Genomic DNA, 115,343 nt, shown 5'->3' on the forward strand with positions numbered 1-115,343 from the left:
ATGTTGGGCCGTCCGGCGCCGGAGCCGCTCCCCGAGGAGCAATCGGAGCTGGAGATTCCGGACCCGAGGCTCGAGGATCCGGTGGCCCAATTGGTACGCAAAAGCCGGGATCGTCGACTGGCCACCGCCGTCGCGGAGTTACCGCCACAGCAGCGCACCTGCTTCTTGCTTCACTACCGGCAGGGCCTCACGGCGGGCCAGATCGCCGCACTCCTCGGGCTCTCGGTGAATACCGTTCGAGCCCACATCTACCAGGCGAAGCGACGCCTGAAGAAAGTCCTTGGCGAGGAGGACTGATCATGAACATTGCTAGCAGGAACTCGGCCGACGCCGACCGCCAGCTCGAGGCGGCCGTCCGCGGCCTCGGAAGGATTCTGCCGCCGGTTTCCTCGGGGCACCCTTCTCTGGCGGAGTGGGATGCTCTGTTGCGCGATGCCCTCGATCCGGACCGATGTCGGGAAATGAGGCAACACTTGATGCAGTGCGAAGCCTGCATGGATCGCGTTGGCGAGCTGATGACTTTGAAGGCGCCAGAAGACTTCGCCTACGACCCACCGGAGCTGCAGCGGCGGCAGCGGGTGGTGGCGCGCGCGGCCGCCCTGCTTCTGACCCTCGGTTTCGTGCTTCTGTTGCACTTCGGCGTCGAACCACGCCCCGCCACCTCACCGATTGTCGATCTCGAGCCGCACATCGTGATGCGGGGCCCCAGCGTTCAAGGACTGGTCGAAGTGCCGGTGGCCTACGGCAGGGTCACGCTGCGGTTGGCTCTCGAACAGGAGATGGTCGCACCCTATGAGGTGCGTCTGATCGAGCTGGGCAGCGCCCCGCGTCGTGGCGGCAGACTGTTGGAAGACACCGTGGAGACCCCCGAAGGTCTGCTGGTCTCGATCCCCGGTCTGTGGCTGAAGGGAGGATTGCGCTACCGCCTCGAGGTCCAAGCGGCCAATCGCCAGCTCGCGGTGCCATTCGAGTTTCTCGCCCAAGCGGCGACCGGATGACTCGGCGTCAGGGCTGGCGTCGGCGATGAGACCGAGCGCCCTGCGCCGACGCCGCCAACGAGTCCTGGTCTGCGCACTGTTGCTCGGTTGTTTGTCGAGCTGCCGGCCGGAGGCGGCGGGGGAGGGGCGCGAGATGTCCTTGAAATGGGCGGCTGAGCGATCCTTTCGCCATCTCGAACGGGCACCCCTGCGGCTTCACCTGTCGGTCGAGGCCGGAACCTTGGTCGAGGTCGAGCTCTTCCAGTACGGCAGTGACGTGATCATCGAGGCCGAGCTCGACGATCGGCCTCTTTGGCAGGTCGATGGCTGGACGGGAGGCTTTGGCTCGGAGGTTTTCCGGGGCGTCTTCGACCGCACCGGTGATCTCCGTCTGACGGTACGAGCCCACCCGGCGGCGGTGACCGGCTTCGGTATCTGGATCGATCGCGTCGCGGTTCGCCCTGCCAGCGACGAAGATGTCCGACGTCAGCCGGCGGAGGCCGGGCTCTGGCGCGCCGTCGAACGGCGGCGCCGGGGGGAGAGCGGGGTCGAGCTGCCGTTGCTTCAGGCGCGGCGACGGTTCGATGCCCTCGGGGATCGGCGGCGTGCCGGTGAGGCCGGCTACCATCTCGCCCGGGCCTTGTCGCCGGGAGCCGAGGCCCTCGAAGTCCTCGAAGGTGCCTGCGCGGATCTGCGATCGGCGGCTGCCTGGCTCGAGCTGGGAGGGTGCCTGGAATTGCAGGCCGAGAGCCTCGAAGCCCTCGAGGGGCAGTCCGCGGAGGGGCTGGAGAGCCGGTCGATGGCCGTCCGGCGGCAAGCCCTCGAGGTGCGTCGCAAGGGCCTCGACTGGTTCGGCTTCGGAGTGACCGCCAACAACCTCGCATTGCAGTTTCGCCGCCGCGGCGAGATCGATCCGGCGATCGCCCACTTCCGGAAGGCGATTCGAGCCTTTCGGCGGGTCGCCTGGGATCCCGAGGTGGCGGCGGATCGCGCCGCGGCCCAAGCCAACCTGGGGCGGGTGCTGCTGGTTTTGAGGAACTACTCGGACGCGCAGCAAGCGCTCGATGGGGCGATCGTAGACTGGCAGCAGGCCGGAGCCGAGGGGCGCCGAGGGCTGTTTCAGGCTCTGGTCGATCGCAGCATTTTGCGCGCCAAAGTCGGGACGGTGGAGGGAGCGCAGAACGACCTCGAGTGGGCGCAAGGTCTGCTGGATTCGCAGCCGAGCTCGCAGGCCGAGACCTGGCTCAATGCCGTCGGCCTGGTGACCCTGGCAGCGCAAGACTTCGCGGGCGCCGCTGAGATTTTCGGTCGGGCCCTCGCCGTCGCCGGCGATGGGCTCGGCCAAGCCTGGATTCTAAACAACCTCGGTCAAGCGCAGCTCGGCTTGGGAGATCACGCTTCGGCGGCGGCCTCCTTTGCCCTAGCGAAAGAGCTGTTTCGGCGTTGGGAGGAGCCCTGGGTGGCGCTGATTCCCGCCATCGGCGAGCTGCAGGCGCGCGACCGGATGGGCGATCCGGAGATCACCGCCCTGGCCGAATCGCTGGTTCGTCAGGTCGAGGAGCAGAGGCTGTCGCTGGTGGGCTATCTCGATCTCGGAGCTTTTCTGGCCCTCCGAAGGGCACCTTACGAGATCGCGATTCACAGCCGTCTCGATCAGGGCGACGGGCCTACCGAGGTCGCCCAGGCCTGGGCCCTGGTGGAGCAGATTCACGGGCGGCTGCTCGAAGATCTGCTGAGCGGGGCAGCGCTTCGGGACCTGTCGCCCTCGCTGGTGCATGCCTATCGACAGCGCCTCTCGTTGGCCCTCGAAGACTGGAGTCTGGCGTCCCGGGACCCGCGCCAAGAGACTCGCCTCGAGGAGCTCGAGGCGCCTGCCCGGGAGGCCCTGAAGGCGCTGCTGCGAGCCGACCGCAAGAGGCGCCCCTCCGGGGGGACCGGGGAGGCTCTTTCGGCCGATGACATCGAGCAGCGCCTGTCGCCGGACACGGCCCTCCTGACCTTCGACCTCAGCGATACGCAGGGACTGCTCTGGATTCAGACCTCCCAAGGACTCCACCTCGAGAGAATTGCCGAACGGGACCGCCTGGAGCCGGTTTTGGAGTCCCTCTACGCGGCGCTTTCATCCCCGGGCGGAGGGCGCCCTGGGATTGCCGCCGGAATCGCGCAGCTGCGACAGATGCTGCTCGCTCCCGCAGCGGAGCTGCTGGCGCGTTATCCCAACTGGCTGATCATGGCCGACGGTTCCCTGCAGCGGCTGCCTTTCGAAATGCTGGCTTCAGGTTTCGATGCCCCGCGGGGTAGTCACTCCGGCCCGACTTCAGTGCGTCGGATTCACTCGGCGGCGAGCTGGCTCGCCCTCGAAGAGCGCCGTCGCAACCGTGCAGCGGGCTCCGGGGGACTGCTGATCGGCGATCCGGTGACCCTCCAGCGAGGCATTTCGGAGCTGCGCGGGACGCGGGTCGAGCTCTTCGGCAGCCTGCCTTGGATGAGGGCCGGCGAGACCTATCATCTAGCCTTGCGCGGCGACGCCCGTGCCGCCCTCCTCGAGGGCCCGGTGGCAGGGCAGGTGAGATTCATCCAGATCGCCGCCCACGCGATGGTCAACGAGGTCGATCCCGGCCTCAGCCGTATTGCCCTGTCGCCGGACCCGGCCCGCCCCGGCGGGGCTGATCTCTACGCCTGGCAGATCTACGATCTCGAGCTGCGGGCCGACCTGGTGATCCTCTCCGGATGCTCCAGCGGTGGCGGCCGGGCCCTCGCCGGCGAGGGCTTGCTCGGATTGACCCATCCCTTCTTCGTTGCCGGAGCCAGCCAGGTGCTGGTCAGTCTCTGGCCAGTGGGCGACCGCGGCACCGCGCGGCTGTTGAGTCGCTTCCACCGCCATTGGAGCCGCGGCCTGCCGGCGGCCGAGGCTCTGATGCGGGCCAAGGCAGACCTCGCCAGTCGCCGGGACAGCCTCTCCCACCCCTTCTTCTGGTCCGGATTCGTGATCTACGGCTGAGTGACGACCCTTTTTCGCCCCGGTTGACGCTTTCGAAGGGTGTCGCAGGCGGCAACCGGGGCCCCGTCTGGTCGTGCCGCTCCGGGGTGATCTTGCCGATCTCGGAGAAGAAATTTCCGATTTGGGACGTATTAATGAGTGCCAGTGTACTGAAAGATGAGTTCCAGGCCGTCTTAGTGGATAGCTGTAGTTCTTTATTAACGCATGTTGCGGGAGGTGACAATGTGTGAAGAACGGGAAGGCACCGCTGGGAACCCTATCGAGCTGGCGTCGCGATTCGAGGTGGTGAAGGCGATCGACGACCTGCGGGTGGGACTGGAGCAGCTCCAAATGGGCTTGGCAGATCCCTCGAGGGAGAGGGGCGACGACGAGCCCTACGTCGATCACCGGCGGATCATGCAAGCGGTGACCGAGGCGTTCCTACTTCTCGTCTTGGCCTTCATCGACTATGCGCGCGAAAACGGTCGCGCCAAGAGCTCGAGTGGGCCAGTGGGATTCGGTGACAACCGCCGCGAGTGACGGGCTCAGGGAGTGACGACTCGCAGCCTGACCAGCAGCGGTAGGTGATCGCTGGTGCCGCCGACGTGCTCGCCCCAGGAGTAGGTCCGGAAGGGCTCGCCCTCATTCAGCAGGTAGGGGAGGCGCAAGACCCTCATCGGTCGGCGCCCGACCAGGCGAAAGCCCTGGCGATCGAACAGGCCGGCGGAGGCGATGGCGTGATCGAGGCGGAACCACTCGTCGCGGTAGACCAGCGTACCCGGGTCCTTCACGCCTCGCCAGAGGTTGAACAGGGCGCCCGGGGTGCGCCGGGCTCGGCGCCAGTCCTCGAAGGCGCGCAGGCCCTCGGTCACGGAGGGGTCGCCGGGTTCGTCGTTGAGGTCGCCGAGCACGAGTACGTCGGCGGCGGGATCTGCCGCCAGCAGATCGTCGATCGCCTGCCGTAGGACGTCGGCGGCGGCGCGGCGGACCGGCGCCGGATTTCGCCGCGAAGGCCAGTGATTGGCGAAGACGTGCAGCTTGGCGCCGCGAAACCGGAAGCTGGCACCGACGATGTCGCGAGTGTGATCGTCCGGTAGCTCGACCGGTAGCCGAAACTCGGCGAGCTTTTCGAGTCGCTCGCCATCGAAGGCCAGTCCGACGTCGATGCCGCGTTCGTCCGGCGATTCGAAGGCCACCAGTTGGTAGTGATCGGCGCCGGCGGCGGCGAGGAGCTGCTCGGCGAGGGCCGGGTGCTCGACTTCGCAGTAGCCGATGATGTCCGGCAAAGCGGCGGCCGCCGGCGTATCGCCGAGCACGCGGGCCAGGCGATCGATCTTCTGGTCGAGCCGCTCGGCGGTCCAGGCGAGACGTCCCAACGGCGTGAAATCGTCATCGCGGGTGGCGTCGTCGACGGTGTCGAAGAGGTTCTCGACGTTCCACCACAGCACCGAGACCTCGTCCTCCGCGACCGGCCGGCAGGACGCCAGCACCAGCACCAGGGCGAGCAGGGGGAGAAGGCGAGGCAGCATGGCGGAATGGTAGCTCGAAAAGGACGTCCGGCGCAGCCTGCTAGCAGGCAGCTGAAAAAGTCCGTTTTGCGGCTTTTCCAGCGCTGCTAGCCGTTTGTCTCAGGGGGCTAGAGGCGCCCCCCTCGGCCGCCCGCACATGTCGTGCGGTGCGGCCGGCCAGGCCTCACCCCCGACCTCGGCGGCTCTTGCCGCCGCCGGGCCCTCTCGGGCCCGGTCGCAGGTTGCCGACGAGTCTTTCAGCGCTGCTAGCTGTTTGTTTCAGGGGCGCCCGGCGAGGGGGCTGAGCGCCCCCTCGCCTGCGCGGCCCGGCCCGAAAAAGTGCGATTTTCGGCGGCCCGCGTGGGGGCTCACCCCGTCCAGGGCGGCCCCGTCTCACGGCTTCGCCGCCGGCCCTCTCGGGCCCGGTCGCAGGTTGCCGACGAGTTTTTCAGCAACCTGCTAGCGAGTCGCCTGGCGGTCGAGATAGTCAGACCAGATCAGGCGGGCGGCGACCGAGCGCCAGGGCCGCCAAGGGGCCGCCAGGCGGGTGGTCTCGTCCGGCGCCGGACGGGTGGCGAGGCGGTGGTGGTGCTGCAGGCCGCGGGCGAGGGCGAGATCGCCAGCGGGCCACACGTCGGGCCGGCGCAGAACCATCAGCAGGTAGACGTCGGCGGTCCAGGGACCGATCCCCGGCAGCGCCGTCAGTTGCCGGCGCACCTCGTCGTCGCTGGCTCTGTCGAGCTCGTCGAGGTCGAGATCTCCGCCGGCGAGGGCCTGGGCCAGGGCCTGTCCGTAGGTCACCTTCTGGCGGCTGAATCCCAGGCCCTGGAGCTCCTCCCGGTCGAGCTGCAAGAAGTCTTGCGGGCGGAGGCCTGGGCCGAGTCGTTGGCGCAGACGATCGAACACCGCCTGGGCCGAAGCCAGGGAGACCTGCTGCTCCAGGATCAGGTGGACCAGGGTGCCGAAGCTCGCCGGTCGGGCGCCGAGGCCCGGCACCCCCAGTCGCTGGGCGATGGCGGCGAGCGTCTCGTCCGTCGCCGCGAGGGCTGCGACTGCTGCCGCCAGACTCGGCTCGTCGAGGGCCCAGGGCGGCCCGGCGGCCTCTGCGCTCAGGGTTGCTTCCGGAGGCCGCGGCGAGGGTGTAGCTCGGGAGGAATGGTGCGCTCGCGGAGCTCCTCGTCGGGGGTATCGATCTGCAGATAGCCGAGGGCGGCGAGGCCTTCCCGGAGCTCGTCGTCGAGGTCTTCGGTGGCGCGGCCGAAGGCGCGTGCGGTGAGCTCGTTGTGGCGCTCGATGCGCTCTCGACGAAGGCTCTCGCCGCGCCGATCGAGGGTGCTCCAGCCTTGCTGCTCGTCGGGATCTCGGCGGAGATCGAAGAGCAGATCGTGAGGCTTCCCGGAGCGATGGATCAGCTTGTGGCTGGGGGTGGTCAGGGCGAGGGCGCCGCGGCGATCGAGGTCGAGGTGGAAGAGCATCGAATCGCCAGCCTCGAGACGGCCGGAAGCGACCTCTGGCCAACGATCTCGACCATCGAGATCGGCCGGTATGGGCTGGCCGAGGGCCGCCAAGATGGTGGGCAGAAAGTCGACCTGGTGAAAGGGGGCGGACGAGCGATAGGGCTCGAGGGCCGGCTGTGCCCAGAGGATGAAGGGGACCTGCAGAACCTCCTCGAACAAGGTCTGTCCGTGCTTCAGGCCACCGTGCTCACCGAACTCTTCGCCGTGATCGGACGTCACCACGACCAGCGTCTCGTCGAGCTTGCCGCTGGTCTCGAGGTGCTGGAAGAGGCGCTCGATCTCGGTGTCCATCTCGCGGATTTCGCCATCGTAGCCGGCGCGCAGGCGTTCGAGCTCCGGTTCACCGAAGGGCTCGCCCTGGTCGAAGCGTCGCGGCTGCAGGAGCTGGTCGCGGGGAACGTCCTGCTCGGCGCCCCACGGTCGCCGCGGCTGGTAAGGGTCGTGGGGATCGATGTAGTGGGCGTAGAGGAAGTACGGCGGCTGCAGCTCTTCGGCCATCGCCAGGGCCCAGTCGGTGACCCGGCGAGCGTCGAGCTTGCGGGCGCCGCGGGACTGCCGGAAGGCCGCGAAGCCGCGATCGAAGCCCCACTTGCGTCCGACGTTCATGTTGCCGACGAAGGCGGCGGTCCCGAAGCCTCGATCCTGCAGCAAGTGCGGCAGGTAGGCGGCCTCCGCCGGCAGCACGTCACTGCGGCTGAGGGCCTGATGGCGCTCCGGGTGGAGGCCGGTGAGAAAGGTCGCCACCGAGGGGCGGGTCCAGGACGACGCCGAGTAGCCCTGGAGCTGAATGCCCTCCCGCGCCAGGCGGGCGAGGAAGGGGGCGGTGTCGCGATCGTAGCCGTAGCTCGGCAGATGGTCGCTGCGCAGGGTGTCGATCATCACCACGACGAGATTTCGGTACTGCGGAGGAGCCTCCTCGGAAGGTGCTCCCGCCGGCCCGGGGGCACATCCGGTGAGCGCGATCGCGACGGCTGCGAACGCCAGTCCGAAGCGCATGAGGTCAGGAATGGGAGGCGCTTCCTTGCACCGCTCGCACGAAGGCGCGGGCGTGCTCGACCGGGGTCATGGGAAGAATCCCGTGGCCGAGGTTGACGATGTGACGGGTGCCGCGACCGGCGACCACCAGCTCGCCGGCGAGGCGCTCGATCTCCTCGACCGGTGCGAGCAGGGCGGTGGGATCGAGATTGCCCTGGATGGCGACCTCGGGGCCGATGCGACGGCGCGACTCGGCGAGGGACAGACGCCAGTCGACGGAGATGACATCGACCGGTAGCTGGCGTCCCACCGTCTCCAGCAAGTGCGGGCCACCCTGGATATAGAAGATCAGGGGAACTTGATTCGCCAAACCGCGCAGGCGCTCGATGATCTTGAGCAGTGGTGGCAGGGCGATCGCCTGCCAGCGTTCGGCGGACAGCAGGCCACCCCAGCTATCGAACAGCTGAATCGCCTGGGCCCCGGCTTCGACCTGACCCTGGAGGTAGTCGGCCGAGACCTCGGCGAGGTGATCGAGCAGCAACGCCAAGCCCTCCGGGTCACGGTAGCTCCAAGCCAGGAGATGGGGAAACTGCTTCGAGCCCTTGCCCTCGACCAGGTAGGCCGCCAGGGTCCAGGGGGTGCCGCCGAAGCCGAGCAGCGGGACCCTGCCCTCGAGCTCCCGACGGAGCACACGAATGGCTTCGAAGACGTAGCCCAGGGAAGCGTCGACCTCCGGCCGCTGCAGGCGGGCGAGGTCGTCGCGCTGGCGAATCGGTTGCGGGAAGACCGGCCCACTGCCCTTGGCGAAGACGAGCTCGGCTCCCATCGCCTCGAGGGGCAGCAGGATATCGGCGAAGAGGATCGCCGCATCCACCCCCAGGGCGTCGATCGGTTGCAGCGTCACCTCGGCGGCGAGCTCCGGTGTCTTGCACAGGGTCAGGAAGTCCACCCGCTGACGGATGGCGCGATATTCGGCCATATATCGACCCGCCTGACGCATGATCCAGATCGGGGGTCGGGGGACCGGCTGGCCGCGGCAGACGCGGAGGAATAGATCGTTCACGGCAGCGAGAATAGCAGCGCAGGAAGGCGGCGGACAGCCCTTTTCGTGTCCTATCCGGAGGTAGTCGGGAGGGCTTCCGAATTCGCCTTGGCGAGGGTCACGAGGCCGTACTCGGCAAACGGAGCCAGCAGCCTCGGAAAGGCCGCTTCGCAAGCCAGAACTCGCCGCGCCGCCGGCGTCGAGGACGCGAAGAGCTTGCGGAACTCGTCGCGCTGCAGCAGGCGCAGGGTGCGGATCTCGAGGCCGGCACCGAGGCGCCGCCCCTGGTGACGCCACCAGGGGCGGTTCTGGAGGTGGCAGTAGAGGGGCGCCGCGTCGTCGCCGGCCGCGCCGCCGCCGGCCGCGGGCCGGTCGGGCCAGCGGCGCAGTAGCGCCCGCAGCAGGCGGGCCGGCAGGCCGGGGGCGAGGTTGGTCATCACGCACAGTCGGTGCCCCGGAGCGAGCACTCGGTATAGCTCTGCGAGGGCGCCTTCCTGGTCCTGGGCCGCTACGTGCTGCACGGTGTATCCGGAGACGACCCCTTGAAAGCTGTCGTCGGCGAAGGGCAGACGACGCAGGTCGGCGCGCAGGCAGAGGGCGTGGGCGCCGAGCCGGGCGCTGACCGTTTCGAGAGCGGCCAGAGAGAGATCGACGCAGACCCGGCGACGGTGGTACCAGGAGTAGGCGAGGTACTCGGGATGGGCGATCGGCCCGCTGGCGGCGTCGAGGAGGTAGGCGCCGCCCACGAGGTGCTCGAGGGGACGCAGGTGGGAGTGGGCCTCGTAGAAGCCGTGCCCTTCGTGCCCCTGCTGGGAGAACAAGGCGGTGTCGCCGCAGGAGCCATCGTCGGTGGGTTGCCAACCGAAGTCCTCGTACCAGCTCTGCACCGCGTCACGAGTTGCGCTGTCGCCGATCGGCGCCGGTAGGTCTCGACCTTGGCGCAGAGCGAGGCCATCGCTCTCCAGAAAGCGCGCCACCCCCCGCACCACCGGAAACGCCAGGCCGGCGGCAGCGCTGATCAGGGCAGCGCTGGTCTCCGGCGGGCGCTGGCGGAAGGCCTCGGCGGTGAGGTGCTCCGCGAAGGCGTCCGCTGGCACCGCCTGAAGGCGGTCGCCGGTGTAGGGACAGCGCGCGAGGCTGGCGAGCTCCTGCAGAGGGCTTTGGTTCATCGCAGGGCGGCAAGATAGCAGCTCCCGAGGCGGGCAGTCATATACTGAATCGAGGTCGTCCCGGGTCCGAGAGGGGCGCGTAGCCCGTCTCGAAATATTCTTCTAGCAGGTCTGGAAAGGACGCGAAGCGGACTTTTTCAGCAGGCTGCTAGCGAGGGCGTCCCCAATCGGGAGGGTTGGACTGCATGTATCGCATCGTCGTTTTCGCTCCAGACGGGGTCAAGCGATTTCCCGTGACTCGGCGGGAGCTGGTGCTGGGGAGCGATGCCGCCTGCGACGTCGCCTTGCCCTACACCGGCGTCGCCCAGCAGCACGCCCGCCTGAGGCTCGATGGGGACGGGGTCGTGATCGAGGACCTCGGCGCCCGCAAGGGCGTTTTCGTGAATGGCGAGAAAGTTCGCAAGGCACGCCTCGAGGAGCTCGAGGAAGTGCGCCTTGGAGGATTGACGCTGCTGCTCGAGGAGGTCCAGCCGGAGGAACCGGAGGAGGAGACGCCGGCGGTCGAGGAAGAGGAATCGGAGGAGTGCTCGATCTCCGCCGAGCGCATGGTGGATCATTTGGCGCGGCTCAGCCAATGGGTGCTCGAAGATGTCGAGAGCCGCGTCACGCTCGAGTCGCTGCTGCAGGAGATCCTGGCGGACTTCGGTGGTGGTGCCGTCATGCTGCTTCACGGTGAGCTCGCCAAGGCGGGCATCAAGCTGCTGGTGGCGAGCGATGACCAATGGCTGACCGGCGGAGAAGAGCTGGTCGACCAGATTCTCGAGCGCTCCCTGCCGGAACCGCACAGCGGGGGGGTCTTCACCGGCACCCTCGAAAAGCGTCCGACCTGGATCTGCCACCACTCCTTCCGCGCCGTCGAGCGTTCCTACACGCTGGTGTTCGCGATCCCCGACTACGAGCCGGAGGAGTGGAGCCCGGTGGCGGCTCTGCGCGCCCTCGGCGAGCTCGTCATCCTCGGTCTGGTACACCACGTCGGCTGGTTCGAGCCCATCCTGCCGGGGCGCCGCGAGCAACCCGACCTGATTCTCGACCCCAGCCTGGTGGCCGGTGAGTCGATGGCCATGAAGCGCGTGCTCGAACGGCTGCGGGGCGCCGTCGATCCGCCGATTCACGTTCTGCTGCGGGGCGAGGCCGGGGTCGGCAAGGAGGCCCTGGCGCGCACTCTCCACATCTCGAGCTCTCGACGCGATGGTCCGCTGGTGGTGGCGACCTGCGCCGGCGCGAACGCCACCCAGATCGAGGCCGATCTCTTTGGGGCCGAGATTCGTGGCAAGGAAGGTCCCGTCCGACGCGAGGGCAAGCTGATGCTGGCGGACGGCGGGACGCTGTTTCTCGACGACGTGGAGAGCCTGCCGATCGAGCTGCAGGCGCGGCTGGTGCGCTTTCTGCGCTCGGGCGTCGTCGAGCCGGCCGGCAGCGAGCAAGCCACCAAGGTCGACGTCCGCCTGGTGGCCTCGAGTCGCGGTCCCCTCGAGCCCTTCGTCGCCCGCGACCAGTTCCGCGTCGACCTGGCCTACCGTCTGTCCCAGTCGGCGATCGACGTACCGGCCCTCCGCGAGCGCCGGGCCGACCTGCCGCTGCTCATTCAGACCAGCATCAACCGCTTCTGCCACGAGACCGGCAAACGCATGCAAGGCATCACCGTCAAGGCGATGTCGGCCCTCTTGGCCTACGACTATCCGGGCAACCTGCCGGATCTCGAGAATGTCGTACGGCAGCTCGTCTACATGTGCCCGGTCGGGCAGCCGGCGGACGTCAACCTGCTGCCCGAGAAGGTCCGACGAAGCTCCGTGAGCATGCCGACGACGGCCGACATCTCGGACCTCAATCTCGAGCGTCTGGTGTCCCAGACCGAGGAATCGGCGATTCGCGAAGCCTTGCGCCGCACCGCCGAGAACAAGTCCCAGGCGGCCCGCCTGCTCGGCCTTTCCCGCAACGGCTTGAGCGCCAAGATGAAGCGCTTCGGGCTCGAAGACTAGGCCGCTCCGGTCGTTCCGCAGAAGCGCTCGACAACCCATGCCAAAGCCCCCCCTTGGCCGACGGCCGCCCGCAGACGTCGGCGGTGAGGGTGACGCCGACAAGGCCGCCAGTCGTCCTCCGGTGGCGGCGGCAGTGAGCCGGCCGGGGCGCTCCCTGGGGGCCGTCTTCCTCCTGCTGGCGGCGCTGGCGGCACCCGCCTTGGAGCAGGCCTGGTGGCCGGCCGTCGGACTCGCCGCGTTCGCAATCGGTGCAGCCATCCTCTTGCCGCCGGGGCGCCAACGCTGGACGGTGGTGCTACCGCTGGCCGTCGCGGCCGCGGCGCTCCTCTGGGGCGACTACGAAGCGCAGCGCTTCGATCTCACCTCGACGGCGGGCCAGGAGAGGGCGGCGCGCGCCTACCGTCATCTGTGGGGCGATCTCGAGGCGGCGGCGCGAGTCACCGCGACTCGCTTGCCGCCGGATCGGGAAGACCATGTCGGCAACTTCGATCGTTTGAGCGAGGCGGCGATCGGCGACTTGACCGTCGCGCTGGTCGATCCCGACGGGACGCCCCGTGAGTGGTTCGGTCCGGGCTTGCTCCACGACCTGACGGCATCGGATCTGCCGCCATCCGGTCCGACCTTCGCGGCCGGTTTTCGCTCCGTCACCCTGGCCTACGTCCTGCCGCTGGACGACAGCCGCCGGCCCTGGCGTATGGTCTCGGCGCGCACGGACCCGGTCGATCGCCTGCCCTTTGGCGCCGGCGTCGCCGGGCCGCTGCGCTGGTCGCTGATCGACCAGGCCGACGAGGCTCACCCGGAAAGCCATCAGATCTCCGTCGCGGGATATCCCACTCTGGTGGTGCGGACCCTCTCCGGCCCGCGACCGCAGCCCTGGCGGTCTCTTTCCTGGTGGGCCCTGGGGGTCGCCTTGCTCGGCCTGTGCTGGTTGCGTCGCCCGCAGTCGGTGCAGACCGCGGTGCTCGCCGCCGGCGGCGTCGCCGCCTGGGGTTGGGCTCTCGCCGCGAGCCCTCCGGAGATCGCCCTCGCGGCCTTCGCCGCGGCCCTCGCCGCTTGGGCTGGAAGCGGTCGCCTGGGGGCGGTACTGCCGCTGGCCGGCATCACCGCCGCTGCCACCTTCGGCGCCGCCCTCGGACTGCAATGGGCCGGTGGCTCGGACCCCTCACCGGACGCTGTTCTGCCCCTCGCCGTCGGGCGCCTCACCTTGACCCTGGTGGCCTTTGCCGGGCTGCGACTGATTCGCCCGCGTGCCGGAGCCGCCGGCGGCGTCGGAGGATTGATCGGCGGGGCCGTCCTGCTCGTCGGTGCGGCCCTGCAGGACTTTCTGCCGGTCGCGCTGCTGGCCCTGGTGTTGGGCACGATGCTGCTCGCTCGCTGGCTGGCTCGTGGCTCGTTGTCGGCGGGAACCGGTCGCGCCCTGCTGACCCTCTCGCTGGCCGCCGCGGTGGCAGCCCTCGCCTGGGGGAGCGCGCAGCGGCTGAGCCTGCGGCAGGAGCTCAAACAGTGGGCGGTGGATTGGGGACAGGACGGCGCTGCCGCCCAGGCGTTGGCCTGGTCCCGCGAAGTCTCGGCGGCCTTCGAAGGCGAGAGCTTCGAGGCTTTCCTGGCGCGCTCACCGGAGGATCTGGAGCGCCAGGATCTCGCCCTGGCGCTGTGGCAGGACTCGCCCTTGGCGCGCCTCGGAACCCTCTCGGCGCTGCAGGTCGAGCCCTTCGAAGGGCCGCCTTCGACTTTCGGTTTCGGCCTCTCCGTCGATGGCGACCCCAGCGATCCCGCCCTGCGCCAGGGAGCGGAGGCGGCCGACGAGATCACTCTGACCTATCGCGGCGAGCCCTGGGGCTGCGCCCGCTTCCGCTTGTGGGTCGGGCCGGCCTTCGGCCTTTCGTCGGAGCGTGACCCGAATCTCGAGGGAACGCTCCTGCGCTCGGCGTCCGAAACCGTCTCTCAACTTCCCGCTGGAGCCGAGCTCGAGAGCGCCGTGGTGGTCGGTGATGCCGGCGAGCAACCATCGGGCGATGCCGGCTTTCGCCTCGACTACCAGGGCAGCCCCTGGCACTGGCGGCTGGCGGTGGGGCCGGCGGAGGTTCTCCGCCTGCCGGTGCTGGGCGTGGGCCGCGCCTTGCTGCGCGCCGGGTCCTTCGTTCTCGGGGTGTTGCTGGTGGCCGGCATCGTCGCTGCCCTCGCCGTCCCCCTGACCCTGCCTCCGGGGTCCCTCGCTGCCGCCCTTCAGCGCGTGCTGCGGTCCTACTCGAAACGCCTGGTCCTGGTCTACACGCTGCTACTGCTACTGCCCCTGATCGTTCTCGACCTGCTGCTTCTCGCCACCGTCGAGCGCCGCCTGGTGGGCGAGCAGCAGCGGCGCGGACTGCTCGCCTTGGAGACCGCCGAAGGCATGGTGCGGGAGCTGCTCTCCACGCCCCAGCCGGGCTTCGGCATCGATCCTTCCTTCGCCGACGAGCGCATGAAGGAGATCGCGGCCACGGTGCGCAACGATGTCAACCTTTACTGGCGTAATCGGGTGTATGCGTCCAGTCGCAGCGAGCTCTACGCTGCCGGGCTGCTGCCGGCCCGTATTCCGGGTGATATTCATCACCTCTTCGAGCAGGGCAGTGAGGTGCGCTCGCGGGTGACCGCTGCCGGCGCCACTTCTTACCTGGAGCTCTATGCCGCCGTTCGGGTGCCCGGCAGCCGGGCGTCCGGTGGCTTCGTGCTCGCCATGCCTTTGCTCGCCGAGCAGAAGGAGGTGGCCCGCGAGCTCGCCGATCACCGCCGGCAGGTGGCCGTCATCACGGCGGCCTTGTGCGCCCTCCTGATCACCGTCGGGTCGCGTCTGGCGCGCAACTTCACGACTCCCCTGACGGAGCTGGTCGAGGGCACGCGGCGGATCGCGGCGGGGGAAGAGTCCCTCGGCCTGGCCCCGCGGGAGCTCGAGCTCGCCTCCCTGGTCGAGGCCGTCGACGAGATGGCCGGCAAGATCGCCGAGGGGCGGGCCAAGCTGATCCGCGAAAAACAGGTGGTGGATCGGATGGTGGAGAACATCACCGCCGGTATCGTCTCGGTGGATCGCGAGGGTCGGGTGATGATGCGCAACCGGGTCGCTTCGGACCTTCTCCGATTGGAGATCGGCGACCCGCTACGGGAGGCGTTCCGCGACCGTGAGGCGATGGCGCCGCTGCGGGCGTTCTTGGCGCGCGTCCGCGATCGGGCGATGCAGGAGACGGTCGAGCTGCCGGCAGCCGGCGAACAGGCCACCGAGGGTGGCCGCGAATGGAACCTGGTGTGGGTGCCGTTGCCGGGCGAGCGCGAGCCGGCGGCCTTGCTGGTGGTCGAGGACATCACCGAGACGCTGCAGGGGCAACGGCTGGCGGCCTGGGCCGAGATGGCCCGCATCATCGCCCACGAGATCAAGAACCCGCTGACGCCCATCCGGCTCAATGTCGAGCACATGCAGCAAGTCTGGGGCGATGGCCGGGCGGGGCGCTTCGAAGCGGTGTTCGAGCGCTGCACCAGCAACGTCTTGGCGCAGGTCGCGGAGCTGCAGCAGATCGCGTCCGAGTTCTCGACCTACAGCTCGATTCTGCAGATCGATCCGCAGCTTCAGGACTTGCGGGAGGCGATGGCGGACCTCGTCGGCCCCTATGTCACGGCGCCGCCGGAAGGGGTCGAGGTGAGCTTCGTCGGCCCGTCCGGAGACCTGATGGCCCGCTTCGATCGCAAGCTTCTCGGGCGAGCGATTCGCAACCTGATCGAGAATGCGCTGCGGGCCAGCGCCGGCGGTGGGGTGGTGACCGTCGAGCTGGCGTCGCGCCTCCAGGAGGCCAAGATCGCGGTGCGCGACAGCGGCCCCGGCGTGCCCACGGAAGACCTCGGAAGGATCTTCGACCCCTACTTCTCGACCCACGATTCGGGGACCGGACTCGGCCTGCCGATCGCGCGCCGCGTGGTGCGCGAGCACGGGGGCTCGATCCAGGCCCGCAATCGCAGCGCAGGCGGGCTCGAAGTGGTGATTACAATACCCCTCGGATGGCGCGAGGCCGAGGGGGCGGACCCGGATTCGGTTTCCTGACCCCTCGCTTTGCCGGTCGTCCGACGGAATCAATTGTGGTTTCTTTTTCTTCGAGGTCTTTCACCGGCATGTTTCGAGCGCCGATTCGCCATCTTCCCCGTCCCTTGAAGGGCGCGCCGAGTCACTTCCCGAGGCTCGCCGCCATGCTCCTGCTGGTGGCCTGCTCGTGGGCCTGTGGCGGCGCGGCGGAACGGCCGATCAAGGCGGCCGGCTCGGTGCTCTGGATCGAACCCGCGACGGTTTCTTCCCTCGATCCCGAGCGCGTCGACCAGCTACGCCAGGCCGGCATTCGAGAGCTCTTCCTGGAAGGCGCCGAGATGCGCTGGGAGGGCTCCCAGCCGACGCTGACGGGAGAGCCGGTCCCGCGTTCGCTACCGCGAGCCCCCGTGACCTTGGTGATCCGCGGCCCCTGGCCGCGGGCGCTGGCCGATGACGCCGAGGTCGCCGCCGCCGGTTTGGACGCCGCCCTCGACCGCCTGCGCCTACAGGCCGAAGGGCAGGGAATTCTTCCGGTCGGGTTCCATTTCGCGCCGGCAGCCGGTGAGCCCTATTCGCTGGCGTCGCTGGCGGCGGTGCTCTCCGCCCGGCAGGGCACCGACCTCTTTCTCTCGATCGAGATTCCGCCCCGCACCCTGGGTACGGACGAGGCCGCCGAGGCGGTGCGGGCGGCGGACTTCGTGGTCGCCAACCTGCTCGGTCAGCGACCGGAGGAGGCGGAGCGTCCGGAGGCCTGGCGCAGCGCCGACGCCGACGCAGCCGTCGCCGCCCTCGAAGCCCTCGGAGCGCGCTACCTGGTCGGGGTGGTGACCCTGGGGGCGGCCTACCGACTCGGGGGCGACGGCGAACGGGTGGCGATGACCACCCAGGCTTCGCCCAAGGACCTGGTGCGTCACCGGGCCCTCGAGCGAACCCGGGCGCGGCTCCTCGAGGGCTGGGATCGTCGCGTGCTCGGTGCTCGGGCGGTCCGAGCCACCGAGCTCGCCGGCTGGAAGTTGGCCAAGGGCGAGAAGGTCGAGGCGATCCAGCTCCTGCCGGTGCACCTGATCGATCTGCGAGATCGACTGCGTTTCGACAACCTGTCGGGCTATCTCGGCGAGTCCTACTATCGCTTGCCGCGCACCGGCGAAGGTCTCTCCCTGGCGGTGGCCGACCTGGTCGACGCCCTCACCGGGGTGACCACCGAGCCCCACCTCGAGATCTCCATTCCACAGCGCCAGACGAGCGGTGAAACGGTGGCTTTTCGCGTCTGGTTGCGCAATCTCAGCGAGCGCTCGACGGACGTTGCTTTCTATGACCAGAACTATGTCGAGGTGACGGTCGAGGGCGGGGTGGTGGTGGATGTCGCCCCCGGCGAGTTCGAGCGCTACGCCTTCGAGCAGGATGGCCTGCCGATCCGCAACATGCGCGCCCTGCGCTCGGCCAATGGCGTCAAGCTCTTCGTGCCCATCGTCGAGGGCGGTGACGCCGTGCGCAGTGGCACCATTCTGGTGCGTGGCCGGCCCGGTCGCCCGCCGGCCCTGATCGTCGGCGGGCGCTTCCTGCTCCCCGGCGGCGGCGAGATGACCCTCGCCCGGCGCGCCGTCGCCCAGTAGCAAGCGGGTCTGCGATCCCTCAGAGGTAGCCCAGGCTGCGCAGCAGGTCCCGCTGCTCGTCCGTCAGCTCCTCCTTGGCGCGCTCGTCGAGGGCCCGGCGGTGACGCACCAGCTGGCGCTCGAGGCGACGCTCGAGGACCTCGCCATCGCTGCCGCCATCGCCACCGGCGAGCTCGTCGGGAGAGCGCGTCAGGTCGACCGTTTGGCGCCGCCTGATGTTGGCGTAGTCCTGCCAGAGCACCTTCACCGGCCAGCGATAGCCGGCCAGGCCGACGATCTCCTCCGGTTGGGTGGGGGAGAGGCCATAGCTCCACCATTCGTCGCTCGGCGGGCACTCGGACGGCTTCTCCCAGCAGGGTCGCAGAGAGCGACCGGTGATGCCCGGTGGGCTGGCCAGCTCGAGGAGGTCGAGGAGGGTCGGCGTCAGGTCCGCGGAGAGGGCGGAACGGTCGGTGATCCGCCGGCCCGCCGGAATCGCCGGGCCGCGCAGCAGAAAGAGAGTGCGGAGCTGGTCCTGGTAAACGAATGGCGCGTGGCCGACCATGCCGAGGCGATAGAGCGCTTCGCCGTGATCGGAGGTCAGCACCCAGAGGGTCTTCGAGCTGTCGCCGAGGGCCCTCGAGAGGCGGCCCAACTGCTGGTCGACGAAGGCGACCTCGTGGCGGTACTCGGTGATCGCTTCGGCTTTCGATTGGCCGAGGCGGCGGCCGCGGAAGATCAGATCGACTTCGACGGCCTCGTCGCCGGGGTTCGAAAGGACCAGCGACCAGCTCGGCTCGAGGCGAATCTCCTCGCCCGGGCCGGGGGGCGGGACGGCACCGGTCCAGGGCGCCAGGTTTTCCGGCACCAGGAGCTCCAGCACCAGGTAGCTCGCCGTCGGTTGCGGAGGCGGCAGGGCGCGGAAGGTCACCTGATGCTCCCCTGGAGGCAGCGGGAACACCACCGAAAAGTGTTCCTTCGAGGCCAGGTCCCAGGTGCCGAGAGGGGCGCCCTCGAGGTCGAGGGCGAGATCCGGTGGGCTGTGCCGGCGACGATAGGGCTCGTGGGGATCGGAGAGATGGACCCAGAGGAAAATTGGCCGGTCTCCCTGCTCGGCGATCCAGCTCTCGGCGAGGTCGAGGACCTCGTCGCCGTAGCGATAGGGACGCGGATGGGCGAAGCGGTCGTCGTAGGTTTCGAACCCCTGGTCGAGGCCGAACTGACGGCCGAGCACACCCAGAGAAGGAAAGGCAGCCGTGCGATAGCCGGCTTCGCGCAGGACCTCGGCCAGCGTGGTCAGGCTTTCCGGAACCGTGTCACCGTTGGCCATGACGCCGTTGTCGAGGGGCGCCGTTCCGGTGAACAGGCTGGTGTGGGCCGGCAAGGTCAAGGGCACCGGAGTGTGGGCCTGCTCGAACAGCAGGCCCTGACGGGCGAAGCTGGCCAGCTCGGGCGTGGTGTCGACGGTGGGATCGAACAGGCTGGTGAACTCGACGTTCAGGGTGTCGAAGGTCACCACCACGACGCGCGAGTAGCGTGGGTGAACGCCTTCCGAGCTGCAGGCGAGAAACGCCAGAGATGCCAGGAGAATGGTCGCCAGCGGTCGCGCGCGGAGAATTCGAGGCCACATGTCGAAGATCCTAACGCCGGGAAGAGTAGAATGCGTCGACATCTCGAGGAACGAGGGACGACGACGTGAACTCAACGGAGAAGGAGGAGGAAGGCCCATGCTGGCGAATGAATTACCGAGACGGAGGGGGCTGGGAATCCTACTCGTGGCCGTGCTCGCGATGAGCGGCCCGGCGATGGCGGCAGAACGTGCGATCACGGCGGAAGATATCGACGCCCTGCGGAGCGTCAACGCGGCCGAGATCTCACCGGACGGCACCCGGATCGCATACACCGTGTCGATCCCCCGCAATCCCTTCGAAGAGGACAATGGTCCGGCCTGGAGCGAGCTCCACGTGATCGGCTCAGATGGCGTCAGTCGGCCCTTCATCACCGGCGAGGTCAACGTCCAGGACATCTCTTGGACTCCCTTCGGCGACGCCATCGCCTTCCGCTCGAAGCGCGACGGCGACGACCACACGGCGGTCTACCGCATCGCCCTCGGCGGCGGCGAAGCCCGGCGCATCGCCGCCCATGAAACGGCGATCACCTCCTACAGCTTCAGCCCGGACGGCAAGCGCCTGGCCTATCTCGCCAAAGACGCCGAGGACAAGGACAAGAAGGATCTCGCCGAAAAGGGCTTCGATGCCGAAGTCTTCGAAGAGGATGATCGCTGGGTCAAGGTCTGGATCCACACCATCGACGGAGACGAGGAAGCGCGCGCCCTCGAGCTCGATGGCTCCGCTTCGGAGCTCCACTGGGCACCGATCGGCAACCAGATTGCCGTTGCCCTGGCGCCGAGCTCGCGCATCGACGACCACTACATGCTGCGCAAGATCAAGGTGGTCGACAGCCAGAGCAGCGAGGTGCTCGGCGAGATCGACAACGAGGGCAAGCTCGGGGAGGTGGCCTGGAACCCGACGGCGACCCATCTCGCGATGATCTCGGCGGTCGACAAGCACGATCCCCGGGAAGGTCGTTTGATGGTCGCCGAGGCCAGCGGCGGCAAGCCCTCGGACGTCTTGCCGCACTATCCGGGTCACGTGCGCGACATCCAGTGGATCGACCCGGAGCGCATTCTTTTCCTCGGCGGTGAAGGGGTTCAGACCAGCTTTGGCCGGGTGGCCTTCAACGGTCACGCCCATCGCGATTTGCTGGGCGCCGCCGGCCGACCGGCCTGGACCAGCTTCAGCGTCTCCTCCGGCGGCGGCCAGGTGGCCTTCGTGGGCCAGTCGCCGCAGCACCCGGCGGAGCTCTTCCGCTGGGCCGTCCGCGAGGCCGAGCCGACGCGCCTGACGCACAGCAATCCGGTGCTCGAAGAGATTCGCCTCGCTCCTCAGGAGGTGGTCGAGTTCGCGGCCCGCGATGGCCTCGAGCTGGAGGCGATTCTGATCCGTCCCCTCGACGAGCAGAAGGGCACCCGCTACCCCTTGATCCTCAGCGTTCACGGCGGTCCCGAGTCCCACCACGACAACGGTTGGCTGACGACCTATTCGAGCCCTGGCCAGCTCGGTGCCGCCCACGGCTATGCGGTGCTCTACGTCAACTACCGTGGCAGCACCGGCCGCGGTCTCGAGTTCTCGAAGCTCAGCCAGGCGGATCCCGGCGGCAAGGAGTTCGACGATCTGGTCGACGCGGTCGAGCACCTGATCGCCGAGGGCCTGGTGGACCGTGAGCGGGTGGGCATCACCGGCGGCTCCTACGGCGGCTACGCTTCCGCCTGGGGAGCGACCAAGCTGACCGAGCATTTCGCCGCCAGCGTCATGTTCGTCGGCATCTCGGAGAAGATCGCCAAGTCGGGCACCACCGATATCCCCAACGAGGAGTATTTGGTCCACGCCCGTCGCTGGCCGTGGGAGAAGTGGGACTTCATGGTCGAGCGCAGCCCGGTGGCCTACGTCGAGCAGGCGCGCACCCCGATCCTCATCCTGCACGGCGCCGAGGACCCGCGGGTCCACCCCAGTCAGTCGTTGATTCTGTACCGCTACTTCAAGATGGTGGGCAAGACTCCGGCGCGCCTGATCTGGTATCCGGGCGAGGGCCACGGCAATCGCAAAGCCGCGGCCCGGATGGACTACAACCGCCGCATGATGCGCTGGTTCGACCACTACCTGAAGGGGGAGGGCGGCGATCCGCCGCCGGCGGAGCTCGACTGGAGCGCCCACCAGGAGGCCGACGACGCGGCTGAGGAAGGCGCCGAGTGAGCAACGGCGAGCAACAGAAGAAGCCCTTCGCGCCGTATTTCTCGGCCGACGAGAGCCCTGCCGAGCTGACCTTCAAGGCGGTGCTGGCGGGCATCCTCTTCGGTGTGCTGTTCGGCGCCGCCAACGCCTACCTGGGACTCAAGGTCGGGCTGACCATCTCGACCTCGATTCCGGTGGCGGTGGTCACCGTTGCCGCCTTCCGAACCCTCGGCAAGGCGGGAGTCAAGACCAGCCTGCTCGAGGCCAACCTGTCGCAGACCGTCGGCTCGGCTTCGAGCTCCGTCGCCAGCGGCGTGATCTTCACCCTGCCGGCGCTGTTCCTCTGGGGGCTGGCTCCGTCGCTGCTGCAGATGACCACCTTGGCCCTCGCCGGCGGCCTGATCGGGATCCTGTTCATGATCCCGTTGCGACGCTTCCTGATCGAGCGCGAGCACGGCAAGCTGCCCTATCCCGAGGGCACCGCCTGTGCCGAGGTCCTGCAGGCCACGGAAAGCGGCGGAGGGCGCGCCAAGAACGTCTTCTTGGGGCTCGCCGTCGGCGCCTTCTTCAAGGCCATCTTGGGCTGGATGAAGGCCCTTCCGGGCGATCTCGAGGTCCATATTCCATTCCTCAAGAAGGGCCAGCTCGGCACCGAAGTGTCGGCGGCCCTGCTCGGCGTCGGCTACATTCTCGGCGTGCGGGTGGCCTCCATCATGGTCGGCGGCGGCCTCCTCGCCTGGCTGGTGATCATCCCGATCATCGCCACCTGGGGTGAGGGCCGAGGCGCGCCCTTCTATCCCGAAACGGTGCTCACCATCTCGGAGATGAGCGCCGGCCAGATCTGGAACCGTTACGTGCGCTATATCGGTGCCGGGGCGGTGGCGGCGGCCGGCATCATCACCTTGATCCGCAGCATCCCGACCATGATCGAGAGCTTCAAGGTCGGCACTCGGCAGCTCCGCCAGCGCCTCGACGCCAGCGGCGTGGCGCAGGCGATTCCGCGCACCAGCCGCGACCTGCCGCTGCCGGTGGTGGGAATCGGCGTGGCCGCCGTCGCGCTGGTGCTGACGGTGATCCCGGAGGCCTTCGGTGCGATCGAAGGCCTTGCTCCGCGCGCCGTTGCCACCGTCCTGGTGGTCATCTTCGCCTTCTTCTTCGTCACCGTGTCGTCGCGCATCGTCGGCCTGGTCGGCGTCACCTCGAATCCGACCAGCGGCATGACCATCGCCACCTTGCTCGGCACGGCGGGGATCTTTCTCGCCCTCGGCTGGACCGACGATGCCGGCAAGATGGCCGCCCTGACGGTCGGCTCGGTGGTCGCCATCGCCGCCTCCATCGCGGGCGATACGTCGCAGGACCTGAAGACCGGCTTCATCCTCGGAGCCACTCCCCGAACCCAGCAGATGGGAGAGCTGGTGGGAGTCCTCAGCTCGGCTTTCTTCGTCTGTCTGACGGTGATGATGCTGGGCCAGGTCTACGGTTTCGGCTCGGCCGAGCTGGCGGCGCCCCAGGCGACCCTGATGAAGCTGGTGATCGACGGCGTCCTCGAGCAGGCCTTGCCCTGGGGGCTGGTCGGCATCGGCGTGTTGATCGCCATCGCCGCCGAGCTCTGCCGGATTCCGAGCCTGCCCTTCGCGGTCGGCGTCTATCTGCCCGTTTCGACCATGGTGCCGGTGTTCCTCGGCGGTGCTCTGCGCTGGTTCCTGGCTCGCCGCGGCGTCGACGAGAAGGGCCGCGATCGCGGCGTCCTGTTCGGTTCCGGCCTGGTCGGTGGCGAAGGTCTGATGGGAGTCGGAATCGCGGGCATGGCGGCCTTTGCGGCAAGCCGTGGGGAGCGTCCCTGGAGTCTCGGCGCGGAATGGGCGGGAGCTGCCGGACCGTGGCTCTCGGCGGTGCTTTTCGCCGGCCTGCTGTGGTTCTTCGCCCGCCTCTGCCGCAGCCGGGAGGAGTAAACCCGTGATCGCCGGGGGAGGGCCGATCGGCCGCCGGCTGGCGGCCCTCGCCGCCAGCCTGATGGCCTTCGCCTGCGCTGCTCCGGCGGCTCAAGGGGCGGCGGTGCGCGAAGCCTATGTCGAAGTGCTCGAGGTGTTTCCCCACGACGAGCAGGCCTTCACCCAAGGCCTCGAGTGGTACGACGGCGCCTTGCTCGAGTCCACCGGCCAGTTCGGCGAATCGAGCCTGCGGCGAGTCGAGATCTCGAGCGGCGAGGTCGAGAAACGGCGAGAGGTCGATTCTCGGTACTTCGCCGAAGGCCTGACCCGCGTCGGGGATCGCCTCATTCAGCTCACCTGGCAGGCCGGTGAGGCGTTGGTCTACGACGCCGAGTCCCTGGCACCGCGCGGCCGCCTCGACTACCGCGGCGAGGGCTGGGGCCTGTGTTTCGATGGCGAGCGGCTGGTGATGAGCGATGGCTCGTCTCAGTTGACCTTCCGCGACCCCGAGACCTTCGCCGAGCTTTCGACCCTCGAGGTCACCCTGCGCGGCCGCCCGCTGCGCAATCTCAACGAGCTCGAGTGCGTTCACGGCGAGGTCTACGCCAATGTTTTCGGCAGCGACGTCATCGTGGCGATCGACCCGCTCAGTGGTCGGGTCACCCAGATGGTGGACGCCTCCGGATTGCTGCCGCCCTCCGAAGCGCGGCATGCCGATGTCCTCAATGGCATTGCCTGGGACCCGGTGGGGGAACGCTTTCTGGTCACCGGCAAGAACTGGCCCAAGCTCTTCGCTGTGCGCTTCGTCGAGCGCTGACGTTTCAGCCGCCTCCCTTGGTTCCAGGACTGCGGGATCGATACACTGAGGACTTGAACATCCGAACTCTCGCCGCTTGCCGAGGCAGCCGGCGATGGCAGCAGATTTCCTTCGTTCCTGGTCAATGACGGGAGAAACCATGAGTGAAAAGGTTTGGCACGTTTCGGTGCAGGGCCAGCAGCAGGGTCCGATGAGCGCCGATGAGATCGTCGCCGGAATTCAAGCCGGTCGCTTCGACCGCAACTGTCACGTCTTCATGCAGGGAATGGCCAACTGGGAGCCGATCTCGACTCGCGCCGAGTTCGCCGGCGCCTTCGGCGCCGCGCCGGCACCGCCACCGCCGCCGAGCCCGGGCAGTGCTCACGAGATCGACTACGAGATTTTCGGCGAGGAGATGCAGTACGTCGAGGTCACCCTCGACCCTCAGGAGGCCTGCATCGCCGAGGCCGGTGCCTTTATGTACATGGACGATGGCATCGAGATGGAGACCATCTTCGGCGATGGCTCGGGGCAAAACGCCGGTGGCGGCCTGATGGGCAAGCTGATGGGGGCCGGCAAGCGAGTGCTGACCGGAGAGTCCCTGTTCATGACCATCTTCGGCAACCAGGGACATGGGCGCAAGAAGGTCGCCTTCGCGTCGCCCTACCCGGGCAGCATCGTACCCCTCGACCTGCGGCAACACGGTGGACGGATCCTGTGTCAGAAGGATGCCTTCCTGTGCGCTGCCAAGGGGATCTCGGTCGGTATCGCCCTCAACCGCAAGCTCGGTGCCGGACTCTTCGGAGGTGAGGGCTTCATTCTTCAGAAGCTCGAGGGCGACGGCTACGCCTTCGTCCATGCCGGCGGCGCCATCATGGAGCGAGAGCTCGGTGCGGGAGAATCGCTGCGCGTCGATACCGGCTGCCTGGTGGCCTTCCAGCAGACGGTCAACTACGACATCCAGATGGTCAAGGGCATCAAGACCGCGATCTTCGGCGGCGAAGGCTTGTTCTTCGCCACCCTGAGCGGCCCCGGCAAAGTCTGGCTGCAGTCGTTGCCCTTCAGCCGGCTGGCCGGTCGGGTGCTGTCGGCGGCGCCGGGCCTCGGCAAGAGCCGCAAGGGTGAAGGCTCGGCCCTCGGCGGTCTTGGCGAGATGTTGATGGGCGATTAGCGGCGGGCGAGGCCCAAATGCAAAAAGGCCGGAGCGGCGCGTCGGCGCACTCCGGCCTTGCCTCTTCGAGGTGGTTCTGGCTTCGTCTCAGCCGACCGGCGCCTCGACCTTCAGCATGCGCCCCCAAGCCACCCGGAGGTTCTCCGGAAGATCGAGCTCGGCGAAGATCTCCCGCACCTGGTCGCGGCTGACGTAGGTCCAGATGTCGTCCCACTGGGCGTAGCGGAGGAGGTGGGAAATGGCCCAGGCGCGCTGATCGTCAGGGCCTTCGGCCAGGATGGTCTCGAGCTCGGCCTTCATGACCTCGCGGTCCGGAAAGAAATAGAGCGGCTCGTCTTGCACGGTCTCACCGGTAGCGGGTGATTTCCCAGAGGCTTCCATAACGTTTTCAGTATAGCGGTCCTGGGGCGTTTGGCAAGCTCCCGAATTGCGGTGTTGCTCCGGCCCTTCGGTGGTTGCTTGACCCTCCGCCGCGGGTCGGCTAGATTCCTCGGGTCGGTTTGACAGGCGGGCATAACTCAGTTGGTAGAGTGCAAGCTTCCCAAGCTTGATGTCGCGGGTTCGAGTCCCGTTGCCCGCTCCACCCGATGTACGAGTCGAGCAGGGCGACCAGGACGGTCGCGAGCTACCTCCCAACCGTGAGAGACCGCTGTCGGCGGCATTGGCCTCGAGGCCGCTGTCGCGAGCGGCAGGCCGAAAGGGCTGAGCATGTCGATTTTTCGCCGCGACCAGGAGTCCGCTCCTTCTCCCCAGCCGAGCGCTCCGCGTTCCTCCACCGTTTCCAGCACCGTCAGCAACGCGGCCTCCGTGGTGGCTCCGGGCACCCGCATGGCGGGCAAGATCTCCGGCGCGACCCGCCTTCAGGTGGATGGCGAGCTCGAGGGTGAGATCCATCTCGACGCGGAGGTGGTGGTCGGGGCGGCTGGCAAAGTCGACGGCCAGATCACGGGGCGTTCGGTGCTCGTTGCAGGCCGGGTGGTGGGCAATATTCAAGGGCTCGAGCGCATCGAGGTCCAGGCCTCCGGCAAGGTCGAGGGAGATCTGTCGGCGCCGCGGGTGGTGATTGCCGAGGGGGCTTTCTTCAAGGGCAGCGTCGAGATGGGGAGCAAGCAGGGGAGTCCACGGAAGCAGGGCGCGAAAGGGGCGGCACCATGAAGATCGGAATTCCGAGTGAGGTCAAGGATCACGAGTATCGGGTGGGCATGACGCCAGCCGGCGTTCACGCCCTGGTCGCCGACGGCCACGAGCTCATGGTGCAGGTCGGAGCCGGCGACGGCAGTGGATTCGGAGACGACGAGTATCGCGAGGTCGGGGCGACCTTGATCGAGGAAGCCGACGAGGTCTGGCAACGGTCCGAGATGATCATCAAGGTCAAGGAGCCGGTGCCGTCGGAGTTTCATCGCATGGTGACCGGGCAGCTCCTCTTCACCTACCTCCACCTCGCCCCCCTGCCGGAGCTCACCGATGTGCTGCTGCAGCGCCAGGTGGCGGGGGTCGCCTACGAGACGATCACCGACCGCAATGGCCATTTGCCGCTGCTCACCCCGATGTCCGAAGTGGCAGGACGGATGTCCGTCCTGGCCGGCGCCAGCTTTCTTCAGAAGCCCTTCGGCGGTCGCGGAACCCTGCTACCGGGCGTTCCCGGCGTGCCGCCCGGCGATGTGGTGATCATCGGCGGGGGAATCGTCGGCCTCAACGCCGCCAAGATGGCCCTCGGCCTCGGTGCGCGGGTGACGGTCCTCGAGATGAGCCTCGATCGTGCCCGCTTCCTCGACAACATCTTCCATGGCGAGGTCACCACCCTGGCGAGCAATCCCCACAACCTGATGGGAGCCCTGGGGCGTGCCGACTTGCTGATCGGAGCGGTGCTGATCCCCGGGCGAGCGGCTCCCAAGCTGGTGACCCGCGAGATGCTGTCCTTGATGAAGAAGGGGTCGGTGGTGGTCGACGTCGCCGTCGATCAGGGCGGTTGCTTCGAGACCACCCGGCCGACCACCCATTCGGATCCGGTGTTCGAGGTCGACGGGGTGGTTCACTACTGTGTCGCCAACATGCCGGGAGCGGTGCCGCGGACTTCGACCATCGCCCTCAACAACGCCACGCTGCCCTATGCGCGAGCCCTCGCCAGCCAGGGCATCCACGACGCCGTGATGCGCGATCCGGGCCTGGCCGAAGGGGTCAACACCTACCAAGGGCAAATCACCTGTGCGCCGGTCGCCGAGTCCCAGGGCCGGCCCTTCAAGCCCTTGGCGGACCTTCTCTAGCAGGCTGGTGAAAGGGCGCCTCGCCGGTTCTTCGCCGGCGATCCCTGATGGTGGGCTCGCAGGAGTCTGCAGTCAGGGACTTTCAGGCGCTCTCTAGGGCGGGGCCGGCAGCTCTCTTCCGGCGAGATCGCGCCAGAGCTCCCTCAGATCGTCCGGCAGGGGGGCTTCGAAGCTCACCGGGCGGCCGTCTCGAGGGTGATCGAAGGTCAGACGGAAAGCGTGGAGCGCCGGTCGGGGAAACTGCCGCAGGAGCTTCTGCCGACGTCCTCGCACCTCACGCCAACGATTCTCGCCATAGACCGGATCCCCAACCAGGGGAAACCGACCGTGCTTGAAGTGGACTCGGATCTGGTGGGTGCGCCCGGTCTCCAAGTCGATCGCCGCGACGCTCGCCGGCGGCTCCCGGTCGAGGGTTCGAAAGTGGGTCCGGGAGGGGCGACCGCCGGCATCGACGGCCATTTCCTTGCGGCGGCTGCGGTGGCGGGCAATCGGCTCGTCGAAGCGACCGGAGTCCGGCAGGTTGCCGTAGACCACGGCGAGATAGGTCTTTTCGACCCGTCGCTCGGCAAAGGCCGAGGTCAGGTGGCGGTAGGCGAGATCACTCTTCGCCACCACCAGGATGCCGCTGGTGTCGCGGTCCAAGCGATGCACGATTCCGGGCCTGCCGACGCCACCGATACCGGCCAGGGCGGGGTACTCGTGGAGCAGGAAGTTGCACAGAGTGCCGTGGTGATGGCCGGCTCCCGGGTGGACGATCTGGCCCGCCGGCTTGTCGAGGAGCAGCAGGTCATCGTCCTCGTGGATGCGGTGCAAGAGCCCCGGCTCGGGAACCACGCGGTCGTCCCGCGGCGGTGGGATCCGGCAGCTCAGCCGCTCGCCCCCCTGCAGCGAGAAGGAGGAGCGGGACGGACGACCGTTCACGGTCAGCTCGCCACTCGCGATCCAGCCCTGGACGCGGTTGCGAGGCAGATCGAGATGGGCCGCGGCGTGGCGGTCGAGGCGTTCGCCGCTGGCCGCCGGCGGAACCGTCCAGGAAACCGCCGTCGGCTCGCCGGTGGTCTCAGCCCCCGGTGGGCTCACGGGAACGGAAGGAGTCGATCACCATCAGCGCGATGCCGACGGTGATGGCGCTGTCGGCAACGTTGAAGGAAGGCCAGTGATGGCTGCCGACATAGAAGTCGAGGAAATCCGTCACCGCGCCGCTCACCAGGCGATCGATCAGATTGCCGATGGCGCCGCCGAGGATCAGCGCCAGGGAGGCGAGCAGGAGACGAGCACGTGCCGGGGTGAGCACGAAGTAGGTGCCGATGGCGCCGAGGGCGACGAGGCCGAGACCGGTGAGCAGCCAAGAGGTCTCGCCGGCCTCCGGACGAGCGAACAGGCCGAAGGCGGCGCCGGTATTGCGGACGTGGGTGAGGTCGAAGAAGCCGCTGATCACGGTGCGCGATTCACCGAGATCGAAGGAACGCTCGATCAGGCCCTTGGTCCAGCGGTCGAGGCCGACGATGGCCGCTGTGATGAGGAGAAAAGCGAGCTTCGAGCCGCGGGCCGAAGTGGATGCAGGGGTCTCGGTCATGGCGCTGGCGATGTTACCTCGTTTATCGCCCCGGGAACCGATCCTCGTGAGCCGCTGAAGAAGGCCAAAGGCGCTCGAATTCAGCAATCAGCGACGGCAGCTCGCGAGGGTCCTGGAAGGTCGAGATTCCGGCGACGCCGTAGGCGCCGCAATCGGCGACGGCCGCCAGCCGGGCCGCCGTGATGCCGCCCAGGGCGAGCACCGGAAGACCTTCTTCGACGGCCTGGCGCAATCCCTCGAGGCCGGGGATGGTGTCGGTCGTGGTCTTGGAAAGGGGCGGAAACACCGGCCCGAAGACGACGAAGTCGATGCCCGCATCGCGGGCGGTGGCGACCTCGCCCGGATGGTGGGTGCTGGCGCCGAAGATCAGGCCCTGGCCAAAGCGCTCGCGCAGGGCGCTCGCCGGCAAGGCGCGCTGGGGCAGGTGGACGCCCGCGGCACCCAAGGTCAGGACGAGATCGATCCGACCGTTGACGAACAGCCGAGGCGAGCGGCCCAGGGCGCGTTTCCCGAGAGCGAGGAGAGAGCGGTCGTCGAGGTCCTTCTCGCGTAGTTGGAGGGCCTCGATTCGGTTGCCTTCGAGCAGGTCGAGCCAGGACTCGAAGTCGCCGGGCAGGGTCTTGCGGTGGCTGATCGCGAGGGTGCGTGGCACTCCGCGCCGCGAGCCGTCGGTCAAGGGGTGTGAGAGCCGCGCAGGCGGCGCCGGCGTTCGAGAAGGGTCTTGAGGTCGTGCAGAACCCACAGCAGGTGGATAAGACCGAAGCCGGTGATGGCACCGCGCAGGGCGGGGCTGAGAAGAACGTCCCGGAGGGCGGCGGGACCGAGCTGCAGTACCAAGCGATCCCAACCCGAGTTCCAGGGGGCAACCACCAGGAAGATTCCCGCCTCGGCGCAATAGATCATGAAGAAAACGAGGAAGAACAGGTCGGATCGCATGAAGACCGGATTCTAGCCCGGATCTCTCACCGGCCTGAAGACCCGGAGCCCTGAGGCGCCGAAAAGCGAAAAGGGCCCCTCCCGAGGGAGGAGCCCATCGCGCCTGGGGTTGGGACCCGCGTGGCAGCCGTACCGTCCTAGTTGCGCGGCTTGCGAGGCCGCGACTTGCTGCTCGAGGAGCTCTTCTTGCCCGAAGAGCCGCTGCTGCTGCGCGCCTTGCTGCCACTTCGGTTCCCGGAGGAGCGCGACGGCGAGCTGGCGCGCGGCGCCGAACGCCGAGGGCTGGTGCGCGGCTTGGCGCTGGGCGCCGAGCGGGGAGCCGAGGCGCGCGGTTTGCTCGAGCGCGGCGCCTGAGTCCGCGGCGTTTGGGTGCGCGGTGCCTTGGATCGCGGCGCCTGAGTGCGGGGCGCCCGATTGCGCGGCGCCGGCGCGCTGGTGCGCGGCTTGGGCGCCGAGCGCGGTGCGCTGGTGCGTGGCTTGGCCGGCGTCGAGCGCGGTGCCCTGGTGCGTGGCTTGGCCGGCGTCGAGCGTGGTGCGCTGGTGCGCGGTGCGCTGCGCGGGGTTGCGGCCCGCGGCTTGGCGTCGGGCTGCACCCGCGGCCGCGGGGTGGCCCGCGGGGTGACGCTCTGCGACCGGCGCTCCGGCGCTCGCGGCTTGGTGCGCGGTGCGCTGGAGCGCGGCGTCGAGGTTCGCGGCGCCGGTTTGCTGCGCGGACGATCGGCCCGTGGTGCAGCGCTGCGCGGGCTCGGCTTGCTCCTCGGCACGTCGGCTCGCGGCGCGCTGCGGGGCGTCACGCTCCTCGGCTTGGCGGCGCGCGGTGCGCGATCCGATTCCACCCGCGGTTTGCCGGCTCGCGGCAGATCCGCTCGCGGTGCGCTGCGGGGCGTCACGCCCTGCGGATTGCCGGCGCGCGGCTTGGCGGCTCGCGGCGCGCCGTCGACGACTCCACCGCCGCGGGTCACGCCGGTCACGTTGCGCGGCGCGGTGTCGGCCTTGGGACCACCATCGGTGGTGTAGCGCGGCTTGCGACGCTCCGCCGTGCGGGGACTGGTGGTGACGCCCACGGAGGCCGCCCGAGGACGATCCGGTCGCACGTCGGCGAGGCTCGGAGCCAGCGGCGTGCCGGCGAGACGCCTCTCTCCGCCGTCCTTCACCAGGACGCGCCTTTTGACGTCGTCCGGCAGGGCGTCGCGGCGCGCCACGAAGGGCGTGACGTCCGGGAGATCGGCGCGCAGATCACCGCTCGGCCGGGTGCGCAGAACGCGCATCACCTCGCGCGGCTCGTTCCAGCGTTCCGGCGTGATGCGGCGCGTATCGGTGGTCAGGATGCCGCGCGGCACGTCGCGCTTGCCGTAGCGGCGATGCCAGTCACGGCCGTGGACGTAGTGGCGGCGGTAGTGGCGCGACCCGAAGTAGCGGCTCGGGCAGAAGGTCCAGTAGCGATAGTAGTCATAGTGACCGCCGGCCCAGCCGTAGAGGCCGAAGCGGAATCCGCGATGGCGACGGTAGTGGTGGGTGTAGTGACCGACCGGCACCCAGGCCGTGTGACTCGGTCCGAAGTACCAGTAGACCCAGGCCGGTGCGAAGCGATAGCCCGGATACCAGACCCAGCCGTGGTGACGGTGGCGGCTCCAGGAACCGTAGTGGTAGGGCACCCATCCCCACGGCTCGCCGGAGACCCAGGTGAGCCCTAGGGAGGTGCTGCGCCAGTGGCCCTGCCAGTATGGGCGCCAATCGACGGCGACACGGGGACGCCAGGCGCGTCGCCCTTCCACTTCCAGCCAGTCGCCGTGATCGTCGAGGGGCGCGGCGGCATAGCGCAGGGAGTCGTCGACGTAGGAGCTGTCCGGCACCTCCTCCGCCAGGCGGTCGCCCCAACGCTCCAGGCTGTCGCGGCGATCCGCCAGCTCAAGGGAAGCGCGCGGTAGGGAGGCACCCTCGACCAAGCCCTGCTCACCGGCTTGCACCGTCAGGTTGCCGCGTGCGGTGATCAGTTGGACCTCGCCGGAGCGCACCACGACGGCGGTCCAATCGCCCCCGTCGCTGGTGATTCTGTAGGAGCCGAAGTCGTTGATCAGAATCTCGGCATTGGGCGTTCTCAGGCGCGGCAGCTCTTCGCCCAGAGACTCTTCCGTCACCACCAACTGAGCGTTGCCGTAGCGCAGCTCGATCTCGGTGATGGTGTCCTTGGCCTCGGGGGAGTAGGCGAGGTGCTCGAAGGTGGCTTCGGAATCGCCGTCGAGACGCAACAGATTGCCGTCCGAGAGGAGGACTTCGGCCCGGCCGCGGGGCGCGACCCACAGGCGGTCGCCGACGAGCAGCGGTTGATTGACCTCGGCCTGCTCGCGGTCGCCCTGGTCCGGTGGGATCAGAGTCGCCGATCCTTCGAGGGTCCGCAGATAGCTGTAGGTGCCGTCGTAGCCGACCACCTCTTGATCGTCGAGGCCTTCCTGCGCACCGACGAAGGTGGGAAGCAGCGAGAGGAGCAAGAGGGTGACGATTCGTTTCATGTGGGCCGTTCCTTCCTCCCGGATCGATTCGGGATCATTCTAGCGCCCGTCGAGCGGAGAAGAGCGCCTACCCTGGATTACAGCAAGGATCCTGCCAGCTTCGAGAGCCCCCGTTATTGCAGGATCTTCGCTATAATTCCGACACCAACCCATTGCCGAGGTGTCCCCCACCGGAGGCGGCGCCGTCCTCGCTCGAGTCGGCCGAGAAGGTTCGCGTCGGTTGGTGTTAGGGAGGGCCGGCGGAAGGGTGTTTTGTGGTTTTCAAGGGGCTATTCAGGACCGGCTCGGAGGGCAAGGGGAAGGGACGCAAGGCGGCCGATTCCAAACCCACCGAGGCGGAGTTGACGATCGAAGACCTGATCGTTCTCGAACGTTACGAGTAGGCCGAGGCTCGCCTGCTCGACCGCACCAAAGCTCATTCCGGCGATCTGCACGCGCGCCTTAAGCTGGCGGATGTTCTCGGGCAACTCAAGAAGCTCGACCGGGCCGCCGCCGAGTTCATCTTGGTAGCCGACGACTACGCCCGTGAGGGATTGATCGACAAGGCCATCGCGGTGGTGTCTCGCGCTCTCAAGGTGGCTCCCCTGGACGAGGGGCTACGCCATCGAGCGATGGCCTTTCGCGAAGCCAAGCGACTCGAGCACAAACGCGAAGCGGCCATCGAAGGCTTGCGCGCCGGTCGCATGTCGGCGACTGCCGCCGACACCTGGATCCTGCAGCTTCCCAGGATCTGGCGCTACCTGGTGACCAGCGACTTGGTCCTGCGGCTGGAAGCCGACCAAATTCGTCAGCTTTTCGCGTCCTGCGTGATCGAACGATTCCGGCCGGGTACCATCTTGGTGGAGAAAGGATCTCGCGTCGCCGAGCTCTTCATCGTGGTTTCGGGCGTTCTCGAAGTTCGGGTGCCGGGGTCCAACGCGGCCCTCCGCACGCTGGGTTCCCGCGATATCCTCGGTGAGCGGGCGCTGTTCGAGCAGCAGCCCTGGCCGGCGTCCTATCACGTCACTGAAAAGCTGGTGCTCTTGCGACTCGATCGCGCTGGCCTCGAAGCTGCTCTGCAGGGCAACAGCGATCCTCGCGGCTTCCTGCTGCTATTGCGCGAGCAGCGCAACGACCAGCAGGTCGAAGCCCTGGTAAAGTCCGTAGGCTGAATCGCGGTCCGCCAAGGGCGGTCGCGCTGCGAGGAGAGCTGCCGTTGGCCGTCCTGCCCATTCGACTCATTCCCGACCCCGTTCTGCGCCAGAAGTGCCATCCGGTCGAGGTCTTCGATACTGGCCTGGAGCGCTTTGCTCAGGACATGGTCGAGACCATGCACGCCGCCCCGGGAATCGGTCTGGCAGCGCCCCAGGTCGGTGATCTGAGGCGACTCGTCGTGGTCGACCTTTCGGTGGGGGACGATCCGGACCAGCTCAAGGTTTTCGTCAACCCGGTGATCCACGATCCCGAGGGCCAGGATTCGGAGCTCGAGGGCTGCCTCTCGATTCCGGAGCTCACCGAGAAGGTCAAACGGCCCGAGAAGCTACGCTTGGCGTATCAGGACCTCTCCGGGCGGCCCCAGGAGCTCGCCGCCGACGGCTGGTTGGCGCGCGCCATCTGCCACGAGGTCGATCACCTCGACGGCGTGCTGTTCATCGATCACTTGCGCGGTTTGCGCCGAGAACGAACGCGGCGGCAGCTCAAGAAGCTGCTCAAACGACGACAAGAGGAGCTTTCCGAGTCATGAGGCGGATAGGAAGAGCGTTCTGGCTGGGAATCGCGGGGTCGTTGATCATCGCCGTGCTGACGGCCTGTGGCGGCGGTGGCGGCGGGGGAGGCGGTCCGACGGCACCACCGCCGCCACCGATGGGCATCGTCTACACCGGGGCGACGGGAGGTGGAGCAGGCTTCACCTTGACCCAGGCGAGCGTCACGGCGACCACCCTGACCCTCGACCTGCAGGCCAATGGCGTCACCGATCTCTACGGTGTCGCCCTCGATCTGCAGTTCCCGTCTCAGCTCTTCAACTTCGTGTCGGCGACGGAGCAGCCCTTCCTCGGCCAGAGCGGCGCCGTGGCGACCACCCTGCAGGCGACGGAAGCTTCTCCCGGGGTCCTGGTGGTCGGCTTCAGCCGCCTCGGCCAGGTCGCTGGCGTGTCCGGCACGGGGGCCTTGGTGAGGATTCAGTTCCAGGCCATCGCCAGCGGTTCCGGCGGCTTCGCCTATGCCGACAACCAGGCGTTCTCACCGAACGACACCCTCGGCGGCCTGAGCTGGCAGGGTGGTTCGGTGCAGGTCAACCTCTAGTCCTTCCTACTCAGCGGATAATTCGGCGAAAGGCCCCAGATCCCGCGGCCGTGCTTCCCCCGGACCCTTGCGGGCCCGGGGAGAGGCTGTGCGGCTCATCCGCAACGGACGAGGCCGCCGTTGCCGGTCGCTGAACTCAGCGAAAGAGCGGGTTAGCCACAGTTGTCGAGACAGTTCGCCCAGTAGCACTCGGAACAGCAGCCGCCGCCGCCGACGCACCAGTTGAAGCTGCACCAGATGTGGGGCTCCGGCCAGCACGACACGCTGCAGACGCAGACGAAGCTCTGCTGGTCTCCCTTCGACTTCTCGACGGCGCGGTCGCTGGCTCCGTCGACCTCCTGCTGGAGCTCCTGGATGAAGGTTTCGGTGGCTGGGTCGGTGTCGGCCTTGTCCGCCGGGGCGGCGGACACGACGACCGTGAAGGCACAGGTGATGAGCAGGGCGAGGACGAAGATCAGATGCCGCTTCATGGTGCTTCTCCTTCCCGTCGGTCGAGGTTGCGTGAGCTCCTCCCAGGGCGCACTGCCCGCGTCCAGCGGACCGACGACGCTCGCGAACCATGACCGCCCTGTACTCAACAGAGCGCAAGGCGCGGCACAACCATGACGCGGCGAGCCCACCTTCGGCGCGGTCCGTTGGCGGGGTGGCGTTTCGTCAGGGCTTCAGGGGCATGCTTCGATGGCGTTGGCGCGCGCCATCCAGTGCCGGGCTTCGGCGAGATCGGGGTGAGCGGGGGGCACCGACCCTTCGAGTGCGCGGACCGCCAAGCGGGCCTGGGAGCGGCCTTCGCCGTGGCGTGGGGTTCCGAGCAGAATCGACGCCAGCCGGTAGCGCGCCTTGGCGACGATGCGATGCTCCTCGCCGAGGGCTCGCCTGCCGACGTCGATGGCCTGTCGAAGGGCGTCCTCGGCGGCAGCAGGGGAGTTTCGATCGATCAGAAGTGTGCCGAGGAAGAGCTGGGTGACGGCGACATGGCCGTGATCTGGTCCGACCAGCCGCCGGTTCATCGCCAAGGCCTGGCGAATCAGGTCCTCGGCGGCCTGCAGGCGGCCTTGGGCTTGCAGCGCCCGAGCCACGCCATTGAGGCTACCGGCGACGTGCAGATGGTCGTCGCCGTGGAGCCGCCGATTCATCGCCAAGGCGGCGCGATAGCGTTCTTCGGCTTGGCGATGGTCGCCCCGACGCTCGTTCAGGTGGCCGAGGCCATAGAGGATGCGGGCCAGGCCCGGGGTATCCCCAGGATAGACGTCACGGTGGAGCTCGAGGGCTTGCAGATGGTAGTCCTCGGCAACCTCGAACTGTCCCCTCATGGAGGATAGAACGGCCAGATCCTCGAGGCCGTCGGCAACCGCCGGATGATGTGCTCCCAGAGACTCCCGGAAGATCGAGAGAGCCTGCCGCCAGAGCGCTTCGGTGGTGTCCAGATCGCCCTCGTCCCAGGTCCACTCGGCGAGGGCGCGGAGGCTCTCGGCGACTTTTGGATGGCGCTCGCCGAGCCACTGGCGCCGCATCGCCAGGGAGCTCTTCAGCATCTCCTCGGCGGCATCGCGCTGACCTTCCCGGAGAGTCAAGGTGGCGAGGGCTTGGAGACTGTCTGCGAGCTCCGGACCGGGGTTCCCCCGGCGCCCGGCGAGGGAACGGGAGAGGTAGAGACGAGCGGTGTCGTAGCGATTCTGTTCGGTCCAGTAGATGCCGAGCTCGAGCTGGCTCTCGGCGAGCGTGTCCGACTCCGGACCTGCCAGGGCGGAGCGCAGGGCATAGGCAGCCCGCAGCCGGCGCAGGGCCTTGTCGTAGAGCGCCAGGCGGCGGTACTCGGCGCCGAGGTGGGTCATCATCGAGGCGCGCACCCGCGGTTGGTCGATGAGCTCCGCATCGACCCGTCGGGAGGCGGCGTCGAGCATCTCCTCGCGCAGACGAGCCAGCTCGGATCCCGAGGACTCGAGGTCGTAGCGTGAGAAGAGATCCACCGTGAAGCGTTCGACGGCCTCCGCGCGCTCGCGCTCCATCGCGGCCTGATCGCGCTCGCGCAACAGCCGGCCCTGCTGCTGGAAGAGCAGCACCAAGAGCAGCACCAGCAGCAGCGAGGTGACGGCCGCCAGCGACACCAGGGCGCGGTGACGCCCGAGGAACTTGCCCAGCCGGTAGCGAGTCGACGAGGAACGTACCGAAACCGGCTCACCGGCGAGATGACGGCGGAGGTCGTCCGACAGGAGCTGAACGGTGGAGTAGCGGTGACGCGGTGCCTTGGCGAGGGTGTGGTCGAGAATGCTGTCGAGATCTCCGGCCAGGCGGCGACAGCGGCGGGCAAGCAGGCGAGCTTGGCGCCGGCTTCGTGCCTCGCCGGAGCGAGCCAACAAGCGGCTGGCGGGGATTGGATCGTCCTCGAGGATGGCTCGCTCGAGCTCGGGAGGGGTCGCCTGCGGTGGGTGGCAAGGGCGCTGGCCGGTCAGCAGCTCGTAAAGCACGACGCCCAGGGAGTAGACATCCGTCGCGGTGGTCAAGGGGTCGCCGCCGACCTGCTCCGGGCTGGCATACTCCGGAGTCATCGCCCGCAGGCCGCTGGGCAGCGCCGCCTGGCGCAGCGATTCCTGGCCGCGGAGAGGCTGGCGGTGAGTCCACCGGGCGAGACCGAAGTCGAGCAGCTTGACCACTCCGTCGGCCGTGACCAGGATGTTGCTGGGCTTGAGATCGCGGTGGATCACCAGGCTCTGATGGGCGAAGTGCACTGCCGAACAGACCTGCCGGAAGAGCGCCAGGCGCTCCTCGACGGAGGCTTGCCGATGCTCGCAGTAGCGGTGAATGGGCTCTCCCTGCACATGCTCCATCACCAGAAACGGCAGGCCATCGGGGGTGCTGCCGCCATCGAGCAAACGGGCGATGTTGGGGTGCTCCAGGAGGGCGAGGATCTGGCGTTCTTCGCACAGTCGGTCGACCATCTCAGGCCGAATGGCGCCCGGCAACACCACCTTCAGGGCAACCTCCTTGCGAAAGGTCTGGTCGGCCCTTTCGGCGCGGTAGACCACCCCCATGCCGCCGCGACCGATCTCGGCGATGATGCGGTAGGCGCCCAGCCGGGTGCCGCACTCGAGGGGCTCGAAGGCCTCCACCGCGACCGCCAGCGGCGGCGATTCGAGCCAGCCAGTGGCCTGTCGGTGGGCAGCCAGGAGATCCTGGACCTCGGCACCGAGGTGCGGCAGACCGGCGGTCTGATGGGCGATGAAGAGGTCGCGGTCGCCGCTCGGGTGATCGAGGGAAGCCTCGAAGATCCGCCGGGCCCGTCGCCAGGTGGTGGTCACGGTTCGAGGGTGGGAGCCTCGAGCTCGCGGTAGAGCCAGGCTCGGGTCCAGGCCCAACGCCGCATGACGGTGCGTTCCGTCACTCCGAGCACGACGGCCGCCTCGGCGGCCGAAAGGCCGAGGAAAAACCTCAGATCGACGAGCTGTCGCAGCTCCGGGTCGAGGCACTCGAGCCGGTCGAGGGCACGGTCCAGATCGAGCAGAGTGGCCGCGTCGCAATCGGCCTGAAAGGGCGAGGGGGTCCGCGCCGGCCGGGTGATTGGAGTGCGCTTGCTGGCCCCTTTCCAACGCGCGTGATCGATCAGGATGCGGCGAATCTGGGCCCCGGCCATGGCGAAGAACTGGCGCCGATTGTCCCACCGCAGGCCTTGCTGGTGGACCCAGCGCAGATAGAGCTCGCTCACCAGGGCGGTCGGACGTAGGGAGTGGCCGCGAGGCTCCCGCGCCAGCAGGCGCCCGGCGATCGAGCGCAGCTCATCGAGAACGACCGGCATCAGCCGTGCCAGGGCCTCCGGACGCTGGCCATGGCAGGCGCGCAGTAGCTGGGAGATGTCCGTCGTCGGTTCGCTCATCGCGGGGCACCGATCTCGGGGGAAGACCGGGAGCCGACTTCCGTCCCACGCCGGGACCGGACCCGAGACCGGTAGCTTGCTTGCTTCGTTGCTCTGTGCTGAAAGTTTTACATAGAGGACGCTCGATATCAAAGAACAGCGCAGAGGAACTGATCGACCCTGCCGGAGAAGGCGGCTTTCATCCCTCGCCGAGGGTCGGGGAACCGAGGAGTGGAAGGTAAGGGGCCCCCGAGGCCGCCGGGTGGTGAGCTTCGAGATTCTTTTTGGACGGGTATGAGGTCACCGGAGCCGCTGGCGCAGGTGGCTCCGGTGGCGGAGATTACTCGGCGTGAACCCAGTCGGGGCAAGTGGGCAGGTCCGACCGCTGGCGCTCCTGGCCATCGTCCGCCAGGGTGATCATGTAGCCATGGGGCCCCTGGTAGCCGATCCCCGGGAGCTGCTGGTTGGCATGCCACGCTTCCATGTCGAAGCCGATGTCCTCGTTGGTCAAGTTCGGGGCGTAGAACATGACGTGCGGCGGAAACCAGCGCAGCTTGTCATTGGCGGCGTCGTAGGGACGGTTATAGCGCGACAGCATGTAGGCCACGCCAGGACGCTCGGGAGAAATGAAGCGGCCTTCGGCGAATCCCTGATCGACGGCCTCGGAAATGGCCGCCGGAGTCTTGCCGGCCATCAGCTGCTCACCGAAGAAGAGAATCTTGGGGATGATGGTGCGAGCGCCCTCGCGATCGAAGCAGGTCGGCTTGATGACCCTCGGATGATCGCGGTTGACGATGCAGGTGAAGTTGTTCTCGCCCTCCTTCAGGCGCTCATAGCCGGCCCGTCGCAGGACATAGACGGTGGCCGCCCGGCGCAGATGCTCGGGAGCGGCGCTGAGGGCCAGAGCGGACTCGCAGGACTCCGGCAGGAGCTGCACCGGCGGCTCCTCGGGCGCCTCCGCGACGGCAGGACGAGGGACGATGAAAAGACCGGCGACGAGTCCGAGGAAGAGAAGAAGGGAGCGAACTGAAATCGGCATGGTGAGCCTCCTCAAGGGTCCGTTGAGGTTCCAACGCTAAGCCCCTTCGAAGCCCCTCTCAAGTCCGGAAAACGACAACTTTGACCGGGATTCGTGCCAGCGATGGCAAGGCCGGGCGGCGTTGATCTCGTTCTCCTCAGCGGAATGTGCTTCTTTCGTCGAGCGAGAGGGTCGACCCATCGACGCCTGAGCACCCGCGAGCGCGGGCGCCTCGGGGAGGACGCGGCGGTGCGTTGGCTGCAGGGACGGGGCTATCGCATTCTGGAGCGCAACGTCCATGTTCCCGGGGGCGAGCTCGATGTAGTGGCCCTGCAAGAGGGCACGGTTTGCTTCATCGAGGTCAAGGCGCGCCGTACTCGCAGCTTCGGTGGCGGCGTCGATGCCCTCGGCCCCGAGAAGTGCCGCCGGATCGCCCGAGCGGCGGCTTGGTGGTGTCGCCGAAGGTCCTGGACGGGCCCCTGTCGCTTCGATCTCCTGGCCCTCGATCGCGATGGTGGAAGATGGCGAATGACCTTGCTGGAGAACGCTTTCGAGGCTCCGGACAGGGGGTGGTGAGGAGCCCTTGAAAGGTGCTTGACAGGGCGGAAGGGGCTAGCTATCCTTTGCTTCCTCGGGCGGGAATAGCTCAGTGGTAGAGCACAACCTTGCCAAGGTTGGGGTCGCGGGTTCGAATCCCGTTTCCCGCTCCAGACAATGCCGATTCTGCCCCGCGAGGGGCGTTCCTGATGGAAGGCCGCTCCGGTGAGCGGCCTTCGTGCTCTCGGCCGGTTTCGGCTCGGGAGTCGAGCAAGGACCTCGCGGGTCGCGGTCGGCGGGCGACCTCAAGGCGACGTAGCCAAGTGGTAAGGCAAGGGTCTGCAAAACCCTCATTCGTCGGTTCGATTCCGACCGTCGCCTCCAATTAAATTCTCCAAATAAAGATGTTTGCGGCTCTTCTGCTGCGCTGCTGCTTGTGAGTCCCTGAGCTGCGGAAGCAAGACGGAAGCAGAAGGCGCTATTTCAGCCCTCCGTTGCCGGCCTCGCGAAGCGGCGGGATTTCGGACCTCGTCTCAAATGATCCGAAGCTCTAGCCCTCCCACCGTCCAGAGAAACTGAATCGGACCTGGATCGGGTGAAGACTGGATTGGAGCATGGGCAGGGCGGATCGCCTGCACGGCGGCTTATCAGCAGCGACAACGGCCGATGGGTGAGGAGTGCTGGATATGGCTAGGTGTGTCTTCGGCGCGGCCAGCTAGGCGCGAACGAAGGCGGCAAGGCCAAGGCAGAAGTGGCGGAGTGGCGGGGGGTATGCCCAATCCCCGGCCCCCTGATAGGGCATTAAGGCGACGCCGGGGTGCCCTCGTGTGCGTACGCGGCCCGTGGAGGCCACAAGGCCAAGCCTGGCCCTCAGTCCAAGCCGAGAAAGCGTCGGATGGCCTCTTGGGCCAAATCCGAGGCGGAACAGTCCCGCTCGGCCGCCGCGACCTTGAGCGCTCGCTTTTCTTCAGGCTCTAGGAAGATCACCGTTCGAAGCTTTCCGCTCTTCGTCACGGTGGTTTTCCCACCCCGAGGCCCTGAGAGGGCCTTTTTCTTCTTCGTTGCCATCTAATGACTATACGGTCCTGTTTGACACGATTGTCAATCGTGACTAGGGTTGGGTCGTGAGCCCCACTGTGGAGGCTCCATAAACGAAGCGGCCCCGGCAAGTGCGGTCACACTCACCGGAGCCTAGCCACCCATGGAGAACGAGCCCCCATGAGCGACCAAAGAGAGTCTACCCCGCGCCCCCACCCTCTGCCGATGTCTTGCCGCCCTTCTGGCAGCTCTCCCGCCCGCCCGCCGCTGGCCTGGTCCGAAGACGATGGCTTTCGGGAAATCTACCTCGTTGAGTTTGACGACGAAGGCACCCGCAGGACCCTTCGCCGCCTAGCGGCATTGGTAGTCACCCTTTACCGGGAAGGCTTTCGCACATATTCGCCCAAGGCTGAGCCCTTCATGGTGCGATCTCTGCGCGCTTTGGTCGCTGACGTGCGTCACTTACACGGGTTTGCCGACCTCCTAGGCCGCCGAGCCGAGGAAGATGAGCTGGAGCGCTCGGAGGTTCCGCTATCAGATCTGGCCCGAGACATGGCCCCAATCTTTGGGCAGCTCGCCGACCGCCTTGAATCTGGTCTGGAAGCGGGCGGCGAACTCTTGGGATCCTGATTCGGCTATCCTTGATCTATGTCGCAAGAGCATGGGGCAGCCCTGCCCCGGCCCGCTTATTGGAGTCCAGAGCATGTCGTCCGAAGACTCAAGAACGGAGTCTCGGTGGCATCGATCATCCGTCAGGCGCAGCGCGACCTGGCAGGCGAGAGGGTTAGCCGCATTCCGAAAGAGAACACCTTTAGGGCGGATATTCTGAGGTGGCGAAAGGCCGACCCGGAATTCGCGGAACGCTTCCACGCGGCGAAGTTCGCCTGTTACGCGGCCCAAGGCCGGGCCGTGGCCGGCGGCCCCCTGGGAGGGGGCAGGCCCCGGCGCTTTGATGAGTCCATGCAAGGCAAATTCATTGCCGAGCTAGAGACTCGCGGCGGAGTCCCCGGCAGCATGAGACGAGCTGCTGAAGCGGTGGGCATCAGCCTTCGGCACGTCATGCGCAAGCTCGACCCTCGTTGCCACTCCTATGACGAGACTTTTGCCGATCTCTATTGGGATGCGATCGGGGAGATGCAGGGAGAGGTGTTCGAGGCGGTTCTCGATGAGGCCCTTACGCCGAGGGCCCCGAGTGAAGCCCGCCGCAACTCTCTGATTCTCTGCCAGGTCGCAAGGTCTCTCATGCCACACATCTTCGGCTCTAGATAGTCCAGGTACTTAGTACATTGACCATCGCCCTACGCGCGTGCGTCCCTCCGTGAACATCTCCCACTCGAGGTTTTGGCTCCCTGTATAATTAGAGTCCTTACTCAATTAATGCTATTAGTCGATGGGAGGCTCTATGAAGATTCCGTGCCTCAGAGCTTGGCCTGCTTTGGTCGTCCTGGTCGCGAGCGTCGGGGTCTCGGCCGATGAACCCGTTTCGGACAGCAAAGCTCTTCAACCTATCGCCGCACCGATCGTCAACGGAGTTCTGACCTCGGGACTCTCATCGGTGGCGGCGCTGATAGGGCCGGCTCAGCAGACTGGGGAGCCCGCTGCCTTCTGCTCGGGAACTCTTATCGGCTGCCAGACGGTGCTCACTGCCGCACACTGCCTTTGCCCTGGAGATACGCCCTGCGCCGTCAACCCCGCCGATGTAGACGTCTTTTTTCAGCATTCTGGTATCTACCCGGTTGAAAGTGTGTCGGTTCATCCCCAGTACCAGTTTGGCGTCGGAAAAGACCTTGCGATTCTCCGCCTGCCGTTTCCGGTAGCGGGGGTTACTCCCACGCCGATCAACACCACGGCACGCCCAGCGCTAGGTAGTGCCGGGCTGATTTCAGGCTTTGGGCGAGTCGGTGGGAACGATCCCTATACGGGCATCAAACGAGCCGGAGCCGTTGTCACGAGCACTTGCCCTCCTGGGCTCTCACCATCGAATTTGTGCTGGGATTTTCTCGCGCCAGTGGGACCTGCTGGCTTCGACTCCAGTATATGCCAGGGGGATTCAGGCGGGCCTCTATTTGTTGACTTCGGAGGTGGCCCAAGGGTGGCTGGAGTTACCTCTGGCGTGAACTCAGAGAGTTGCCTGGCACCTAGTTCTGTTTTGGACACAGATGTTTTCGTGGACCGCGCATGGATTCAGTCGGTCGCCGGCGCCGATCTCAACACGACCACTTGCAGCAGTTTTCCTGCTGCTGGCTCTTCGCAGGCTCCCATAGCTGCGGCTGCGGGCGTCTTGTCGCCGGCTAACGCTGAGGATCGCTACACCCTCGCCGTTCCTTCGGGCGGGCAACTACTGTGGACCACGTTGAATGGTGAAGGCCCCTTCTTGGGTGACTACGATCTCTACGTCAAGAGGGGGTCGCCACCATCCCGAACCGACTTCGATTGTTCGTCCGAGCAACAGGGGCAGTTCGAAGCGTGCGGTGTTCCAAATTTCAGCGCAGGAACCTGGCATTTCCTCGTGGACAGATCTAGCGGCACCGGCCTCTACCAAATGACCACCACTACCTATCTAGGAAACACGACAGGCGGCAGTGAGTGCGTGCCCAATGCCCAGACTCTCTGCCTTCGGAACAGGCGCTTCCGAGTGACGGTCGATTTCCGGCAACGAGGCGCACTCTCCAAGCCGGCGACGGCAGTTCCTTTTACCGACAGCTCGGGCCTCTTTTGGTTCTTCAGTCAGGACAATTCGGAAATGCTGGTTAAAGTCCTCGATGCCTGTGTCGAGCCATTCAATCGATACTGGGTGTTTTTCGCGGCTACGACAAATGTCGAGTTCGAAGTGGTCGTCGAAGACACTCTGCGGGGTGCTGTTCGCCGTTACCCCAATCCCCAGGGAATGACAGCGCTTCCGATCCAGGATACGCAAGCTTTCGCGACTTGCCCATAGGCGCCTTGATCGACGCCTAGACAGATTGGGTCGCCCATGAGAAGCGATGCGGTGATGCAGGCCCTAGGGAACGAATCACCGCATCATGAACCCTCAGGTGAGGCACTTGATCCTCTTCAAGGCTCGACACACCGTGGACTGGGATACTCCTAGCTGCTCAGCGATCTCACGCTGTGGAAGGCCCTCGGCCGCTAGTTGCTGCGCCTGCTCGGCGATCGAGTCCTGAAGGGGCTTCCACGTCCATCCTTCTAGCTTCCCGGCCTCGCCGGCCGGCTTGGTCGAGTAGCGAGCCTCGATCTCGGCAACATCCTCTCCGAAGATGTGACGTGCCTTCGGGAACTTGAGAGTGAAACGTGCTCCCTCCTCTGGGCTGTAGTCGGCGGGCCGGGCCAACGAGATCGACAGATCCAAAACGTCCTCCCTTCGCGAGGTCCCCCGTTGGGCACCACTCTTCCCGGAGTGGTGAACGAGAAGCACGGAGAATCCTTGCCGGCGGAGCCTGAGAAGCCACGCTTGGGTGGGTGACCAGCTATCGGCCTCATTGTCCCTGACCGTCGGGAGTAGGCAACTCACGTTGTCGAGGACTACGAGCGAACCGGGCCTTAGTTGGCGTTCGATTTCTGTCCGTCCTCGCTCGGTCGAGAGGTCCGGGGGTGAGCCTTCGGGACCCTGCGCATCCCAGGAAGCGATCTGGAACATGCCTTCGCGATCGTTTTTGACGCCTTGGCTTTTCCCGAGATTTCGGAGGCGTTCTTGCATGTCCTCGGCTGGCATTTCGCCGTCAACGTAGAGAACAGGGTTGGGTTCCTCTGCGGTCCATCGTAGGAATCGGCCACCGGTAGCTATCGCCCAGCCCAGGCCGATCGAAAAGAGCGTCTTTCCGCAACCGCGAGGCGCATAGACCATGGAGAGACTCTTCTGCAGAATCAAGGGCTCAAGCAGAAAGCGCCGAGGAGGAAAGTCAAAGAGATCGAATTCGTTGGCCGTGTAGAGCTTCAACCCGCTGCGGCCTTCTCTGGCTGACCGGCCGGAAACCTCTTCATTGGTGACCTCGACAGGAATCGTATTGGCTCCTGAATCGCCTTCGAGAATCCTCGCTGGAGGCTCGATCGGTTCGGGCAAATGTGGCCTCTCGCGCTCGGCCTCAAAGGCGCTAAGGCTTGGGGGTAGCGCGTCAGCGAGTGTGCTGAAGTCGCACCTTGGCTTGTCGGTCCTATCCACTGGTCCGACCCCGGCCAACCGAATCACGAGGCTCAATCCGCACTGCGGGAACCTCCCCCAGAAGGTTGACGCCTTCGAGTTGCCGATGGTGGGAGTCCTGCCACTTCCCATCCGGGGGATACACCGCAACCCCGCCACGAGCCGAGATCTGGTCTACCTCACGCTCGCTCGAAGCTATCGTGACGGGAGTGCCCTCCCTGCGAGCACGGACGAGCCTCTCAGAGCCGTAGACGGTGGAAGGTAGAGCCTGCCCATCCGTCAGCTTCCAGCCCCCTCCGGTCGGGCTGAGCACTTGCCAGCGGGAGCCCTCGGGCTCGCCATCCCATCCAGGGATGTAGACCACTCGGCGCATGTGCTGTTCGCCAGACTCCGAGAGGTAGGCAAACCAACAGGTGGGTACTGGCTCTGAACTACGGCTCCTGGGTGAGGTAGGATGATTGGTGCCGGAGAAGACTGCCGGTTTTCCTGCAGAGTACGTTCCGCCGGGCCGTCCCGCGCTCCATACGCGGGTCGGCGGGGCATGTTTGCACCTACTCATTACCGCTCCCGGAAGTCCGAACCTCGCTAGTCGAGTGTGCTGTCCGTGCGTCGCTCCAGGCTTGGAGATCTTCCCTCGCGTAGAGAATCGCACGTCCATGGCGGCGATACGGCGGACCTCCACCGTCAACTCTCCATCGTTCGAGTGTGCTTCTCTTCAAGCCTAGAAAGTCGGATGCCTCCGGGGTTCGTAGAAAGGGCTTCATGTCGTTCGACACTGAATGAGCCATGAGGGTTTCTCCAAGTCGTTCGAATGTGGTCATGCTCCAACCAGGTATATCCAGTGTCGCGACGACGCCGGATAGATGGGAGGAGGTAACCTGAGAATCACGACTCGGGATACACAACGAATCGACCGAAAGTCTTTGCTATCAGGGATTTGTGAGAGTCTCTTGGGGGGGGAAGTCGAAGTGAATCGTTCTAGAGGGGGGGGGCGAGCCAGGTCGGCGCCCTTCTCAGACCTCATTCGTTGGGCATCGCTGCTACTTGATTCGGCTAACGCCTCTCGTGTTCGATCGGATTCGATCGAGCGGTAGTCCTACGGACTCCGCTGCGGCTTCTACGGCATCCTTGTATGTGGACCTAGCGGCGTAGTCTCGGACCGCGCCTTGGGGGACTCGATAAGGTCCTTTCTGTAAATTCTCAACGGTCCACTGGGGTGTTGCTTCATAGGGTGCTCCGGCCTGCTTCATCGCCAACCAGCAGAGATTCCGGGCCTGTTGTTCGACCGATCGCCTGTGTCCGGACTGTTGACCATCCCAGTGACCGATAAACCAGAGTCTCCAGGGCTCTTCCCTGGGATCCTCTTTGGGATGCTGAGAGAGAATCGCGGGGCTAGAAGTCTCGAATGCCTCTTCAAAGGCTTGCGCGAGAGCCGTCCTCTGCTCGTCCTTCCACTGCTCAAAGGTCTTGCGATCAAGTGACGCCAACAGTGGATTTGGCAATTCGACCTCAAAGGTCCGTCGGATAGGTGGAGGCTGGAAGCGGGTATCAGCCCCAGTTAGGTAGCTGCGTTTTTCGTTCAATTCTTTTGGGGAGAAAAACTGTCCCGACGCCCGAGGGTCGAATATCCAGTAGTCGTCGTCGGCCGAGTAGCTGAGATGTTCTTCAGCCTCCTGCTTCATTTGGGCGGTATCGGGGAGATGCGAGCGCTTTGTCCACTGGGCAAACCAACCTTCGTCAAGCCGACCCCGAGGGAGCTCGTCTCCGTACTCATCCTCTCCGCGCAAGTGGGGAGGCTTTGGAAATGGAGCCTCGAGGAAGTAGCCGCTCTTTGCCTCTCTAAGGCTCTCCAGGGCCCGTGGGCTGGCTTCGTGCAGGTAGTAGAGGAACCAGCGAAGTTGGGTCCTGTCATCGAAGAGGACCCGGCCTGCGGGCTTCTCAGCCATGAGAACGCTTCCGACTGGCCTCTTTCTCAAAGGGGACTATTTCGGCCTCTGTGCCCCGCATTCTCGCCGCGACCTCCGCGCCGATTTGGCTCGCCGCGCGCTGTAGGACATCGCTCTCTAAGTGGGCGTACCGTTTGGTAGTCGCGGGCGTCTTGTGCCCGAGTAGACCGCCAATTACAGGAAGCGACATGCCCGCCCCGACGGCGGCTGCCGCGTAGCTGTGGCGCAGGTCGTGAAGCCTCACGTCCTCTAGCTCCGCGGCCGAGCGGATTCGCCGCCAGCTCTTGTCGATCCCGATGAAGGGACCCTCCGGAGTGTTACCCCAGCAAACAAAGGGATTCCCATCGACTCGTGCGGCGTTTGTCAGAAGCTCCAAGGTGGGTGCGTTAAGCTGAATATCCTTCGCCCCTGTCTTGCTGTCCTGAAGTCGAAGCCGATTTCCGGGAAGGTCTACCTCATCCCAGCGAAGGCCGAGAATTTCTCCCCGCCGAGCCCCTGTCAGAAGCAGGAGGCGAATGCACAGGATGGCGCTTGGGTGCTCAGAGTTGGAGCCTTCCGCCTCTTTGAGGGCTTCGGCTAGTCGTGAGGTTTCTTCGCCCGTGAGGTAGCGCTTTCGCGGCTCCTCCTTGTACCGGTCGATGTTCCGGGCCGGGTTCGAGCCATCAGCCCGATAGCCCCACCTCTCAGCAAGGGCAAACATTTTTCCGGCCAAGGAAGCGGCGCGGTTCGCTTGAGTTGGTGTTCCTCGGTGCTTGTCGTGCATCTTCGCGACATCGCCCCGCGTAACAGCAGCCACTTTGAGCCGGCCGAGAGACGGAATGATGACCAATCGCAAGAGCCGCTCATCGGACTGAATCGAACTCGGCTTCTTCTTAGGCCGGGCGTGGCGCTCCATATAGACTTCGGCAAGCTCCGAGACGGTGAGCCCTTCGCGGCCTTGCTTGCGCTCCTCGGCGGGATTGGCCCCTTGAGCGATCCTGGCGAGATGGTCCCGGGCCAGTTGGCGCGCCTGAGTCGGAGTCAAATGGCCGTACCGGCCCAAGGTGTATTTGCGAGTCCTACCGCTCGCATCTCTGTACTGGATCAAGAACGCCTTGCTGCCGCTCGGCCTACAGCGCAGGCCAAACCCGCTGAGGCTCTCGTCGAAGTGGATCTCTTCCTTCTCCGGAGGTTTTAGTTGGTCAATCGCTCGCTTGGTGAGCCTCATATTCCTCTCTTCCTAGAGCGCCCTCCGGAACCTCCGCGGAAGCATGGCGGAAGCAGGAGGAGTCACTCTGAGTCCAACTGCATCGCAATGTATACAAGGGAAAGTCCTGTGAAGCAAGGGTCTACGGTAGTTGGTGCAACTCAGCCATACGAAGGGAGAGAGACTGCAAAACCCTCATTCGTCGGTTCGATTCCGACCGTCGCCTCCACCCTCTCGCATATTCAGCACGACGATCCTTCTGCGATCAGCCGCGTGATCCCGATGGAGCGCCTGGCATCGTGACCGCGCAGAGCTCCCATTTGGTGGTGACCCGCTTCGCGGTGCCGAGGGACCGCCCCGGGACCGCTTCCCTGTACCGGGATCCGCACTGGCTCGCCGGCCGCCACGAGCTCTTTCGGCGCTACTTCGTACCCAGTGTCGCGCCCCTCGGCGTGCCGGTGATTCTGCTGTGCGGCGAGCAGGCGGCGGCGGCGGTGGCGGAGGCGGTGGCCGATCTACCCTGGGCGCGGGTCGAGGTGCAGGACGACTGGCACGCTGGATGGCGCGGTCGGCGAAGCCAGGTGATCACCCGCCTCGACTCCGACGACGCCGTCCATCCGGAGTGGTTCGCGGCCGTTGACGAAGCGCCGGCGTCGGCGCGCATCTGCATCACCCATCGTTCTCTGCGCTACCACCCGAGAAGCGGTCGCCTGCAGCGCTATCGGCGCCGTGAGGCCGCGCCCCTGGCGGCCTTTCGGGGCGGCTCGAACCCTTATGCCATCGACCATCGGTTCTTGGCCAGCCAGTCGGGCGTCCATACCCTACGGGGGCCCTATTTGCTGCAGGTGGTTCACGGTGGAAACGTCAAGAACCGGCCACCGAAGGCGTGGCGTCTCGATCGCTGGACGCGGCGATCGCGCTTGCGGGAATTCGGTCTCTCACCCTGAAGCCGGCCGGAATTCAACGGAACGCCGGATCCGGACCCCGAACAGGTTAGAGTCGCAACTCCATGGAGCACGGCTCGACATTCCTCGCCGATCTCGCCATCGTCCTGGTGATGGCTGCGGGTATCAGCGTTGTCTTTCGCTTCCTACGCCAGCCGGTGGTCCTCGGCTACCTCCTCGCCGGTGTGGTGGTCGGTCCCCACCTGCCTCTGCATTGGGTTTCGGAAGAAGGTCAGGTCGAGGCCCTCGCCGAGTTCGGAGTCGTGCTGGTGATGTTCTCGGTGGGCCTGGAGTTCAGCTTTCGGCGCCTCGCCCGGGTGCTGCCGGCGGCGGGCCTACCGGCGGTTATTCAGATGGCGACCCTCGCCTGGCTCGGCACCTTGATCGCCCGCGCCTTCGGTTGGTCGGATCTCGAATCGATCTTCTTGGCATCCTGCCTGGCGATCTCCAGCACGATGGTGGTGGTGCGTGCCCTCGACGAGGTGAAGGTGCCGCGTGCCTCTTCGGAGCTCGCCCTAGGTATTCTGGTGACCCAGGACATCGTCGCCATCCTGCTGATTGCGGCGCTCACCGCCGTGGTCTCCGGCAGCGGGCTCGAGACCGCGGCTCTGGCATCGACGGCGGGGGAGCTGGCGCTTTTCTTGGTGGCCCTGGTGGTGGTGGGGCTGTTGCTCATTCCGGCCTTGATTCGGCGCCTCGCCAAGCTGGGGAGTGCCGAGATGATGGTGGTCACCGTCACCGGCATCGCCTTCGGCCTGGCGCTGCTCGCCGAGCGCATGGGCTACTCGGTGGCCCTCGGTGCCTTCATCGCCGGTGCGCTGGTCGCCGAGGCCGGCCAGCGGGAGCGCATCGAAGAGCTGGTGCGGCCGTTGCGCGATCTCTTTGCGGCGGTCTTCTTCGTCGCCATCGGCATGGCCGTCGATCCGCGCTCACTGATCGCCGACCTGCCCCTCGGGCTGCTGGTGGTGGCGGCGATCGTCATCGGCCAGCTGGTGAGCGTGACCTTGGGTGGCGTCCTGGCAGGCCGGGGGTTGGCCGTCTCGGTGCGGTCCGGAGCCGCTCTCGGTCAGATCGGCGAGTTCTCCTTCATCATCGCGACCCTCGGCGTCGCCTCCGGGGTGGTGCGGCCAGCGCTGTACTCGACGATCGTCCTCGCCGCCCTGATGACCACCTTCACGACCCCCATCTCGCTGCGCTTCGCGGATCGCATTGCTTGCGCCATCGACGGTGTCCTGCCACCTCGAATCCGCACCCTCTTGACCCTCTATGGTTCCTGGCTGGAGGCTCTCCCGGCCGGCATCAAGCGGGGCGTCCACCGTTCGCGGCCACGTCGCCTGGTGGCCGCCCTGGCCCTCGATACGGTGGTCCTGATCGCCTTGACGGTGGTGGGCAGCCTGGCCCATCGGCCGCTGGGAGCCACCGTCGCCGAGGCCGTCGGCACGGCACCCAGGTGGGGCACCGTGGTGGTGATCGCGACGGTGGTGGTGCTGTCTCTGCCCTTCATGGCGGGAGTTCTGCGCTCGGGCCGTTCCCTCGGCCAAGAGCTCGCCGCCGTGGCTTTGCCGGCGAAGAGCGAGGGTCCCGATCTCGCCAACGCGCCGCGCCAAGCGATGACCGTCCTGCTGGGAGTGGCGGTGGTGTCCCTCGTCGCCCTGCTCTATGTGATGGCGACGCAGCCGTTCCTGCCGGTGGGATGGGGGCTGGTCGTGCTGGCGGTCACCGCCACCGGCCTAGGGATCGCCTGCTGGCGGACCTCGGGCAATCTCGACCAGCACGTGCGGGCGGGAGCCCAAGCCTTCGCCGCCGGCCTGCTCGGGAGGAGCTCCTCCGGCCGCCCCCGGGGAGCGCCGGAGATTTCCCAGCTCCTGGTCGGGCTCGGAGATCTGACGGCCCACGAGATGCAAGCCGGCAGCTACGGCATCGATCGCACCCTCGCCGAGATCAACCTGCGTGGTCACACCGGGGCCACCGTCTTGGCGGTGCGCCGCGCGGAAGAGGTCCACAGCCTGCCCGGTGGGGACTGGACCGTCGCACCCGGCGATCTGCTCGGCCTCACCGGCTCCCACAGCGCCGTCGAAGCGGCCCGCGAGCTGCTGCGGTCGGGACCCGAACCTTGAGCCCAGCGCGCGGCGCTCGGAAGGTTCGGATCAGGAGCTCTGAGGCGCGACGGCGACGCCGTCGTTGATCGTCGCCCCCGGGTAGAGAATGACCTCCTCACCCTCCTCCAGGCCGGTGAGAACCTCGGCGCGGTCGGCGGTTCGCTGGCCGAGGGTGGCGATTCGGCGCTGGCTTTCGCCGTCCGCGACGACGAAGACACTCCACTCCTCACCGCGCCGCACCAGGGCACCGGTGGGGACCGTCAGAACGTTGTCCTGCTCCCAGACCACGACCTTCACCTGCACCCGAAAGCCGTCGGCGAGGCCGCGGCGGTCCTCGGTGGAGCCGGACAGGTCGACGACCACGTTGACGCGCTGCTCTTCGACCCCGAGGGCGGAGATCTTGAGGAAGGCCGAGGGCTCGACCCGCTGCACCCGCCCGACGAGGGGCTGATCGCCGCCCCAGTCTTCGATCACCACCTCCTGACCGGGCCGAATCCGCACCGCTTCACTGGACAGGAAGTCCGCCACCAGCTCGAGGTCGGAGGCATCGCCGAGATCGAGCAGAGGCTCGCCGGCGCGGACGGTGGCGGCGCTTTCGCGATGGCGGCGGAGGACCACACCGGTGATCGGCGAGCGAATCTCGACAATCCCCTCATCGGCCGAGCGGCGATCGAAGCCGAGACGGGCGCGCGCGGCGGCGACTCGGGAGCGGGCGCTGGCGACGGCGTGCTCGGCGGCGCGCGCCGAGAGGGTTACCCTCTGGGCCTCCAGCTCGACCTCTTCGTAGCGTTCTTGGGAGACCACCTGATCGGCGACCAGGCGTGCGTAGCGCTCCCGCTCGTCGCGCGCGAAGGCGAGCTCCGAGGCGACCCGCTCGCGCTGAGCCTGCTGTTCCTCGAGCTCCGCCTGGGCGGCCCGCAGCTCGGCGCGGGCTTCGGCGCGAGCCCGGGCGTCGAGCGGTGTCGGCGCCGCCGGTTCGAGAGTCGCCACCACCGTCTCCTCGGCCACCACCGAATCGCCGGCTTCCAGCAAGACCCGGCGCAGACGACCATCCACCGGCGCCGTGACCTCGTAGCGGTGACGCACCCGGGTTTCGCCCTCTTCCGCCAAGAACACCTGAAGGGGCCCGCGTTCGACGCGGGCGACGTCGACCGTTGTCGGCTGGGGTCGCAGACTCCAGACCAGGGCGACCACCGCCAGCGCCACCCCGGCCCACAGGAGATAACGAAGTTTCATCGCAGGCTTCCTTTCATTCGCGGGTCTTGAGAGTCGCCACCAGGTCGAGCCGTCGCAGACGCCGTCGCACCAGCAGCGCAGAGACGGTCGCCGCCACCAGGACGATGATCATCGCCCCGCCGAAGGTCGAGGGCTCGATGGCGAGCGGCAAGCGCATGAGCTCGTTGTCGAACATGGTCAGCGTCATCGCTGTCAGGGCGAAGCCGAGGAGGGCTCCGACCGGCAGCGCCAAGAAGGTGATGGCGGCGAGCTCTCCGAGGAGAATGGCGGAAATCTCGCGGCGGGTGAACCCCAGGATTCGCAAGCTGGCGAGATCCCGTTGCAGCTCCGAGAGGGTCACCCGGGCGGTGTTGTAGACCACTCCGGTGGCGATGACGGAACCGAACAAGATATTGAAGAAGATCATCACGCCGAGGTTCTCGGCGAGGGTGTTTCGGAAGCTCTCGACGGCGGCGCTGGTGAGGGCCAGGGAGGCCACCGTCGGCAGCGCCTTGACTTCGCGGAAGAGCTGATTGCCGGCGCGTCGGTCGAAGCTCAGGTGGATTCCCGAGAGGGCCTCTTCCTCGCCGAGGAGCTGCTGCAGAGCGCCCAGCTCCATGATCGCGGAGAGGCCCATGACCTCTTCGACGACCGCCGTCACCGGCACCTCGGCGCTGGTCCGCCGGCCGGTGAGAACCTCGACCGTCAGCCGCTGGCCGGGCGCGATGGCGAGGACCTCGGCGAGCTTGGCGCTCAGGGAAAGCCCCTCGACCGGGGGTGGCTGCGGACCGGCGCCGATGTCGACCTGACGCTGTAGCTCACCGACCGCCGGCAGGCCGGTGATGGCGAGCTGACGACTGCGGGCGCCGTGGCGCAGGCGGACCGGGACGGTGCGGAAAGGTTCGGCCCGCAGGACCCCCGGCAGGCGATCGGCGGCATGCACGACGGCGGTCGATCGATCCTCGAAGAAGGTCATGGTGGCATCGTGCCGGCGAGCGGTCTCGAACTCCAGCCGGATGACCTCGTCGAGGGCGTCGAAGAAGGACGATCCGAGCACCAGAATGGCCACCGAGAGGGCCAGACCGAGGACCGCCAGGGAAGTGCGGAGGGGGCGCCGCGCCAGATGCCTCAACACCATGCGGGCCTCCGGCGGCAGCGCCTTTTTGAGCCCGAGGCGCTCGATCCAACCGCGCCGATAGGCCACCGGCGGCTCCGGCCGCAGGGCTTCCGCCGGCGGGATTCGGACCGCACGGCGAACCGCCGAGAAGGCGCCGAAGGCGGCGGCACCGACGCTCACCAGGAGGGCCGTCCAGAGGAGCAGCGACGGCATCTCGAAGACGAAGCGGGGGAAGCGGAAATAGTCGCTGTAGAGGGCGGTCATGCCGAGCCCCAAGCGATGGCCACCGAAGATCCCGAGGACGGCGCCGACCAGGCCGACGGCGATCGCCATGGCGCCGTAGTGGAGGGCCAGCGCCAAGTTGCCATAGCCGAGGGCCTTGAGGGCGGCAATCTGGGGACGCTGCAGTGAGAGCAGGCGAGCGAAGACGATATTGAGCAGAAAGGCCGCCACCGAGAGGAAGATGATCGGCTGGATGGTGGCGAAGGAGGACAGCTCGGAGAGCTCGTTCTCGACGAACCAGTTCGAGCTCTGGAGGGAGCGGGGAATGGCTCCTAGTCCGCCGTAGGGCTCGAGCACCCGGTCGGTGTCCGCCAGCACCGCCGGCAGCGAGGCATCGGCGGTGAGCTGGAGGGCGACATCGTTGAAGGCACCATCGAGGTCGAAGGCGGTGGCGAGGGCTTGGCGCCCCATCCAGAGGACTCCAAAGCGCTGATCGTCGGGCAGCAGCGCCCCAGCCGGTTGGCTGTAGACATACTCCGGCGAGAGACCGATTCCGACGATGTCGAGGCGCCGGTAGCGACCGTTGATCACCGCTGCCAGGGAGTCGCCGAGGACCAGGCGATGGGCGCTGGCGAAGGCCTCGCTGACCACCGTCTCCCGGGGTCGCGCCGGATCGGGCCAGAAACCGCGGCGCAGGAAAACCCGGTTGAGGGCCGGCTCGCCGGGGAGGGGCAGGGAGATCAGACGGCCGACGACCGGCTCGTCGAAGTCGACGACGTCGAGATTGACCTCCGCAACCACTCGCGTATCCACCTGCTGTACGCCGTCGATGGCGGCGAGCTGGTTCGCCACCCGCTGCGGAACCCGCTTCGCCTGGCCGAAGACGTCGGCGAATCGGGTCTGATCGTAGTAGAGCTGACGGGCGCCTTCGAGGGTATGGAAGGTGCTGCCGTAGGCCACCATCATGGCGATGCCGGCTCCCACCACCAGGGCGATGGCGAGGGCCTGGGCCTTGAGGCTCCAGAGGTCACGCAGCATCTTGCGGTCGAGGGCCCTCACGGCTCACCACTCGAGGTCACCGGGCAGTGCCCGGTGAGGATTGCGGTCGATCCCGACGATGCGACCGTCGGCGAGGCGAATGACGCGGTCGGCGATCTGACCGATGGCGGCGTTGTGGGTAATCACGGCGACGGTGGTGCCGAGCTCGCGATGAATCCGGTCGATGGCTTCGAGGACCAGAATTCCGGTGGCGATGTCGAGGGCTCCCGTGGGCTCGTCGCAGAGCAGCACCTGGGGCCGCTTGGCGATCGCCCGGGCGATCGCGACGCGCTGCTGCTCGCCACCGGAGAGCTGGGCCGGGAAGTGGTCGCGGCGATCTTCGAGGCCGACCAGACGCAAGGCCTCGGCGGGAGCCATCGGATCGACGGCGATGTCCGTCACCAGCTCGACGTTCTCCTCCGCGGTCAAACTCGGGATCAAGTTGTAGAACTGGAAGACGAAACCGACGTGCTCGCGACGATAGCGGGTGCGCTCCGCCTCGTCGGCACCGTCGAGCCGTAGGGTGCGGAATCGCACGCTACCGGAGGTCGGTACATCGAGGCCACCGAGGATGTTGAGGAGGGTCGATTTGCCGCTGCCGGACGGTCCCAAGAGGACGATGTACTCGGACTCCGTGAGATCGAGGTCGACCTGCGCCAAGGCGACCACCTCGACCTCGCCCATGCGGTAAATCTTGGACAGGCCGCGAGCTTCGAAGAGGGACTCCCTGGGTGAGCTTTGGATCATCGACCCTCCCTTCGTCCTGGCACCGAAGATCGGACAATTCGGAGCCTATCGGAATCGCGACCCGGCGGTCGAGGTTTTTCGTTCGCAGGAGTGCCGCCGAGACGCTGTACAGGCGGCCTTCGGATTGTCATGATCGGCCGACTATTGAGCCGTACCGTCGAGGTTTGTTCGCCGAGGAGCCCGAACCGTCATGTCCCAGCCATTTCGAATTCCGACCGTGCCGGCAGCCGACGTCGAGCTTCCGGAGGAAGTCTCCAAGCTTTACGACCTGGCCTACAACCTCTGGTGGACCTGGAGCCCGAAAGCCTGGAGGCTGTTCGCCCACATCGATCGCTGGGCCTGGGAGAAGTACCGGAATCCGGTCGAGATGCTGCTCAATGTCACCGCCTCCGACTGGCAGAGCCTGATCGCCAGCGACTCTTTCATGAGCGAGTTTCGAGACACGGTGGCGGACTTCGAGGACTACATGGGAGAGCGCAACGGCACCTGGTATGACTCTCAAGGGCCACAGGAACCGATCGCCTATTTCTCGATGGAGTATGGGCTGCATCAGTCGCTGGCGATCTATTCCGGTGGTCTCGGGGTGCTTTCCGGTGACCACAACAAGAGCGCCAGCGATCTCGGCCTACCGCTGGTGGCGGTGGGATTGCTCTACCGCTGCGGCTATTTTCGTCAGACCATCGATCCCGAAGGCCGCCAGCAGCACTTCTATCCCGAGTACGACTTCTCCCGCTTGCCGCTCCGGCTGGCCGCCGGCCAGACCCGCCGCGAGGTTCGGGTCACGGTGCCGCTGGCGGACCGCGAGGTGACGGTGCGAGTTTGGGTCGCCCAGGTCGGTCGAGTGCCGTTGCTGCTGCTCGATACGGATGTCCCCGAGAATCCGACGGCGCTGCGCCCGATCACCAACAATCTCTATGTCCGGGGGCGCGAGATGCGCCTGGTGCAAGAGACCGTGCTGGGGCTCGGGGGGGTGGCGGCCCTGGCGGCCCTCGGCATCTCCCCCGGAGTCTGGCACGTCAACGAGGGCCACTGTGCTCTCCTCCAGCTCGAGCGCCTGCGCCGGCTGGAGAAGGACGGCGTGGGGCCGCTGCGGGAAGCTCTCACGGAGCTGGCGCGCAACACCGTGTTCACAACCCACACACCGGTACCGGCCGGCAATGAGACCTTCGATCGCGGCCTGGCGCGGCGCTACCTCGAGCCCTTCGACGGGCTTTTCGGAATGACGACGGAGGACCTCCTCGACCTCGGCCAGAGCGGTCGTGTCGGCGACGATGCCTTCAATCTCACCGCCCTCGGCTTGCGCACCAGCGGCTACGCCAACGCGGTGAGTCGCCTGAACGCCGAGGTGACCAACGACATGTGGCGCCATCTGCGGCGCGCCGGTGATCAGTCCGAGGTCGAGATTCGGCCGATCACCAATGGTGTCCATGCACCCACCTGGGTCGGGCGCGAGATGCGTGACGTGTTGCGCCGGCACCTCGGGGAGACCTGGCAAGATCGCTTACTGCAGGAACCGGCGGTGGCCGAGGTCGCCCTGCGCGAGCTGTCCGACGCCACCCTTTGGCGGGCGCGGCAGGCGCAGAAGGAGCGCCTGGTGCACTTCGCCCGCAGCCGCTGGCGGGAGCAGCTTGCCCGCCACGGCTGCGCTCCAGCGGAGCTCGACGGGGTTTCCGACCGGCTCGATCGGGAAACTCTGCTGATCGGCTTCGCGCGCCGCTTCGCCACCTACAAGCGAGCCCGCCTGATCTTCCGCGACCTGGAGCGCTTGCGGGCCCTCCTCTGGCACCGGGAGCGCCCGGTGACCCTGCTCTTCGCCGGCAAGGCCCATCCTGCCGACATTCCAGGTCAGCGGTTGATCGAGGAGATCTTCCGCCTCGGTCAATCGCCCGAGTTTCGCGGCCGAGTGTTCTTTCTCGAGGACTACGACATGCGCGTTGGCCAGAACCTGGTGCAGGGCACCGATGTCTGGCTGAATACTCCTCGGCGGCCGATGGAAGCGAGCGGCACCAGCGGCCAGAAGGCCGCCATGAACGGGGTCCCGAACCTGTCGATTCTCGATGGCTGGTGGCCCGAGGGCTGGGACGGTAGTAACGGTTGGGCGATCGACTCGGGGGCCGTCGGGGGGAGCGACGAAGAGAACGACGCGCGCGACGCGACCGCCCTTTACGCCACCCTCGAGGAGGTGGCGGAGCGCTACTACGATCGCACCGCGGAGGGCTACTCGCCGCGCTGGCTCGCCATGGTTCGAAACTCGATTGCGACGGTCAGCGCGCAATTCTCGAGCGATCGGATGGTGCGGGACTACGCCGTCGAAGCCTACTTGCCGGCGCTGCGAGCCCGCATCGATTCGCCGGTCTCCTGAGCCCCTCTGGGCTAGCCGGCGGCAGTCTCGGTCTCGGGGCCACGATCGCTGACGGCGATCAGCTCCGCCAGCCGTTCCGCCTCGCCGGTGCCGAGGTCCTGCGGTGATAGGCGCCAGGCCCAGTTGCCGACCGCCGAGCCGGGGCGGTTCATGCGCGCCTCGGGACCCAGACCGAGGACATCCTGGGCCGGCAAGATCGCCAGCTCGGCGGGGCTGGTGTAGGCGGCACGCTGCAGGGCCGAGTGAATCGGTCCGGGGCCGAGATAAGAGCGGGCGCGACGCTTTGCCTGGTCCCCGAGGGAGCGCCACCAGCCGACGGTGGTGTCGTTGTCGTGGGTGCCCGTGTAGACCACCGCACGGCGAGGAATGGCATGGGGCAGGTGAACGCTGCCGGGTTCATCGAAGGCGAACTGCAGCACCCGCATCGTCGGCAGGTCGAAGGACCGGCGCAGGGCTTCGACCTCGGGAGTGACCACCCCGAGGTCCTCGGCGATCAGCGGCGCAAGGCCCTCCCGGGTGCCTACAAAGGCTGTGAACAGATCCCCGCCGGGGCCGGGACGCCATTCGCCCGCTGCCGCCGACTCGGCATTCGCGGGGATGCGCCAGAAGGCTTCGAAGCCGCGGAAATGATCGAGGCGTAGAAGGTCGAAACGCTGCAGCGCGCTGGCGAGACGATCAGTCCACCAGCGAAAGCCCTCGGCACGATGTCGGTCCCAGCGGTAGAGAGGGTTGCCCCAGGTCTGGCCGCGGGGGGAGAAGTAGTCCGGCGGAACTCCGGCGACGTGGCTCGGGTGACCGTCGGCGGCGAGCTCGAACAGGTCGCGGCGCTGCCACACCTCGACGCTATCCGCTGAACAGTAGATCGGGAGGTCACCGAGTACCTGGACGCCAGCGGCGCGAACCCGCCGTCGAAAACGGCGCCACTGCTCGAGGAAACAGCCCTGCACGAAGCGGTGGAAGGCGATGCGGTGCCGGAGGCGGTGCCGAGTCCGGTCGAGATCTTCGCGCCGGCGATCGCGCAGCGGGTCTTCCCAGGCCGTCCAGGGAGCGCCTTCGTGGGCTTCCTTGAGGGCGGCGAAGAGACTCCAATCATCGAGCCAGGAAGCCTCCGGGGCGAGGAGCTCCTCGAACCGGACGCGCACCTCAGGGCGCTGCTCGTAGGCTTTGAAAGCGTGGCCGAGGATTCTCTCCTGGTCCTCGCGGGCGCGAGCGAAGTCGACCCTCGGCGTCGCCGGCGAGGAGGGCAGTACCGAGCGCGGCAGCAATCCGCTTTCGAACAGCTCCAGGGGCGAGATCAGCAGCGGATTGCCGGCGCGAGAAGAGTGCGCCCCGTAGGGTGAATCTCCGAATCCGGGAGGGCCTGAGGGCAGAATTTGCCAGACCGCTTGATCGGCGGCCGCCAGCCAGTCGACGAAGGCCTCGGCGGCCGGTCCGAGCTGGCCGATGGCTCCGGGCGAGGGCAGCGACGTCAAGTGCAGGAGGATGCCGCCGCGGCGGCCGGCGACGGCGCTCATTGCATTGCGATTCGAGCCGCCCCACGGAGCGCCGTGTCTTCGGCCCGCACCACCGTCAGGGGAAGACCCCGGACGAAGTCGGAGAAGCGGCCCTTGGCGCGCCAGGCCTCGAGGAAGGTTGGCTTGCTCAGGGCCGGGATCAGCTTGGTCGGGATGCCGCCGGCGAGATAAACCCCGCCGGTGGCCAGGACGGTCAGGGCCAAGCTGCCCACGAGGGCGCCGAAAGCGCCGAGGAACAAGTTCACCGTGCGCTCCGCCACCGGGCACTCGCCGCTGCCAGCAGCACGGGCGATCTCGGCCGCGATGTCGACCTTGGGAGTGGTGAGGCGCTGTCCGAGGCTCGGCGCCACCTCGCGCCGGTGGCGCTGCGAAAGATGCTCCCAGATCGCGACGATGCCAGGACCGGAGACCACCCGCTCGATGCCGACTCGGCCGTGACGGCGGCGAAGAAAGCGCAGCAGCTCGATCTCCTCGTCGGTGCGTGCCGCAAAATCCGCATGGCCGACCTCGGAGGGCAGGATCTGCTGCCTACCCGGCGAATCGGCCGGTGGCAGGAGTGCCAGACCAAGGCCGGTGCCGGCAGCGATCAGCAGTCGGCACCCCTCCGGCCTGCGATCCCCGGGCTGCAGAACGGAGAGCTCAGCGGGGGCGAGATCGGCCAACCCCTCGGCGGTGGCGACGAGATCGTTGATCAGTCGGCAGCGGCCGAAGTCGAAGCGGCGGGCGATCTCACCGCCGTCGACTTTCCAGGCGAGATTGGGGGCATGGCAGCGGTTGTCGAACACTGGTCCGGCGATTCCGAGGCAGGCGTCGGTCACGGCGGCGGGGTCGCCCTGCTCGAAAAAGGTCTCGAGGATCTCCGGGAGGCCGGCGAAGTCGGCGCTGCGGAAGGAGCGAAAGGCGAGCCGCTCGCCGGCGGCCGAGAAACAGGCCAGCCGGGCGTGCGTTCCTCCGATGTCTCCGGCCAGAATCAAGGGTCCCCTCCCGCGATTTCGTGAAACGACTCAGTAGAACTTACCCCGGTTCCGGCCGGAGGCGGCAAGGCGACTTCCCTCGGCGCCTGCCTCGGGTCTCCGCTCAGCGTCGGGGAACTGACCGACAGGACGCCGAAGAGAGGTACCGGATGGGGTCTGCGCCTGCCGACTCAGTCGACGCGAGCGGACCACTCGGCGGTGGTTCCGGACTCGAAGCCGTCCGCGAAGATCGTGCCGCCGGTGTCGAGATCCTCGCCCTGGACCACCCCCATGGGGCTGTAGCCGCTGTAGGTGGGGAAGATCTGGGAGATGTTGGGATTGCACATCCGGCGAACCAACACTTCGCTGAGGACGCGCCGATAGTCGGTGGTCACGGCGAGATCGGTGCCGTCGACCAGCTGACCGCCGGCGAGACCGGGCCAGGTACCGTGAAAGCCACCGTTGACGTTGTCGCCGAGCAACAGCATCAAATTGCCGTAGCCATGCTCGGTACCGGAGTCGGCGTTCTCGAACAGCTCGCGACCGAACTCGCTCTGCACCACCATGGTGAGGCGTTGCATGTAGTCGCTGGTGCCGGCGCCGTCGAGGTCGGTGTAGAAGGCCGCCAGACCCCGGCTGAGCTCGTCGAACAGGTCGGCCAGATAGCCGGTGGAGCCGGTGCCCTGGTCGTCGTGGGTGTCCCAGCCGCCGAAATCGAGGGTCGCGACCTGCAGACCGAGGTCGAGCTTGATCATCTGGGCCAGCACCTTGAGCTGATCACCGAAGTCGCCGTCGGGGTAGACGGCGCCGTTCGCCGGGGTATAGCTATCGCCGGCGTTGAGGGACACGATGTCGACCGCATCGAGGGCTTGCAAGCCGGCGTCGTGGAGCCAGGTACCGCCTTCCTGGTAGAGGGCGCGCAGCGCCGTGCGCTGGGCATGGCGCCACAACCAGGGTCCGTTGTCGACGTTGAAGGCATCCGGATTGGCGACGTTGACGGTCTCGAGGTTGGACAACAGAGAAGCCGGTTGCAGGTCGCCGACGGCCAGGGATTGCATCACCAGGTCCGGCGGCAGGTTGCCGGCGCTGGTCAGATGACGGGTCAGCCAGCCGGTCGAGATGGTGGTGGAGCCGGGAGTCCCGAGCTCGACATACTGCATGGCGTCGAAGTGCGAGCGATTGACCAGATTGGAAATGCCGGTCGCCTGGACGATCGCCAGGTTGCCGTCCTGAAAGAGATCGAACAGCGGGCTCGCCGAAGGGTGTAGGCCGAACTGACCGTTGAGATTGATCGCCGCACCGCCGCCCGCCGTCGGGATGCGCAAGGTCGGTCGAGCTGCCTCGTAGTGGCCGCGATCGCTGCCGCCGATGGGTGGCACGAGGGAGAGGCCATCGATCCCGCCGCGCAGGAAGAGCACCACCAGGATCTCCTGATTGAGGCCCGGGTCACCGAAGGCGACGGTGTTGAAACGCGAGCCGGCGAGGCCGGCGATGGCCGCCGAGCAGCCGACGAGGAATCCGCGACGAGTGATGTCAGTGCACATGGCTCGATCCTCCCGCTCTCAGCGCCACAGGAATGAAGGGGATTGGGCGATCACGGCAACCAGGGCACGCATTCGGCTGCGGGTGTCCTGATCGCTGTCGAGGGGCAGGTCGAAGGACGGGTTGTGTCCCTGCGCCATGAACTCGGCCAGCTTGGTGTGCTCATCCAATGGCACCGATCGGCCGAGCATGCGGTCGGTCCAAAAGTTGACCAGGGCATCGGCGGAGCGGACTCCCGCGGGTACCTGTCCGAGCAGGTCGAAGTAGAGGTTTTCGTCAGCGTCCTCCACCTGGATCAACATGTTCGGCAGGCGCCAGCTCATGACTCGAGGCGCGCTGGTATTCCAGGCGTTCTTGAAGTCCGGATAGCCGTTGGGGGGATGCCAGCCGAAGAGCGGCTGGCCGGCCTGGTAGTACTCCCAGCGAAACCAGTTGGTGGCATCGTCGTTGCGCACGAAGGGCAGGTCCCCGGCGGTCGCCCGGAAGAAGCTGACGGCGATCTCGAAGGGGCGCTTCACCTTGTCACCCCAGGTGGTGAGGAACTGCGGGCTCAGGACCACGCTACGAATCACTCGGGCGATTTGGTCGGAAGCTGCGACGTTGGCGGCGAACACCGCCGCGGCCGCGTCGACCACCGCCGCCGGCGGCTGATCGCCGAGCAGGCGACGTGCGATCTTGCCGGCGACATGGCGGGCGGTCCCCGGATGCTCGGCGATGGCGTCGAGCAAATCGTGGCCGTCCTTCATCGCCGGCTGATTGGCTGGCAGGTCCATCCCCAGCAAGTGCTTGGGATCGTGGTCGTGCCATGGGTCGTAGTAGAAGAACTCGCCGGTGTCTCCGAAGTCCGGGTCCCAATCGCGATTGCGCAAGGTCCAGCCGGTGAGGCAGCGAGCCGCCGAGATGACGTCGTCCTCGACATAGCCCCGTGGCCGCCCTTCGCCATCCCGAGGCACGCTGGCTTGCGGAATGTTGCCGAAGTAGTGCTCGGCCCCGAGGCCATGGAGCTCGAGGAGCTCGCGGGCGAAGTTCTCGTTGGCGTCCTCGAAGGAGTTCACCACGTTGTTGAGGTAGTAGAGCATCGCCGGCGAACGCGTCACCGCTTCGAGCATTTGCCGGAAGTTGCCGAAGGCATGAGCGCGGATGGCATCACGGTCGTGGCTCACCCAGAGCGGTCCGAAGGGCCACTCGTGAGCGAAGACGTTGAAGTGGTTGTGCCAGAAATCGACCATCACCTCGAAGAGCTGCCGCCGGCTGTGGATCGCGCGCAAGAAGGTCACCAGCTCGGTTTCGGTGAGCGGGCGGATCACCTCTTCCCAGGGGAGGTCGGCGGTCGCGTGCTCGGTCCAGAGCTGTTGCACGGTTTTGTCGAGGGTGGTGAAGCCGGAGCTCGCCAGGCGATTGTCGAGGGCGGAGTCGTCGATCGATCCCGGGGCGAGTTGTTGATCGACCCACGCCTCGAGGCGCTGGCTGTCGTTCCCGCCGAGGGCGTTGAAGGCGGCGACATCGCCGGGACGCGGTCCGAAGGCCAGCCGGGTGAGGGCGATGACGGCCGCCGAGGGCGGACCCGGAATGGTCGCGGGCTGTCCGGTGCTGGTGAAGAAGTCTCGCCCCAGGCGGCGGTCGAAGGCGGCCGGAGGAAGTCCTCGGGGCTGGCGGTCAGCGAGGGGAGCTGCCAGCGCGGCGAGGCGGGCGCGGCGCTCGCCGGCGCGTTTGAGGTTTTCTACGGAAGTGGAAAAGAACCGGTACGACATGGCAAATCCTCCTTCAGCAAGGCCCATGCCGCAGCCGGCAGGGAACCGAAAACATAAACCGATAACCACATTTTAGCGCATAGCTACCCCTCTATGCAAGGACGCTGATCCGCCGTCCCTGACTTATCTCCGCCCGGTGGCTCGCTGAGATGGAGTTGAGGAAGCTTGCTACCGGGCCCAGGAGGGCCCGGCGAAGCACAGCCGCCGCGACGAGAGAGCAGGCCCAACGATCAGGCAGGATCCTTCGACGCTGGCGATCCGGCTGCGATTTCCTCGAGGGCGGCGCTGGCCCGTGGATGAAGCGGATGGAGCCGGAGGGCTTCTCGGTAGGCAGATGCCGCCGCCTGATCGCGCCCCAGGGCGCGATAGACCTCGCCCAGCAGATAGTGGGAGGAATGGTACTCGGGGTAGGTTTCGGCGTACATGCGATAGAGTTCGAGGGCGGTCTCCAAAGGCTTCGGCTCGGTCTGGAAGCCGTCGGCGCCGTAGAGGAAGCGGTAAGAGGCGAAGAACAGCGGATACTGCGCGAAGAGCTGCTCCTGCGGATGATCGCGCCGCCAGGCGTCGAAGATCGGCCGAGCCGCCGCGACGTCGCCCGCAAACAGCGCCGACTCGAGCTCCTCGACTACCGGCCCGAGGATTGCGAAGCGATCGACGAGCTGCTGGCGTCGCGCCTCGAGGTCGGAGCGCGGGTGCCAGCGGCCCGCCAACATGGTGCCGGCGGGGCGGCGCAGCCGCCCCAGGTCGGCGAGAGGATCGCCCTCGACCAGCAGCAGGTCGGCCTGCATGCCAACCGAGATCTCACCGCTGCGGGGGCCCTGCGGCAGCCAGCGGTGGAGGAGCTCGCCGGGATTGCGGGTCGCCGTGGCGAGGGCCTGGGCCGGCGTCAGGCCGGCCTCTTCCAGCAGGAGGAGCTCGTCGTGGAGAGAGGCTCCAGGATAGACCCCGGAGGTCGATGCGTCGGTTCCCGCCAACAGCGTCACGCCGGCCTGGTGGAGCGCTGACACCAGTCGTTTTTCGATCTCGAAACGCTGGCGAACATCGGGAACCCAGGTCTCGGCGTCGCGGATGTAGCGGTTGAATCCCGGTCGCCAAGGTTGCAGCACCGCCGGATGGAGCCAGCCTGCGTCCGGTTCCTCCAACAGCGCCGCCAGATCCTCGCCCTGGCGCAGCAGACCGAGGGTCCAGGAGAGATTGGGCGTCACCGACACTCCACCGGCCGCGAGCTGGCGAGCGACGGTGTCGATCTCGGCGTCGCTCGGGGATTCCGGCAGATACCAGCGCAGTAGCTGTTGACCGTGAGCGACGTTGCTCTGGCCAGCGGCGATCAGGGTCTCGAGATCATAGTTGTTCGAGGCGTGACCGACGACCACCGTGCCGACCTCGCGTGCGGCTGCGGTGATGGCCCGTAGCTGGTCCGTGCTGAGCTGACTGTAGACCTTGACCAGATCGTAGCCAGCCTGCTTCTGCTCGCGCACTACCTGGGCAGCATCTTCCGGAGTCGTGACGCTGGTCATCGGCTCCATCCAGGGAGGGTCGCCGTCGAGGTAATCGCCGGCGGTCACCAACCGGGGGCCGAAGCGCTCACCGCGAGCAATCTCGTCGCGCCAGCGGAGGTGACGGCCGACGCCGCGCAGGTTGACCACCGTGGTGATGCCGTAGGTGGGGTAGATGTCGAGCTCGCTGGGGTCGTCGAGATGGACGTGGCTGTCGACCAGCCCCGGAACCACATATCGACCCTCGCCGGAGATGACTTCCACTCCGTCGGGGATAGCGACCTCGTCCCGTGCTCCGAGGGCAGTGATCACCGCGCCGCGCACCAGCAGCGTCTGATCATCGAGCCAGCGGTCGTTCGGTGCCAAGACGGAGACGCCAACGAAGGCGATGCCGGGATCTTCGACCTCGGCGCCTCTTTCGTCGGCGGGACACCCGAGGAGCAAGCCCGCCAGGGCGAGGAGCAGGAAGACTCGAGAGGGGGCGCTCGAATTGGTCATGGGCAGGCTAGTCCTTTCCGTTCAGGGTTCGCCCATCCCTTCGCCCGCCGCCGCGAGTTCAGATGCAATGAGATGGCGCCGAGGCGGTCGGCCGACTCGGGCTCAGGAGTCCGTCGCGATCTCCTTTCGCAGCTCGCCGCCTTCGTCGGCACGACCGGTGGCGGTCAGCAGGTCGAGGAGCTTCCGCGCGCTTTCCTGCCGGCGCAGGTGGCCCTCTGGCAACGCGGCGCGGCGGATTTCCCAGGCCCGACGGAGCAAGGGCTCGGCGGCGCCATAGTCGCCGTCGGCGAGGTAGGTCTTGCCGAGGGCGCTGACGCTGCGGGCGGTCACCATGTGATTCGCCCCAAGGGAGCGCTGGTGGATCTCCATTGCCTCTCGGTAGCGCTGCCGAGCAGCGGCGAGGTCGCCGCTCTCCTCGTGGACACCGCCCAGGTTGAGAAGGCTGTTGGCGATGCTCGGATGGTCGTCGCCGAAGAGCTCTCGGCGGATCTCCAGACCGCGTTCGTAGAGCGCCAGGGACTCCTCGTAGCGCTGCTCCCGGAGAGCGCAGAAGGCGAGGTTGCTGACCGCGCTCGCCACCGCCGGATCGAGCGGCCCGTAGACCTTCTCGCTGAGCTCGACGGAGCGTTCGAGCAGGGGGCGAGCCTTCTCCGGCCGGCCGAGGAGGAGGTGCGCCGAGCCCAGGCTCGAATGGACTCGCGCCACCTCCGGAGTCTCGTCGCCGAGCGAGCTTTGCCAGATCGCCAGCGCCCGGCCGTAGAGGCCGACCGCTTCGTCGAGGCGATCGGACATCGAAGCCTGAACCGCCAGACCATAGAGCGAGGCCGCGATCGCCGGATCCCCTGCCGGCAGCAGGCGTTCGCGGATCGCCAGCGCCTCGACCTCGGAGGCCTTGGCGGCGACCAGCTCGCCGCTGCGCTGCTGATAGAGCGCGACGTCGTGCAGGGTCGCCGCGATGGCGAGCTCGTCCGGGGGTATCTCGGCGCGTCGCAGGTTGAGGGCGCCTTCGGCCAGAGCCAGCGCATCGCGGTAGCGACCGAGGGTGAAGTAGACCCGCCCCACGGTGACCATCAGCGTCGCCTGCATCGAGGGCGGACCATCGAAGTGCTCCGCCAGCTCGCCGGCCCCTAGGTCGAGAAGCTCGATGGCATCGACCTGCCGGCCTTGGGTCTGCCGAGGATCGGCGGCGCTGAACAGGTCGACCAGGAACTGCGTCACCTGCTGAGCTTCGTCCCGCGCCTGCTCGGCCTGACGCTGGGACTGGCGGGCGAGCTCCGCCGCGGCGCTCGCCCGGCGGGCTTCGAAGGTCCGAGCCACCAGGCCGGCACCGAGGGCGAGGAACAGCAGCAGAGTGGCGATGGCGACCCCGCGGTGACGGCGCAGCAGCTTGGAGAAGCGATAGACGGCGCTCGGCGGTCCGGCTTCGACGGGCTCGTGCTGGAGGTGCTTCTCGAGATCGGCGGCGAGCTCGGCAGCGGATCCGTAGCGATCCTCTCGGCCGCGGGCGACGGCCCGCAGAGTGATCCAATCGAGATCCCCGGCCAGGCGACGCTTGAGCTCGGGCGGCGAGAGGTGCCGTCCGGTGGCGACCTCCAGGCGCTGATCTTCGTCGAGGCTGGCCAGGCGCTGGCTCGGCCGTGGCGGATCGTTGTTGAGGACCTGGTGCACCATGCGCACCACGCTGCCGCTGCGGCCGTCGTGGGGCGCCACCCCGACCAGCAGCTCGTAGAGCAAGATTCCCAGCGAATAGACGTCGGTGCGGGTGTCGAGGTCGTCGCTGTCGCCGGCGAGGGCCTCGGGGCTCATGTAGGCGGGGGTCCCGACCGCCAGGCCGGCGGTCATCAGGGTGGCGCCGCTCAGCGGTGAGTCGAGTGCCTTGGCGATTCCGAAGTCGATGATCTTCGGAGTCAGACGGCCGTCGACTTCCGTCACCAGCACGTTCGAGGGCTTGAGATCGCGGTGCAGCACCTGCCGCTGGTGGGCGTGCTCGACGCCCCGACAAACGGCGATGATCAGCTCGAGACGCTCCTCGATGGTCAGCCGTCGCGCATTGGCCGCTCGGTGGATCGGCTCGCCCGGCACCCACTCCATGGCGAAGAAGGGAAAACCGTCGGCGGTGGTGCCGGCTTCGAGGATTTGCCCGACGTTGGGGTGGGACAGGCGAGCCAGGGCCTGGCGCTCGGCCTGGAAGCGGGCCCGCGAGGCCGTCCCTTGGAGGCTGTTGTGCATCACCTTGAGGGCGACCTTGCGATGCACCGGCTGGCGCTGCTCGGCGAGGTAGACCCGCCCCATGCCGCCACTGCCGAGGGAGTCGAGGATGAAGAAGGGACCGATGCGGTCCGGCAGCTCCTCCTCGACGTCCGGTGCGGAGACCCGAGCGATGCCCGGTTCCTGCCCCTCCGGCAGCAGATCGACGGTGGTTTCGGCGGGCGCTCCACCGGCGTAGGCCGGAGCCGCGAGGAAGTCGCTCAGGTCCTCGTCGGAAGAGTCCACCGCTTCCCAGACGCGGGACAGCAGATCCTGATCATCGCCGCACTCCGATTCCAGGAACTTGCGCCGCTCCTCCGGTTCGAGATCGAGGGCGCGATCGATGAGGTCGTAGAAACGTTCTTCCTGCTGCTGGCTCATTCGGCCGACTTCTTCCCGCTGGCGAGCTGGGCGAAGAGCCAGCGGCGGGCGACCTGCCAATCGCGCGCCACGGTAGCGCGGGACAAGCTGAGACACTCGGCGATCTCCTCGAGGCCGAAGCCTCCGAAGTAGCGCATCTCGACGAGCTGGGCCTGGCGGGGGCGGATGGCCGCCAAGCGCTCGAGGGCATCGTGCACCGCGAGCAGGCGATCATCGAGCGGCACCTCGACCTCACCGACGCTGTCGAGGGAGATCTTCTGGCTCGGATCCCAGCGTTTCTTGGCCTGCAGACGGCGGGCATGGTCGACCAGGATGCGACGCATGGCCTGGGCCGCGAACTGGAAGAACTGCGAGCGGTTGGCGAGGCGCACCGGAGCTCCGCCGAGGAGCTTGAGATAGGCCTCGTGAACCAGCGCCGTCGTCTGCAGCGTGTGATCCGAGCGCTCGCGCCGGAGATGGCTCGCGGCCAGCCGGCGCAGCTCTTCGTATACCAGCGGCAGGAGCTCGTCGAGGGCGGCCGCGTCGCCGGCACGCCAATCGGCGATCAGGCGGGTGACGTCATTCGGAGGAGGTTCGGGCATCGTTCGCGGTACCGCCAGTCACGCCACGGGCGAGATCAGATCATCGCAGGTCCTGGCCACGGCCATTCTAGTGTCAGTCCCGGCCCTCCGTTTCATCGCAGTGAGCATCCCTTCCGGGCCTCAGTCGGAGGTCGCGCCATCGGCCATCTCGCGGTACAACCAGGCGCGCGCCTTCACCCAGTCGCGCCGCACGGTGCGGTCGGTCACGTCGAGCATGGCGGCGATCTCCTGGTCCGTCATGCCGCCGAAGTAGCGGCACTCGACGACCTGGGCGAGCCGTGGTGAGACCTCCTTGAGGCCTCCGAGGGCGCGGTCGAGGTCGACGATCCAGGCCGCCTGTTGTCCTTCGACGGAGAGGGGCACGGCATCGAGATCGACGGCGTGGCGGTCGCCGCCGCGCTTCTCGGCGTTGCGCCGGCGCGCATAGTCGGTGACCACCTGGCGCATGGCGCGAGCGGCAACAGCGTAGAAATGAACCCGATCCTGCCAGTCTTGGGAAGAGCTGCCCGCCAGCTTGAGGAAAGCCTCGTGCACAACGGCCGTGGTGTCGAGGGTCTGGGAACCTCGCCGCCCGCGGACCCGATGCCTGGCCATCCGCCGCAGCTCGCCGTAAACCATCGGCAGAAGCTCATCGAGAGCCGATCGGTCGCCCTCTCGGAGTCGCCCCAGGAGCACGGTGACCTCGGTCGCCGTGAATTCGGTCGCCGTGAATTCGGTCACCGGATGTCCGTCAGAGGGTGTTTTCTTCGTTGCCATGGATGAACGCCTGTGGCCTCGAGGCCGGCATACGTACATACTATCCGCTGCCTGAGCCAAAGCTGAACCGCGCTCGCAAGCCTATCCCGACCCACTCCCCAGCGCTCCGCTGCCAGGGTCCGTTCGTCTGCCAGCGGCAGCATTCCTTCACCAGCGATCCGATGGCAGCCTGCGACCGACTCACCACCCCCTCAACGCCTCTTCCGCCCCGAGCCGATAGAGTGGATCGGTGGATGCGAGTCGACCATCGGAGCGCTGGCGGCGGACTGAAGCGGCTCTCGATCTGCTGCTCGATCTGCCGCCCGCGAAGCGCGAGAGAAAGCTGCGGGAGATCGCCGCTCAGGACTCGGCTCTCGAGCGCGAGCTGCGTTCTTTGATCGCCTACCTCGAGCCCGCCCGGGACCCCTTGGAGGAGGGCGTCGCGGGCTCGGCAGTCGCCCTGCTTCAAGGGCTCGAGGCAGAGGTCGAAGGGGAGCGGGCAGGGCGCCATGGCGAGCTCGGCCCCTACACCCTGGGTGAGCTGCTCGCCGTCGGCGGCATGGGGCGGGTTTACCGGGCCCATCGTCGCGATGGGCTGTTCGAGCGCGAGGTCGCCGTCAAGGTGATGCGGTGGGAAATCCCCGACCCCTCGCTGCGGGCTCGCTTCGACCAGGAGAGAAGGATCCTGGCCCGTCTCCAGCACCCTGCCGTGGCCCAGCTCATCGATGGTGGGGTGACCGCCGACGGGCTGCCGTACCTGGTGATGGAGCTGGTGGTTGGCGAGCCGCTGGATCTCTATTGTCGCCGCCTCGGATTCTCGCCGAGGGAGCGTCTCGAGCTCCTGCTGCCGATCGTCGATGCCGTCGCCTATGCCCATCGGCAGCTGGTGGTCCATCGCGATCTCAAGCCGGGCAATGTCCTGGTCGATGCGGCCGGCCGCGCCAAGCTGCTCGACTTCGGGGTCGCCAAGCTGGTCGAGCCGAGCGCCGAGACCGCACTTGCGGCCGGTTTGACGATCACCGGGTCGGGCCCCTACACGCCGGCCTTCGCCTCGCCCGAGCAGCTCGCCGGCAAGGCCGTCGGCACGGCCAGTGACGTCTATTCCCTGGGGGCGGTGGTCTATCTGTTGGTGACCGATGTCAGCCCGTTTCCGCCCCTTGAGCCGGGGCAAGTCGACCCTCGCCTCGAAGGCCGGCTACCGGTACCCCCTTCTCGGGTCTCGCCTCGACTGCCGGGGCCCCTCGCCCAGGATCTCGACGCCATCGTTCTCAAGGCGATGCGGCCCGAGGCCGAGGAACGCTACAGCGGCGTCGATGGTCTGGCGACGGATATCCGCCACCTGCTCGGCGGGCGAGCTGTCGAGGCGGTGGCGCCGACGCTTCGCTATCGCCTGCGCAAGCTGATTCGCCGCAACCCGATGATCTCCGCCTTGGTCAGCGCAGTGGTGCTCGCCATCGCCCTGGGTATCCTCGCTTCTTCCCACCAGGCCCGCCTCGCCCGCCAGGAGCGCGACCGAGCGGTTCGCATGGCCGACTTCGCCTTCGATGTTCTGCGCCTGGGGGACCCGCGGGGCACCGGCGCCACCCAGCTACCCGCCAAGGAGCTATTGGTCAACGCCGCCGCGGCCGCCGAGAATCTCGCCGACTCCGACCTCCGAGGCCAGGCCCTGACGGTGGTCGGCGAAGGTCTCTCGAACCTCTATGCCCATGGCGAGGCGGCGGAGGTCTGGTCGCGGGCCTCGGCGGCCTATGGCTATCCGGACCTCGCTCACCCGCAGGTCGCCGAGGTCTTGCGGCGCGGGGCCCTCGCCTGGGCGGAGTCGGGGAATCAACCGCGGGCCCTCGAGATCAACCGCCAGGCGCTCGCCGCGGCGCGCCTCGAAGGCTTCGCCCCGGGAGCGGAGCTGGCCCCCTTCCTCTTCGACCGCGCCTACCTCATTCTGCGTTTCGAGGCCAAGAGCTCACCCCGCCGAGAGGAGGCCGAGAGTCTGCTCGAGGAAGCCGTCGAGCTCCAGCGGCGCGACCTTCCGTCGACTCGCGCCGCCCTGGCCTCATCCCTCCATTTGCTGGGCAGGCTGCGCTTCGACCAAGGATTCGGCGACACCTCGGCAACCGCCGGCGAGGTGGTGCAGGAGGGCCTCGACCTGATGGCGGAAGCGGCGGAGATCCGTCGCCAACTGCCGACCGACCAGGCCGGAGCCCTGGTCGAATCGCTCAGTGACCGCGGCCTCGTGCTCGACGTACTCGGACGCCATCAGGAAGCGCTCGAAACCCTCGAGGAGGCCCTCGACTATGGTCGCCGCTGGATCGATCCATCGCATCCGATCCTGCTGACCGTCGGCGCCAACCTCGGGGCGATCTACTTCGACGCCGGACGTTTCGAAGATGCCCAGCGAGTGCTGCAGGCGGCGGCCTCCGGATGGCAGAGCAGCGGCACGGCGCCGCCGGCCGGGCTGCTGCACTGGCAGGGTCAGACAGCGGCGGCGTTGGGCCGGCAACCGGAGGCCGAGGCTTTGGCTCGCCGGGCCTTGGCGAGCGCCGGGGAAGAGGGCCCGAGACGCTGCCAGGTGGCTCTCGGTCTGGGAGATATCCTGCTGCGCGCCGGCCAGCGCGCCGAGGCCCGGCGCCTGCTCAGCCAGACCCTCCCCGTCTGCGAAGCCGCCGAAGGGGCGGACAGCCGCCAAGCGGCTCGGGTACGATCGAGTCTTCGAGCCATCGCCGCCGAGGAAACGCCCCCGTGATGACGAAGATCGCCGAACTGGTAGCCAGTGTTTTGACGGCCCTGGGCCTCGCCGCCCTCGGTTTCGCCATGTGGCGCTGGACCGAGATTCCCTGGAGCTGGCCTGAGGAGACGCCTTCGTGGGTGGCGGAAGGTCTCCGAAGCCTGTGGGGGCGGGTCGCCGGGAGTACGCTCCTGGTGATCGGCCTGCTGATGTTCTGGGGCAGCTTCCGGAAACCCTATCGCTTCGAAGACGACGACTGACCCTGGTCTGGTGGCGGGAGATCGACGGACAGATCCTCGTTGTAGAGTCAAGCATGGCTCGATTTTGGCGAGAGATTCGCTGGCTGACGCTGGTGGCGCTGCTCTGCACGACCCCTGGTCTGGCCTCAGAGCGGCCTGAGGCTTGGGCCGAGGCGATGCCTCTCGCGGGGGCCCCGAATCTTCACCGAGTCAGCGCAACCCTCTACCGCAGCGCCCAGCCTTCGGCGGAAGGCATGGCGAACCTCGAGAATCTGGGCGTCGCCACGGTGGTCAATCTGCGTTCCTTCTCCTCTGATCGAGACGAGCTCGAAGGTACCGGCCTGGCCTACGAGCACATCTACATGAAGGCCTGGCACCCGGAGCGCAAAGAGGTGGTGCGCTTCCTCCGCATCGTGACCAACGCCAGGCGAACACCGGTGCTCGTGCACTGCAAGCACGGCGCCGATCGCACCGGCACGATGGTGGCCCTCTACCGCATCGTGGTCGAAGGTTGGAGCAAAGAGGAGGCCCTGAAGGAGATGACCACCGGCGGTTTCGGCTTTCATCGCATCTGGTCGAACCTGCCGCGCTGGATCGAGAAGCTCGACATCGAGGCCCTGCGGCAAGAGCTCGATCTTCCGTCTGTAGCCCATCCCTAGAGCGGCCTTCTCACCGCGGCTCTCGGCGCAAGGACGGGCTCGACGGCTTCGGTTGATCGATCTGACTGGTAGCCTTCGGCCGTGTTGCCCTCGCCGAGACGCGCTGCCGTCGGGATTCTCTGCCTGCACGGCCTCCTGCAGGGGCTGCTCGGGTGGCTCTACTGCGCCGGTGGAGGCAAGGGCCTCGTTGGCGACGAGCAGACCTACCGGGCGGCGGCCGAGGCGATGGCGACCACCGGTCGCCTGGCCCTCGATCCGCTCTGGCCGCCGCTCTATCCCTGGCTACTCTCCCGGCTTTACCTCCTGCCGGGAGATCCCCTGGTCTGGACCCTCGTTCTGCAGGCCCTGGCTGTGCCCGCCATCGTGTGGCTGTGGTGGCGTCTCGGCGAGCGTCTGACGGGCTCGGCGTCGGTGGCTGCTCTCGGCGCCACTGGATTGCTGCTCTATCCGCCACTCGTCGCCTACGGCCATTTTCTCTGGCCTGAGATCCTCCACCTCTTGCTGCTTAGCCTGGCTCTGTGGTTGCTCACCGCTGCGGGCGCTACCTGGCGAAGCGCCCTCGCCGCCGGCGCCCTGCTCGGCCTCGCTTTGGGCGCCAAGGCTCTGCTGCTGGGCTTCCTGCCGGTACTGGTCCTCCTGCCAGCCCGTGCCGAGGGTTCGAGACCTTGGCCCTCGCTGATCGCGCTGGCCGCCGCCGTGGCGCTCTTGGCGTCGCCTTGGACGCCGTGGGCGCGGGCCCACAGCTCTCCGGCAGTGGCCGGAAGCCTCGAGTTCAATCTGCGTCTGGGGATCGACCGCGAGGTCGGACGCGAGCGGTCCGGCGAGGCGGCATGGCGTCTGTTCCAAGCCATGGAGAAAGCCGAGGCGCGAGGCACCGGCCGCCGGGCCTTCTTGCGCCGGCAGCTCGCTGACGAGCTCGCCGAGCGCGGTCCCTGGAGCATCGCTCGCGACCAGCTCCAGCGACAATACTTCCGCTTGCTAGACCACCGCACCTTCTTCCACGATCAGCTTCCGACGGGGCCGCGCCAGGGGCCGGAGCGCGGTTACCAGGGGGTGCCCTCGGCAGTCGGCGCGGCGCTGCGCGTCGGCAGCTCGGCGATCTACCTCCTGATTCTGACGCTCACCCCCTTGGGGCTGCTCGCCTGGCGGCGAAGGGGGCAGGGGAGGTGGTGGCTCGTTCCGGCTTTTCTGGTTTACAACTTCCTGTTGTTCTTCGCCCTCTACGCGATCTCCCGATACCGCATCCAGATGCTGCCCTTTCTGACCTTGACGGCCGCCCTCGGTGGCGCCGAGCTGAAGCGGGGTATGACAGCTCTGCCGGCGTGGGAGAAAGCCATCGCCTTGGCGGGAGCGGTTCTCTTGCTCTATCTCGCCTTGGGGTAGGTCGGTCCGGTTTCGAACCGCGGAAGCGAGCGCAGCGCACCCTGGAGGAGGGGAAGGTTTGAGGATAGGCTTGAAGGGGAATCACGACTCGAAAATTTCGCAGGGAAGGGCCTTGACCGTTATGGGACGCAGACTCGAACCGATCCTTGGAATCCTTGCCCTGCTGATCTTCGGAGGATTGCTGTCCGTGCCGGCGGCGGCCGCCTTCCGCGCCAACGTCACCCGCGCCGACGGCTTCTCGCCGCGACAGGTCCAGCGGGTGGTGGTGGCAACCCGTCAATGCCACGAGGTGGTCGACTGCAGCGCCATGGAGCAGCGGGTGGTGGGTGAGATGTTGGAGCTGGGGGTTCCCTTCGCGGTGGTGGCGGAGAGCCGGGTTCGAAAACACCTCTTCGAGCAGGGAACCCTCGAGTATGTGGTGGAGCAGCGGCAGAGCCTGGCGGATGCCTTCGAGGCCGACGCCGTGCTCGAGCTCGCCGTGCCCTTTGCCGAGCGCGGTGACGGCTTCGGAGGTCGCCGGCGGTCGAGCGTCAAGGTCGAGATCTTCCTGCTACGGCCGGACGGCGAGCTCTTGCTTCACGGCGTCGGAACGGGAAGGCCCCTCAACGTCGTCAGCGGTCCCGAGCGGGTCACCGGAAACGTCGTCGAAACGATCTTGCGCAAGGCCTTCGGTAGCGGCGGCTAGGGCCTCGAGGAAGGAAGCCTGGTGCCGGAGGCGGGACTCGAACCCGCAAGCCCGAAGGCGGGGGATTTTAAGTCCCCTGCGTCTACCAATTTCGCCACTCCGGCCAGCCGTCGTCGATCCTCTCATGGACCAAGGTGGCGCTCTGCCAGGTGGGATTCCCCGCTCACCCCGCGGCTGCGCCGGGTCGCTAAGAAGTTTCGCTGGCGTCGTCCCGTCGCAAACCCTCGACTAGGGTTCTGAAGACCATGGGAGCGGCGTCCCGCAGGGCCAGCTCACCGCGATGGACGCTGCTCCAGGCGGTCCAAATCAGCGCATCGATGGTGGCGACGATCCAGGCCGTCGAGACGTTGCGGGCAAACAGGCCTTCGCCCTTGGCGTGGTCGACGAAGGCGGCGAGGTCGTCGAGCTGGCGCTGGCTTTCGACCGCCACGTCGGGGCCGAGATCGGAGACCGGGATGGTGGCGAGAAAATGAAAACGATCTCCGAACGGCAACCAGGCCTCGAGCATCCGGCGGAAGGCCTCTTCCGCGCTCGAGGCATTCTCGAGGATGGGAACCGTCGCCTCGTCCATCAGTCGAATGGCTTCGAGGGACAGCTCCGAGAGGAGCGCTTCGCGGGAAGGGAAATGGCGATAGAGGGTCGCCCGGCCGACTCCGGCCGCCTCGGCGATCACCGCCATCGACTCGTTGGGTGAGTCGGCGAGGGCGCCGGCGGCGGCGTCGAGGATCGCTTGGCGAGCCGTGCGGCGAGGGCCTTTCACCGTTCTCATGGGGTGCCGCCCCGCGGGGTGATTGCGACCGATCCGGTGTTCCGTGGCGACATCAACGGCTCTCCTCGCCACAGCTTACCGGACCCTCGATCCCCGCTTCTTCGGACAGCCTTCGCAGAGCCTCGTGCTGCGGGAACTGGCAATGGCCTCGATGCCAAGTCCGGGCCGCCTTGGCGGCCTCGCCGAGGTTTTCATAGAGCTTGCCGAGGGCTTGGAAGGCGGTGGCTCGCTGGGCTTCGGAGGGGTCGCTCTTCGCCGGGTCGAGGAGACGCTGGAACCAGCCTTCGGAGCGCCTCGCAAGGGCGTCATCTCCGGACTCCGCATAGAGCATCGCCCGCGCCAGCAGGGCGCCGCCGTGTCGGCGATCGGCGCGCAAGGCACGGCTCAAGGCTGCGTCCGCCGCCTCGCCCAGGCGCCATTGCTCGGCGGCCCCTTCGCCGTAGTAGCTGGCCAGTGACAGGAGAACTCCCTCGAGGGCATAGAGGTCGGGATTCTTCTTACGCTTCGCTTCCCGGCGGGTGAGATCCAGAGTCTCCGTGAACTGGGGAGACGTCAGGAACTCTTCGAGGACCTGCTCCCCGGTCGCGGACCAAGGATCTTTCTGCAGCAGAAGATCGAGCCATTGGCGGGCCGACCGATCCTGCGGCGCTGCCGCCTCCGGGTCCGCCGACCGGGTCCACGATCGCCGGGCAGCCCGGTGCAGCTCCGCCGTGGCCTGGGGATCGTCGGAGATGATCGTCAGGTAGATCTCGGCCATTTCCTCGTCCGATCCCCAACCCCATTTCGCCGTCTTCGGCGGTGAGTTGGGATTGGCCGGGTTCTGGCGCGAGTTGTCGAACCGGAAGCTGGCTTCGATCCTGCTGCCGGCGGGAATATCGACCGGCGACCGGTAGGTGTAGATGCCCTGCCAACGCAGGTCCCAGTCGTCGACGTGGAGCAGGGGACGCTCGATGCCGTTCGGCAGGACGGCGAGGACGCGCGCTTCGCGGCCGAGATAGTGCATGTGGGGAGCGATGTCGACCAACTGCATGTCGGCGGGAACATCCATCGACACCTTGCGCCAGTAAGCCGCGTCGCCGGCCGGAACCTCGACATCCAGGGTACCGACCATCAGTCCGCTGACGCCTCGCTTCACGGGTCCCTTGGCAAAGTAAAAGGCGATCGAGCTCTGGTCGCGGGCCGCTTTCCCGGTCGGGTGGTAGTGCACCTCGAGAACGACGTCTCCGCCCCGGGGCAGATCGAAACCCCGTCCTTCTGGTAGGCGATAGGGCCCGACGCCGGGTGCCCAGGCTCCGAGCGCATTGGCGCCGTCATAGGACATGAAACCGCCGGTACCGAAGACCGAGAAGCCGGGCTCAGGGTCGCGACTATCGAACTCGCGGGCGCGCCCCGAGTAGTCGACGAAGAAGTTGCAGTGGTGCACCACCGACGGATCGCCGGGCTGAAAGTCCATCGCCACGACCACCTGATCGCGCAGTAGCCCCAGCGGCAGAACGAAGTAGCGGTAGATGTCGGCGCCGTCGGCGGGAACCTCGTAGGTGTCCGCCATGGTGAGCACCAGATCGGGCTCTCCGAGGGGCCACTCGGAGGTCTCGAAGGTCGGTGCCGGTAGCTCCTTCGCACTCTCGCCGCGCGGTGCCCCGGCCTGATCCCAGGCTTCCAGCAAGTCGAGCTGTCGCGAGGTGAGAAAACGCTCTTCGCGGAAGTGTCCTTGACCGCGCACGGCGTGCCACGGCGGCATCAGACCGGCTCGGGTGACGGCCGCCGCCATCCGCGACCAGCGGCGGGCGGAGTCGTAGGAGTCGAGGGCGAAGGGTGCCACTCCGCCTTGCGAATGACACTGAGCGCAGTTGGCGTTGAGAATCGGCGCGATGTGGTCGCGATAGGTCGGCTTCGCCTCCGGCTCGGGCCAAGGCCGGAAGTAGCAACCGACGGCGACCGTGTGACGCGGCTCGACCGGCTGGTCTCCGCCGACGCCCTCGATGGCGCGCAGCAAGTCATGGGAACGGATCGTGTTGCGCACCTTGGTCAGGCTGGGGAAGCGATCATCGATGCGTCCGCTGTAGACCACCCGGCCGGCGAGATCGACGACGAAAGCCGACGGGACCACTTCCGGCTTCAACTGGTGGGCGACCTCGCCGTTGAAGTCGAAGAGCAAGGGAATCGCGAGGCGAAACTCATCCCGGAAGGCTCGCGCTTCCTGCCACGTGATGGCGGGATTCGAAATCGCGGCGTAGAGCTCGACGCCCGCTTCGCTGGCCGCTTCGCCCAGTTCATTGAGCCGCGGAACGTAGCGCCGCGAAATGGTGCAGCCGTCGTCGAGGAAGACCACGGCGACGGGGCGGGCACCACTGCCCAGGCCGAGGTTGACGGCTTCGCCATCGACCGTTTGCAGGCGCAAGCCGATGAGGTCCGCGACCTGCAACAGATCTCGTTCCGCGGATTGGCCTCGAGCCCTGGGGGGATGATCATCCGACTCTGCGGAGTGCCCATGGGCACCGGATTCATCATGCTGACCATGATGTCGGGCCTGCTCACCACTCGGCGGAGTGTCGCCGTCGACCGCGACCACCGAGAGCACGAGCGCTGCGAGCAAGAGCAGTGGGGAGAATGCCCACATCAAGGTGGTGCGAGCCCGAGTCGAAGTAGTCATGATGTCCTCCTGTCCTGGTAGTCGTTAGCAACAAACGAGACAAGAGTGTCTCAATCGAGTCTCGATGTCAACCATGACCACCGGCCTCTCGCACCACGGTGCGGCGTGCGGCGCGGTTACGTCGGGGGGGAGCCGCTTGTCCGGGATCCTCTCTCCGCTGCGTTATGGCAGACGAACCGATGGCCCGAAACTTCCGTTCCGGAAGCCTCGACTCGAGCCTCCTTCTGGAGGTCCGGTGTTAGCCTCGGTAAGCCCGAGCAACTCCATACCGGTCGTGAACAACCTCTTAATTTCTTCAGATTCACCGCTTTCTAGCGGTGCGGACGCGGTGTGATGAGCCGAGCCTCGGGCCACTCGCCGATTCCCTGGGACCGCATCGAGGCGGCCCTCGACGAGCTGATCGAGGCCCCGCCCGCGGAGCTCCGAGAGCAGGCTCGGCGTTTGAGTGAGGGTGACCCCGCCCTCGAACGGGAGCTCCTCTCCCTGGTTGCTGGCCTGGAGGTCTCCGACGATCCCCTCGAGCGGGGCTTCGATGGCAGCGCCGGACGACTCCTCGAGGGGCTCGAGGCGGAGCTGATCGAAGAGGTCGAGGCGCGCTATCAGCGGCTCGGTGCCTATCGCCTCGGCGACCTGATCGGAGTCGGTGGCATGGGGCGGGTCTACCGCGCTCGACGGGCTGACGGCCTGTTCGATCGCGCCGTCGCGGTCAAGATCCTGCGCTGGGAGCTGAGCCAGGAGGCGCTGGTCCCGAGGTTCGAGTCGGAGCGACGGATTCTCGCCGATCTCGAGCATCCCGCGATCGCTCGCATGCTCGACGGCGGCGTCACCGACGACGGCGTTCCCTACCTGGTCATGGACCTCGTCGAGGGGCTCCCGATCGATCAGTTCTGTCGCGAGGGCGACCTCGAGGGACGGGCCATCGTCGGGGTCGTCCTGCCGGTGGTCGAGGCGGTCGATTACGCCCATCGACGGCTGGTGATTCATCGCGACCTCAAGCCCGCCAACATCCTGGTGCAGGACGACGGGCGACCGAAGCTGCTGGATTTCGGGGTCGCCAAGCTGTTGGATCCTTCCCGCCAGGCCGGACTGACGGTTGGTGATGGGGCTCCCTACACGCCGTCCTTCGCGGCTCCCGAACAGCTGCGAGGAGAGGCGGCCAGCACCGCCACCGATGTCTATGCACTGGGCTGCTTGCTCTACCTGCTGTTGGCCCGGCGCCTGCCCTTCGAGGCAGCCCCCGATCGCCCCGATCCCCGGCTGCAAGGTCGAGTGCCGCGGCCCCCTTCCGCCTTCGTCTCGGGGAGGGCCGACCGGGAGCTCGATGCCATCGTTCTGAAGTGCCTGCATCCAGAAGTCGAGGGGCGCTATCCCGGAGCCGGCGCTCTGGCTGCCGACCTCGAGGCCTGGCTGGAGGGCATGCCGGTGCGGGCGGTACCACCGTCCGGCGCCTATCGGCTGCGGAAGTTCCTGCGCCGTCATGCCCTGGCTTCGGTCTTCGCCGGGTTGGCCCTGGTCTCCCTGTTGTCGGGAATGGCGGCGGCGCTCCACCAGGGGGCGGTCGCCCGCCACGAAAGGGACCGGGCCCAGAGCCTGGCGGACCTCTCCCTCGAGATCCTGCGGCTGGGCGATCCCCAGGACTTCGGGGGTGGCCGAATCTCCGTCCAAGAGCTTCTCGAAGCCGGTGCCGAAAAGGCCGAGAGGATTCAAGATCCGGCGACTCGAGGCCGGGTCCTGGCGGTGATCGGCGAGGGGCTGGCGAATCTCGAGGTGATGGCTTCGGCAGCCGATCATCTGATGGCGGCGGCGGCCGCCTTCGAGCAATCGGCGGAGCACCGCGAGCGCATTCCCGAGGTGCTACTGCGCGCCGCCGAGCCGCTGGCGTCGTCGGGGCGCCTCGAAGCAGGGCTGCAGGCGAGCGCGGAAGCGATCCGTCGCGTCGAGGAAGCATCCGGGACGCAGGAGACCCGCCTCGCGGCGGCCCTCTATGGCCGCGCCTTTCTCCTGGTGCGCTATGCCGACCACACGGACCCTCGGCGGGAAGAAGCGCGATCGCTGCTCGAAGGTGCCGCCGAGATGCAGCGACGGGCAGCGCCGCAGGGCAGCGAAGAGCTGGCCAAGAGCCTGCATCTGCTGGGGATGTTCCTGGCGGGGGAGTTTCGCAAGGGCGGTGCCGGAGTCGAAGGGACGGTCGAGAAGGGCCTCGACCTGATGCGCCGGGCGGCAGAGATGCGTTCCGCCCTCGGTGGCCCCGACGGTCGCGCCATGATCGACTCGCTGAACGATCTCGCCTTGAGTCTCGATAGCCTGGGCCGATTCGATGAGGGTTTCGAGGTCATGCGACGGGCGATGGCGATCGCCGACGAGCGCCTCGAGGCGAGCAATTCGACGCTCCTGTCGGTGCGCCAGAACCTGGCCGCCTTCTACCGCGACGCGGGCCAGTTCGAGGAAGCCCGCAGGTTGTACCAAGGTGTCGTCGACCAGGCGCGAGGCGCGGGGATGGAACCGGCCGGAGTGGCGCTCTTCGGTCTGGCGCGGGTGACCGCCGGACTGGGGGATCTGGCGGCGGCCGAGGTCCTCGCCCGGGAGGGATTCGAGTTCTATGCGGATTCCGATATCCGCCACTGGATCCTGGGCGAGTTGCTGGGGGAGATCTGGCGCCGGCAGGGGCGGTTCAGCGAGGCTGGGAGCCTGCTTGGGGAGACCCTCGAGGAGTTCGAGAAGCGCCAAGGAAAGGACTCACCCCGGGCGCGATCGACTCGGCGAGAGCTCGACGCGGCCCGGCGAGGCTCGCGAGCAGAACTGTGGGTGCCGCCGCGAGCCGCGCCCGGCTCCTGAAGCACGCGTTGGAAAACACCAGTGACAGCCACCGGCCCGAGACCGGCCGGGGGTTCATGAGGAAACCTCGCGGGCCGATGCGAGGAGCCTTGCCCGCAGACGAGCGTCCGAGGCGCCAGGCCGGATTTCTCGGCGAGATGGTGGAAGTGGTCGAAGATGAAAGACATTCGCCCCCGGCGCGACACAGCACTCGACGTGCTGTGAGGAGCCGAGGGCTCGGATGACGAAGCGGTCAACGACCTGCGCCGAAGGTCGGCGAGAAGGTCGACCTAGATGTTCTGCACCACGCCGTTGGTGATCCGGATGCGCTGGCCATCGAAGCGGGTGAGCTCGTAGCCGGTGAAGACCTCGTTGTAGGTGCGGCTGTAGTCGGCGAGCAACCCGATCGCCTGGGCTTCGCCGACGGCGATGCCATCGATGCCATCGGAGCGGTAGTGCACGCCGGCGGCATCGCGACCGAGGGAAATGTTGGCGGCCAGCTTGTTGATCTCGCCGCCGAGGGTCAGGGCCGCCCCGTTCCAGGCATCGAGGGCGAGACCGTCGGTGGTCGCTTCCACCGGCGCGGGCACTTCGAAGCTCTCGTCGAAGAAGGCCTTGAGAACGGTGCAGCAGGCGCCGGCGATGGTGGCGTGGCCGGCAGGGTAGGCCGGATGGGTCGGAGAGCCCTCCGGGAACGCCATCGGCAGCAGCCGGTTGCCATTGGCGGAAAGCACCCGCCCGACGGCGTCGGAGGCGACGATCTCATTGTTGATCTCGTACTTCTTGCGGCCGAGGGCCTGATTGTGCAGCCGGCCGGCGAACATCTCCGGCCGCAGCCGGCGATGCACCGACCACTTCTGGTACCAGGCACCGGTGAGCGAGAGGCGGCCGGCCTTGGTCACCAGGTCGAGGATGTCCGGAGCGCCGAAGGAGACGAAGTTGCCCTGATTGGCGATGGTGTCGCGATAGGGATTGGTCGGTGAGAGGGCGTCGGCACCGAAGCTCAGCATGATGAGGGCGGCGTTGAAGTAGCCCTGGAAGACGACATCGCCGTGCACCCACTCGCCCAGACCGCGGTTGTCCTTGATGAAGCGGGGCTGGGGATCGAACTGCAGGGGCTGGCTGGGGGCCGCGCCGCGCTGGATGGCGAGCCACTCACCGTAGTCGGTCATGCGATCCTCACCCGCCAGCGGCGGGGAGTAACGCTGTTCGATGGTGCTCGGCCCGTAGGGCACCGTCAGCCACAGGAACTGGCTGATATACGGGCCGACGAGATCCCCCGGCGTCTCGCCGCGGAAGAGATTTCCGGGCGTCACCTGTCCGCCATCGAGGGGACCGACGGTCTCCGAGAAGGCATTGAGGTCGGCGGTGGCCGCAGCCACCAGCGGGTCACTGTCATAGTCGCGGAAGGGGACGTCGCGGGTCAGCGCCTGCCAGTAGACCTCACCCATCTCGGCGGCGATCTCGGCGCCGGTGAACTCCGGTGCCGGCCGCATCCGTGTGCCCCAACCGTCGAGGCCGCACATCTCGTACTTCAAGGCGGCCTGCGGGTTGGCGAGCTTGCGGTCGGCGACGCCGGAGAGGGGAATGGCGTCGAAGTCCGCCGGATCGCCGGTAGTGAGGGCGTTGCGCAAAGCGTTGTAGGCGCCCGGTCCGACCTCGCCGAGTCCGTTGTGGGGCAGACACTTCGAAAATTGAGCGCGGAAGTCCGGGAAAGTCGCTTCATCGGCGTTGCAGTCCTGCACCGGAAGCGGGCCGGCGAGGTAGGCATCGGCCGCATCGGTGCGTAGCTGGGCGGCCGCCATGCGGCGATCGGCACCGTTCGTCGGGCCGACTTCGGCGGCCGTCGCGGTCTTCCTGGTCAGGGCTCCCAAGGACAATCCGCCGGCGGCGGCGAGGGCACCGGCACCGCCCAGGCCTTGCAGCAAGCCACGCCGGCTGAGGGGAAGGGATGGACTCGACGGGGTGGCGTTTTCGGCCGCGTCGCGCGGCTTGGCCTCATCTTCTAGATTCTTCTCGAACATCGACATCTCCCTACGATGAGAATTACGTTGCAAGGCGGGCGCAGTGGCTGCGCGCGACCCGCCGACTGAACTTCAGCTGACTCCCTCCCGCGGAGGCTACCGCGAAGGTCGAGAGGCTGCGAGGCGTGAAGAGCTGAAAGAAGAACAGATCCGACAGGACAGGCTCATTCCGATGGCGCGTCAATCGAAAGCGTGACGATGACGACATTGCCGCTCCCTCTCCATAGACCGTCCCCAAAACAGAGATCATGATGCGCTAGATGTATATGAGCTGCATTACGAATTATGTTTCGACGGCGTCTCCGATGGAAGCCCGAAGTCGGTGATTTCGTGGTCGCGGTCTCAAGAAATCGACAGGACTCGCCGATGGGCGATCACAAGCACGCGATCCCCGGGCCGGGGTCGAACCACCCGCCACCGGTGAAGGAGACGAGGGCGGGAGGGTCCTGGCGCACTCGAGGCGAATCTGGGCCGAGCCCAGGATGCGGCTGGCAGGAGGAAGAGAGACCTTGACGCCGTCGAGGGATCACGGCTCGCCCCAAGGCAGGGTTTCGATGATGGCGCCCGCTCCGAGGCGCCATTGCAGACCCTTCCCCGGCTCGAGCCGGGAGGTAGGCGACGCTTCAAGAGCGCTCGAGATCGTCGTGGGCGTGGGTGACCAGGGCCTGCGGAAGTGGACGTCAGGGATCGAACTCAGAGTCCCCGGCGGGAGAGCGAGGCGGGGTAGGCGCCGAGGGTCGGCAGGGCCAGCGAGGGCGCCGGCAAGGGCTCGAACCCACCGGCGGCTTCGTCGCCGAGGGTCGGCTTGCAGCAGATCCTCCCCACGGGTACCGGGACGTACCCGCGGGGAGCAGCGAGGTCGTCTAGATGTGGTGGACCGAACCGTTCCTGATCCGAATGCGCTGGCCGTCGAACCGGGTCAGCTCATAGCCGGCGAAGTTCTCGTTGTAGGTGCGGCTGTAGTCGGCGAGCAGGCCGATGGCCTGGGCTTCGCCGACGGCGAGCCCGTCGATGCCGTCGGAGCGGTAGTGGACGCCGGCGGCGTCACGGCCGATCGAAATGTTGGCGGCCAGCTTGTTGATCTCGCCACCGAGGGTGAGGGGAGCGCCATACCAGGGGTCGAGGGAAAGGCCGTCGCGGCTCGCTTCGACCGGCCCCGGGACCTCGAAGCTCTCGTCGAAGAAGGCCTTCAGGACCGTGCAGCAGGCACCGGCGATGGTGGCGTGGCCGGCGGGGTAGGCCGGATGGGTCGGCGAGCCCTCCGGGAAGGCCATCGGCAGCAGGCGAGTACCCTGCGCGGCGAAGACCCGAGCCACGGCATCGGAGTCGACGATCTCCGAGTGGATGCCGTAGTACTTGCGGTGGCGGACCTGGTTCTCGAGGCGACCGGCAAAGACTTCGGGACGCAGACGGCGATGGACCGACCATTTCTGGTACCAGGCGCCGGTGAGGGACAGGCGACCGGCCTTGGTGACCAGGTCCAAGATGTCCGGAGCTCCGAAGGAGACGAAGTTGCCCTGGTTGGTGATGTCGTCACGATAGGGATTGGTCGGCGACAGGGCCGCGCTGCCATAGCTGAGCATGATCAGGGCGGCGTTGAAGTAGCCCTGGAAGACGACATCCGTGTGGACCCATTCACCGAGCCCTCGGTTGTCCCGGATGTAGCGCTGCTGGGGATCGAAGTTCAACGGCACGCTCGGCGCCGCGCCCCGCTGAATGGCGAGCCATTCGCGGTAGTCGGTCATGCGATCGTCACCCGGGATCGGCGTGGTGTAGCGCTGCTCGATGGTGCTCGGGCCGTAGGGCACCGGTAGCCAGAGGAACTGGCTGATGTAGGGGCCGACGAGGTCCCCCGGGGTTTCGCCCCGGAAGAGGGTTCCCGGCGTCACCTGCCCACCGACCTGCGGACCGACAGTCTGGGAGAAGGCGTTGAGGTCGGCGACGCCGGCGGCCACCAGGCCATCGCTGCCGTAGTCCCGGAAGGGGACGTCGCGGGTCAAGGCCTGCCAATAGACCTCGCCCATCTCGGCCGCGATCTCGGCGCTGGCGAAGGCCGGTGCGGGCCGCATGCGGGTTCCCCAGCCGTCGAGCCCGGTGAGCTCGAACTTGAGAGCCGACTGCGGATTGGCGAGCCGACGCTGGGCCACCGCTGCCAGGGGAATGGCATCGAAGTCGCCCGGGTCGCCGCTGCTCAGGGCGCGCAGGAGAGCGCGGTAGGCGTTCGGCCGGACTTCACCCAAGCGGTTGTGGGGCAGACACTTCGAGAACTGGGCGCGAAAATCCGAGTAATGGTCCTCGTCGCCGTTGCAGGGCTGGTTCGGAAGCGGTCCCGCCAGGTAGGCGTTGGCGGCTCGGCGCCGCAGTCGCGCCGCCCGCGCCCGACGAACGTTGTCGGTCGTCGGCCCGATCTCTTCGCCCGCGGCGATCTGAGGCTTCAGCGCTCCCAAGCTCAGGCCCCCGGCAGCCGCCAGGGCACCGGCGCCTCCGATGCCCTGCAGCAGGCCCCGTCGACTGATCGGCCCGACCTCCTCCTGAGGCTGCTCGTGAGTGGCGACCTTCGACTCGCTCTCGCTGCTTTTTCTGTCTTGCTCGAACATCGATATCTCCGTTCGACGTTTTCTCGGCTATCGGGCGAACCGCTTCGAGACCAACCCGGCCGAGCGATGAAATGACCGCGGCGAACTTCGCGGTAGAGAACCTCTGCTCGGGAGCAGAGTCAGGCTAGGAACGCTGAGCCGGCCGCGGCCGAGAGGCGAAGCAGCCAGCCTGTCCTCTACAAGGTGACTCTTGGGAGATAAAGCGAGACAGAAATATGTCTATATTACGTATTCGGAATTGAAGTGAGTTTGGTTTTGTCACCTCGCTGGTGGTCTCTCGCCCTCGGCGAGGCTGGCCGGTGCGATAGTCTGCCGAGGGAGCCGTTCGCTCTCGTCGCAATGAACTTCTCTCTGCCACACACCATCGAGATCCTCGAGCGCACGCCGGCCGTCCTCGACGCCTGGCTCGGCGGACTGAGCGAGCCTTGGCTGGATTGCGACGAGGGTGACCGAACCTTCAGTCCGCGGGACGTGCTCGGCCACCTTCTCGATGGCGAAGAGCTCGACTGGATTCCGCGCACCCACCATATTCTGCAGCTCGGAACCTCGCGTCCGCTGGCGGCCTTCGATCGCTTCGCTTTCCGCGAGCGCTATGCCGGCGAGGGGAGCCAGCAACTGCTGGCGACCTTGGCACGATTGCGAGCGCGCAATCTGGCCACCCTGAAGTCCCTCGACCTCGGCGAAGAGGAGCTCTCGATGCAGGGTCGTCACCCGGACCTCGGCCTCGTCACCTTGCGCCAGCATCTCGCCTGTTGGGCGGTCCATGATCTCGCCCATCTGCGTCAAGTGGCGCGGGTCATGGCAAAGCGTTATCGCTTCGATGTCGGGCCATGGACGAGCTATTTCCGAGTCTTCGAGGAGTAATTCCGACGACCTGGCCGCGGGACTTCGTTCCCGCCCTGAACCCGCGACGCGCCACACCGTAAGATGGAGGGAACCTGGCGACCGATCCGACGGTCGAATGACCGTGGGTTGAACGGCCGGGTCGTCGGATGACCGAGCGGAGATGATCTCGAAGGGAGTGTCGATGTTACGAATTGTGCTGACCATCGTTGGACTCGTTGTCGCCGGGGCGAGCGTCGCCCAGGAGAGCTGGCCGAGCTTCCGGGGCCCTGAAGGGACCGGACGAGCGGTCGAAGGGCTGCCGCCCGGGGAGGGCGTGATCGGCCTCGATCTGGTCTGGAAGCGCAAGGTCGGCAGCGGCTACTCGGGAGTGGCGATCGCCGAGGACCGCCTGGTCACCATGATGGCCGCCGGCGAGCGCGACGTCGTCGTGGCCGTCGCGGCCAACTCCGGTGAAGAGATCTGGCGCTTCGACCTGGCCCCGACCTACACCGGTCACGACGGCTCCCACGATGGACCGATTTCGACTCCGGCGATCGCCCAGGGTCGGGTCTTCGCGGTCAGCCCATGGGGCCGCCTCGTGGCCCTCGATCTGAGCAACGGTAAAGAGGCCTGGAGCCTCCACCTTAAGGAAGATCTCGGCATCGATCCTCCGTTCTATGGCTTCGGCGGTTCTCCCGCCATCGCCGGCGGAGTGCTGGCGTTCCAACCGGGGGGCGAGGGGGGCTCCGTGGTGGGCTTCGACACCGGCACCGGCGAGCAGCTCTGGCGCGGCCTCGAAGGCGGTCGTATCGGCGCCCAGTCACCGATCGCCGCGACCCTCGCCGAGCGTGAGCAGTTCGTCATCTTGAGCACCAATCGCCTCAACGGCCTCGATCCGCGGAGCGGTGAGACCCTTTGGGAGCTCGCTCTCGAGGGCGACGTCGGCCCGAAGGGCGCCTTCAGCCAATCGCCCATGCCGATCGGTGACGACAAGCTGTTGGTGAAGCATCGCGAAGAGCGCTCCGAGATCGTGCGGGTGAGCCGCGAAGGAGAGGCCTTGAAGGCGGAGATCCTGGCCGAAAGCCGCGGCCTGACGCGCAGCTACAGCCCGCCCTCGGCGGGCGGCACCGCGCTCTTCGGATTCACCTCCCTGTTCTTGAGCGCGGTGGATTCCGGCGACGGCAATCTCCTCTGGCGCTCCCGCGAGCCCGGTGACGGGTTCCTGGTGAGCGTCGACGACCAGCTCGCCGTGCTGACCAAGAAGGGATCCCTTCATCTCGGTGACGCTTCGACCGCGGGTTGGAAGGAAACGGCCAGCCTCGAGCTCTTCGACGATCTCGCCTGGACGCCCCCGAGCTTCGCCGATGGCGCTCTCTACGTGCGCAGCCTCGGTGAGCTGGCGCGGGTCGACCTGGTGCGGCGCTCCCGAGCTCCCCAGGTCGCCGCCCAGGTGACCCTGCCGAAGGCCCTGGCCGGGCTGCAGGAAAAGATCGCCGAGGGCGGCGACTCGAAGGCGACGATCGAGGCCTTCTTGGCGCAGCGAGAGCTCCCCATCATCGACGGCGACGAGGTCACTTTCGCCTGGCACGGCGCGGCCGAGGACGTGGCCATCGCCGGCGAGATGATCGGCATGCGGCGCGAAGAGCCGATGAACCGACTGGCGGACACCGACCTGTGGTGGTGGTCCACCCGGCTCGAGCCCCAGGCGCGCATCAGCTACCTGTTCTACGTCGACTACGAGCCCACCCTCGATCCCAGCCACCAGCGGCGTACCCTGTCGACGGTGCTCGGGCCCGACATGAACTGGAATCGTAGCGACCCGATGGCGATCTCCTGGTTCGCGATGCCCGGTTGGCCGGGCTTGCAGGCCGACGCGGCCGCCGTTGGCTCACCCGGCGGTCGCCTCGAGAGCCTCGAGCTCAATATCCAGCAACCGACGCCGGAAGGCGGCGAGGCGCCGGCCCCGATCGCCGTACCGATGCACGTCTGGCTGCCACCGGGCTATGACCAGGGGGACGAACGGTACCCGGTGGTCTATGTCCTGTCGCGCCCGGCGCGAGAGGTCGGCCAGTGGCCCGAGACCCTCGATCAGGTGGTCGGGAAGAGTGTCGAACCGGTGATCGCGGTTTTCCCGGAGGCGCCGCGTATGCGGGGCTTCGGCGGCTTCTTGGCGACCCAGATCGTGCCCCAGATCGACGAGCGCTTCCGCACCCGCGCCGAGCGCAGCGCTCGCGCCACCGTCGGCATGGGCTGGGAGAGCCAGACGGCGGCGGCGCTCAACTTCCAGCACCCGGAGACCTTCGGCAAGGCCGGCATGCAGAGTGTCTACATGCTGGAGTCGCAGATGGAGCGCTTCGAGGGCCTGATCGGGGAGGCCACCGGCGAGTCGCTGCCCCTCGACATCTACCTCGAGTGGGGCCGCTGGGACCTGATCAGCCCGCACGAGGAGATGAACATGCGGCAGTCCGGTCGCTGGGCGTGGGATCTGCTGCGTTCCAAGGGCTGGCAGCCGCAAGGCGGAGAGGTTTGGGACAGCACCGACTATGCGAGTTGGAGCAACCGCACGGCGGTGCTGCTCGAAGCCCTGTTCCCCCTCGGCCAGGGGAGCGGTCGCCTGGCCTCCTGGCAGACCGCCGCCCGCTGACGCTGCCCGGCTGACCGGCCGCCGCCGGCAGCCATCAGCAGCCGTCGATCCTCGAGCCCTCGGGAGACTCCGCCCGAGGGCTCGGCCGTCGACGCGCCATCGCACGACGCGAGGTAGATGCCTGCGGCAGACCAGCCTCGTCTTGTCGCCGCAGCGTCACGGAAGCGTGCGAGGATGCGCCGATGATGGCCTCCGGAAGCGCCCCACGAACCCCTCCCCTTGCCTCGGCGCTGGAAGTCTTCAAGACCTACCTTCCCCTGGGCTTGACCTCCTTCGGCGGCCCGATCGCTCATCTCGGCTACTTTCACCGCGAGCTGGTGCAGCGGCGGCGCTGGGTCTCGGAGGAGGACTATGCTCAGCTTCTCGCCCTGTGCCAGTTCCTCCCCGGCCCGGCCAGCAGTCAGCTCGGCTTCGGCCTCGGCCTGCTGCGTGCCGGATGGCTGGGGGCGGTGGCCGCCTTCGTCGGTTTCACCCTGCCGTCGGCGCTGTTGATGTTGCTCTTCGCGACCGTCTTGCCGCAGCTTTCCGGGCCTCTCGGGCAGGCCTTTCTCCACGGCCTCGCCCTGGTGGCGGTGGCGGTGGTCGCCCACGGCGTCTTGGCGATGGGGCGGCGCCTCTGTCCGGACTTCACCCGAGTCACCATCGCCGCCCTCGTGATCGCGCTGATGCTCGTCATCGGTGGTGCCTGGGCGCAGATTGGTGCCGTCCTTCTGGGAGCGCTGGCGGGCCTCCTGCTGTGCCGTCCCACAGCGCCGTCCGGGGAGTCCCCGGAGCTCGGCTACGGGCGCCGCCGGGGAGCGCTGCTGCTGCTGGCCTTCGCGCTCCTGCTGGCGCTCCTACCGTGGCTCGCCGAGAGCGGCCCCTGGGCCCTCGGAGCGGCCTTCTATCGCGCCGGAGCCCTGGTCTTCGGTGGTGGTCATGTGGTCTTGCCACTGCTCGAGGAAATGGTGGTGGCGCCGGGCTGGGTCGGCGCCGATGACTTTCTCGCCGGCTATGGTGCCGCGCAAGCGATTCCCGGCCCGATGTTCACCTTTTCGGTCTTCCTCGGGGCCTCCTCGACGCAAGGCGGAGGATTGCTGAGCGGCGCCCTGGTGGCGCTGGTCGGCATCTTTCTGCCGGGCTTTCTCCTCCTCGGCGGCGTGCTGCCCTGGTGGCGTGCCGTGGTCTCCCATCCGGCAGCGGCCCGCGCCGTGGCGGGGGTCAACGCCGCCGTGGTGGGGTTGCTGGCGGCGGCGCTCTACGATCCCGTCTGGCAGCACGGCATCGCCGGCTGGGGCGACTTTCTGATCGCCCTGGCCGGCTTTTTCATCCTCTGGCGCTTCCGCGCCTCGGCCTTGTGGGTGGTCGCCTGGTGCGTCGGGTCTCACCTGACCCTGACCATCCTCGTGGGCTGAGCTAAGGGGTCCTCGGCAAGGCCGCCGTCGGGTCTCCGAGGAGCACCGTCGAGGTGACGTCTGCGGCGGCCAAACGGGGATAGAGAATCTCCGGAGCGAGGGCGCGCGAGCCGTCACGGATGGCGCGCACCATCTCCTGCCAATTGCGATTCAGGGTCGCTGCTCGACCGTGCCAAGGCTGGAGGGACATGGCGACCGGTTTCTCGCCGAAGATGCGCTCATAGAGGGGCTTCACCAAGAGGGCCGTCAGCCGCTGACCGGTCTCCGGCTGCACCAGCGTCCAGTCGAAGGTCGGTTCGACCTGGCCGATGAAGGCGCGCAGAGGCTGCTCGGCCCCCAAGAGGGCGGTGGGCAGCGGTGCCGTGCGGTCGCCGAGGGCGGCAACGGCGGCGAGTACCTCGCCGATCGGGTCGGCGAGGTCGAAGAGGCCGTCGAAGGCGCTCTTCGACCTGCTGCCGGCGGAGCAGCAGGCATGGGCGAACCAAATGGCGCCCGCCGGCTGCCAGTGGCGGAGCAGGTCTGCGGGATCGAGCAGGACCGTGTCGTGACCCACCAACAGTCCGAGATTCGCCGCCATCGCCGCCGGATCATGCAGCGGTCCGGTCTGCCCGTGGCTGCTCGTCGCCACCATGATCGGTTGGTGCGAGGCCAGACCGTCCCGCAGATCCTCGGCAGTGACGGCGGTCGCACGACCATCGAGGAAGCGAGCGCCGGTTGCGATGTCCTCGTCGCCGGCGAAGAGCCGATGCAGTGGGCGGGTCAACGTCGAGCGCAGCGTCTTGGTAATGTCCTGGCTGTCATGCTGGACCGCCCAGGTCAGGGTGCGATCGCGCCGGGCGGTGGCGCCGTCCCACCCCGACATGAGATGAGCGATATAGCGCTCGAGACCGGCGAGGGGAAGGTCGAGGCGGCCCACGAAGCGCGACATCGCGAGGGTTTCCTGGAGCTCCCAGGAGATCTCACGCGGACTGCCGAGAAGCAGGATGTACTTCGGGATACTGCCGGCGGCGACACCGAAGTCCGAGCCGTCGATCACCGGAGAGTTGTCCTGCTCGAGATCGATCAGCATGGTGTTGGCCCGCGGATCTTGGCGCGGGAAGGGATGGAAGACCGGCACCCTCCCGAGGCGGGCGCGGCGTTCCTTGACCAGGTCTTGGACGCAGGTGGCGGCGTCGGACAGCGCCTGACCGGGGGGCAGGACCAGGCCCCAGCCGATGCGCGCATCCTGCCAATCCCCTTCTTTCGCTTCTTCCGGTGGCCTCAGGAAGTCGGCTCGAGGGCGTCCCGCCGCCTCGTCGAGAGCCCAGGGAATCCAGCCGGTGCCGAAGGTCCCGGTGACCGGCTGGTCCTCGCCGGTGAAGGCGTTCAGCCGCAACGGGGGAAGGTCGAAGCTCACAGCAACTGCGCCAGCTTGCGCCGCAATTCTCGGATCCGTTCGTCGAGGAGCGCGATCTTGTCGGCCGGGATGTCGGGTACTTGGGAGAGCTCGTCGCGCAGCGACTTGAGCATCGCGATCTGGCTCTCGAGCTCCTCGATGCGCTCCTCCCGGTCGTCCTCGGCGCTGGCTGCGCTTACCGGCACGACGCGAAACGGCTCTCGCCGAACGTAGATCACGGGATTGGACCACTCCCGGCAATGCTCGGCATTGCTCAGGGCCTGGCAGCGCTCGCGGCAGATCGCGCTGCGGACGGCGGGCAGCGTCTCGGCCCACTGCAGGTCGGCGGCGTTCGGGGAACTGGCCTGGCGAGCGGTGATCTCGGCGACCTCGCGGTAAAAGCTGCTAGTGAAGAGATGGGCATCGCGGCGATCGACCGCTTCGCGCATGGCGACGACCGCCGGCAGGTCGAGGGCCGGCCGCGCCATGACGTCACGGGCGAAAGAGATGCTCTCGGTGGCGGCGGCACCGAGGCAGCAATTGAGCACCAGCAGCCAGAGCTGATTCTGTGCTTCGAGGAGCTCTTCGAGATCCGAAGCCTCGAGAACCAGAGTGCCACGCGGGCGCCGCACGAGCTGGTCGTCGCGCAGGGCGAGCTCGAGGCGCGGCGCCATCTCGTCGTCGGCGAAGCCATGGCAGAAGAAGTGCAGCAGGTGAGGCTCGAAGGCCTCGATACTGTCCCTCAGGGTGCCGAAACCGGCCAGGGGCTGGAATCCGACGGCGGGATTCTGCATCGCCTCGACCGCCCGGCGGACATCCTCGGCGGGATCCGTCCCGAGGTCGAAGTCACAGCCGACGACGAGGAGCTCGAAGGGTGGGCCACCGGGAGCCGACAAGCCCGCGACCAGGGCCTCGAGCTCACATACCGCGGTCAACAGCCGCAGGTCCGATTGCGCACCGCTGGCGGCGAGCACCGCCAAGACTCGCAACTTGCGCTCCCAGCTACGGGTCAGTGGGGTCTGCTGCCGCAGCGGCGTGACGGTGCGCCCGAGGAGCGGTGAATCTCCGAAGGCCAGAAAGTTGCCGCCGGCGTCTCGCAGGGTCTCCCAGGGCAGGGCCTGGGCCTCCGGCTCGAGATCCTCGATCAGCAGGCCACAGCCATTGTGGTGGCAGGCCAGCACCTGCTGCTCGATCGCTCGATGGGACGTCAGGAGTCGGAACAGAGCGCTGCCGATCCGGCCGATGGCCCCCGGGGGCGTGGCGCCTTGGGAAAGGGCCGTCAAGGCACCCTCGAGGGAGCCGAGATCGAGGCTGAACTGACGAGCGCCATTGTTCAGATGGACGACTTCCTCCTCGATCCTCAGAATGTGCCCGTGATCCTGCAGGCGATCGAGGCTGAACACGGCGCGCCGGGTCACGACTCGTCTCCGGAGCTCTCGCCGAGGACTTCGGCGACATAGCGCAGCGCCGCTTCGCGGCCCTTCTGGGAGGCGCTTCCCGGCTTCGAGCTCGCCATCTCCTTGGCGGCGAGTTGGGCCGTATGGCGCTCGAGGATGCGCTGGCTGGACTGCACCCAGCGGGAGAATCGAGCCCGCTGTTCGTCGCGCTTCCGAATGACCTTTTCGAGAGTGTAGTCGCGACGAATCCTGCGCTTCACCTCCGGCCCTTGGTCGCCGCCCCTGGTCCCGAACAAGACCTTCAGGCGGTCGAAGGGATCCGGCGGATCGACCGATTCAGTCTCGCCGCGGCCGAGAGCGGGACGTGAATAGGAGCGGGTGGGGGCCTCCTGGTCGGCGCTTTCACCAGCCGACGGCGACAAGCGGTCCGGATGGGCGACCAGGGAGACCGCCGGCGAACGCGGCAGGGTAGGGGAGTCGCCGTAGAGGAAGGCGAGAGCCGTGCTCAGGGCATCGCCGGCGGGATCGTTGGCGTAATCGTGGGTGATGACCGGCCCGGGGCGTGTCGCGACCACCTCGTCGGCGAGTCCCAGCAGCCCCGAGAAGCTGTAGTTGCCCGGCGGCGAGGTCAGGACCAGGGCGCTGGCTCCCACCAGGTCGAGGAAGGTGGTGAGCTCCTCATGGCCGATGAAACGCGACCAGCGGGGATCGGTGTTGCGGGTCGGTGATTGGGCGTAGGCGAGAAAGCCTCGTCCCTGAGACAGGTAGCCGTGACCCACGAAATGGAAGAGATCGACGCCGCGGGGCGGCAGCGAAGCGGTCATCCAGCGCAGCCAGGGATTGAGCAGCGGAGTCGCAGCAGCGGAGTCGGCATAGCCGTCCGAGGAGGTGGCGTCGTGGATCGTCAGGTCGACGCCCGGCGACGGCACCACCGAGCGGACCCCGTCCGCGGCCGCCGAGTCGACGAAGACCTGGATGTCGGCGGGGACTCCCGCGGCGTGCAGGGCCTGGTAGGTGCGCCCGAGGAGCTCTGCCACGTCGACATCGCTCTTGGCATGGGGAGAGCTCGAGCAGTAGGCGATTTGCAGTCGATCCGCCGGCCGAACGGGACGCACGAAGTAGCGCGGAAGTCGCAGGATGGGATGATCGATCGCCGGTCCGAGCCAGCGCTCCCAGGGCAGGAGCGGCAGGATGCCCTTGGGGCGGCCGAGCTCGAGCCAGACCACCTCTCCGGGTTCGAGGAAGTCGAGCAGAGAGGCGGCAAAGTCGGCCAAGCCGCTGGCCGGGTGGGCGACGCTGGCGGGATCGCGGCGCCCTCGGCGTGAGCTGCGGCGGGATCCCTCGACCTTGGCGAGGCCGAAGTCCGCGAGCGGGAAGGTCGCCTCCCGCGTCAGGCTTTCGTCACCGCGAAAGAGCTCGCAGCGCAAGCTGTCCGGCTCGGGCTTGTTGGTCATCGACAGACGGATGCGGCTGAGCTGCCGACGTCGCACGATCTCCCTCAACGCCGCAGCCTCATGGCGACAGGACTTGCTGCAGCAGCGCCCAGGCGGTGTGGGGCGTCGTGATATCGCCGTGGCCGGCGATCAGCTCCGAGCCCTCGAGGGCGAAGATCTGGGGCGAGCCGGCGCGGAGCGACGGATAGGGTTCGCCCTCGGCGGGCATGGGGATGGTCTCGCACTCCGCCGGCGGACAGCCCCTCGGTCCCCAGCCGCCCAAGGCACCGTAACGCTCGGGTCCGCCGATGGCCGCAATCCGAACCTCTCCGAGATCCTTCTTGCGCCGCGTGACGGCGAGATGGAAGGAGCGCCGGAGAGCGAAGTCATGCTTCGACAGGGTCGACAGAATCGGCTGCCGTACCACCCGCAGGGCGTCCCGGTAGCCGCCCGCGAAGCCCTCGCCGGCGACGTTCTCGGCGAAGGCCCAGAAGTTGATTGCCGGCTGCAGCAGGAGGAGCGATGAGACGGCGTTTCGCGGCAGGGCCTGGCGACCGACGATCGCCGACAGCACGACCTTGCAGCCGTAGGAGTGGCCGATCAGGTGGCTCGCCATCGCAGGAGCCGCTGACAGTAGCTGGCGCAACAAGTCCGCCACGCCGGCGCTGCCGACGCGACCGGCGCGGTCCTTCATCTTCCACACCGTGAACATGCGCAACGGCTTGCGCGGGTCGAGGAAGGAGAACAAACCCGCCGCCGCCGGGCCTTCGCGGAGAGAGGCGTCCTCGCCGGCCATGCCGAAGCCCTCGTCGTCCTCTTCCTCCGGCTCCTCGGTGGCGCCGGGAACGGTGCGCCAGATCTCCAGCAGATCCTCCGCCGTCAAATCGCTGGCGTCCGCCGAAGGATCCTCGGTGTCTTGGAGCAAGGGTAAAACCAGCCGCGCCAGCTCGAGAGCGTCGGCCGGCGGCAGCCGGTCGGCAGTGGCGAGATCGTAGAAGGCGGCCCGTCGCGACGGCTCGAGGAGGGCGGCGATCTGGTCGATCTCCGCCAGTCGCTCGCCGGTCGCTTCATCGGAAGCTTCCGGGCTTGCGAAGCGAGGTCCTTTCTCCTCGCCGAAGACCAGCGCCGTGCTGGGCCAGAAGATCCCAACCAGGAGAGGCCGGTAAGGTCGTGCCATGGTGGCTTGCTGGCGCAGCCGCTGGAACTGCGAAAAGAAGGCCCGGTAGCGCGCCAGGGAGGTCGGCCAGTCGTTGTTCCAACCGTGAGAGAAGAGAAACAGATCGCTGAACTCACCGCTCTCGGCGGCCGCGATCAGGTGCCGTAGAGTTCGCGGTCCGGTCGGGACGCCCGCCTTGTCGAAGGGTACGACGTAGAAAGGCGCCGTCGTCCCGTCGCCGAGCTCCAGCACCTCGAGGGGGCCTGCCAGGGGTGTCTGCGTCACTTCGAGCTCCTTGCCGGAAGGGTTGACGCTAAGCTTTACGAATATCTAAAGATTAGCATGAGCCTCGGTGGGCCTCGTCTTCCAAGGAGACGGACAGAGCCCGAAAGTTCCCAGGCGGGACGGTCCCACGGGGCGGCTTCGACGCCGGCTCAGGCCGGGGCGAGGGTCACAGGGACGCCGTTGAGAACGGCGTTTCCGGAGACCTCGTCGACCTGCCCCTCATCGGTCAGATCGTTGACGCTGACCCCCGGTGTCGCATTGGCAACCGCCAGTCGCGTGCCCGAGCGACCGTGACCCCAGCCGTGGGGAAGGCTGACCACTCCGGGCATGATCTCGTCGCTGACCTCGACTTCCGCGACCAGACTGCCGCGAGCCGACTCGACCCGCGCCCCTTGCCCCGACCGCAGGTCGAAGCGCGCCGCGTCCCTTGGATGGACCAGCAGGGTGCAGCGGGCTTTGCCGCGCATCAAGCGGGAGGAGTTGTGCATCCAGGAGTTGTTGGACCGCACGTGGCGACGTCCGATCAGCACCGTTCCGCCGGCGGCCATCCCGCGATGCTCCGCGGCGAGGCGATCGAGGTCGGCGATGAGCTGCTCGGGCGCCAGCTCGATGCAGCCGCTGGTGGAGCGCAAGCGACTCGTCAGCGTTCCCGCCTTGAGTGGGCCGAGATCGATGCCGTGGACGGACTGCTGCAATGCCGCGAAGTCGACCTGCGGCGAACCCCCCGGCCGCTCCGAGGCGGCGGCACCGTAGGGACCGCTGTCGAGACCGAGGGCGAGGATTCCGCGCGGCCCTTGGGAGCCCTTCCACTCGAGCTTCTGGCGCGCTTCGGTGGACAGACCGCGGTCGAGACCGAGGCGCAGGCGATGCAGGATCTGCCAGTCGTGGAGCGCCCCCGGGGGAGGTTCGAAGACGGCGGCCGAGTAGCGGGCGACGTCGCGCACCGCCATTGCATTGAAGACGACATCGTAATGATCCCGCTCGAGGGGCGCCGTGGGCGGCAGGATGAGATCGGCATGGCGAGTCGTCTCGTTGAGGTAGAAATCGACCGCGATCATCAGCTCGAGCCCCTCGAGGGCTTCCTCCAGGCGCTTGCCGTTGGGGGTCGACAACACCGGGTTGCCGGCGACCGTCAGCAGGGCCTTGACCTGGCCCGGACCGGGGGTCGTGATCTCGTCCGCGAGGGTCGCCACCGGCAGCTCGCCGCCGTACTCCGGGAGGTTCCGCACGCGACTGCGCCAGCGATCGAAGTTGCGCTGGCCCGGAGAGCTGCGCACCAGCTCGAAGGCCGGCAGGGGAAACATGGCGCCACCTTCGCGGTCGAGATTGCCGGTCAGCAGGTTGAGGGCGATGAGGAGCCACTGGCAAGTGGTGCCGAAGCTCTGGACAGAGGTGCCGAGGCGACCGTAGACCGCCGCCGAGGGTGCTGCCGCCAGCTGCCGCGCCAGGCGCCGGAGAACCACCGCTTCGACTCCCGATGCCGCGGCCACGGCCTCCGGCGTGAAGCCGGCGACGGCCGCCTCGAGGTCCGCCAATCCGGTCACGTGATCGGCGAGGTGTGCCAGGTCCACTCGCCCCTCGGCGAAAAGGGTCTGGACCAGAGCGGCGAGCACCAGGGCGTCGCTCCCGGGGCGCAGGAAGTAATGCTCATCGGCGAGCTTGGCGGTCTCCGTGCGACGGGGATCGAACACCACCAGGCGGCCGCCCCGCTGGCGCAAGGCCTTGAGGCGGCGCCGCATCCCCGGAGCGCTCATCATGCTGCCATTGGAGACCGCCGGATTGGCTCCGAAGACGACCAGCAAATCGCTACGGTCGAGATCCGGCACCGGCAGCAGGAATCCGTGACCGAAGACGAAGTACGACGCCAGGTGGTGGGGAAGCTGATCGGCGGAGGTGGCGGAGAACAGATTGCGGCTGCCCAGGCTGCGCAGCAGGCCCGGCAGGAAGAGGAGATTGCCGAAGCTGTGGACGTTGGGGTTGCCGACATAGGCCGCGACAGCGTCGGCCCCGGCGCGGTCTTGCACCCGCCGCAGGCCGGAGATGGCGACCTCGAAGGCCTCGTCCCAGGGGATTTCCTGCCAGCCCTCGGCGGTCTTGCGCAGCGGCCGGCGCAGGCGATCGGGATCGCTCTGCAGATCCTGCAGAGCCACCGCCTTGGGACAGATGTGCCCTTGGCTCAGGGGATCTTCGGTATCGCCCCGTATCGAGGTGATGGCGCCGGCCTCGACCTTGATCTCGAGACCGCAGATGGCCTCACACAGAGTGCAGGCGCGATAGTGGATGCGAGATTCCATGGAGCCTCCCAAGGTCGTCGGTCGTACCTCGATTGTAGTGCCAAAGGCCAGGCTGCTCCGCCCGCGGTAGCATTTCGGGATGACGCCGAGAAAGCCCCTGCAACAAGTCCTGGCCGGAGATCCCGGCCTCTCGATCCTGCTGTTGAGCTTGGTTCTGGTGCTGTTCGTGATCTACCCGATGGTGCACCTCGAGGCGGCCGGCAAGGTCTGGCTGGCGGCCTTTCAATCCGCCGTGCTGGTGGGGGGCGGTCTCTCCGTCGCCGCCACCCCGCGGCTGCGACGACTCGCCCTGGTGCTGGCGACGGTGGCGGTGATCACCCTCTGGCTCGGCGAGATTTCACCCGGCCACTGGGCGGGCGTGGTTTGCCGCACCTCGCTGATCGGGTTCTACGGCCTCACCGCCGTCGGCATCCTCGCCAAGGTCTTCCGGCCCGGCCCGGTCACCGGTCACCGCTTACAGGGCGCCATCGCCGTCTATCTGCTGCTCGGCTTGACCTTCGGAATCGGCTTCGGACTCTTCGAGACTTTGAATCCCGGATCTTTCCGGGCCACTCACGGTCTGCCTTCGGTGGAGGCCGATCTGATCTACTTCAGCTTCGTCACCCTCACCACCGTCGGCTACGGTGACATCACGCCGGTCGACCCGGCGATGCGCAGCCTGGCGCTCTTCGAGGCCGTCCTCGGCCAGTTCTTCCTCGCCGTGCTGATCGCTCGCCTGGTCGCCCTCGGTCTGATGCCGCGCCCGGTGGAGGAGGAGGGCAGGAAAGCCCCCTCCTCGCAGCCGATCGATCCCTGACCCCTTAGCGATTCTCCACCGGCAAGGTGGCCTTTTGGGACCGGCCGGAGAGAAAGGTCAGAGTGACTTCGATGGCGTCGCCACGCACCGGCGCTTTGGTGGGTTCCTTGAGCATCAAGTGCTGGCCGCCCGGCTCGAAACGCACCTGGCCGCCGGCCGGAATCACCACCTGGGCGAGCCGGCGCATCTTCATCAGACCGTCGACCTTGGCCATCTCGTGCAGCTCGACCTGCCCGAAGGACGGGCTGGTGAGGCCGATCAAGGTGACGTCTTCGCTGCCGACATTAATCAGCGTCAGGTAGCCGGCGTTGACCGGGGCCTCGGGATGAGCCTCCCGCACCCAGGCGTTCATGATCGCGACCACATCGCCGGCCGGCTCCTGCTGGGACTCGCTGCGGGTCGAGGCGAGGGCGATGCCCTGGCGCTGACGGCGCTTGTCGCGCGCCCGCTGCATGTGCACCCGGCGCGTCTCGCTGTCGACGTAGCGCAGCAGGTCTTCGATGTCGACCTCGCTCAGGCGCATGTTCGGCATCGGAATCTCGTCGTACTTGGCGAACAGCCCCATGGCGATCGGATCCCGCTCCGCCAGCATGACGTCCGGCTCGGCGATCCAGCGCTCGAGCCAGACCCGTTCCCGTCGCTTGGTGACGTCGAGGAGATCCGGCCCACGCAGCCCTTCTGGAAGGCCTTCCTCGCCGTTGCCGATGGTGTGGCAGGTCGAGCAGCGGGTGCGAAAGAGCGTTTCTCCCTGGGAGATGTTGCGCACCTTGGGGGCCTTGGCGTAGTCCCGCCGTTCTTCCGGCGGTGCCTTCCAGCCGCTCAGCCAGCTCCCGATGTGGGTCGCCAGAACGTATGGATTCTCGAACGGCGAGCGCTTCATCCACTGGCCGGTCTTCTGGTTGCCGATGATCAGGTTGACGTTGTGGTTGTTGGAGCCGTCCTGGATCTCCTCGATGTAGAGGCCGAGCTTTTGCCGCAGCAAGGTGATGTCATCTTCGTCACCGGTCAAGAAGGTCCAGCCCTTGCCGGCCCGGAAGCGACGCGCATAATCGGCCAGCACCTCCGGCGTGTCGTTCTCCGGATCGATGGTGATCGAGTACATGAAGATGTCTTGCCCGACGCGCTCGCCGAGCAGCTCGTGCACCTTGGCCAGACGAGCCGTCTCCAGTGGACAGGTGTCGGGACAGATGGTGTAGATGAAGTTGATCACCACCACCTTGTCCTTGATCAGGTCGTCGAAGAACTGCACCGTCTCACCCTGGTGGGTGGTCAGCTCGACATTGGGGAAGTACTGGCCGCCCCAGGGCGAGGTGGCACCGGCGGTCGTAGCGAAGGCCGCCAGGGCGATCACCAGGCACGTCATCTTGAGCTTGTTCATGATGTCGTCTCCGCAAGGAGAGAGGGGGCGGACGCCTGGCGCCCGCCCCTTCCCGGAGTCCTGGTCAGCGGGTCGCGCGGTGCACCGCCATGTCGAGGGTGATCGGCGTCGGACAGTTCACCACGTGCGGCGGGAAAGCGTTCTTGAACAGGTAGTTGTTCAAGCCGATGTTGGGCACCGCCGGCCACTCCAGAACCTCCAGCTTGCCCTCCTCCCGCAGGGACTGAACCTCCTCGAGGTCCTTCACGACGTGATCCGCCGGCTCCATCCAATGGGCGAAGCCGATGTGCCACATGGGGCTGAACTCGCTGCCCGGCATGAAGTACGACGGCAGGCCGATCTGACCACCGAGGGGACCTCCGCCGGAGAGGCCGTTGCCGTCCGGCGGCGTCGGCGGATAGGATGAGTTGAGGGGCTCCGGCGGCAAGAACTGCACCAGCGGCACCGCCGTGTGGGCCAGGAAGCGATGCTTCGGCACGTAGGGAATGCCCATGTTCCGGGCCGGCGGGAACGGGTAGGTGTCGACCACGATGTAGTAGGGCAGGTACTCGTCCTTGAACCACGACTTGTGCAGCTTCATGCTGACGTAGGGGTTGGGACCGGAAGTGTCGACCGCCAGGGCGTGCCCCGAGTTCACCGGATCGCCACCCCAGACCGCGCCGTTGTACATGCAGCGGGTGTTGGGCGGGTCGTCCGGGAAGCCGGCGCAGCTCTGGTCGACACGCAGCTGCTCCCAGGGTTGCTCGCCCCACTTGACGAAGAAGGCGTTGACGATCACCGTCTTCTCGCCGATGCGCACCCGGCGCAGCGGTGAGTAGGTGTTGAAATCGTCCTGCGGCGGGGCCTCCGGCGTGTAGACCGGGTTCGGCAGATTGCCGAAGAAGGTCCATTCGCCATCGTCCGACACGGTCGCCGGCGAAGTGGCGTCGAGGGGCGTGTCGCGCAGCGCGCCAGCGTAGATGATGCCGAGCTCGTCGGCGAGCTCCTCGTCGCCGATGTCGTGCAGCACGAACCAGACGTCGCGCTCGATGCCGCCGTCGATGTTGGTGCCCTTCATCAGCGGGTAGGTGATCTTTCCGCGCTCGTCCTCGGTGGGGTTGAGGGCGTCGCCGATCTCGAGGCTCATCAGGTCGAGCTCTTCGACCACCGCCACGTCGACCCACTTCTCGACGGCGTTGAGCTCCGGACCGAACTCACCGACGCCATCGCCGGTGCGGAAGGTCGGCAGGGCGCGCGTATCGACATAGTCGACGCCGTCCCAGGTCGGCATCGGCGTCGGCATCAGCTTGACCTGGCCGGGGTGCTCGATGTCCCAGCGCATCAGCATGGCGTGATCTTCGTGCTGGGTATTGTGGCAGTGCTCCATGTAGGTGCCGGCGAACTCGCGGAAGCGCAGCGCCACCTCGACGATCGCGCCGCTATCCTCCTGCGGTCCGATGCGGTACATGTCCTTGCGCGCCCACTTCTCCCACTCCGGCGGCTCCTTGCCGCCGCGGCGCAGGATGATGCCTTCCTCGAAGTGGATGTGGATCGGGTGACTCCAGTCGCCACCGTTGATCAGACGCCAGACCTCGAGACCGGTCTTGTTCTTGCTCGGCGCCGCGGTCAGACGGCGCGGATCCATCCCGACGCCCTTGGAGTTGCCGTCGGTCTCGATCACCCAAGGCTTCTCGTCGGTGGGCTCCTTCTCGAACAGGAAGGTGCGGTGGAGAGCGTTGGCGAGCTCTTCCTCGGTGGGGCGACGCAGCGGAATCAGCTTGTCGCCGCCGGCCACGAAGTTGGCCGGATCGAGGCTGAGGTCGGTGCCGCTGTAGGCATGAACCCGGAACTCCAGGAACTTGCCGACGGCGGGGTCGCCGCCGATCCAGCGATCGGGCAGGAAGTCGCCATCGTCATCGACCGCCTGGGCGTCGTAGACACCGCTGATCACGTCCTCCAGCGGGATCGGGTCGCCGGTCACCTGGCCGTCCTTGTGGGACAGCAGATTGACCATGTAGAGGCGATCGCCGGCTTGGAACTGGCTGAAGTCGACGATGATGTCGTAGCGCTCGGCGATCGCCTGGGTCGGCAGCACACCGTTCTCGAAGTAGACCGTGTGCTCCATGATGTTGCCGTCGTTGGCGATCATGTGGAATGGCACCGGATTGCCGCCCTCGTCGACCAGGGCGAGCTTGTAGTAGCGCGACACGGAACCGTTGAGGATGCGGAAGCGATAGCGCCGGGCGCGGACATCGAAGTAGGGCTTGTAGAGCCAGTTGGTGAGCAACTGGTCACCGAGGAAGCCATTGATATTGAAGGGGTTGAACCATAGCTGCCCTTCACGATCCCAGGCCTTGTCGGCGATCAACAGGTTGACGTCGTAGTCGCGGTTGCCCCAGTCCAGGCCGCTGCCGCTCGGCAGGCGCAGGTTGACGCCATCGTTGACCGCCTCGTTGCCGCGATCGAGGGAGCTGTAGTAGTTCATCATCGCGACACTGCCCTTGTAGACGTTCTGGGCGGTGTAGTCGAGCATGTGGTCGTGGAACCAGTGGGTGCTCATGGTCTCCCGCCAGTCGCCCCGGATGTTGATGATGCCGCCCCGACCGTCCGGTCGGCCGGCCCGCGGGTCGCTGGCGTCGGTGTTGATCGAGTCATGACCCGCCAGCGGCATCGGCCAGCGATAGTCGTAGAACTGACCGGGGAAGAAGAAAGCGTTGGCGTAACCATCGCTCTCCGCCGGGCTGTGGCCGTTGTGCTCGTGGGTGGTCAGGGTGTGCAGGCCGAAGCCGCGATTCGAGGCGACGTCGATCGGCAGTCCGTTGTAGTGGCGGAACAGGATGGTCTCGCCGTAGCGCGCCTGCAGGAGCTTCGGCGGGAAGGTGCCGTCGAAGGTCCACAGGGTGTCCTGCTGCTGCGTCGGCATGGCCGGATGGAAGCGCACGTCGATGCCCGTCGAGGTGCCGTCCAGACCGCTGCCGGAAGGGTTGTGGTAAAGACCGCCGGGACCGAACTCACCGACGCTGTAGCGGTGGTCTTGGAGATGATCGCGAGAGCCACCGTTGGCGCGGGCGCCGGTGGTCACCGACTGGAACCACTGCTGCGGCGGAAACTCCGAGTAGCGCTGATGGGACCAGCCCTGGCCCGGCGGACGACCTTCCGCCGGCGGGCTGATCAAAGGACGCTCGAGGTAGGCCTCGATCTGCTCCTTCCAAGGATTGACGTCGACGGTGTTGGCGAACACCGAGGGGGTCGGAGCCAGGCGGTCGTTGCCGAGAAAGCTCTCGACGTCGGCCGGCGCGGGATGGCTCTGGGCATCCGCCGGCTTCGGATAGTCGGCGAGCACCGCGCCGCTGCCGGAGCCGATCGGCCGCGTGCCGAACTCTTCGAAGCGCAGCATCTTCTGCTCGAAGGGGCGGGCGCCGTAGAGCGGGCTCGGCGGCCCGTTGGTGGGAATGTTGAAGACGCCGTCTTCCCGCTGCTGTCCCTCGTGCAGAATGTTGTTGTCGTCGGTGTCCGCGGCGGTTCCGGTACGGCCGCCCTCGAAGGCTCCTTCATTGGCGTGGGGGAGCCCTTCGGGCAGATCTTCGACCAGCGGTCCGGTGAAGTGGGACGGGTCCGTGAGGTCCGGTCGAGGATCGATCTCGACCAAGATCGCAATCCCCAGATCGGTCTCGAGGCAGAACGGGGAGCCCGGCCGCGGATTGGCCGAGCGCACGGCGAGATCCTCGTTCTCCGTCTCGGCCGCCGTGTTGCCGGCGCCGGTCGCCCGGGCCGCCTGCACCATGGCGGCGGCTGCGGCCGGCGCTGATGCCGGGGCCACGCAGAAGCTGTCGTTGCAGCGCAAGACGAATCGACCGGCCGCATCCACCGGGGCGGTGGCGAGAAGCTCGCCGGAGCAACCGCTGTCGTCAAGGCCACCGGAGTAGATGGCCACCGACTGCGGATAGGTACCGTTGGCAGGGGCCGTCTCACCACGCACCGCCAGCAGGCCTTCGAGAAGGAAGGCTCTGACCTTGGCGACGCCGCCGGGGGCGCTGTCGGCCATTACCGGGGCCACGCCGCCGACAAGGGTCATGAGCGCGATGGCGCCCACTCCCAGAAGGCGCCAACCGCGGGAAGACCGGCGAGACCTCGCCGATCGGGTGCTCCAGTGGCGGAATTCGCCGTGCTGCCATTCACGGATCCGTTTCATCTTTTTCTCTCCCCTCCGACGCCGGGGTAGGGGAGAGACCCACCGCCCGCGTACGGACTCGCTGGTCGACTCCGTTCCGGTCGTCGACCTCAATTGCTCTGTAGGGGAAGCGAGAGTGGTGTTCCAGCGCCTGCCTCGGCTGGTGAATCCAGCCTCGAGCGGGATGCGTACTTCCATTCGCTAGCCGGGACTCCATCTTGGGGCAGAGTCGATCGCGAGTCTTCTCGGCCCCTGTCTCTGCTTGCCCATCGGGGCAGGGTCGTGAAAGCGACCCTGCCCTCCCTTCTTCCGACGCCCTCCTCGGGGAAGCGTCAATTTCTAAATATCGAGCACCATCAATAAGCTCTGGTGAACTGCGACCCGATGCGTTACCAGAATCCCTCGAGCGATGCCTCAGAAGCTCCAATCACCAAGGCGAAAAATCGCTCCCGGATGTCTCATCGGGCCGTGGTCCGCTATGGGAATTATATTCAATATATTCTCAAGTCGAACTTTCTAAATATTCCCTGTTCGACCAGCCTTCCCATGGTCCAGCGCGCTCGACCGGGCGAGAACCATCATTCCTCGCCCTCCAGCGCCTCATTATCGTACGTCCGACCGCAACCTTCTGGTGTCTGCGCCAGAAGGATACGGGACAGCGATCTCGGATCCGGCAACGTAAACTGGCCACCATGCGCGACCGATCTTCCCGTCCTACCCGCTCGATTCACGGTCTCATCCTGATCTGCCTCCTCTTGGCGCTGGCGAGCCCGCCGGTAGCGGCCGAGGATTTCGACGGTGTCGACGTTTCCGGCCACAGCGGCAAGGTCGATTGGCCGTCCCTCGCCGGAAGATTCGACTTCGCCTTCGTCAAGGCGACGGAGGGTGTCGACCTGGCGGACTCGACCTTCGCGGACCATTGGCCAGCGATGGCCGAAGCCGGCCTGCTGCGTGGTGCCTATCACTTCTACGTGACGGAGGACGATCCGATTCAGCAGGCCGAGTTTTTTCTCGCCACGGTGCCTTTTCGGGCCGGAGACCTGGCACCGGTGGTCGACATCGAGCTCATCGGCCACGACACGGCACCGGGCCTCGACGCGCGCCTGCGGCGCTGGCTCGTCCACGTCGAGACCGCCCTTGGCGTCAAACCGATCATCTACACCTCGCAGCGCTTCTGGGACCAGCATCTCAGCGCTGGCTTCGGTGACTACCCGCTGTGGATCGCCGAGTACGAGGTCGCCCAGCCGACGCTCCCGGCCGGTTGGCAGTCATGGACCCTTTGGCAGTGGCGCGGCGATGCTGGGATCGCCGGAGTGGAGAAGGGCGCCGACCTCAGCCGCTCCCACCCGAGCCTGAAGTCCCTCGATGGTCTGCGGATTCCTTCCTCATCAAACCCCTAAGGGGGCTGCTACCACCAGATCTCGGCCTCCGGTTGGGCCCACTGATCGCGCGTGAACTGCTCTTCTAGGGTGCGCCGAAAGTACTTGCCTTCGGCGAGCCTTTGCTGCCGAATGCGCTCCATCGCCTGCTCGATGGTCTCGACCTCGGCAGGAGCCAGCGGCGGTGGTGGGCTCGGCGCTCCGGAGGGCCCACCGCCGGAGGCCGATCCTTCCCCGGAGCCGCCGCCGGAGCCTTCGCCCTGCTCACCGCCGGATCCCGCGGCGCCTTCCGGCGGCGGCGGGCAGCTCTCGGCCATCGCCGCCTCGATCTCGGCCCGGCGTCGCTCGAGAAAGTCACCGTTGGTCCGCGCCCGAGCGGCATAAGGGCTGTCGCCGGGGACCTCCGCGAAGCGCGCCGAGGCCCGTCCCCAGAGCTCGAGGGTTCTCTCCTGATGGCAGCCCTGCGGATCGCGCTCGGCCTCGCCCCAGCGGTAGAGGGTGACGCCATGGTTGTAGAGCGCCGCCGCCAGCTCCGGATCCCGCTGCAGGGTCTCCTGGAAAAGACCATGGGCGGCGACGTAATCGCCCGTCAGCAGCACCGACCGCGCCAGGTTGTGGCTGGGAAGGGCCGCCTGGATCTCATAGGAGAGGCTGCGCTCGTAGTGGGCCCGGGCCTCGCGGTGCTGTCCCAGATCATCCCGGGCGATGCCCTGCTCGTTCTCCAAGAAGGCTCGCCATGCGGATCCGCTGCAGCCGAGCAGGAGCAGGAGCAGCAGAGAAGATCCGGCGCGCCAGCGATTGCCTCGCCGCCCCTGGATGGCGGGCTCCGGGGGACGACCGATGCGATCGAGATCGAAGTCCATGGCCGTGCTCCAGCGGCGCGGCGGGAGGTAGAAACCCTCGAGCAGGAAGAGCACCGCGAAGGCGGCCAAGCAGAGGCCGGCGAAGGAGCGCCGCGCCTCGGGTGTCACCACGCGCTCGCGGCCGCCGCGATAGCTGTCGATGGCCTGCGCCAGATCGGCGACGCTGCTTTCCGAAGCCACCCGGAAGATGCCGTCGGTGTGGCGGGCGATGGACTCGAGGTGATGATCCACCCGGCGGGTGGTGAAGCGGCGCAAAACCCCCGGCTTCTCCTTCTTCGCCACGATGTCGCGAAAGTCGTAGATCACCCGTTCCTGGCCCTCGAGACCGCCGATGGCAACCGTATGAACCGGCACTTCGGCCGCGGCCAGAGCCTTGACCACCGGGTGATAGTCGGGTTCCTGGGGCTGCTCGCCATCGCTCAGCAGAACGATCTGCAGGGCGCCTTCGTCCTGGCGATAGCGCAGCGCCTTGTCGAGGGCCGGTCCAAAGCGCGAGCCGGTGTTCTGGTAGAAGGTGTGCTCCTCGAGCACGCGCAGGCTCTCGTCGAGCACCGCGTGGTCGGCGGTCAGAGGGAGGTGGATGGTGGCAATGCCCGAGAAGCTCACCAGGCCGAATCGCCGCTCCGGCAGCGCTCGCACGAGCTGGCGCGCGATCTCCCGCGCCTGGACCAGGCGCGGGGCGCGGCGGCCGGCGAGCTCGCCGTCGACCGCCTTCATGCTGACCGAGGCGTCGATCAGCAACACGACGTCGCCACGGCTGTCGGCGTGACCGCTGCCGGCAGTGCTCGGCCCGGCGAGGGCGACGATCAGGGCTCCGCCGGCGAGCGACACCCAGATGGCGTGGATCCTCAGGGAGGCCCGGCGGTAGCGGGTGAAGAGGGCGCGAAAACGCGGCGCCAGATGGCCGTCGATCCAGTCGACGACGAGATCTTGGCGGCGGAAGAACCAGCCGACGAAGAGCAACCAGGGCAGAGCCAGCCAGAGGAGCTCGGGGGCCGTGAAACGCATCATCGATAGGGCCTTCGCAGCCACAGGCCGCGCATCAGGAGATGACAGAGGAAGAGAGCGCCGCAGGTTGCCGCGAAGGGTGTCGTCCAGGGGTGACGGATCTCCACCCGTCGCAGCTCGAGGGGCGCGCTCTCGAGTCGCGAAAGCTCCTGGAAGATCTGCTCGAGGGCAGAGCCGTCGAGGGCGCGAAAGTAGCGCCCCCGGCCGTCGGCGACCAGCGCCCTGAGCTGAGCGTCGTCGAGGGAGGCGAGGTAGGGGTTGTCGCCACCGACCGGCGCCCCCTTGAACATCACCTGGACCGGCTCCGTGCCGCCGATGCCGATGGCGTAGAGGCGAATCTCCCGGCTTTCGAGATAGCGCGCCGCCAGGAGGGGATCGATCCCGGCATTGCTCTCGCCATCGGTGATCAATACCACCGCCTGGTCGCGGCCGTCGATGCGCGCCGCCTCGAGACCTTCGGCAGCCACCAGCAGGGCATCGCCGAGGGCGGTACCGCCGCTCTTCTCCTGGTCGAGCACATAGACGGTGACCGCCTCGAGGAGCGACAACAGACTGCCGTGATCGGTGGTCAAGGGGGTTTGGACCAGTGCATCCTTGGCGAACACCACCACGCCGATGCGGTGCTCGCCACTGCGCGCCACGAAGTCCGCCGCCACTCGCCGCAGCACTTCCAGGCGGTTGGGCTCGAAGTCCTCCGCCAGCATGCTGAGGGAGATGTCGAGAACCAGGGTGACGTCGATGCCCCGCGCCTCGCTGAGCTCGAGGTGGCTGGAGCGGTAGGGACCAGCGGCGCCGAGCAACGCACAGGCCAGCAACAGGAGCTCGGCGGCCAGGGAGGCCAGCTCGCCGAGGCCCTGGCCGCGGGGCGGTTTGTCGAGCTGGGCCGCGGGCCAAGGCACCAGCCGGCGGTTCCTGCGCCAGCGCCAGACTCCGATCACCGGTAGGCCGAGAAGAAACCACAGCACCCAGGGGTGGGCGAGGGCCGGCGAGGTCATCGCGCCGTCACGACCGACGGCGGGTCGTCCCGGAGCTGCGCCAAGGTGGCGTCGAAGACTTCCTTCACTTCCTGGCGCGACGGCTCTCGGCGGCGAAACTGCAGCCGGGCCGCGCGCTGCAGCGGAAGGGCGAGGCGGCTGGGGCTACGCTCGACGATCTCGCGCGCGGTCAGCGCCGACCAGCCCGGGGAATGATTGGCGTCGAGGTCATCCCGCAGCAAGCCGGCGAGGCGGTGGCAGCCTTCCCGGTAGCGTTGCCTCGACAGGGTGTCGGCGCGCAACTCCGTGACCTCCGACTCGAGCCGCGAAGGCCCCTTGGGCACTGCCCTTGGCCACTTCGCGGAAGGGACGTGGCGACGGCGGCGCCGACGCCATAGCCAGCCGAGAAAGGCCAGCGCGGCGGCGACCGCAAGCCAGGCGGCAACCTTGCCGACGGGGACTGGGGCAGGCAAGTGCAGGGCGTCGCCGAGGCCTCCCGGAAGGGGAGTCATGGCGCCCGCCTTCGGCGATGGAAGTGGCGCGCCAGCAAAGCCGGAACCGACTCCGCCGTCGAGGCTTCGAGCCAACCGATGGCGCGGGACCGGGCAACCCGCAGAAGCCTCGCTTCGCGCTCCCCGATCTGGGAGTCGGGGGCCTTGCCGCCCACCCTACGGGCCGCCAGCTCGCCTTCCGGCGAAGCGCCGAGGAAGCGCACCGGCCCGCCCGCCAGCAGAGCCTCACCGGGATCCTCGATCCGGATCAAAGTCACCCGGTGGCGGGCGCGCAGGTAACGCAAGTCCTCGGCAACATCGTGATCGAAGAAATCGGACAGGAAATAGACCAGCGAGCGTTGCTTCTGGCCCTCTTCGAGGGCTCGAATCGCCACCCGCGGGTCCGAGTGTGAGATGCGGTCGCGCCCGCCCGAGGCATGCCGCAGCAGGGAAGCCAGAAGCCGGTGGAGCTGCCGCCGTCCCCCGCCCGCTGGCACCACCTCGACCAACCGATCGGCGAACAGAAGCAAACCGACGTGATCGCCGGCGGCGAGGATCGACACCGCCAGGGTGGCCGCGATCTCGACTGCCGTCTCCAGCTTGGAGCGTCCGCTGAAGCCGACCTTCATCGATGGGCTGATGTCGACCACCAGCACGATCGGCCGCCGACGCTCGTCGAGATGGACCTTGACGAAGGGCTCGCCGAGACGGGCGGTGACGTTCCAGTCGATGCGGCGGGCGGGATCCCCGTGGACATAGCGCCGCGACTCCTCGTAGAGCAATCCCTGACCGCGTAAGCGGCTGGCGAACTGACTGCTCACCATGCCGCTGAGGTTGCGCCGGGCCGCCGCTTCGAGGCGCTGCACCCGGCGTTGCAGCTCGATCGCTTCGGAACGCTCTGGGGAACTCAAGGAACCCGCACCGCCGAGAGGATCTCGGCGATCATCTGGTCACAGGTCACGGCCTCCGCTTCGGCGATGTAGGTCCGCACGATGCGGTGGCGCAGAACATCCGGAGCCACCGCCTTGAGGTCGTCCGGGATCACCGCATCGCGGCCTGCGATCAGGGCCGTGGCACGGGCCGCCTGGACCAGCGAGATGGAGCCGCGGGGGGAGGCGCCGAGCTCGATGAAGGGGTCGAGGGAAAGACCGACCTGGCTCGAGTCGCGGGTCGCCCGCACCAAGCGGGTGGCGTAGTCCACCAGACGCTCCTCGATGAAGATGCCGCGGACCTCCGCCTGCAGCTCCTCGAGCTGCTGACGGGAGACCAGCTCGTCGGCCATCGGCATCTCGGTCTCGTCGATCACCATCTGGACGATCGACACTTCGTCTGCCAGCCGCGGGTACTCGACTTGCAGCTTGACCAGGAAACGATCGAGCTGGGCCTCCGGTAGGGGATAGGTGCCTTCCTGCTCGACCGGATTCTGGGTGGCGAAGACCAGAAACGGTCGCGGCACCGGGATGCTCTCCTGACCGATCGTGATCTGACGCTCTTGCATGGTCTCGAGAAGTGCCGACTGCACCTTCGCCGGGGCGCGGTTGATCTCGTCGGCGAGCAGGAAGTTGGTGAAGGCCGGGCCCTGAACGGTTTCGAACTGGCCCGACTGCTGGTTGTAGATGCGGGTGCCGAGAATGTCCGCCGGCAGCAAATCGGGCGTGAACTGAACCCGCTGGAACCACACCTGGCAGTGGCGCGCCAGCAGGTGAACGGCGCGCGTCTTGCCGAGCCCCGGAACTCCCTCGATCAAGACATGGCCGTTGGCGAGCAAGGCGACCAACAGGCCACGCAGAAAGGAGTCTTGGCCCTGCACCCCTTGGCGCAGGGCGTTTTCGAGCCGCCGGACCGTTGGATGGGCGGCTTCCTGTATCGACAACTCGGTCACCTGGTTCGACCCTCCCTGGACTACAAAGTCCTGCAGAGATTACTGCAATCCCGCAACGCCCGATACGACCCGCCTGCGAATCACGCCGTCTGGGCTCCCGGCGCGGTCTTCATCAGCTCGAGAAAGGTCGCCACCAGAAACGGGTCCAGCATGGTGCCGGCGCGCCGTTTGAGCTCACCGGCGGCAAGCTCGTAGCGCTGCGTCGCCGGCACCGCCGCGGCGCCGTCGAGAAGCATCTCCCAAGTGTCCGAAACGGCCGTGATCTGGGCTGCGAAGCCGGGCCGTCGGCCGGCACTCTGCGGATACCCTCCCTGACCGTTCCACGCCAGATGATGCTCGTAGGCCACCAAAATGGCGAGGTCGCACATGCCAGGAACCGCCGCCAGGCGCATCGCACCGAGCTCCGGATGACGACGACGCAGGTTGGCCGGCAGATCCGCCTTGCCCTCGCCGACCATCAGGTCGAGATAGCCGATGTCGTGGAGCAGCGCACCCACTCCGAGATCGTGCAAGGCCTGGCCTTCGATGTTGAGGGAGCGCGCGTGGTGGGTCACCAGCAGACCCACGTTCACGGCATGCCGCCACAGGCGGTCCTGCTTGCCCCGCAGACTCTTCAGGAGCGCGAAGGTGCGGTTCTCCCGGGTGGTGGAATCGAGCACCTGCCAGAGGGAGCGCTCGAGCTGCGCAAAGCCGCGGGTGGGATCCTCGAGCAGCGTGCCGAGGGACTGCTCGAGGTCGTCGAGCCTGCCTTCGAGGGTGCGCCCCAAGCCTTCGAGCTCTTCGCCCTCGCCTTCCTCGATCGCCAGCCGGCCGATGGTCACGTGTTCCGTGCTGTTCGGAATGCGCGCCCCGCCGATGGCGCGCAGGAGCCGGGCGAGCTCGCCCTCGCCAACCGCCCGGGCGATGGTGAGACGCTCGATGCCGGAGCGCGTCATCGCCTTGACCAGGCCGGTCCGGTGGTGGGCCGATCGCTGCCAGGGCTGTTGATCGACGGCGAGATCGTCGTCCACCAGGAGAAAGGTGATGTCTTCCTTCTGCCGCTCGTCGAAGGCAGCGGCCAAGCTGGCGGTCAGAGAGTCGAGGGCGCGGCGGGAGCGCGGGTGGTCGGCCGGATAGAGACCGTTGGTGGACGCCGCCTGGGCCAGGTCGACGATCAGGGCGCTGGTTGCTTCGGTGTTCTCGGTCATGACGCCGGTCGCCGTGAAAGCTGTTCACAAAGAGCCCGAATCTCGCCGTCCCGAACCTTCAGGCCGACGTTGATCCAGGGCCAGACGGCAGCCTGGGGATATCCCGAAAGGGACTGATAGGCCGCCCGTCGCTCCTCGATATTCTGCGGCACCAGGCCGGTGACGAAAAACTTCTCGAGGCGGGGCAGGACCGCCGGATCCCCGATCTGGCCGAGGCTCTTGAGGGCCTGAATGCGCAGCGGCCGATTCCTTCCCATCGGATCCCGTGGATCGAGCAGCGCGAGCAACGGCGCCACCGCGGTCATCACCCGAAAATTGCCGACGCCGTGGGCCATGCGCAGCGGAATTCGCTCGTCCTCGTCGGCGAGGGAGCGCGCGATGAGCTCCTCCGGCAGCTCGTGGTCGAGGCGCACCAGGCTCTTGACCGCTTCGAGTCGCACACGAGAGTCGCCGTGGCCCAGACAATGGCGAATCCAGCCGATGGTGGAGCGGTCGTCGACCGCCGCCAGCAGGGCGATCATGTTGCGCACCACGAACCAGCGCGGATCCTGCAGGCGCTGCACCGCCAGGGGCACGATCTGCGCCGGGAAGGAGGTCAGGAGGTCGAACAGGTTGCGCCGGTCGTGGCGATCGTTGGTCTCGTCGAGCACCGCCAGCATCTGCTCGAGGAGGGTCGGTCCGAGGACATCCACGAGGTGCTTGGCAGAGCGCTCACCGCGCTCGCGCTCCAGGTCCATGGCTTCCATCAAGCCCTGGACGGTCTGCGGTCCGATCAGTCGCCGCAGGGACTCGGCCGCCGCCTTGGCCACTCCAGGCCGCTCGCCGGGGGTCGCCGCGAGGTGCTGAATCTGCTGCGCCAAGGCCGCCGCCGGCGCCGCCCTCGAGCTCGACACCAGCCGCGCGAAGAGGCTTTCGAGGCGGACCAGGATCGGGACCGCTCCCTCCTCCTGCAGGTAGGGGTCGCGCAGCAGCGTGAGCAGCGTGGTGAGGAGCGATTGCAGCACCGGGAGCGGCGCCAGGCTGTCGAGGCACTGGTCGAACTCGGCAGGGGTTCGAAAGCGCACCCGCGCATTGGGCAGGCGGATGGCGAAGTCCTTCTCATCGACCTCATTTTGCGCTTCGAGGTCTTGCTGCATCAGTTGACGAAGAGCGTCAGGATCGGCTTCAGAGTCGCCTTCGAGGGACGCCGGGGCGGTCGAGACCAATCCCTCGATGAGCTGCACCACGGTTCCCGAGAAGGCGAACTTCGAGTCCCGGAGACGACGAATCGAGGAGATCAGATCGGCGGCGTTGGAGGCGTGAAAGAGGGCGGTGAGCCCGTCGTCGTTGCCATCGCTGCCGGCCAGCCGGGCGATGGCCTGTTCGAGAACGGGAATGCGCAAAACCTTGGGGAGTGCGCCCAGGAGCTCCGTCACCTGCTTGACGACGCTGCCTTCGGAGGACTCGCGAAGATGTCCGTCGAGGGCGTCGGCGAGGCGCTCGGCGAGTTGCTGGACCTCCGGCGGAATCTCGCCTCCCTCGCTCAAGCCCGGCGGCAGGAAGCGGTTGATCAGCTCCATCACCTGGGCGAGGGTGCCTTCGCCGGCTTCTCCCACTGCGCTGCCCAGGTATTGCTCGAGGATGCGATCCCACAAGGAGCGCCGGCGATCGACCGGAGCGTCGAGCTCGCCGGTGACCATCAGGCTCGAGTAGT

General features: G+C 67.2%; 82 protein-coding genes, 4 tRNA genes and 1 pseudogene (2 of these 87 cut by a window edge). 36 read left to right on the forward strand and 51 right to left on the reverse strand.

The genetic code is table 11. The features are described 5' to 3' along the window. From AAF604_00475 to AAF604_00490, 4 genes are all read left to right on the forward strand, one after another. Window positions 1-297, forward strand: the 3' portion of a protein-coding gene (locus AAF604_00475; GenBank protein ID MEM7048098.1) for a sigma-70 family RNA polymerase sigma factor. Its footprint begins 291 nt before the window's first position; the window shows 297 of its 588 coding nt (coding positions 292-588); the start codon falls outside the window, past its left edge; its stop codon occupies window positions 295-297. Between the two features lie 2 nt (window positions 298-299). After that, window positions 300-998, forward strand: coding sequence for a zf-HC2 domain-containing protein (locus AAF604_00480; GenBank protein MEM7048099.1), 699 nt, complete (start codon window positions 300-302; stop codon window positions 996-998). A gap of 133 nt (window positions 999-1,131) precedes the next feature. Next, complete coding sequence (locus AAF604_00485; GenBank protein ID MEM7048100.1) at window positions 1,132-3,978, forward strand: CHAT domain-containing protein; 2,847 nt, start codon at window positions 1,132-1,134, stop codon at window positions 3,976-3,978. Window positions 3,979-4,200: 222 nt separating this feature from the next. Further along, a complete protein-coding gene (locus tag AAF604_00490) occupies window positions 4,201-4,497 on the forward strand; it encodes a hypothetical protein (protein ID MEM7048101.1) in 297 nt (98 codons plus the stop codon). A 5-nt stretch (window positions 4,498-4,502) separates the two neighbouring features. Here AAF604_00490 and AAF604_00495 read toward each other — a convergent pair whose 3' ends face one another. The 5 genes from AAF604_00495 to AAF604_00515 all read right to left on the reverse strand — a co-directional run bounded on the left by AAF604_00495 (window position 4,503) and on the right by AAF604_00515 (window position 10,168). Continuing rightward, the gene (locus AAF604_00495) at window positions 4,503-5,486 is read right to left on the reverse strand and encodes an endonuclease/exonuclease/phosphatase family protein (protein MEM7048102.1); all 984 of its coding nucleotides are present in this window, start codon (window positions 5,484-5,486) and stop codon (window positions 4,503-4,505) included. 438 nt (window positions 5,487-5,924) lie between these two features. Further along, window positions 5,925-6,461, reverse strand: a complete 537-nt coding sequence (locus AAF604_00500) for a DNA-3-methyladenine glycosylase 2 family protein (GenBank protein MEM7048103.1) — start codon at window positions 6,459-6,461, stop codon at window positions 5,925-5,927. Between the two features lie 113 nt (window positions 6,462-6,574). Then, window positions 6,575-7,867 (reverse strand): sulfatase, encoded by a 1,293-nt coding sequence (locus AAF604_00505; protein ID MEM7048104.1) that lies wholly within the window; start codon window positions 7,865-7,867, stop codon window positions 6,575-6,577. 115 nt (window positions 7,868-7,982) lie between these two features. Next, the gene (gene hemE, locus AAF604_00510; GenBank protein ID MEM7048105.1) at window positions 7,983-9,020 is read right to left on the reverse strand and encodes a uroporphyrinogen decarboxylase; all 1,038 of its coding nucleotides are present in this window, start codon (window positions 9,018-9,020) and stop codon (window positions 7,983-7,985) included. 50 nt (window positions 9,021-9,070) lie between these two features. Beyond that, window positions 9,071-10,168, reverse strand: coding sequence for a class I SAM-dependent methyltransferase (locus AAF604_00515; GenBank protein MEM7048106.1), 1,098 nt, complete (start codon window positions 10,166-10,168; stop codon window positions 9,071-9,073). 185 nt (window positions 10,169-10,353) lie between these two features. Between AAF604_00515 and AAF604_00520 the strand changes: the two genes are divergently transcribed. From AAF604_00520 to AAF604_00530, 3 genes are all read left to right on the forward strand, one after another. After that, entirely contained in the window at window positions 10,354-12,147 is a 1,794-nt protein-coding gene (locus AAF604_00520; GenBank protein MEM7048107.1) for a sigma 54-interacting transcriptional regulator, read from the forward strand. Between the two features lie 37 nt (window positions 12,148-12,184). Beyond that, entirely contained in the window at window positions 12,185-16,213 is a 4,029-nt protein-coding gene (locus AAF604_00525; GenBank protein ID MEM7048108.1) for an ATP-binding protein, read from the forward strand. 68 nt (window positions 16,214-16,281) lie between these two features. Beyond that, window positions 16,282-17,805, forward strand: a complete 1,524-nt coding sequence (locus AAF604_00530; protein MEM7048109.1) for a hypothetical protein — start codon at window positions 16,282-16,284, stop codon at window positions 17,803-17,805. A gap of 19 nt (window positions 17,806-17,824) precedes the next feature. Here the strand turns inward: AAF604_00530 and AAF604_00535 are convergent, their stop codons facing one another. Beyond that, on the reverse strand, window positions 17,825-19,414 hold the full coding sequence (locus tag AAF604_00535) for a sulfatase-like hydrolase/transferase (protein ID MEM7048110.1): 1,590 nt from the start codon (window positions 19,412-19,414) through the stop codon (window positions 17,825-17,827). A 175-nt stretch (window positions 19,415-19,589) separates the two neighbouring features. Here AAF604_00535 and AAF604_00540 point away from each other — a divergent pair, with 175 nt between their 5' ends. The 4 genes from AAF604_00540 to AAF604_00555 all read left to right on the forward strand — a co-directional run bounded on the left by AAF604_00540 (window position 19,590) and on the right by AAF604_00555 (window position 25,473). Further along, window positions 19,590-21,596, forward strand: coding sequence for a S9 family peptidase (locus tag AAF604_00540; GenBank protein ID MEM7048111.1), 2,007 nt, complete (start codon window positions 19,590-19,592; stop codon window positions 21,594-21,596). Beyond that, window positions 21,593-23,527 carry an oligopeptide transporter, OPT family gene (locus AAF604_00545; GenBank protein ID MEM7048112.1) on the forward strand — a complete coding sequence of 645 codons (1,935 nt, stop codon included), beginning with the start codon at window positions 21,593-21,595 and terminating at the stop codon, window positions 23,525-23,527. Before AAF604_00540 ends, AAF604_00545 begins: the two co-directional genes overlap by 4 nt. A 4-nt stretch (window positions 23,528-23,531) precedes the next feature. Beyond that, window positions 23,532-24,323 carry a glutaminyl-peptide cyclotransferase gene (locus tag AAF604_00550; GenBank protein MEM7048113.1) on the forward strand — a complete coding sequence of 264 codons (792 nt, stop codon included), beginning with the start codon at window positions 23,532-23,534 and terminating at the stop codon, window positions 24,321-24,323. 139 nt (window positions 24,324-24,462) lie between these two features. After that, on the forward strand, window positions 24,463-25,473 hold the full coding sequence (locus tag AAF604_00555) for a TIGR00266 family protein (GenBank protein ID MEM7048114.1): 1,011 nt from the start codon (window positions 24,463-24,465) through the stop codon (window positions 25,471-25,473). 87 nt (window positions 25,474-25,560) lie between these two features. Here the strand turns inward: AAF604_00555 and AAF604_00560 are convergent, their stop codons facing one another. Further along, on the reverse strand, window positions 25,561-25,815 hold the full coding sequence (locus AAF604_00560; GenBank protein MEM7048115.1) for a hypothetical protein: 255 nt from the start codon (window positions 25,813-25,815) through the stop codon (window positions 25,561-25,563). Between the two features lie 165 nt (window positions 25,816-25,980). Between AAF604_00560 and AAF604_00565 the strand changes: the two genes are divergently transcribed. From AAF604_00565 to ald, 3 genes are all read left to right on the forward strand, one after another. Next, window positions 25,981-26,056, forward strand: a tRNA-Gly gene (locus AAF604_00565). Window positions 26,057-26,181: 125 nt separating this feature from the next. Beyond that, window positions 26,182-26,628, forward strand: coding sequence for a polymer-forming cytoskeletal protein (locus AAF604_00570; protein MEM7048116.1), 447 nt, complete (start codon window positions 26,182-26,184; stop codon window positions 26,626-26,628). Further along, window positions 26,625-27,737, forward strand: a complete 1,113-nt coding sequence (ald, locus tag AAF604_00575) for an alanine dehydrogenase (protein ID MEM7048117.1) — start codon at window positions 26,625-26,627, stop codon at window positions 27,735-27,737. The genes AAF604_00570 and ald overlap by 4 nt, the downstream gene beginning before the upstream one ends. A 93-nt stretch (window positions 27,738-27,830) precedes the next feature. On the opposite strand, the gene AAF604_00580 is transcribed toward ald, so the two are convergent. From AAF604_00580 to AAF604_00605, 6 genes are all read right to left on the reverse strand, one after another. Further along, on the reverse strand, window positions 27,831-28,817 hold the full coding sequence (locus AAF604_00580; protein MEM7048118.1) for an RluA family pseudouridine synthase: 987 nt from the start codon (window positions 28,815-28,817) through the stop codon (window positions 27,831-27,833). Further along, window positions 28,798-29,313, reverse strand: a complete 516-nt coding sequence (gene lspA, locus AAF604_00585; protein MEM7048119.1) for a signal peptidase II — start codon at window positions 29,311-29,313, stop codon at window positions 28,798-28,800. The genes AAF604_00580 and lspA overlap by 20 nt, the downstream gene beginning before the upstream one ends. Window positions 29,314-29,335: 22 nt before the next feature. Continuing rightward, entirely contained in the window at window positions 29,336-29,965 is a 630-nt protein-coding gene (locus AAF604_00590) for a thiamine phosphate synthase (protein ID MEM7048120.1), read from the reverse strand. 20 nt (window positions 29,966-29,985) lie between these two features. Further along, window positions 29,986-30,249, reverse strand: a complete 264-nt coding sequence (locus tag AAF604_00595; protein MEM7048121.1) for a hypothetical protein — start codon at window positions 30,247-30,249, stop codon at window positions 29,986-29,988. 137 nt (window positions 30,250-30,386) lie between these two features. Beyond that, window positions 30,387-32,759, reverse strand: a complete 2,373-nt coding sequence (locus tag AAF604_00600) for a DUF6600 domain-containing protein (GenBank protein ID MEM7048122.1) — start codon at window positions 32,757-32,759, stop codon at window positions 30,387-30,389. A gap of 269 nt (window positions 32,760-33,028) precedes the next feature. Then, window positions 33,029-33,226, reverse strand: coding sequence for a hypothetical protein (locus AAF604_00605; GenBank protein ID MEM7048123.1), 198 nt, complete (start codon window positions 33,224-33,226; stop codon window positions 33,029-33,031). 36 nt (window positions 33,227-33,262) lie between these two features. Here AAF604_00605 and AAF604_00610 point away from each other — a divergent pair, with 36 nt between their 5' ends. From AAF604_00610 to AAF604_00620, 3 genes are read left to right on the forward strand one after another with little or no spacing between them, the layout of a single operon-like run. Continuing rightward, the gene (locus AAF604_00610; GenBank protein ID MEM7048124.1) at window positions 33,263-33,910 is read left to right on the forward strand and encodes a cyclic nucleotide-binding domain-containing protein; all 648 of its coding nucleotides are present in this window, start codon (window positions 33,263-33,265) and stop codon (window positions 33,908-33,910) included. A 44-nt stretch (window positions 33,911-33,954) separates the two neighbouring features. Further along, entirely contained in the window at window positions 33,955-34,482 is a 528-nt protein-coding gene (def, locus tag AAF604_00615; protein MEM7048125.1) for a peptide deformylase, read from the forward strand. Further along, a complete protein-coding gene (locus tag AAF604_00620) occupies window positions 34,479-35,042 on the forward strand; it encodes a cohesin domain-containing protein (protein ID MEM7048126.1) in 564 nt (187 codons plus the stop codon). The genes def and AAF604_00620 overlap by 4 nt, the downstream gene beginning before the upstream one ends. Window positions 35,043-35,194: 152 nt before the next feature. On the opposite strand, the gene AAF604_00625 is transcribed toward AAF604_00620, so the two are convergent. The 4 genes from AAF604_00625 to AAF604_00640 form a co-directional block, all read right to left on the reverse strand. Further along, a complete protein-coding gene (locus AAF604_00625; GenBank protein ID MEM7048127.1) occupies window positions 35,195-35,512 on the reverse strand; it encodes a hypothetical protein in 318 nt (105 codons plus the stop codon). A 192-nt stretch (window positions 35,513-35,704) separates the two neighbouring features. Then, window positions 35,705-38,338 carry a serine/threonine-protein kinase gene (locus tag AAF604_00630; protein MEM7048128.1) on the reverse strand — a complete coding sequence of 878 codons (2,634 nt, stop codon included), beginning with the start codon at window positions 38,336-38,338 and terminating at the stop codon, window positions 35,705-35,707. After that, window positions 38,335-38,910: an ECF-type sigma factor gene (locus tag AAF604_00635; protein MEM7048129.1), complete on the reverse strand. Its 576-nt coding sequence runs from the start codon at window positions 38,908-38,910 to the stop codon at window positions 38,335-38,337. Before AAF604_00635 ends, AAF604_00630 begins: the two co-directional genes overlap by 4 nt. Before the next feature lie 319 nt (window positions 38,911-39,229). Then, window positions 39,230-39,928: a hypothetical protein gene (locus AAF604_00640; protein MEM7048130.1), complete on the reverse strand. Its 699-nt coding sequence runs from the start codon at window positions 39,926-39,928 to the stop codon at window positions 39,230-39,232. A gap of 144 nt (window positions 39,929-40,072) precedes the next feature. Between AAF604_00640 and AAF604_00645 the strand changes: the two genes are divergently transcribed. The 5 genes from AAF604_00645 to AAF604_00665 all read left to right on the forward strand — a co-directional run bounded on the left by AAF604_00645 (window position 40,073) and on the right by AAF604_00665 (window position 44,420). After that, window positions 40,073-40,483: a YraN family protein gene (locus AAF604_00645; protein MEM7048131.1), complete on the forward strand. Its 411-nt coding sequence runs from the start codon at window positions 40,073-40,075 to the stop codon at window positions 40,481-40,483. 59 nt (window positions 40,484-40,542) lie between these two features. Then, window positions 40,543-40,617: transfer RNA gene (locus AAF604_00650), tRNA-Gly, on the forward strand. 136 nt (window positions 40,618-40,753) lie between these two features. Beyond that, window positions 40,754-40,828: transfer RNA gene (locus AAF604_00655), tRNA-Cys, on the forward strand. Between the two features lie 1,389 nt (window positions 40,829-42,217). Then, window positions 42,218-42,751: a hypothetical protein gene (locus AAF604_00660; protein MEM7048132.1), complete on the forward strand. Its 534-nt coding sequence runs from the start codon at window positions 42,218-42,220 to the stop codon at window positions 42,749-42,751. A gap of 898 nt (window positions 42,752-43,649) precedes the next feature. Beyond that, window positions 43,650-44,420, forward strand: a complete 771-nt coding sequence (locus tag AAF604_00665) for a PPC domain-containing protein (GenBank protein MEM7048133.1) — start codon at window positions 43,650-43,652, stop codon at window positions 44,418-44,420. A gap of 93 nt (window positions 44,421-44,513) precedes the next feature. Here AAF604_00665 and AAF604_00670 read toward each other — a convergent pair whose 3' ends face one another. The 4 genes from AAF604_00670 to AAF604_00685 form a co-directional block, all read right to left on the reverse strand. Then, complete coding sequence (locus tag AAF604_00670; protein MEM7048134.1) at window positions 44,514-45,542, reverse strand: AAA family ATPase; 1,029 nt, start codon at window positions 45,540-45,542, stop codon at window positions 44,514-44,516. Window positions 45,543-46,171: 629 nt separating this feature from the next. After that, on the reverse strand, window positions 46,172-46,441 hold the full coding sequence (locus AAF604_00675; GenBank protein ID MEM7048135.1) for a helix-turn-helix domain-containing protein: 270 nt from the start codon (window positions 46,439-46,441) through the stop codon (window positions 46,172-46,174). Between the two features lie 219 nt (window positions 46,442-46,660). Continuing rightward, a complete protein-coding gene (locus AAF604_00680) occupies window positions 46,661-47,566 on the reverse strand; it encodes a hypothetical protein (GenBank protein MEM7048136.1) in 906 nt (301 codons plus the stop codon). Then, window positions 47,559-48,773: a tyrosine-type recombinase/integrase gene (locus tag AAF604_00685; protein ID MEM7048137.1), complete on the reverse strand. Its 1,215-nt coding sequence runs from the start codon at window positions 48,771-48,773 to the stop codon at window positions 47,559-47,561. Before AAF604_00685 ends, AAF604_00680 begins: the two co-directional genes overlap by 8 nt. Window positions 48,774-49,051: 278 nt before the next feature. Between AAF604_00685 and AAF604_00690 the strand changes: the two genes are divergently transcribed. Together AAF604_00690 and AAF604_00695 are read left to right on the forward strand one after the other, a co-directional pair. Continuing rightward, window positions 49,052-49,699 (forward strand): hypothetical protein, encoded by a 648-nt coding sequence (locus AAF604_00690; protein ID MEM7048138.1) that lies wholly within the window; start codon window positions 49,052-49,054, stop codon window positions 49,697-49,699. Window positions 49,700-49,761: 62 nt separating this feature from the next. Then, a complete protein-coding gene (locus AAF604_00695) occupies window positions 49,762-51,813 on the forward strand; it encodes a cation:proton antiporter (GenBank protein MEM7048139.1) in 2,052 nt (683 codons plus the stop codon). Between the two features lie 30 nt (window positions 51,814-51,843). On the opposite strand, the gene AAF604_00700 is transcribed toward AAF604_00695, so the two are convergent. The 3 genes from AAF604_00700 to AAF604_00710 are packed head-to-tail and all read right to left on the reverse strand — an operon-like array spanning window position 51,844 to window position 56,134. Next, window positions 51,844-53,031 (reverse strand): efflux RND transporter periplasmic adaptor subunit, encoded by a 1,188-nt coding sequence (locus tag AAF604_00700; protein MEM7048140.1) that lies wholly within the window; start codon window positions 53,029-53,031, stop codon window positions 51,844-51,846. A gap of 13 nt (window positions 53,032-53,044) precedes the next feature. Then, on the reverse strand, window positions 53,045-55,408 hold the full coding sequence (locus AAF604_00705; protein MEM7048141.1) for an ABC transporter permease: 2,364 nt from the start codon (window positions 55,406-55,408) through the stop codon (window positions 53,045-53,047). 3 nt (window positions 55,409-55,411) lie between these two features. Next, window positions 55,412-56,134, reverse strand: coding sequence for an ABC transporter ATP-binding protein (locus AAF604_00710; protein MEM7048142.1), 723 nt, complete (start codon window positions 56,132-56,134; stop codon window positions 55,412-55,414). A gap of 190 nt (window positions 56,135-56,324) precedes the next feature. Here AAF604_00710 and glgP point away from each other — a divergent pair, with 190 nt between their 5' ends. Further along, window positions 56,325-58,496, forward strand: coding sequence for an alpha-glucan family phosphorylase (gene glgP / locus AAF604_00715; GenBank protein MEM7048143.1), 2,172 nt, complete (start codon window positions 56,325-56,327; stop codon window positions 58,494-58,496). 11 nt (window positions 58,497-58,507) lie between these two features. On the opposite strand, the gene malQ is transcribed toward glgP, so the two are convergent. From malQ to AAF604_00755, 8 genes are all read right to left on the reverse strand, one after another. After that, window positions 58,508-60,010: a 4-alpha-glucanotransferase gene (malQ, locus tag AAF604_00720; GenBank protein MEM7048144.1), complete on the reverse strand. Its 1,503-nt coding sequence runs from the start codon at window positions 60,008-60,010 to the stop codon at window positions 58,508-58,510. Beyond that, entirely contained in the window at window positions 60,007-60,984 is a 978-nt protein-coding gene (gene glk / locus AAF604_00725; protein MEM7048145.1) for a glucokinase, read from the reverse strand. The genes malQ and glk overlap by 4 nt, the downstream gene beginning before the upstream one ends. Before the next feature lie 170 nt (window positions 60,985-61,154). Beyond that, window positions 61,155-62,507: a DUF1501 domain-containing protein gene (locus AAF604_00730; GenBank protein MEM7048146.1), complete on the reverse strand. Its 1,353-nt coding sequence runs from the start codon at window positions 62,505-62,507 to the stop codon at window positions 61,155-61,157. Window positions 62,508-62,525: 18 nt separating this feature from the next. Continuing rightward, window positions 62,526-64,256, reverse strand: a complete 1,731-nt coding sequence (locus AAF604_00735; protein MEM7048147.1) for a DUF1800 domain-containing protein — start codon at window positions 64,254-64,256, stop codon at window positions 62,526-62,528. Between the two features lie 230 nt (window positions 64,257-64,486). After that, a complete protein-coding gene (locus AAF604_00740; protein ID MEM7048148.1) occupies window positions 64,487-66,250 on the reverse strand; it encodes an amidohydrolase family protein in 1,764 nt (587 codons plus the stop codon). Window positions 66,251-66,352: 102 nt separating this feature from the next. After that, complete coding sequence (locus tag AAF604_00745) at window positions 66,353-68,878, reverse strand: serine/threonine-protein kinase (protein ID MEM7048149.1); 2,526 nt, start codon at window positions 68,876-68,878, stop codon at window positions 66,353-66,355. Beyond that, window positions 68,875-69,459: a sigma-70 family RNA polymerase sigma factor gene (locus tag AAF604_00750; protein MEM7048150.1), complete on the reverse strand. Its 585-nt coding sequence runs from the start codon at window positions 69,457-69,459 to the stop codon at window positions 68,875-68,877. The genes AAF604_00745 and AAF604_00750 overlap by 4 nt, the downstream gene beginning before the upstream one ends. 120 nt (window positions 69,460-69,579) lie before the next feature. Continuing rightward, window positions 69,580-70,215 carry a sigma-70 family RNA polymerase sigma factor gene (locus AAF604_00755; GenBank protein MEM7048151.1) on the reverse strand — a complete coding sequence of 212 codons (636 nt, stop codon included), beginning with the start codon at window positions 70,213-70,215 and terminating at the stop codon, window positions 69,580-69,582. A gap of 229 nt (window positions 70,216-70,444) precedes the next feature. Here AAF604_00755 and AAF604_00760 point away from each other — a divergent pair, with 229 nt between their 5' ends. From AAF604_00760 to AAF604_00780, 5 genes are all read left to right on the forward strand, one after another. Next, window positions 70,445-72,934, forward strand: coding sequence for a serine/threonine-protein kinase (locus AAF604_00760; GenBank protein ID MEM7048152.1), 2,490 nt, complete (start codon window positions 70,445-70,447; stop codon window positions 72,932-72,934). Continuing rightward, complete coding sequence (locus AAF604_00765; protein ID MEM7048153.1) at window positions 72,931-73,176, forward strand: hypothetical protein; 246 nt, start codon at window positions 72,931-72,933, stop codon at window positions 73,174-73,176. Before AAF604_00760 ends, AAF604_00765 begins: the two co-directional genes overlap by 4 nt. A gap of 53 nt (window positions 73,177-73,229) precedes the next feature. After that, window positions 73,230-73,814 carry a dual specificity protein phosphatase family protein gene (locus AAF604_00770; GenBank protein MEM7048154.1) on the forward strand — a complete coding sequence of 195 codons (585 nt, stop codon included), beginning with the start codon at window positions 73,230-73,232 and terminating at the stop codon, window positions 73,812-73,814. A gap of 84 nt (window positions 73,815-73,898) precedes the next feature. After that, entirely contained in the window at window positions 73,899-75,197 is a 1,299-nt protein-coding gene (locus AAF604_00775) for a glycosyltransferase family 39 protein (GenBank protein MEM7048155.1), read from the forward strand. Window positions 75,198-75,318: 121 nt separating this feature from the next. Continuing rightward, entirely contained in the window at window positions 75,319-75,882 is a 564-nt protein-coding gene (locus AAF604_00780) for a hypothetical protein (GenBank protein ID MEM7048156.1), read from the forward strand. Between the two features lie 19 nt (window positions 75,883-75,901). On the opposite strand, the gene AAF604_00785 is transcribed toward AAF604_00780, so the two are convergent. The 3 genes from AAF604_00785 to AAF604_00795 all read right to left on the reverse strand — a co-directional run bounded on the left by AAF604_00785 (window position 75,902) and on the right by AAF604_00795 (window position 79,304). Then, window positions 75,902-75,986: transfer RNA gene (locus AAF604_00785), tRNA-Leu, on the reverse strand. Between the two features lie 83 nt (window positions 75,987-76,069). After that, the gene (locus tag AAF604_00790) at window positions 76,070-76,651 is read right to left on the reverse strand and encodes a TetR/AcrR family transcriptional regulator (protein ID MEM7048157.1); all 582 of its coding nucleotides are present in this window, start codon (window positions 76,649-76,651) and stop codon (window positions 76,070-76,072) included. Between the two features lie 52 nt (window positions 76,652-76,703). After that, window positions 76,704-79,304, reverse strand: coding sequence for a redoxin domain-containing protein (locus AAF604_00795; protein MEM7048158.1), 2,601 nt, complete (start codon window positions 79,302-79,304; stop codon window positions 76,704-76,706). A gap of 333 nt (window positions 79,305-79,637) precedes the next feature. Between AAF604_00795 and AAF604_00800 the strand changes: the two genes are divergently transcribed. After that, entirely contained in the window at window positions 79,638-82,139 is a 2,502-nt protein-coding gene (locus AAF604_00800) for a serine/threonine-protein kinase (GenBank protein MEM7048159.1), read from the forward strand. A gap of 269 nt (window positions 82,140-82,408) precedes the next feature. Here the strand turns inward: AAF604_00800 and AAF604_00805 are convergent, their stop codons facing one another. Both AAF604_00805 and AAF604_00810 read right to left on the reverse strand, forming a co-directional pair. Beyond that, entirely contained in the window at window positions 82,409-84,142 is a 1,734-nt protein-coding gene (locus tag AAF604_00805; GenBank protein ID MEM7048160.1) for a vanadium-dependent haloperoxidase, read from the reverse strand. 863 nt (window positions 84,143-85,005) lie between these two features. Continuing rightward, the gene (locus tag AAF604_00810) at window positions 85,006-86,739 is read right to left on the reverse strand and encodes a vanadium-dependent haloperoxidase (protein ID MEM7048161.1); all 1,734 of its coding nucleotides are present in this window, start codon (window positions 86,737-86,739) and stop codon (window positions 85,006-85,008) included. A 339-nt stretch (window positions 86,740-87,078) separates the two neighbouring features. Between AAF604_00810 and AAF604_00815 the strand changes: the two genes are divergently transcribed. The 3 genes from AAF604_00815 to chrA all read left to right on the forward strand — a co-directional run bounded on the left by AAF604_00815 (window position 87,079) and on the right by chrA (window position 91,602). Continuing rightward, entirely contained in the window at window positions 87,079-87,603 is a 525-nt protein-coding gene (locus tag AAF604_00815) for a DinB family protein (GenBank protein MEM7048162.1), read from the forward strand. 163 nt (window positions 87,604-87,766) lie between these two features. Beyond that, window positions 87,767-90,208 carry a PQQ-binding-like beta-propeller repeat protein gene (locus tag AAF604_00820; protein MEM7048163.1) on the forward strand — a complete coding sequence of 814 codons (2,442 nt, stop codon included), beginning with the start codon at window positions 87,767-87,769 and terminating at the stop codon, window positions 90,206-90,208. A 182-nt stretch (window positions 90,209-90,390) separates the two neighbouring features. Continuing rightward, window positions 90,391-91,602: a chromate efflux transporter gene (chrA, locus tag AAF604_00825; protein ID MEM7048164.1), complete on the forward strand. Its 1,212-nt coding sequence runs from the start codon at window positions 90,391-90,393 to the stop codon at window positions 91,600-91,602. Window position 91,603: 1 nt separating this feature from the next. Here chrA and AAF604_00830 read toward each other — a convergent pair whose 3' ends face one another. From AAF604_00830 to AAF604_00850, 5 genes are all read right to left on the reverse strand, one after another. Next, window positions 91,604-92,998, reverse strand: coding sequence for a hypothetical protein (locus AAF604_00830; protein MEM7048165.1), 1,395 nt, complete (start codon window positions 92,996-92,998; stop codon window positions 91,604-91,606). Then, window positions 92,995-94,395 carry a CHAT domain-containing protein gene (locus AAF604_00835; protein MEM7048166.1) on the reverse strand — a complete coding sequence of 467 codons (1,401 nt, stop codon included), beginning with the start codon at window positions 94,393-94,395 and terminating at the stop codon, window positions 92,995-92,997. Before AAF604_00835 ends, AAF604_00830 begins: the two co-directional genes overlap by 4 nt. Further along, window positions 94,392-95,864, reverse strand: a complete 1,473-nt coding sequence (locus AAF604_00840; GenBank protein MEM7048167.1) for a hypothetical protein — start codon at window positions 95,862-95,864, stop codon at window positions 94,392-94,394. The genes AAF604_00835 and AAF604_00840 overlap by 4 nt, the downstream gene beginning before the upstream one ends. A gap of 22 nt (window positions 95,865-95,886) precedes the next feature. Beyond that, on the reverse strand, window positions 95,887-97,248 hold the full coding sequence (locus tag AAF604_00845; protein MEM7048168.1) for a hypothetical protein: 1,362 nt from the start codon (window positions 97,246-97,248) through the stop codon (window positions 95,887-95,889). A gap of 149 nt (window positions 97,249-97,397) precedes the next feature. After that, window positions 97,398-99,542: a molybdopterin oxidoreductase family protein gene (locus AAF604_00850; GenBank protein MEM7048169.1), complete on the reverse strand. Its 2,145-nt coding sequence runs from the start codon at window positions 99,540-99,542 to the stop codon at window positions 97,398-97,400. Between the two features lie 79 nt (window positions 99,543-99,621). On the opposite strand from AAF604_00850, the gene AAF604_00855 reads away from it, so the two are divergent. After that, window positions 99,622-100,338, forward strand: a complete 717-nt coding sequence (locus AAF604_00855) for a potassium channel family protein (GenBank protein ID MEM7048170.1) — start codon at window positions 99,622-99,624, stop codon at window positions 100,336-100,338. Between the two features lie 4 nt (window positions 100,339-100,342). Here the strand turns inward: AAF604_00855 and AAF604_00860 are convergent, their stop codons facing one another. Together AAF604_00860 and AAF604_00865 are read right to left on the reverse strand one after the other, a co-directional pair. Next, on the reverse strand, window positions 100,343-101,716 hold the full coding sequence (locus tag AAF604_00860) for a copper chaperone PCu(A)C (GenBank protein ID MEM7048171.1): 1,374 nt from the start codon (window positions 101,714-101,716) through the stop codon (window positions 100,343-100,345). A gap of 1,177 nt (window positions 101,717-102,893) precedes the next feature. Further along, a pseudogene (locus AAF604_00865) lies at window positions 102,894-105,335 on the reverse strand (multicopper oxidase domain-containing protein). 1,223 nt (window positions 105,336-106,558) lie between these two features. Between AAF604_00865 and AAF604_00870 the strand changes: the two are divergent. After that, entirely contained in the window at window positions 106,559-107,266 is a 708-nt protein-coding gene (locus tag AAF604_00870; protein MEM7048172.1) for a GH25 family lysozyme, read from the forward strand. An 8-nt stretch (window positions 107,267-107,274) separates the two neighbouring features. On the opposite strand, the gene AAF604_00875 is transcribed toward AAF604_00870, so the two are convergent. The 7 genes from AAF604_00875 to AAF604_00905 form a co-directional block, all read right to left on the reverse strand. Then, window positions 107,275-109,119 (reverse strand): VWA domain-containing protein, encoded by a 1,845-nt coding sequence (locus AAF604_00875; protein MEM7048173.1) that lies wholly within the window; start codon window positions 109,117-109,119, stop codon window positions 107,275-107,277. Continuing rightward, entirely contained in the window at window positions 109,116-110,111 is a 996-nt protein-coding gene (locus tag AAF604_00880) for a VWA domain-containing protein (GenBank protein MEM7048174.1), read from the reverse strand. The genes AAF604_00875 and AAF604_00880 overlap by 4 nt, the downstream gene beginning before the upstream one ends. Then, the gene (locus AAF604_00885) at window positions 110,108-110,602 is read right to left on the reverse strand and encodes a hypothetical protein (protein MEM7048175.1); all 495 of its coding nucleotides are present in this window, start codon (window positions 110,600-110,602) and stop codon (window positions 110,108-110,110) included. Before AAF604_00885 ends, AAF604_00880 begins: the two co-directional genes overlap by 4 nt. Continuing rightward, window positions 110,599-111,492, reverse strand: coding sequence for a DUF58 domain-containing protein (locus tag AAF604_00890; GenBank protein ID MEM7048176.1), 894 nt, complete (start codon window positions 111,490-111,492; stop codon window positions 110,599-110,601). Before AAF604_00890 ends, AAF604_00885 begins: the two co-directional genes overlap by 4 nt. Next, window positions 111,489-112,463, reverse strand: coding sequence for a MoxR family ATPase (locus tag AAF604_00895; GenBank protein ID MEM7048177.1), 975 nt, complete (start codon window positions 112,461-112,463; stop codon window positions 111,489-111,491). The genes AAF604_00890 and AAF604_00895 overlap by 4 nt, the downstream gene beginning before the upstream one ends. Window positions 112,464-112,543: 80 nt before the next feature. After that, window positions 112,544-113,650, reverse strand: a complete 1,107-nt coding sequence (locus AAF604_00900; protein MEM7048178.1) for an HD domain-containing protein — start codon at window positions 113,648-113,650, stop codon at window positions 112,544-112,546. Then, window positions 113,647-115,343, reverse strand: partial view of a HEAT repeat domain-containing protein gene (locus AAF604_00905; GenBank protein MEM7048179.1) — the 3' portion only. 418 nt of this gene lie beyond the right edge of the window; only the last 1,697 of its 2,115 coding nucleotides appear in the window; its start codon lies off the right edge, out of view; the stop codon is at window positions 113,647-113,649. The genes AAF604_00900 and AAF604_00905 overlap by 4 nt, the downstream gene beginning before the upstream one ends.

The organism is Acidobacteriota bacterium, assembly GCA_039028635.1.
Classification (GTDB): Bacteria; Acidobacteriota; Thermoanaerobaculia; order Multivoradales; family JBCCEF01; genus JBCCEF01.

What these genes read in the sequence shown, in the direction of transcription:
- AAF604_00530 (MEM7048109.1), top strand. Translation starts at nt 16,282, where the DNA reads ATGTTTCGAGCGCCGATTCGCCATCTTCCCCGTCCCTTGAAGGGCGCG.
- AAF604_00710 (MEM7048142.1), bottom strand. Translation starts at nt 56,134, where the DNA reads ATGATCCAAAGCTCACCCAGGGAGTCCCTCTTCGAAGCTCGCGGCCTG.
- malQ (MEM7048144.1), bottom strand. Translation starts at nt 60,010, where the DNA reads ATGAGCGCCGTCGCCGGCCGCCGCGGCGGCATCCTCCTGCACTTGACG.
- AAF604_00880 (MEM7048174.1), bottom strand. Translation starts at nt 110,111, where the DNA reads ATGACCTCGCCGGCCCTCGCCCACCCCTGGGTGCTGTGGTTTCTTCTC.
- glgP (MEM7048143.1), top strand. Translation starts at nt 56,325, where the DNA reads ATGTCCCAGCCATTTCGAATTCCGACCGTGCCGGCAGCCGACGTCGAG.
- AAF604_00680 (MEM7048136.1), bottom strand. Translation starts at nt 47,566, where the DNA reads ATGGCTGAGAAGCCCGCAGGCCGGGTCCTCTTCGATGACAGGACCCAA.
- AAF604_00520 (MEM7048107.1), top strand. Translation starts at nt 10,354, where the DNA reads ATGTATCGCATCGTCGTTTTCGCTCCAGACGGGGTCAAGCGATTTCCC.
- AAF604_00495 (MEM7048102.1), bottom strand. Translation starts at nt 5,486, where the DNA reads ATGCTGCCTCGCCTTCTCCCCCTGCTCGCCCTGGTGCTGGTGCTGGCG.
- AAF604_00675 (MEM7048135.1), bottom strand. Translation starts at nt 46,441, where the DNA reads ATGACCACATTCGAACGACTTGGAGAAACCCTCATGGCTCATTCAGTG.
- AAF604_00870 (MEM7048172.1), top strand. Translation starts at nt 106,559, where the DNA reads ATGCGCGACCGATCTTCCCGTCCTACCCGCTCGATTCACGGTCTCATC.
- AAF604_00570 (MEM7048116.1), top strand. Translation starts at nt 26,182, where the DNA reads ATGTCGATTTTTCGCCGCGACCAGGAGTCCGCTCCTTCTCCCCAGCCG.
- AAF604_00885 (MEM7048175.1), bottom strand. Translation starts at nt 110,602, where the DNA reads ATGACTCCCCTTCCGGGAGGCCTCGGCGACGCCCTGCACTTGCCTGCC.
- AAF604_00790 (MEM7048157.1), bottom strand. Translation starts at nt 76,651, where the DNA reads ATGAGAACGGTGAAAGGCCCTCGCCGCACGGCTCGCCAAGCGATCCTC.
- AAF604_00820 (MEM7048163.1), top strand. Translation starts at nt 87,767, where the DNA reads ATGTTACGAATTGTGCTGACCATCGTTGGACTCGTTGTCGCCGGGGCG.
- ald (MEM7048117.1), top strand. Translation starts at nt 26,625, where the DNA reads ATGAAGATCGGAATTCCGAGTGAGGTCAAGGATCACGAGTATCGGGTG.
- AAF604_00740 (MEM7048148.1), bottom strand. Translation starts at nt 66,250, where the DNA reads ATGACCAATTCGAGCGCCCCCTCTCGAGTCTTCCTGCTCCTCGCCCTG.
- AAF604_00770 (MEM7048154.1), top strand. Translation starts at nt 73,230, where the DNA reads ATGGCTCGATTTTGGCGAGAGATTCGCTGGCTGACGCTGGTGGCGCTG.
- AAF604_00595 (MEM7048121.1), bottom strand. Translation starts at nt 30,249, where the DNA reads ATGCGATCCGACCTGTTCTTCCTCGTTTTCTTCATGATCTATTGCGCC.
- AAF604_00810 (MEM7048161.1), bottom strand. Translation starts at nt 86,739, where the DNA reads ATGTTCGAGCAAGACAGAAAAAGCAGCGAGAGCGAGTCGAAGGTCGCC.
- AAF604_00750 (MEM7048150.1), bottom strand. Translation starts at nt 69,459, where the DNA reads ATGCCCGAACCTCCTCCGAATGACGTCACCCGCCTGATCGCCGATTGG.
- AAF604_00780 (MEM7048156.1), top strand. Translation starts at nt 75,319, where the DNA reads ATGGGACGCAGACTCGAACCGATCCTTGGAATCCTTGCCCTGCTGATC.
- AAF604_00695 (MEM7048139.1), top strand. Translation starts at nt 49,762, where the DNA reads ATGGAGCACGGCTCGACATTCCTCGCCGATCTCGCCATCGTCCTGGTG.
- AAF604_00485 (MEM7048100.1), top strand. Translation starts at nt 1,132, where the DNA reads ATGTCCTTGAAATGGGCGGCTGAGCGATCCTTTCGCCATCTCGAACGG.
- AAF604_00860 (MEM7048171.1), bottom strand. Translation starts at nt 101,716, where the DNA reads ATGAACAAGCTCAAGATGACGTGCCTGGTGATCGCCCTGGCGGCCTTC.
- AAF604_00645 (MEM7048131.1), top strand. Translation starts at nt 40,073, where the DNA reads ATGTGCTTCTTTCGTCGAGCGAGAGGGTCGACCCATCGACGCCTGAGC.
- AAF604_00490 (MEM7048101.1), top strand. Translation starts at nt 4,201, where the DNA reads ATGTGTGAAGAACGGGAAGGCACCGCTGGGAACCCTATCGAGCTGGCG.
- AAF604_00525 (MEM7048108.1), top strand. Translation starts at nt 12,185, where the DNA reads ATGCCAAAGCCCCCCCTTGGCCGACGGCCGCCCGCAGACGTCGGCGGT.
- AAF604_00805 (MEM7048160.1), bottom strand. Translation starts at nt 84,142, where the DNA reads ATGTTCGAGAAGAATCTAGAAGATGAGGCCAAGCCGCGCGACGCGGCC.
- AAF604_00815 (MEM7048162.1), top strand. Translation starts at nt 87,079, where the DNA reads ATGAACTTCTCTCTGCCACACACCATCGAGATCCTCGAGCGCACGCCG.
- AAF604_00795 (MEM7048158.1), bottom strand. Translation starts at nt 79,304, where the DNA reads ATGACTACTTCGACTCGGGCTCGCACCACCTTGATGTGGGCATTCTCC.
- AAF604_00600 (MEM7048122.1), bottom strand. Translation starts at nt 32,759, where the DNA reads ATGAAACGAATCGTCACCCTCTTGCTCCTCTCGCTGCTTCCCACCTTC.
- AAF604_00640 (MEM7048130.1), bottom strand. Translation starts at nt 39,928, where the DNA reads ATGCCGATTTCAGTTCGCTCCCTTCTTCTCTTCCTCGGACTCGTCGCC.
- AAF604_00685 (MEM7048137.1), bottom strand. Translation starts at nt 48,773, where the DNA reads ATGAGGCTCACCAAGCGAGCGATTGACCAACTAAAACCTCCGGAGAAG.
- AAF604_00745 (MEM7048149.1), bottom strand. Translation starts at nt 68,878, where the DNA reads ATGAGCCAGCAGCAGGAAGAACGTTTCTACGACCTCATCGATCGCGCC.
- AAF604_00700 (MEM7048140.1), bottom strand. Translation starts at nt 53,031, where the DNA reads ATGAAACTTCGTTATCTCCTGTGGGCCGGGGTGGCGCTGGCGGTGGTC.
- AAF604_00850 (MEM7048169.1), bottom strand. Translation starts at nt 99,542, where the DNA reads ATGGAATCTCGCATCCACTATCGCGCCTGCACTCTGTGTGAGGCCATC.
- chrA (MEM7048164.1), top strand. Translation starts at nt 90,391, where the DNA reads ATGATGGCCTCCGGAAGCGCCCCACGAACCCCTCCCCTTGCCTCGGCG.
- AAF604_00625 (MEM7048127.1), bottom strand. Translation starts at nt 35,512, where the DNA reads ATGAAGCGGCATCTGATCTTCGTCCTCGCCCTGCTCATCACCTGTGCC.
- AAF604_00875 (MEM7048173.1), bottom strand. Translation starts at nt 109,119, where the DNA reads ATGATGCGTTTCACGGCCCCCGAGCTCCTCTGGCTGGCTCTGCCCTGG.
- AAF604_00635 (MEM7048129.1), bottom strand. Translation starts at nt 38,910, where the DNA reads ATGAGCGAACCGACGACGGACATCTCCCAGCTACTGCGCGCCTGCCAT.
- AAF604_00900 (MEM7048178.1), bottom strand. Translation starts at nt 113,650, where the DNA reads ATGACCGAGAACACCGAAGCAACCAGCGCCCTGATCGTCGACCTGGCC.
- AAF604_00855 (MEM7048170.1), top strand. Translation starts at nt 99,622, where the DNA reads ATGACGCCGAGAAAGCCCCTGCAACAAGTCCTGGCCGGAGATCCCGGC.
- AAF604_00535 (MEM7048110.1), bottom strand. Translation starts at nt 19,414, where the DNA reads ATGTGGCCTCGAATTCTCCGCGCGCGACCGCTGGCGACCATTCTCCTG.
- lspA (MEM7048119.1), bottom strand. Translation starts at nt 29,313, where the DNA reads ATGACCGAGACCCCTGCATCCACTTCGGCCCGCGGCTCGAAGCTCGCT.
- AAF604_00555 (MEM7048114.1), top strand. Translation starts at nt 24,463, where the DNA reads ATGAGTGAAAAGGTTTGGCACGTTTCGGTGCAGGGCCAGCAGCAGGGT.
- AAF604_00755 (MEM7048151.1), bottom strand. Translation starts at nt 70,215, where the DNA reads ATGGCAACGAAGAAAACACCCTCTGACGGACATCCGGTGACCGAATTC.
- AAF604_00480 (MEM7048099.1), top strand. Translation starts at nt 300, where the DNA reads ATGAACATTGCTAGCAGGAACTCGGCCGACGCCGACCGCCAGCTCGAG.
- AAF604_00620 (MEM7048126.1), top strand. Translation starts at nt 34,479, where the DNA reads ATGAGGCGGATAGGAAGAGCGTTCTGGCTGGGAATCGCGGGGTCGTTG.
- AAF604_00800 (MEM7048159.1), top strand. Translation starts at nt 79,638, where the DNA reads ATGAGCCGAGCCTCGGGCCACTCGCCGATTCCCTGGGACCGCATCGAG.
- AAF604_00730 (MEM7048146.1), bottom strand. Translation starts at nt 62,507, where the DNA reads ATGTGCACTGACATCACTCGTCGCGGATTCCTCGTCGGCTGCTCGGCG.
- AAF604_00540 (MEM7048111.1), top strand. Translation starts at nt 19,590, where the DNA reads ATGGCGGCAGAACGTGCGATCACGGCGGAAGATATCGACGCCCTGCGG.
- AAF604_00515 (MEM7048106.1), bottom strand. Translation starts at nt 10,168, where the DNA reads ATGAACCAAAGCCCTCTGCAGGAGCTCGCCAGCCTCGCGCGCTGTCCC.
- AAF604_00735 (MEM7048147.1), bottom strand. Translation starts at nt 64,256, where the DNA reads ATGTCGTACCGGTTCTTTTCCACTTCCGTAGAAAACCTCAAACGCGCC.